General features: G+C 57.4%; 121 protein-coding genes, 1 tRNA gene and 1 other RNA gene (1 of these 123 running past the window's edge). 51 read left to right on the top strand and 72 right to left on the bottom strand.

Going from position 1 to position 113060, the window contains the following annotated elements; all coding sequences use genetic code 11:
* On the top strand, positions 1-435 hold the 3' end of the coding sequence (locus WNY39_RS16015) for a cytochrome P450 (protein WP_342847120.1). Its footprint begins 918 nt before the window's first position; the window shows 435 of its 1353 coding nt (coding positions 919-1353); the start codon falls outside the window, past its left edge; the stop codon is at positions 433-435.
* Here WNY39_RS16015 and WNY39_RS16010 read toward each other — a convergent pair.
* From WNY39_RS16010 to parC, 3 genes are read right to left on the bottom strand one after another with little or no spacing between them, the layout of a single operon-like run.
* Positions 432-1526: a M48 family metallopeptidase gene (locus WNY39_RS16010; RefSeq protein WP_342847118.1), complete on the bottom strand. Its 1095-nt coding sequence runs from the start codon at positions 1524-1526 to the stop codon at positions 432-434. The two genes, WNY39_RS16015 and WNY39_RS16010, sit on opposite strands and share 4 nt — an antisense overlap.
* A complete protein-coding gene (locus WNY39_RS16005; protein WP_342847116.1) occupies positions 1523-2833 on the bottom strand; it encodes a DUF898 family protein in 1311 nt (436 codons plus the stop codon). Before WNY39_RS16005 ends, WNY39_RS16010 begins: the two co-directional genes overlap by 4 nt.
* A gap of 12 nt (positions 2834-2845) precedes the next feature.
* Complete coding sequence (parC, locus tag WNY39_RS16000) at positions 2846-5167, bottom strand: DNA topoisomerase IV subunit A (protein ID WP_342847114.1); 2322 nt, start codon at positions 5165-5167, stop codon at positions 2846-2848.
* A gap of 206 nt (positions 5168-5373) precedes the next feature.
* Here parC and WNY39_RS15995 point away from each other — a divergent pair, with 206 nt between their 5' ends.
* From WNY39_RS15995 to WNY39_RS15970, 6 genes are all read left to right on the top strand, one after another.
* Positions 5374-6042, top strand: coding sequence for an SH3 domain-containing protein (locus tag WNY39_RS15995; protein ID WP_342847113.1), 669 nt, complete (start codon positions 5374-5376; stop codon positions 6040-6042).
* A gap of 59 nt (positions 6043-6101) precedes the next feature.
* Positions 6102-6929, top strand: coding sequence for an SDR family oxidoreductase (locus tag WNY39_RS15990; RefSeq protein ID WP_342847111.1), 828 nt, complete (start codon positions 6102-6104; stop codon positions 6927-6929).
* Between the two features lie 59 nt (positions 6930-6988).
* Complete coding sequence (locus WNY39_RS15985; RefSeq protein ID WP_341233806.1) at positions 6989-7195, top strand: twin transmembrane helix small protein; 207 nt, start codon at positions 6989-6991, stop codon at positions 7193-7195.
* Positions 7195-7767 carry a cob(I)yrinic acid a,c-diamide adenosyltransferase gene (locus tag WNY39_RS15980; RefSeq protein WP_342847109.1) on the top strand — a complete coding sequence of 191 codons (573 nt, stop codon included), beginning with the start codon at positions 7195-7197 and terminating at the stop codon, positions 7765-7767. The genes WNY39_RS15985 and WNY39_RS15980 overlap by 1 nt, the downstream gene beginning before the upstream one ends.
* Positions 7768-7912: 145 nt before the next feature.
* Positions 7913-8671 (top strand): electron transfer flavoprotein subunit beta/FixA family protein, encoded by a 759-nt coding sequence (locus tag WNY39_RS15975; protein ID WP_341233804.1) that lies wholly within the window; start codon positions 7913-7915, stop codon positions 8669-8671.
* Positions 8671-9597: an FAD-binding protein gene (locus tag WNY39_RS15970; RefSeq protein ID WP_342847106.1), complete on the top strand. Its 927-nt coding sequence runs from the start codon at positions 8671-8673 to the stop codon at positions 9595-9597. The genes WNY39_RS15975 and WNY39_RS15970 overlap by 1 nt, the downstream gene beginning before the upstream one ends.
* A 69-nt stretch (positions 9598-9666) precedes the next feature.
* Here the strand turns inward: WNY39_RS15970 and WNY39_RS15965 are convergent, their stop codons facing one another.
* Complete coding sequence (locus tag WNY39_RS15965; protein ID WP_342847104.1) at positions 9667-10497, bottom strand: DUF6473 family protein; 831 nt, start codon at positions 10495-10497, stop codon at positions 9667-9669.
* 158 nt (positions 10498-10655) lie between these two features.
* On the opposite strand from WNY39_RS15965, the gene WNY39_RS15960 reads away from it, so the two are divergent.
* Entirely contained in the window at positions 10656-11531 is an 876-nt protein-coding gene (locus tag WNY39_RS15960) for a 3-hydroxybutyryl-CoA dehydrogenase (protein ID WP_341233801.1), read from the top strand.
* 66 nt (positions 11532-11597) lie between these two features.
* On the opposite strand, the gene WNY39_RS15955 is transcribed toward WNY39_RS15960, so the two are convergent.
* From WNY39_RS15955 to WNY39_RS15925, 7 genes are read right to left on the bottom strand one after another with little or no spacing between them, the layout of a single operon-like run.
* Complete coding sequence (locus tag WNY39_RS15955; RefSeq protein ID WP_342847102.1) at positions 11598-12488, bottom strand: lysophospholipid acyltransferase family protein; 891 nt, start codon at positions 12486-12488, stop codon at positions 11598-11600.
* Between the two features lie 48 nt (positions 12489-12536).
* Positions 12537-12806, bottom strand: coding sequence for an HPr family phosphocarrier protein (locus WNY39_RS15950; protein ID WP_342847100.1), 270 nt, complete (start codon positions 12804-12806; stop codon positions 12537-12539).
* A 12-nt stretch (positions 12807-12818) separates the two neighbouring features.
* Positions 12819-13211 carry a PTS fructose transporter subunit IIA gene (locus tag WNY39_RS15945; protein WP_341233799.1) on the bottom strand — a complete coding sequence of 131 codons (393 nt, stop codon included), beginning with the start codon at positions 13209-13211 and terminating at the stop codon, positions 12819-12821.
* On the bottom strand, positions 13208-14101 hold the full coding sequence (rapZ, locus tag WNY39_RS15940) for an RNase adapter RapZ (RefSeq protein WP_342847098.1): 894 nt from the start codon (positions 14099-14101) through the stop codon (positions 13208-13210). Before rapZ ends, WNY39_RS15945 begins: the two co-directional genes overlap by 4 nt.
* Positions 14094-14537, bottom strand: a complete 444-nt coding sequence (locus WNY39_RS15935; protein WP_342847096.1) for a serine kinase — start codon at positions 14535-14537, stop codon at positions 14094-14096. Before WNY39_RS15935 ends, rapZ begins: the two co-directional genes overlap by 8 nt.
* A gap of 3 nt (positions 14538-14540) precedes the next feature.
* The gene (locus WNY39_RS15930) at positions 14541-16253 is read right to left on the bottom strand and encodes a sensor histidine kinase (protein ID WP_342847094.1); all 1713 of its coding nucleotides are present in this window, start codon (positions 16251-16253) and stop codon (positions 14541-14543) included.
* 8 nt (positions 16254-16261) lie between these two features.
* Positions 16262-16963, bottom strand: coding sequence for a response regulator transcription factor (locus WNY39_RS15925; RefSeq protein WP_341233795.1), 702 nt, complete (start codon positions 16961-16963; stop codon positions 16262-16264).
* 357 nt (positions 16964-17320) lie between these two features.
* On the opposite strand from WNY39_RS15925, the gene WNY39_RS15920 reads away from it, so the two are divergent.
* A complete protein-coding gene (locus WNY39_RS15920) occupies positions 17321-18919 on the top strand; it encodes a phosphoenolpyruvate carboxykinase (protein WP_342847092.1) in 1599 nt (532 codons plus the stop codon).
* Between the two features lie 52 nt (positions 18920-18971).
* Here the strand turns inward: WNY39_RS15920 and WNY39_RS15915 are convergent, their stop codons facing one another.
* A complete protein-coding gene (locus WNY39_RS15915) occupies positions 18972-19688 on the bottom strand; it encodes a hypothetical protein (protein ID WP_342847090.1) in 717 nt (238 codons plus the stop codon).
* An 87-nt stretch (positions 19689-19775) separates the two neighbouring features.
* Positions 19776-20666: a LysR family transcriptional regulator gene (locus WNY39_RS15910; protein ID WP_342847089.1), complete on the bottom strand. Its 891-nt coding sequence runs from the start codon at positions 20664-20666 to the stop codon at positions 19776-19778.
* 153 nt (positions 20667-20819) lie between these two features.
* Between WNY39_RS15910 and WNY39_RS15905 the strand changes: the two genes are divergently transcribed.
* On the top strand, positions 20820-21179 hold the full coding sequence (locus WNY39_RS15905; RefSeq protein ID WP_093917597.1) for a helix-turn-helix transcriptional regulator: 360 nt from the start codon (positions 20820-20822) through the stop codon (positions 21177-21179).
* A 4-nt stretch (positions 21180-21183) separates the two neighbouring features.
* Here the strand turns inward: WNY39_RS15905 and WNY39_RS15900 are convergent, their stop codons facing one another.
* The gene (locus WNY39_RS15900; RefSeq protein ID WP_342847086.1) at positions 21184-21951 is read right to left on the bottom strand and encodes a sulfite exporter TauE/SafE family protein; all 768 of its coding nucleotides are present in this window, start codon (positions 21949-21951) and stop codon (positions 21184-21186) included.
* Between the two features lie 146 nt (positions 21952-22097).
* On the opposite strand from WNY39_RS15900, the gene WNY39_RS15895 reads away from it, so the two are divergent.
* Positions 22098-23783, top strand: a complete 1686-nt coding sequence (locus WNY39_RS15895; RefSeq protein ID WP_342847084.1) for an acyl-CoA dehydrogenase family protein — start codon at positions 22098-22100, stop codon at positions 23781-23783.
* 64 nt (positions 23784-23847) lie between these two features.
* Entirely contained in the window at positions 23848-24243 is a 396-nt protein-coding gene (locus tag WNY39_RS15890) for an META domain-containing protein (protein WP_342847082.1), read from the top strand.
* Here WNY39_RS15890 and recO read toward each other — a convergent pair.
* The 11 genes from recO to folK form a co-directional block, all read right to left on the bottom strand.
* Positions 24227-24952, bottom strand: a complete 726-nt coding sequence (gene recO, locus WNY39_RS15885; RefSeq protein ID WP_342847080.1) for a DNA repair protein RecO — start codon at positions 24950-24952, stop codon at positions 24227-24229. The two genes, WNY39_RS15890 and recO, sit on opposite strands and share 17 nt — an antisense overlap.
* Positions 24952-25281 carry a DUF1491 family protein gene (locus tag WNY39_RS15880; protein WP_342847078.1) on the bottom strand — a complete coding sequence of 110 codons (330 nt, stop codon included), beginning with the start codon at positions 25279-25281 and terminating at the stop codon, positions 24952-24954. The genes recO and WNY39_RS15880 overlap by 1 nt, the downstream gene beginning before the upstream one ends.
* 60 nt (positions 25282-25341) lie before the next feature.
* Positions 25342-26250 carry a GTPase Era gene (gene era / locus WNY39_RS15875; protein WP_341233786.1) on the bottom strand — a complete coding sequence of 303 codons (909 nt, stop codon included), beginning with the start codon at positions 26248-26250 and terminating at the stop codon, positions 25342-25344.
* The gene (gene rnc, locus WNY39_RS15870; protein ID WP_342847074.1) at positions 26247-26933 is read right to left on the bottom strand and encodes a ribonuclease III; all 687 of its coding nucleotides are present in this window, start codon (positions 26931-26933) and stop codon (positions 26247-26249) included. The genes era and rnc overlap by 4 nt, the downstream gene beginning before the upstream one ends.
* Positions 26930-27766, bottom strand: a complete 837-nt coding sequence (gene lepB, locus WNY39_RS15865; protein WP_342847072.1) for a signal peptidase I — start codon at positions 27764-27766, stop codon at positions 26930-26932. The genes rnc and lepB overlap by 4 nt, the downstream gene beginning before the upstream one ends.
* 115 nt (positions 27767-27881) lie before the next feature.
* A complete protein-coding gene (gene acpS / locus WNY39_RS15860; RefSeq protein WP_342847070.1) occupies positions 27882-28283 on the bottom strand; it encodes a holo-ACP synthase in 402 nt (133 codons plus the stop codon).
* Positions 28284-28292: 9 nt separating this feature from the next.
* Complete coding sequence (locus WNY39_RS15855; protein ID WP_342847068.1) at positions 28293-29045, bottom strand: pyridoxine 5'-phosphate synthase; 753 nt, start codon at positions 29043-29045, stop codon at positions 28293-28295.
* On the bottom strand, positions 29029-29724 hold the full coding sequence (locus tag WNY39_RS15850) for a DUF2062 domain-containing protein (protein WP_341233781.1): 696 nt from the start codon (positions 29722-29724) through the stop codon (positions 29029-29031). The genes WNY39_RS15855 and WNY39_RS15850 overlap by 17 nt, the downstream gene beginning before the upstream one ends.
* A gap of 34 nt (positions 29725-29758) precedes the next feature.
* The gene (locus tag WNY39_RS15845) at positions 29759-31909 is read right to left on the bottom strand and encodes a bifunctional (p)ppGpp synthetase/guanosine-3',5'-bis(diphosphate) 3'-pyrophosphohydrolase (RefSeq protein ID WP_341233780.1); all 2151 of its coding nucleotides are present in this window, start codon (positions 31907-31909) and stop codon (positions 29759-29761) included.
* Between the two features lie 36 nt (positions 31910-31945).
* Positions 31946-32299 (bottom strand): DNA-directed RNA polymerase subunit omega, encoded by a 354-nt coding sequence (rpoZ, locus tag WNY39_RS15840; protein WP_093731733.1) that lies wholly within the window; start codon positions 32297-32299, stop codon positions 31946-31948.
* A 69-nt stretch (positions 32300-32368) separates the two neighbouring features.
* A complete protein-coding gene (folK, locus tag WNY39_RS15835) occupies positions 32369-32971 on the bottom strand; it encodes a 2-amino-4-hydroxy-6-hydroxymethyldihydropteridine diphosphokinase (protein WP_342847065.1) in 603 nt (200 codons plus the stop codon).
* A 129-nt stretch (positions 32972-33100) separates the two neighbouring features.
* Here folK and WNY39_RS15830 point away from each other — a divergent pair, with 129 nt between their 5' ends.
* From WNY39_RS15830 to WNY39_RS15805, 6 genes are all read left to right on the top strand, one after another.
* Entirely contained in the window at positions 33101-33646 is a 546-nt protein-coding gene (locus tag WNY39_RS15830) for an NYN domain-containing protein (RefSeq protein ID WP_342847064.1), read from the top strand.
* Positions 33647-33932: 286 nt separating this feature from the next.
* The gene (ispH, locus tag WNY39_RS15825; RefSeq protein ID WP_342847062.1) at positions 33933-34883 is read left to right on the top strand and encodes a 4-hydroxy-3-methylbut-2-enyl diphosphate reductase; all 951 of its coding nucleotides are present in this window, start codon (positions 33933-33935) and stop codon (positions 34881-34883) included.
* On the top strand, positions 34880-35332 hold the full coding sequence (locus WNY39_RS15820) for a DUF3429 domain-containing protein (protein WP_342847060.1): 453 nt from the start codon (positions 34880-34882) through the stop codon (positions 35330-35332). Before ispH ends, WNY39_RS15820 begins: the two co-directional genes overlap by 4 nt.
* Complete coding sequence (locus tag WNY39_RS15815) at positions 35329-35922, top strand: class I SAM-dependent methyltransferase (RefSeq protein WP_342847059.1); 594 nt, start codon at positions 35329-35331, stop codon at positions 35920-35922. Before WNY39_RS15820 ends, WNY39_RS15815 begins: the two co-directional genes overlap by 4 nt.
* Positions 35910-36365 (top strand): ribonuclease HI, encoded by a 456-nt coding sequence (rnhA, locus tag WNY39_RS15810; protein ID WP_342847058.1) that lies wholly within the window; start codon positions 35910-35912, stop codon positions 36363-36365. The genes WNY39_RS15815 and rnhA overlap by 13 nt, the downstream gene beginning before the upstream one ends.
* Complete coding sequence (locus WNY39_RS15805; protein WP_342847057.1) at positions 36362-36985, top strand: trimeric intracellular cation channel family protein; 624 nt, start codon at positions 36362-36364, stop codon at positions 36983-36985. The genes rnhA and WNY39_RS15805 overlap by 4 nt, the downstream gene beginning before the upstream one ends.
* Before the next feature lie 2 nt (positions 36986-36987).
* Here WNY39_RS15805 and WNY39_RS15800 read toward each other — a convergent pair whose 3' ends face one another.
* Genes WNY39_RS15800 through def (WNY39_RS15780) form a run of 5 tightly spaced genes read right to left on the bottom strand, consistent with a single transcriptional unit; the run spans position 36988 to position 39627 of the window.
* Entirely contained in the window at positions 36988-37227 is a 240-nt protein-coding gene (locus WNY39_RS15800; protein ID WP_093917577.1) for a hypothetical protein, read from the bottom strand.
* Between the two features lie 4 nt (positions 37228-37231).
* Positions 37232-38146, bottom strand: a complete 915-nt coding sequence (gene fmt, locus WNY39_RS15795; protein ID WP_342847055.1) for a methionyl-tRNA formyltransferase — start codon at positions 38144-38146, stop codon at positions 37232-37234.
* 4 nt (positions 38147-38150) lie between these two features.
* Positions 38151-38648: a peptide deformylase gene (def, locus tag WNY39_RS15790; RefSeq protein WP_342847054.1), complete on the bottom strand. Its 498-nt coding sequence runs from the start codon at positions 38646-38648 to the stop codon at positions 38151-38153.
* On the bottom strand, positions 38645-39112 hold the full coding sequence (gene def, locus WNY39_RS15785; protein ID WP_342847052.1) for a peptide deformylase: 468 nt from the start codon (positions 39110-39112) through the stop codon (positions 38645-38647). Before def (WNY39_RS15785) ends, def (WNY39_RS15790) begins: the two co-directional genes overlap by 4 nt.
* Entirely contained in the window at positions 39109-39627 is a 519-nt protein-coding gene (gene def / locus WNY39_RS15780; RefSeq protein ID WP_342847049.1) for a peptide deformylase, read from the bottom strand. Before def (WNY39_RS15780) ends, def (WNY39_RS15785) begins: the two co-directional genes overlap by 4 nt.
* A 99-nt stretch (positions 39628-39726) precedes the next feature.
* Here def (WNY39_RS15780) and WNY39_RS15775 point away from each other — a divergent pair, with 99 nt between their 5' ends.
* On the top strand, positions 39727-40896 hold the full coding sequence (locus WNY39_RS15775; protein WP_342847047.1) for a MalY/PatB family protein: 1170 nt from the start codon (positions 39727-39729) through the stop codon (positions 40894-40896).
* Positions 40897-40899: 3 nt separating this feature from the next.
* Here the strand turns inward: WNY39_RS15775 and WNY39_RS15770 are convergent, their stop codons facing one another.
* Entirely contained in the window at positions 40900-41259 is a 360-nt protein-coding gene (locus tag WNY39_RS15770; RefSeq protein ID WP_342847045.1) for a hypothetical protein, read from the bottom strand.
* Positions 41260-41425: 166 nt separating this feature from the next.
* Between WNY39_RS15770 and WNY39_RS15765 the strand changes: the two genes are divergently transcribed.
* Positions 41426-42400: a glutathione S-transferase family protein gene (locus WNY39_RS15765; protein WP_342847043.1), complete on the top strand. Its 975-nt coding sequence runs from the start codon at positions 41426-41428 to the stop codon at positions 42398-42400.
* A gap of 21 nt (positions 42401-42421) precedes the next feature.
* Here the strand turns inward: WNY39_RS15765 and smc are convergent, their stop codons facing one another.
* Entirely contained in the window at positions 42422-45877 is a 3456-nt protein-coding gene (gene smc / locus WNY39_RS15760) for a chromosome segregation protein SMC (protein ID WP_342847040.1), read from the bottom strand.
* Positions 45878-45994: 117 nt separating this feature from the next.
* Positions 45995-46402 (bottom strand): hypothetical protein, encoded by a 408-nt coding sequence (locus WNY39_RS15755; protein ID WP_342847038.1) that lies wholly within the window; start codon positions 46400-46402, stop codon positions 45995-45997.
* Positions 46403-46508: 106 nt separating this feature from the next.
* On the opposite strand from WNY39_RS15755, the gene WNY39_RS15750 reads away from it, so the two are divergent.
* Positions 46509-47279 carry an FCD domain-containing protein gene (locus tag WNY39_RS15750; RefSeq protein WP_342847036.1) on the top strand — a complete coding sequence of 257 codons (771 nt, stop codon included), beginning with the start codon at positions 46509-46511 and terminating at the stop codon, positions 47277-47279.
* 72 nt (positions 47280-47351) lie between these two features.
* Here the strand turns inward: WNY39_RS15750 and WNY39_RS15745 are convergent, their stop codons facing one another.
* From WNY39_RS15745 to WNY39_RS15725, 5 genes are all read right to left on the bottom strand, one after another.
* On the bottom strand, positions 47352-47912 hold the full coding sequence (locus WNY39_RS15745) for a F0F1 ATP synthase subunit B (protein ID WP_341233762.1): 561 nt from the start codon (positions 47910-47912) through the stop codon (positions 47352-47354).
* Positions 47913-47915: 3 nt separating this feature from the next.
* Positions 47916-48467, bottom strand: a complete 552-nt coding sequence (locus WNY39_RS15740) for a F0F1 ATP synthase subunit B' (protein ID WP_341233761.1) — start codon at positions 48465-48467, stop codon at positions 47916-47918.
* A gap of 86 nt (positions 48468-48553) precedes the next feature.
* On the bottom strand, positions 48554-48790 hold the full coding sequence (locus WNY39_RS15735; RefSeq protein ID WP_008227326.1) for a F0F1 ATP synthase subunit C: 237 nt from the start codon (positions 48788-48790) through the stop codon (positions 48554-48556).
* Positions 48791-48857: 67 nt separating this feature from the next.
* Positions 48858-49616 (bottom strand): F0F1 ATP synthase subunit A, encoded by a 759-nt coding sequence (locus WNY39_RS15730; RefSeq protein ID WP_342847033.1) that lies wholly within the window; start codon positions 49614-49616, stop codon positions 48858-48860.
* Between the two features lies 1 nt (position 49617).
* A complete protein-coding gene (locus WNY39_RS15725; protein WP_342847031.1) occupies positions 49618-49947 on the bottom strand; it encodes an AtpZ/AtpI family protein in 330 nt (109 codons plus the stop codon).
* Between the two features lie 254 nt (positions 49948-50201).
* Here WNY39_RS15725 and WNY39_RS15720 point away from each other — a divergent pair, with 254 nt between their 5' ends.
* Positions 50202-50558 (top strand): metalloregulator ArsR/SmtB family transcription factor, encoded by a 357-nt coding sequence (locus WNY39_RS15720; protein WP_342847029.1) that lies wholly within the window; start codon positions 50202-50204, stop codon positions 50556-50558.
* Between the two features lie 214 nt (positions 50559-50772).
* Here the strand turns inward: WNY39_RS15720 and WNY39_RS15715 are convergent, their stop codons facing one another.
* Together WNY39_RS15715 and WNY39_RS15710 are read right to left on the bottom strand one after the other, a co-directional pair.
* The gene (locus tag WNY39_RS15715; RefSeq protein WP_342847027.1) at positions 50773-51666 is read right to left on the bottom strand and encodes a DMT family transporter; all 894 of its coding nucleotides are present in this window, start codon (positions 51664-51666) and stop codon (positions 50773-50775) included.
* Positions 51656-52540, bottom strand: a complete 885-nt coding sequence (locus tag WNY39_RS15710; protein WP_342847025.1) for a LysR family transcriptional regulator — start codon at positions 52538-52540, stop codon at positions 51656-51658. Before WNY39_RS15710 ends, WNY39_RS15715 begins: the two co-directional genes overlap by 11 nt.
* Positions 52541-52669: 129 nt before the next feature.
* Here WNY39_RS15710 and WNY39_RS15705 point away from each other — a divergent pair, with 129 nt between their 5' ends.
* The 10 genes from WNY39_RS15705 (at position 52670) to rpmE (ending at position 59584) form a co-directional block, all read left to right on the top strand.
* Positions 52670-53248 carry an NAD(P)H-dependent oxidoreductase gene (locus WNY39_RS15705; protein ID WP_341233756.1) on the top strand — a complete coding sequence of 193 codons (579 nt, stop codon included), beginning with the start codon at positions 52670-52672 and terminating at the stop codon, positions 53246-53248.
* A gap of 204 nt (positions 53249-53452) precedes the next feature.
* Complete coding sequence (ffh, locus tag WNY39_RS15700; RefSeq protein WP_342847022.1) at positions 53453-54964, top strand: signal recognition particle protein; 1512 nt, start codon at positions 53453-53455, stop codon at positions 54962-54964.
* The gene (locus WNY39_RS15695) at positions 54961-55293 is read left to right on the top strand and encodes an NIPSNAP family protein (protein WP_342847020.1); all 333 of its coding nucleotides are present in this window, start codon (positions 54961-54963) and stop codon (positions 55291-55293) included. Before ffh ends, WNY39_RS15695 begins: the two co-directional genes overlap by 4 nt.
* Positions 55293-55589, top strand: coding sequence for a chorismate mutase (locus tag WNY39_RS15690; protein WP_341233753.1), 297 nt, complete (start codon positions 55293-55295; stop codon positions 55587-55589). The genes WNY39_RS15695 and WNY39_RS15690 overlap by 1 nt, the downstream gene beginning before the upstream one ends.
* A gap of 43 nt (positions 55590-55632) precedes the next feature.
* Complete coding sequence (gene rpsP / locus WNY39_RS15685; RefSeq protein ID WP_341233752.1) at positions 55633-56034, top strand: 30S ribosomal protein S16; 402 nt, start codon at positions 55633-55635, stop codon at positions 56032-56034.
* Between the two features lie 301 nt (positions 56035-56335).
* Positions 56336-56857 (top strand): ribosome maturation factor RimM, encoded by a 522-nt coding sequence (gene rimM / locus WNY39_RS15680; RefSeq protein WP_342847017.1) that lies wholly within the window; start codon positions 56336-56338, stop codon positions 56855-56857.
* 78 nt (positions 56858-56935) lie between these two features.
* Positions 56936-57775 (top strand): tRNA (guanosine(37)-N1)-methyltransferase TrmD, encoded by an 840-nt coding sequence (gene trmD, locus WNY39_RS15675; protein WP_342847015.1) that lies wholly within the window; start codon positions 56936-56938, stop codon positions 57773-57775.
* Complete coding sequence (locus tag WNY39_RS15670) at positions 57772-58731, top strand: phosphoribosylaminoimidazolesuccinocarboxamide synthase (RefSeq protein ID WP_342847013.1); 960 nt, start codon at positions 57772-57774, stop codon at positions 58729-58731. The genes trmD and WNY39_RS15670 overlap by 4 nt, the downstream gene beginning before the upstream one ends.
* Before the next feature lie 236 nt (positions 58732-58967).
* Complete coding sequence (rplS, locus tag WNY39_RS15665) at positions 58968-59351, top strand: 50S ribosomal protein L19 (protein WP_093917553.1); 384 nt, start codon at positions 58968-58970, stop codon at positions 59349-59351.
* Between the two features lie 11 nt (positions 59352-59362).
* Complete coding sequence (gene rpmE / locus WNY39_RS15660; RefSeq protein WP_219579389.1) at positions 59363-59584, top strand: 50S ribosomal protein L31; 222 nt, start codon at positions 59363-59365, stop codon at positions 59582-59584.
* 99 nt (positions 59585-59683) lie between these two features.
* Here the strand turns inward: rpmE and WNY39_RS15655 are convergent, their stop codons facing one another.
* Positions 59684-60100 (bottom strand): VOC family protein, encoded by a 417-nt coding sequence (locus WNY39_RS15655; protein ID WP_342847010.1) that lies wholly within the window; start codon positions 60098-60100, stop codon positions 59684-59686.
* 215 nt (positions 60101-60315) lie between these two features.
* On the opposite strand from WNY39_RS15655, the gene WNY39_RS15650 reads away from it, so the two are divergent.
* Positions 60316-60567 (top strand): hypothetical protein, encoded by a 252-nt coding sequence (locus WNY39_RS15650; RefSeq protein ID WP_342847008.1) that lies wholly within the window; start codon positions 60316-60318, stop codon positions 60565-60567.
* A 193-nt stretch (positions 60568-60760) separates the two neighbouring features.
* Positions 60761-61570 carry a division plane positioning ATPase MipZ gene (locus WNY39_RS15645; protein ID WP_342847006.1) on the top strand — a complete coding sequence of 270 codons (810 nt, stop codon included), beginning with the start codon at positions 60761-60763 and terminating at the stop codon, positions 61568-61570.
* Here the strand turns inward: WNY39_RS15645 and WNY39_RS15640 are convergent.
* A complete protein-coding gene (locus WNY39_RS15640) occupies positions 61560-62429 on the bottom strand; it encodes a DMT family transporter (protein WP_342847004.1) in 870 nt (289 codons plus the stop codon). The genes WNY39_RS15645 and WNY39_RS15640 overlap by 11 nt on opposite strands.
* A 26-nt stretch (positions 62430-62455) precedes the next feature.
* Complete coding sequence (locus WNY39_RS15635) at positions 62456-62905, bottom strand: MarR family winged helix-turn-helix transcriptional regulator (protein ID WP_342847003.1); 450 nt, start codon at positions 62903-62905, stop codon at positions 62456-62458.
* Between the two features lie 117 nt (positions 62906-63022).
* On the opposite strand from WNY39_RS15635, the gene hmgA reads away from it, so the two are divergent.
* The 6 genes from hmgA (at position 63023) to WNY39_RS15605 (ending at position 70429) form a co-directional block, all read left to right on the top strand.
* Entirely contained in the window at positions 63023-64336 is a 1314-nt protein-coding gene (hmgA, locus tag WNY39_RS15630) for a homogentisate 1,2-dioxygenase (protein WP_342847127.1), read from the top strand.
* Positions 64337-64382: 46 nt separating this feature from the next.
* Positions 64383-65636, top strand: coding sequence for a fumarylacetoacetase (gene fahA / locus WNY39_RS15625; RefSeq protein WP_342847001.1), 1254 nt, complete (start codon positions 64383-64385; stop codon positions 65634-65636).
* A gap of 81 nt (positions 65637-65717) precedes the next feature.
* Positions 65718-66668 carry an MBL fold metallo-hydrolase gene (locus tag WNY39_RS15620; RefSeq protein ID WP_342846999.1) on the top strand — a complete coding sequence of 317 codons (951 nt, stop codon included), beginning with the start codon at positions 65718-65720 and terminating at the stop codon, positions 66666-66668.
* Between the two features lie 7 nt (positions 66669-66675).
* Positions 66676-68280, top strand: coding sequence for an FAD-dependent oxidoreductase (locus WNY39_RS15615; protein ID WP_342846997.1), 1605 nt, complete (start codon positions 66676-66678; stop codon positions 68278-68280).
* Positions 68277-68471 (top strand): DUF2783 domain-containing protein, encoded by a 195-nt coding sequence (locus WNY39_RS15610; RefSeq protein ID WP_342846995.1) that lies wholly within the window; start codon positions 68277-68279, stop codon positions 68469-68471. The genes WNY39_RS15615 and WNY39_RS15610 overlap by 4 nt, the downstream gene beginning before the upstream one ends.
* A 290-nt stretch (positions 68472-68761) precedes the next feature.
* A complete protein-coding gene (locus tag WNY39_RS15605) occupies positions 68762-70429 on the top strand; it encodes an ABC transporter substrate-binding protein (RefSeq protein ID WP_342846994.1) in 1668 nt (555 codons plus the stop codon).
* Between the two features lie 60 nt (positions 70430-70489).
* On the opposite strand, the gene WNY39_RS15600 is transcribed toward WNY39_RS15605, so the two are convergent.
* The 15 genes from WNY39_RS15600 to hemE form a co-directional block, all read right to left on the bottom strand.
* Positions 70490-71527 carry a 3-hydroxyacyl-CoA dehydrogenase family protein gene (locus tag WNY39_RS15600; protein ID WP_342846992.1) on the bottom strand — a complete coding sequence of 346 codons (1038 nt, stop codon included), beginning with the start codon at positions 71525-71527 and terminating at the stop codon, positions 70490-70492.
* A complete protein-coding gene (locus tag WNY39_RS15595) occupies positions 71524-72414 on the bottom strand; it encodes a helix-turn-helix transcriptional regulator (protein ID WP_342846990.1) in 891 nt (296 codons plus the stop codon). Before WNY39_RS15595 ends, WNY39_RS15600 begins: the two co-directional genes overlap by 4 nt.
* Before the next feature lie 77 nt (positions 72415-72491).
* A complete protein-coding gene (locus WNY39_RS15590) occupies positions 72492-72917 on the bottom strand; it encodes a thioesterase family protein (protein ID WP_341233736.1) in 426 nt (141 codons plus the stop codon).
* Positions 72918-74096 (bottom strand): benzoyl-CoA 2,3-epoxidase subunit BoxA, encoded by a 1179-nt coding sequence (gene boxA, locus WNY39_RS15585; RefSeq protein WP_342846989.1) that lies wholly within the window; start codon positions 74094-74096, stop codon positions 72918-72920.
* A 94-nt stretch (positions 74097-74190) separates the two neighbouring features.
* A complete protein-coding gene (gene boxB, locus WNY39_RS15580; protein ID WP_342846987.1) occupies positions 74191-75642 on the bottom strand; it encodes a benzoyl-CoA 2,3-epoxidase subunit BoxB in 1452 nt (483 codons plus the stop codon).
* A 71-nt stretch (positions 75643-75713) separates the two neighbouring features.
* Positions 75714-77372, bottom strand: coding sequence for a 2,3-epoxybenzoyl-CoA dihydrolase (gene boxC / locus WNY39_RS15575; protein ID WP_342846986.1), 1659 nt, complete (start codon positions 77370-77372; stop codon positions 75714-75716).
* A gap of 124 nt (positions 77373-77496) precedes the next feature.
* Positions 77497-77910: a DUF309 domain-containing protein gene (locus tag WNY39_RS15570; protein WP_342846984.1), complete on the bottom strand. Its 414-nt coding sequence runs from the start codon at positions 77908-77910 to the stop codon at positions 77497-77499.
* 33 nt (positions 77911-77943) lie between these two features.
* Positions 77944-78771, bottom strand: coding sequence for an alpha/beta hydrolase (locus WNY39_RS15565; RefSeq protein ID WP_342846982.1), 828 nt, complete (start codon positions 78769-78771; stop codon positions 77944-77946).
* Entirely contained in the window at positions 78768-80312 is a 1545-nt protein-coding gene (locus tag WNY39_RS15560) for a benzoate-CoA ligase family protein (RefSeq protein WP_342846980.1), read from the bottom strand. Before WNY39_RS15560 ends, WNY39_RS15565 begins: the two co-directional genes overlap by 4 nt.
* An 86-nt stretch (positions 80313-80398) precedes the next feature.
* A complete protein-coding gene (locus tag WNY39_RS15555) occupies positions 80399-82213 on the bottom strand; it encodes a feruloyl-CoA synthase (protein ID WP_342846978.1) in 1815 nt (604 codons plus the stop codon).
* A 78-nt stretch (positions 82214-82291) separates the two neighbouring features.
* Complete coding sequence (locus WNY39_RS15550; protein WP_342846976.1) at positions 82292-83611, bottom strand: TRAP transporter large permease; 1320 nt, start codon at positions 83609-83611, stop codon at positions 82292-82294.
* A 1-nt stretch (position 83612) separates the two neighbouring features.
* The gene (locus WNY39_RS15545) at positions 83613-84194 is read right to left on the bottom strand and encodes a TRAP transporter small permease (protein ID WP_342846974.1); all 582 of its coding nucleotides are present in this window, start codon (positions 84192-84194) and stop codon (positions 83613-83615) included.
* A gap of 84 nt (positions 84195-84278) precedes the next feature.
* Entirely contained in the window at positions 84279-85313 is a 1035-nt protein-coding gene (locus tag WNY39_RS15540) for a TRAP transporter substrate-binding protein (protein WP_341233726.1), read from the bottom strand.
* Between the two features lie 406 nt (positions 85314-85719).
* A tRNA-Met gene (locus WNY39_RS15535) sits at positions 85720-85796 on the bottom strand.
* A gap of 62 nt (positions 85797-85858) precedes the next feature.
* Positions 85859-86908 (bottom strand): uroporphyrinogen decarboxylase, encoded by a 1050-nt coding sequence (hemE, locus tag WNY39_RS15530; protein ID WP_342846972.1) that lies wholly within the window; start codon positions 86906-86908, stop codon positions 85859-85861.
* 109 nt (positions 86909-87017) lie between these two features.
* On the opposite strand from hemE, the gene hemC reads away from it, so the two are divergent.
* Complete coding sequence (gene hemC / locus WNY39_RS15525) at positions 87018-87971, top strand: hydroxymethylbilane synthase (RefSeq protein WP_342846970.1); 954 nt, start codon at positions 87018-87020, stop codon at positions 87969-87971.
* Positions 87972-88058: 87 nt separating this feature from the next.
* Here hemC and hemF read toward each other — a convergent pair whose 3' ends face one another.
* The 4 genes from hemF to clpS are packed head-to-tail and all read right to left on the bottom strand — an operon-like array spanning position 88059 to position 91146.
* Positions 88059-88952: an oxygen-dependent coproporphyrinogen oxidase gene (gene hemF / locus WNY39_RS15520; RefSeq protein WP_342846968.1), complete on the bottom strand. Its 894-nt coding sequence runs from the start codon at positions 88950-88952 to the stop codon at positions 88059-88061.
* A 24-nt stretch (positions 88953-88976) separates the two neighbouring features.
* Entirely contained in the window at positions 88977-89777 is an 801-nt protein-coding gene (locus WNY39_RS15515) for an SDR family oxidoreductase (protein WP_341233722.1), read from the bottom strand.
* Between the two features lie 31 nt (positions 89778-89808).
* Positions 89809-90801, bottom strand: a complete 993-nt coding sequence (locus WNY39_RS15510) for a class I SAM-dependent methyltransferase (protein WP_342846966.1) — start codon at positions 90799-90801, stop codon at positions 89809-89811.
* Between the two features lie 3 nt (positions 90802-90804).
* A complete protein-coding gene (gene clpS, locus WNY39_RS15505; protein ID WP_342846965.1) occupies positions 90805-91146 on the bottom strand; it encodes an ATP-dependent Clp protease adapter ClpS in 342 nt (113 codons plus the stop codon).
* A gap of 92 nt (positions 91147-91238) precedes the next feature.
* Between clpS and WNY39_RS15500 the strand changes: the two genes are divergently transcribed.
* Both WNY39_RS15500 and WNY39_RS15495 read left to right on the top strand, forming a co-directional pair.
* Entirely contained in the window at positions 91239-91931 is a 693-nt protein-coding gene (locus WNY39_RS15500; RefSeq protein ID WP_342846963.1) for an HAD family hydrolase, read from the top strand.
* 250 nt (positions 91932-92181) lie between these two features.
* Complete coding sequence (locus WNY39_RS15495) at positions 92182-93645, top strand: serine hydrolase (RefSeq protein WP_341233718.1); 1464 nt, start codon at positions 92182-92184, stop codon at positions 93643-93645.
* A gap of 22 nt (positions 93646-93667) precedes the next feature.
* Here the strand turns inward: WNY39_RS15495 and WNY39_RS15490 are convergent, their stop codons facing one another.
* The 5 genes from WNY39_RS15490 to WNY39_RS15470 form a co-directional block, all read right to left on the bottom strand.
* On the bottom strand, positions 93668-95278 hold the full coding sequence (locus WNY39_RS15490; protein ID WP_342846960.1) for an ABC transporter ATP-binding protein: 1611 nt from the start codon (positions 95276-95278) through the stop codon (positions 93668-93670).
* Entirely contained in the window at positions 95275-96381 is a 1107-nt protein-coding gene (locus tag WNY39_RS15485; protein WP_342846958.1) for an ABC transporter permease, read from the bottom strand. The genes WNY39_RS15490 and WNY39_RS15485 overlap by 4 nt, the downstream gene beginning before the upstream one ends.
* 4 nt (positions 96382-96385) lie before the next feature.
* Positions 96386-97474: a microcin C ABC transporter permease YejB gene (locus tag WNY39_RS15480; protein WP_342846957.1), complete on the bottom strand. Its 1089-nt coding sequence runs from the start codon at positions 97472-97474 to the stop codon at positions 96386-96388.
* Between the two features lie 9 nt (positions 97475-97483).
* The gene (locus WNY39_RS15475) at positions 97484-99415 is read right to left on the bottom strand and encodes an extracellular solute-binding protein (protein ID WP_342846955.1); all 1932 of its coding nucleotides are present in this window, start codon (positions 99413-99415) and stop codon (positions 97484-97486) included.
* 172 nt (positions 99416-99587) lie between these two features.
* Positions 99588-100094: a cytochrome c family protein gene (locus tag WNY39_RS15470; RefSeq protein ID WP_342846953.1), complete on the bottom strand. Its 507-nt coding sequence runs from the start codon at positions 100092-100094 to the stop codon at positions 99588-99590.
* Between the two features lie 132 nt (positions 100095-100226).
* Between WNY39_RS15470 and WNY39_RS15465 the strand changes: the two genes are divergently transcribed.
* Positions 100227-101072, top strand: coding sequence for a prephenate dehydratase (locus WNY39_RS15465; protein WP_342846951.1), 846 nt, complete (start codon positions 100227-100229; stop codon positions 101070-101072).
* Between the two features lie 34 nt (positions 101073-101106).
* Here the strand turns inward: WNY39_RS15465 and WNY39_RS15460 are convergent, their stop codons facing one another.
* Together WNY39_RS15460 and nudC are read right to left on the bottom strand one after the other, a co-directional pair.
* Complete coding sequence (locus tag WNY39_RS15460) at positions 101107-101574, bottom strand: SRPBCC family protein (protein WP_342846949.1); 468 nt, start codon at positions 101572-101574, stop codon at positions 101107-101109.
* A 46-nt stretch (positions 101575-101620) separates the two neighbouring features.
* Positions 101621-102589, bottom strand: coding sequence for an NAD(+) diphosphatase (gene nudC / locus WNY39_RS15455; RefSeq protein WP_342846947.1), 969 nt, complete (start codon positions 102587-102589; stop codon positions 101621-101623).
* A 221-nt stretch (positions 102590-102810) separates the two neighbouring features.
* On the opposite strand from nudC, the gene WNY39_RS15450 reads away from it, so the two are divergent.
* Both WNY39_RS15450 and ffs read left to right on the top strand, forming a co-directional pair.
* Positions 102811-104589: a 5'-nucleotidase C-terminal domain-containing protein gene (locus WNY39_RS15450; protein ID WP_342846945.1), complete on the top strand. Its 1779-nt coding sequence runs from the start codon at positions 102811-102813 to the stop codon at positions 104587-104589.
* Positions 104590-104626: 37 nt separating this feature from the next.
* Positions 104627-104724, top strand: an RNA gene (gene ffs, locus WNY39_RS15445) — signal recognition particle sRNA small type.
* A 230-nt stretch (positions 104725-104954) separates the two neighbouring features.
* Here ffs and WNY39_RS15440 read toward each other — a convergent pair.
* The gene (locus WNY39_RS15440; RefSeq protein ID WP_342846943.1) at positions 104955-105794 is read right to left on the bottom strand and encodes a neutral zinc metallopeptidase; all 840 of its coding nucleotides are present in this window, start codon (positions 105792-105794) and stop codon (positions 104955-104957) included.
* 182 nt (positions 105795-105976) lie between these two features.
* Between WNY39_RS15440 and WNY39_RS15435 the strand changes: the two genes are divergently transcribed.
* From WNY39_RS15435 to recR, 3 genes are all read left to right on the top strand, one after another.
* Positions 105977-107716 carry a DNA polymerase III subunit gamma/tau gene (locus WNY39_RS15435; protein WP_342846941.1) on the top strand — a complete coding sequence of 580 codons (1740 nt, stop codon included), beginning with the start codon at positions 105977-105979 and terminating at the stop codon, positions 107714-107716.
* A gap of 81 nt (positions 107717-107797) precedes the next feature.
* A complete protein-coding gene (locus tag WNY39_RS15430; protein ID WP_093917510.1) occupies positions 107798-108142 on the top strand; it encodes a YbaB/EbfC family nucleoid-associated protein in 345 nt (114 codons plus the stop codon).
* Positions 108143-108215: 73 nt separating this feature from the next.
* Positions 108216-108809: a recombination mediator RecR gene (gene recR, locus WNY39_RS15425; RefSeq protein ID WP_341233707.1), complete on the top strand. Its 594-nt coding sequence runs from the start codon at positions 108216-108218 to the stop codon at positions 108807-108809.
* Here recR and WNY39_RS15420 read toward each other — a convergent pair.
* Positions 108801-109715, bottom strand: a complete 915-nt coding sequence (locus WNY39_RS15420) for a 3-hydroxyacyl-CoA dehydrogenase NAD-binding domain-containing protein (RefSeq protein ID WP_342846939.1) — start codon at positions 109713-109715, stop codon at positions 108801-108803. The genes recR and WNY39_RS15420 overlap by 9 nt on opposite strands.
* A 39-nt stretch (positions 109716-109754) precedes the next feature.
* Positions 109755-110342 carry a histidine phosphatase family protein gene (locus WNY39_RS15415; RefSeq protein ID WP_342846937.1) on the bottom strand — a complete coding sequence of 196 codons (588 nt, stop codon included), beginning with the start codon at positions 110340-110342 and terminating at the stop codon, positions 109755-109757.
* A 234-nt stretch (positions 110343-110576) separates the two neighbouring features.
* On the opposite strand from WNY39_RS15415, the gene WNY39_RS15410 reads away from it, so the two are divergent.
* The gene (locus WNY39_RS15410; RefSeq protein ID WP_342846935.1) at positions 110577-112790 is read left to right on the top strand and encodes an NADP-dependent isocitrate dehydrogenase; all 2214 of its coding nucleotides are present in this window, start codon (positions 110577-110579) and stop codon (positions 112788-112790) included.
* Positions 112791-112987: 197 nt separating this feature from the next.
* Positions 112988-113060 (top strand): GDP-mannose 4,6-dehydratase (locus WNY39_RS15405; RefSeq protein WP_342847126.1); only part of this gene is annotated, 73 nt, incomplete at its 3' end.

The following is a 113060-nucleotide window of genomic DNA, read 5'->3' as shown; positions in this document are numbered from 1 at the left end:
GATGTCGAACACCTGCCCTATATTCGCCAGATTATCGACGAGGCGCTGCGCCTTTATCCCCCGGCGGGCATGCTGTCACGAACTGCACAAAAACATGACACGCTGGGCGGGCGCGAGGTCAGACCGGGCGATACCGTGATGATCCCGATCTATGCTTTGGGGCGTCATGAACAGCTGTGGGATGATCCGGATGCATTCAAACCCGAACGGTTCGCGGACCGCAAATCGATTGACCGCTACGCCTATCTGCCCTTTGGCGATGGCCCACGCATTTGCATCGGTGCCAGCTTTGCGCTGCAAGAGGCGGTGATCATCCTTGCCACCTTACTCTCGCGGTTCAAATTCACCGCCGTCGCAGGCAAGGATCCTGAACCGGTGATGATCCTCACGCTCCGCCCCGAGGGTGGTGTTTGGTTAACGGCAGAGCCCGCTTAATCGCAGATCGATTGCAGGTCTGCCCAGCCAGAATCGTCCAGTATAGGTGAATAATCACGGGTTTCGTCAGCAGCGCTGCGGGCGTTCTCAATGCGGTCCGAAAGACTGGGATGGCTTAGAAAATGGCCCAACAATTCGTTGCCTTCACCATGTTCGTCACGCAGCCGTTCAAACATCGTGCCAAGCGCGGCTGGCGATACATTTGCAGCCTCAAGTCGCGTATAGCCGAACGCATCTGCATCCGTTTCAGCCTGCTGGCTGTAGGTCGCGCTGATCAGGCGTTCGGTCAAGAACAAGACAGCAGCACCTCCGGCAAAATCGCCAAACAGCAGGCCCAGAATACCAATGGAGCCCGCCGACCGCAGCGCATGCCGTGTCGGGTCGCGACTGACCACATGGCCGATCTCGTGCGCAAGCACAGCGACGACTTCGTCAGGCGTTTCCGCATGATCGATCAACCCTTTGAAGATCACGACGAACCCGCCTGGCAAGGCAAAGGCGTTAATCATCTCGTGATCCAGTACCGTAACGCTTAAACCCTCTGGCGCGCCCTCACCCGCCATCAGCGCAGCGGTCATTTGGCCAAGCGCCGCGACGCCAGCCGGGTTTTCGCACATCGCCAAAGGCGCAAGCGCAGTGTCCCCTAACGCGTCGCGTATCTGTTCAAACGTCGCCTCGCCCAACGCTCGTTCACCGGCAGGTGGGATGAAAACGGCAAGGCGGTCCGCCAGCAAGGGTACCAAAACCGTGACTTGGAGCGCGACAGCCGCAACCGCTCCGGCCGCCCAAAGCGCCAGTTTCCCGCGCCCTTTTGGCGGGCTGCGGCGCGTAGCATTTGGCAAATACCCCAGCAGCATTTGATCTGTAACCAACAGCCGCGCCAAGGGGTCCGTGATCAGCTGCAAGGCAAAGCTGTGCTTGTTGGCGTTATCCTCAAGAACGCGAATATCTTTGACAGGCCAAAAAAGCGTCGTGCCATTATCAAGCCCGATCTGAAGATTGTGATTGGCGATGTGCAGGCTGACCTCTTTGCCAATCGGACGGTCACCGTCGAAATAGGCAGAGCCAAAACCATTGAACCCCATGCTCATATCGCGGCCCCCAGATCCAATGCCTCGGCGAACCCTTCGGCCTCGGCGAATTCGTCGCGATCACGCTGGCTGATGCCCTGCAATCCATGGCGCTGCGGCAGCGACAGCGTTCTGGCCATGTGACGCATCAAAGGAAAGGTGACGAAAGTGCTGTAAAGCACGTTCCACAGCAAAAAGATCGATAGATAGAAGACGGCGATCATGGGGACAGCTATAATTTGGGGAAGGTCCACAGCCGCACCAAAATCACCCACTACGCCCCCCAGCATCGCCGAAGGACCCAGCGTTAGAATTGCGAAAATCACCAGCCCGATGATCCCCAGTAGCAAGGTAAGATAGGCAATAAAGCTGCCCAAGACGTAAATACTGACCACCCGCGGCCCGCTCAGCCGTGAATGCAGCGTGATCCCTTCGGTCGTTTTGTGATTGGCCATCAAACGTTTTGAGACAAAGCGATAGTGAACTGCCCCGTACAGCAACCCGATAATCCCGAGCAAAAATATCCCCAGCCGTTCCACCCCGACGACAGGAAGCACTGCCGCGCCGCCGTCCATCATTTCCTCAATCGAGCGCATGACCCCGTCGGTGGTTATGTCAGCTGACACCACGATCGGGTCCAGCCAGAACACCCAGATCGCTCCTGCTGCTATTATAAAAAGCGATAGCATAAACGGAATCGCAGCACGGTAGAGCATTGTCCAATGCCCGCCCTGATGCAGCCGCGCCGAGCCAAAATAGGTGCGATCCGTCACGTATTTCTCAAGCCAGAACGTCATGCGTGGCCACAACGCTCCCAGCGTCAGCAAGGTCACCGCCCAATGCGCCAACGCCCGCCACGCATAGCCCCAAGCACCCTTCTCAAGACCAAAGCGCACACCGCGCCAGCGGGTTCGAGCAAGGACATAGCGCCGCGCCCGGTACTGGGCATAAAACCACAGCGGTATCACCCCAATGACACTGGCCAGATACCCCACGGACGCGCTCGAAAAGACCGAGAAACTGACGAACATGACCACCAGATTGATGATGCCAATGTAAAACGTCAGGATGACCACCGCGATAAAGAAGCCCAGCAATTTTTCCCACGGGTCACCGACGTACTCCATCGGATGGCCACCGGGCCGGATCGCCGACCAGAACCAGCGTCGCATACGGGTTTTCATCCAAAACCGGTAAAATCCCAGTGTGATAACGGTCAGAAAACCTGTCTTAAGCGCCAGCCAAAATAGCGCACCGCGGGAACCAGTGAAATATACAGGAAGGCCGACAGCATCGGACTTGGGCGATGTCAAAGCGACATCGATCATTCGTTGGGCCGATTAGCCAAAACGATTGTCACGCGGGAAACCACGGGGTGCCATGCGTCCCGAACCGGCGCGTTTGCCTGTCCATTCGGTCAAATCGGATTCGGTGCGGGTGCGCCCAGCCGGATCAAGCCAGCTCAGCCCGTCGGCACGAACAAACGTCGTCGCATCCGACATGCCGCCGTCTTTGTATTTCTGCAAACGCACGCCCTTGCCACGCCCCATTTCGGGCAACTCGTCCAGCCCGAACACCAGCACCTTGCGGTTCTCACCAACCACAGCGACTGAATCGCCCGCGATAGGGGCACAGATCATCGCTTTGCCGTCACCGCGGACGTTCAGAACCTGCTTACCCGTACGGGTCTGGGCCAGAACTTCGTCTTCGGGCACCACAAAACCATCCCCGGCAGAGGACGCGACCAGCAGTTTCCGGCCTGCTTTGTGAATAAAGATATCGATGATTTGCACGTCATTTGGCAGATCAACCATCAAGCGCAATGGCTCGCCCATGCCACGCCCACCGGGCAATGTGGCAGCCGATACCGTGTAGAAACGCCCGTTCGAGCCAAAGACCAGCAAGCGGTCGGTCGTTTCAGCATGGAAGATAAAGCGGGGGCCGTCGCCGTCTTTGAACTTCAGCTCGCGGTTCAGGTCGATATGGCCGGTCATCGCCCGTATCCACCCCATTTCAGAGCAGACAACGGTGATCGGTTCACGGTCAATCATCGCCTCAAGCGGCACGTCCTCGATCTCGCCCGCTTCGGCAAAAGTCGAACGGCGCTTGCCGATATTCTTGCCGTCCAGCGTCCAGTCTTTGCCAAACTGCTTTTTGGTGGCCCGCAACTGATCGATGATGCTGGTCCATTGCAGCTCGTCGTTTTCCAACAGGTCTTCTAGGCCCGCGCGTTCTTCCATCAATGCGGCTTGTTCGCGCAGCAATTCCATCTCTTCGAGACGGCGCAGCGACCGCAGGCGCATGTTCAAAATCGCGTCGGCCTGAACTTCGCTTAGCGAATTTTCAGTTGTCGGTGCCGGTGGCACATAATCAGCCTCGTTCGTCGCGCGAACGTGGTCTTTCCCCCAATCCTCGGCCATCAACGCGGCTTTGGGGTCGTCGTCATAACGGATAATATCGATCACACGGTCCAGATTCAGGAAGGCAACGATAAAGCCTTCCAACACCTCAAGACGGTGATCGATCTTTTCCATCCGGTGGGCCGAACGGCGCTGCAAAACTTCGCGGCGGTGATCCAAGAATGCCCGCAGCACTTCTTTCATCGAGCAAACCTTGGGCGTCAGCCCGTCGATCAACACGTTCATGTTCAGCGAAAACCGCACCTCAAGGTCAGAGCTGCGGTACAGCATGCCCATCAGGACCTCGGGGTCGACGTTTTTCGAGCGTGGTTCAAGGATCAGACGGATGTCATCGGCGGATTCGTCGCGCACATCGGCCAAAATCGGTATCTTCTTAAGCTGGATCAGCTCGGCGATTTTCTCGATTAGCTTGGATTTCTGAACTTGATAGGGGATTTCGGTGACAACGATCTGCCACGCTCCACGCCCTAGATCCTCGACCTCATAGCGGCACCGCAGGCGGAAACCGCCCTTGCCGGTGCGATAGGCGTTGGCGATATTTTCTGCCGGCTCAACGATAATCCCGCCCGTGGGGAAATCGGGGCCGGGCACGAAATCAAGCAACTTATCATCGCCCGCGTTCGGGAATTTGATCAGGTGAATACAGGCATCCACCAGCTCTGAAATGTTATGCGGCGGAATGTTCGTCGCCATACCAACCGCAATGCCTGACGACCCATTAGCCAGCAGGTTCGGGAACTGCGCAGGCAAGACCACAGGTTCGGTCAGCGTGCCGTCATAGTTTTCGCGAAAATCAACGGCGTTTTCGTTCAACCCTTCCAGCATCGCCTCGGCGACGGCGGTCATGCGCGCTTCGGTATAGCGGCTTGCGGCGGGGTTATCGCCGTCGATGTTGCCAAAGTTGCCCTGACCATCAACCAGCGGATAGCGCACGTTGAAATCTTGGGCCAAGCGCGCCATCGCATCATAGATCGCGGCATCACCATGCGGGTGATAGTTCCCCATCACGTCGCCGGAAATCTTGGCCGATTTGCGGAAACCGCCGGTCGAGCTGAGCCGCAGTTCGCGCATGGCATATAGAATACGGCGGTGCACAGGTTTTAACCCGTCACGGGCATCCGGCAGCGCGCGATGCATAATTGTCGACAATGCATAGGTCAGATAGCGGTCGCCCAACGCGATACGCAGCGGTTCGGACACGTTCCGAGGATCGAATTCTGGGGGGGCGGTAACATCTGACATGGAAGGTGTTTATCCAAGCAGGCGTGAAGCGGCAAGCGGCTGTTTGGCTAAAATGACGCCAGGCAACACCAGACTGTTACCGCCCTGCAACGCTCAAAAGATTCTCGCGCCGTCAACGGGCAATTTGTGGTAATAAGGCTAAGTGCGTGTCTTGGGGATGCCAACTGCTTGGCTCGTGACCCCATGCTGCAATGAGGACGTACAAAATGAAACGGTTTATCCTACTGACCTTTGGGTTTTTGGGCCTGGCTTTCTACGAACTAAGCGGTGGCGCTGATTTTGAGCCCCCGCGCCCGCCCGTCGTCGAACCATCCCTGACCGAAGCGACGGTTGCCGACGATGAACCACAGATCGAAGTGGCACGCGCCAAGCCACAGATCGCACCCCATACCCCGCAAGGGTTGGCAAATATTCGGCCGATTGACACCACACCACCCGGATTTGGCGATACGCCCGACACTGACACGGCGCAAACCAACGACACCGCCCAGATCGATGATCTGGTTGCGGCGGTCAATGCTGCCGTAAAAGCCGCCGAGGCCCCCTTGGCAAACGAAGTGACTTTGGTCCCTGTTAATCTGAGCAGCACCACATCTGGCCAAGACACACCGGCAATCATTCCTAGCCTGATTACACCCGATGACACGGGCGCGGTTACCATCGACGCCAGCGGATCTGGCGATATCCGGACAGTGTCAGGCAACAGCGTAAACGTACGCGGCGGCCCCGGCACGGAATATGATGTCGTCACCCAACTGACCCGCGGCGATAGTGTTGAGATCATCAACGACACCGGCGATGGCTGGGTGCAACTGCGCCCGCTGAATGGCGGCCCTGTGGGCTGGATGGCCGATTATCTGCTCTCGGGCGTTTAAGCCGCGTTGCCATCACGGCACGAACACGCGATGAAAGGCCTTGGATAAAGGGGCCTTTCGTGACCGACAAAAGCATTTTGATAACCGGCTGTTCCTCTGGCATCGGATATGCCGCCGCGCATGGACTGCGCGCACGGGGCTGGCGTGTTTTCGCATCCTGCCGCCAACAAGCAGATTGTGACCGGCTGACCGCCGAAGGGTTCGACAGCCCGTTGCTCGACTATACGGATACCGCCAGCATTCATGCCGCACTCGAACATGTGCTGGGTGCCACAGGTGGAACGCTGGATGCGCTTTATAACAACGGTGCCCATGCGACGCCCGGGGCCGTCGAAGACCTGCCCACGGATGCGCTGCGCGACATCTTTGAAAGCAACTTTTTCGGATGGCATGAGCTGACCCGCGCCGTTTTGCCGATCATGCGCACCCAAGGGCACGGGCGGATTGTGCAATGCTCATCTGTTTTAGGCTTGGTGACGATGCCGTGGCGCGGGGCCTACAACGCGACAAAATTCGCGCTTGAGGGGCTGACCGACACCCTAAGGATCGAAATGCGCGACACGCCGATCCACGTCATTCTGATCGAGCCCGGCCCCGTGACCTCAAAAATCCGCGCCAATTCGATCCCGTATTTCGAACGCTGGATCGATTGGGAAGCCTCCCCGCGCCGGGATCAATACGAAAGCAAACTTAGAAAACGGCTCTATGCAAGCAGCGGGCCGGACACATTCGAGCTGCCCCCGGAGGCGGTTGTGAAAAAGCTGGTTCACGCGCTCGAAGCGCCCAAGCCGCGCCCGCGTTATTATGTCACGACCCCCACATATATATCGGGGTTTTTACGGCGGATATTGCCGACACGGGCGCTTGACTGGGTGCTGGCACGGTAAATTACGGTTGCGCAATACGCTTGCCTCGCTACATCTGGGCTTAGCACAAAGGAAAACCTATGTTCTCAGATCCTCTCTTTATACTGGTCTGCATTGCGGTGCTGGCTGTGATCATCATTCTGATTATGGGATTGGGCGGTTTTGCCAGCGGTGGCGAATTTAACAAGCGCAACTCAAACAAACTGATGCGGCTGCGGCTTATTTCGCAGTTTATCGCCGTGGTTTTGATCGTGTTATATGTCTATCTCCGCAAGGATGCCGGCTGATGGTGGTCCTGAATAAAATCTATACCCGCACCGGCGACAAAGGCGATACCGCGCTTGGCAATGGGACGCGCGTGCCAAAACACGACCCCCGGGTCGAGGCCTATGGCACCTCAGACGAACTGAACTGTTTTGTCGGCGTGGCCCGTTTGGTGGCCACGGGTGAAACCGATCTGGCCTTGTCCCGGATTCAGAATGATCTGTTCGATGTCGGTGCCGATCTGTGCCGCCCGGACATGAGCGCCGACGCGACGGCAGAATACCCGCCCCTGCGCATCGCCCCCGAACAAGTTGACCGGCTAGAGCGCGAAATCGACGTGATGAACAAAGACCTTGCCCCGCTGCGCAGTTTCATCCTGCCCGGCGGCAGCGAACTGGCTGCACATCTGCATGTCTGCCGCACGGTTGCCCGGCGCGCTGAACGCCTGACTGTCCTTTTGGCACAGCAAGAAGACGTGAACGAAGCCACCGTCCGCTATCTCAACCGTCTCAGCGACTGGTTCTTTGTAGCGGCCCGGATGGCCAACAACAGCGGCGAAAATGATGTTTTGTGGGTGCCGGGGGCAAACAGATAACAAAAAATAATTGAAAACGCCGCGTCCAAACAACGCAAAACGCCGTTTTTGATCTGTTTTGATACGAGATGCTTCGTTACACCGACGAAGAGTTCAAATGACTTGGCCAAATATCCGAGTCGTAAACTGAGGAGAGATAACGCCCATGAAGGTATTGGTACCTGTAAAGCGCGTGATCGACTATAACGTGAAAGTACGCGTCAAAGCGGACGGCACGGGTGTTGATCTTGCTAATGTAAAAATGTCCATGAACCCGTTCGACGAGATTTCTGTCGAACAGGCGATCCGTCTGAAAGAAGCCGGTCAGGTCGATGAAGTCGTGGTTGTTTCCATCGGCGTAAAGCAATCGCAAGAAACCTTGCGCACAGCTTTGGCCATGGGCGCTGACCGGGCCATTTTGGTTGTCGCAGCTGACGATGTTCACAACGACATCGAACCGCTGGCCGTTGCCAAAATCCTGAAAGCTATTGTTGACGAAGAACAGCCCGGGCTGGTTCTTTGTGGCAAGCAAGCGATCGACAACGACATGAACGCGACAGGCCAAATGCTTTCTGCGCTTTTGGGTTGGTCACAGGCAACATTTGCTTCCAAGGTCGAAATCGATGGCGATAGCGCCGTTGTGACCCGCGAAGTTGACGGTGGTTTGCAAACCATCAAGGTTTCAATGCCAACAGTCGTCACCGTTGACCTGCGCCTGAACGAACCACGCTATGCGTCGCTGCCAAACATCATGAAGGCCAAGAAAAAGCCGATGGATGAAAAGACCCCTGCCGATTACGGCGTCGAGGTCGGCAACCGTCTGGAAATCGTGAAAACGGTTGAACCAGCGGAACGCGCAGCAGGTATCAAAGTTGATAGCGTTGACGCACTTGTGGCGAAACTTAAAGAAGCGGGGGCTGTGTAATGGCTGTTCTACTCCTTGCAGAAGTAACCGATGGCGAATTGGCAATGGACGCGACCGCAAAAGCGGTCACTGCGGCCAAGCAAATCGGTGACGTAACCGTATTGTGCGCAGGCAGCTCTGCTGCAGCGGCAGGCGAAGCGGCGTCCAAAATCGATGGCGTGTCCAAAGTGATCGTCGCCGAAGACGCATCTTTGGGTCACCGTCTGGCCGAATCGACAGCGGCGTTGATCGTGTCGATGGCTGGCGACTATGACCACATCGTTGCACCGGCCACGACTGACGCGAAAAACGTAATGCCCCGCGTTGCGGCATTGCTGGACGTCATGATCATCTCTGACGCCTCCGGTGTTGTTGATGCAGACACGTTCGAGCGTCCAATCTATGCAGGTAACGCTGTTCAGACAGTCAAATCCACCGATGCAAAGAAAGTTATCACTTTCCGCACATCGACATTTGACGCAGCTGGCACCGGTGGTTCCGCATCTGTTGAGACAGTTTCGGCTGCTGCCGATCCTGGCCTTTCGTCCTGGGTAGAAGATCACGTCGCAGCCAGCGACCGTCCAGAACTGACATCCGCTGGTGTGGTTGTCTCCGGCGGCCGCGGTGTCGGCTCCGAAGAAGACTTTGCCCTGATCGAAAAGCTGGCCGACAAACTGGGTGCCGCCGTTGGCGCGTCCCGCGCTGCGGTCGATTCAGGCTATGCCCCGAACGATTGGCAAGTTGGCCAAACCGGCAAGGTCGTCGCACCCGAGCTGTATGTTGCTGTCGGTATTTCCGGCGCGATCCAGCACTTGGCGGGTATGAAAGACAGCAAAATCATCGTCGCAATCAACAAAGACGAAGAGGCACCAATCTTTCAGGTTGCCGATTACGGACTGGTTGCCGATCTGTTTGAAGCAGTGCCAGAGCTGATCGAAAAGCTGTAAGCCTAAGCTAAGAATTCAATACTGAAAGGCCCGTCAGAAATGGCGGGCCTTTTTCGTTCAAACGCCCCGTCAGGTCATTTTCGAAATGGCCTGAATAACAGCCGCCGCCGCTTCTTGGTGGGCACGCGGCCCAGGATATTCCTGCGCGATTAACGCTTCCAATGGGGCGAACACCATCCCCTCAGTACCGTCACCTCTGGCTGCGGCCGATGGCACGACCTCCACCACCTGAGAGACATAGGGCGCGACCTGCGCAATCATACTGCGCGTGACAAACAGCGGATCATCGCCAAGCCCGTTTAACGGCAGGATGTCCTCTGCCGGGTGATGATCGGCAAACCATAATAGAATAACCTTGCCGTTCATCTGCTCGGCCAGCAGTCTCATCCGTGTGACCCAAGCCGATTGAAGTTCATTATAGATCGCATCGAAACGGTCTGGCGACGCCTTCCTAAGCGTCGTCAACAAGTGCTTGTTGAAATGGAATTCCGAAAAATCGATTTCGCGGAAAATCGTCTTGAGCAGATCAGACGGAGCCAAAAACCGATCGTTACGCCGTGGATGGACCGAATAGAAGCGATTGCTCATGTTCTGGGCACCCATCACCTGAATAACGGTCATCACAGCCTCTGCCGCGGCTACAGGGACATAAGGATCGCGGGCGAACACATCTATCCCCGCATTTAGACAGCCGAAATTAACGCAGCGCTGACCGGTTTCTTCTTCGACCAGCGTGGCAAATGGTTTCGCAATAAAACGCCCATAGGTTTCTGTCCCGCCTATAAACGCAATATAAGGTTCATCCAGTGCGCGCTTTGGCCCCCTGAAAAGTAATTTTGACGTACCATATCGGCACGGCTGATAGTCCAGAGCCCCCGGCCCCATCGCAACATAGGTCATTACACCCACCTTTATTAACTCACCCAAGGCTCAAGATGGCTGCAAAGGTTTTCGAATACCTTAAAGATTGAATTTACGAGAACTTATCATCAAATCCGGCCCTTGCAGCTACTACCCACTGCGCCCTATGCTGCGCGCAAAACAACAAAGGACAGCGCATGGATATCCAGACAATCGGCATCGTTGGCGCAGGCCAGATGGGCAACGGCATCGCCCATGTCATGGCCTTGGCCGGGTATGATGTTCTGTTGACCGACGTCAGCGCCGAGGCCTTGCAAGCCGCAGTGGATACCATCACCGGCAACCTTGATCGTCAGGTCGGGCGCGGCAAAGTCGCCGAAGCGGATCGCGACGCGGCGCTTGCGCGCATTACGACGACGCAGACCCTTAGCGATCTTGGTCAAAGCGATCTGGTCATCGAGGCCGCAACAGAGCGTGAAACCGTCAAACAGGCGATTTTCGAGGATCTGATCCCGCATCTCAAGCCCACCACGATCCTGACGTCGAACACGTCTTCGATCTCGATCACGCGGCTTGCAAGCAGAACCGACCGGCCGGAAAAATTCATGGGTTTCCATTTCATGAACCCCGTGCCCGTCATGCAATTGGTTGAACTGATCCGCGGCATTGCCACGGACAAGGAAACATTCGCAGCCTGCCAGGCCGTGGTCGCAAAACTGGGTAAAACCGCAGCCTCCGCCGAAGATTTCCCCGCATTCATCGTGAACCGGATTTTGATGCCGATGATCAACGAGGCTGTCTATACGCTTTATGAAGGTGTGGGGTCCGTCGAATCCATTGATAGTTCGCTGAAGCTGGGGGCCAATCACCCGATGGGGCCGCTCGAACTGGCCGACTTTATTGGCTTGGATACGTGCCTTGCCATTATGAACGTGCTGCATGACGGGTTGGCAGATACCAAGTACCGTCCCTGCCCCTTGCTGACCAAATACGTGGAGGCCGGATGGCTTGGCCGTAAAACGCAGCGCGGTTTTTATGACTACCGTGGGGACGTGCCCGTACCGACCCGCTGAATTTTTAATGAACCATCTGGGGGCCAGCCCCCAGACCCCCGGGATTTTTGTCCATTTGGAATTAGGTTAATCTGTGAGATTAAGCGTGTGGTTCCGTAGCCAAGCCATGAACCCACGCGGGTCATCCTTAAACTCTGTCAATTGTGCGTCTGTCAGTGGGTACCCCACAATCGGGCCCTGAGGTTTGTTGCAGGCATGCACGATCTCGTGCAGCAACAGGCCCTGACGCAGCATTGGCGAAATTTTGTTGGCGATTTGATACGCGCGACTATTGGAGCCCGGAAACTTCATCGGCACCACTTGGGCACCAGATCTGCGGATCATTTTCGCAGTGAAGACATTCCATTCAGCCTCGACCGCCGGTCCGAAATATGTGTCGGACGACGCGACCACGCCAGAGGGGAATAACGCGACAACACCGCCATCTTTCAGGAACGACATCGCTTTGGCCCGCATTTCGACGCCCTTGCGCTGCGCGTCAGGATCGTGCGGAAATGGCACGGGGATCATGTAACTGCCGGCCACCTCGTCGATCGAGGTTAGCAAAGAGCGGGTCAAAATCCGGTAGTCTGGACGCACACGGCCAATCAGATCGGCAAAGATCATACCGTCCACCATACCGTGAGGGTGGTTGGCAACGATGACAACGGGGCCGGACTTGGGAATGCGGTCAAGTTGATGTTGGGGTGTTGTTAGTTCAATACCCATCGTATCCAGAGCGGCGCGCCAGAACCCCTGCCCCTTCGGCGCACCGTTTGCTTCCAACTTGCGGATCATTCTGAGAATCGAAATCTTGCCTGTAAAAAGCTCGATCAAGCTGATCACGCGCGACTTGATCGGATGATCAAAAGTAGACGCATATGACAGGCTTCGGCGGTCGTATTTAGTGAAGAAAACGGTGTCTCCGTTTTCTTCCGACTTTAGCGGGGCTTGAATGGACTGGCTATCATTTATCAAAACGAGAGGTCCCTAACACGGAGGCAGATCATGCGCATGTCGACAGACCTAATGACCTTCGCCAAATTTGTCGGCCACAAGCGCTGTTAAGGCTTCTGCCAGCGCATCCTGATCAGGGCCGGAGGTCTGAACGTCGATGGTCGCCCCCTTAGACGCCGCCAGCATCAACAGCCCCATGATACTGTCACCCGAGGCCGACATACCATCTTTGCTCACTTCGGCGCGCGCATCAAATGCTTCGACGACCTCGACCAGTTTGGCAGATGCACGGGCATGAAGCCCCTTTTCGTTGACAATCTTCAGTGAAACCTGGGTCATCTTGGGGCCTTATTATCCTGCACTGACATTTTGGCTATCAATATACTTTCGACCAGCGGCTAGCGCGGCGCGCACGGCTTCGGGAACGTCTAGATCGCGGGACTTGGCCAGTTTGATAAGCATGGGCAAGTTGGCACCATAAATAATGCGCCGATTTTCTGGGCGGCACGCCATGAGGCTCAGGTTCGACGGCGACCCGCCGAACAGGTCCGTCACGACAACAACGCCACCGCCGGTATCAACCGCGTTGGCGGCTTCGCAGATTTCTTGTTCTTTGGCTGCGCGGTCATGATCGGCATCAATCGAAATCGCGCGGACACCATTTTGGGACCCGACAACATGTTCGATTGCAGCCAAATATTCTTTGGCCAGACCCCCATGTGCTACGATAACAATGCCTATCAACGCGCCGTCTCTTCCCGCTTTTTTTGGTCCAGTTCGCGGTGCCTAATTGACACCTGCCAGCCCGCTTCTGCAAGGCTGAAAGCATGGGCTTGCGCCAAAGTAACGGAACGATGTTGACCGCCCGTACACCCAAACGCGATTGAAATGTGTGATTTCCCTTCTGACTGGCAGGCTGGCAAAATCAACAAGCTGAGATCAAGAACCTGTTTTGCGAAGGCGTCATAAAGCGGGTCCTGTTTGACGTAATCTTGGACGGCTTTATCCGTCCCGTTCAGCGATCTTAGCGCAGGTTCCCAAAACGGGTTTCGCAGGAAACGGCAGTCAAAGACCATGTCTACGCTACGTGGCAATCCGCGTTTGTAGGAAAAGGACTGGACCGAAATACTAAGGTGATGCGTGCCGCCAACGGCGAACCAATGCTCAATCTCTTCGCGCAGTTGGTGGATGTTCAACTCGGTCGTGTCGATCAAGGTATCCGCCTGCGCGCGCACGGGGGCCAGCAGCTCTTTCTCTAGTCTGATCCCTTCGGAGGGCGCATCGGAAAGCGCCAAGGGATGACGCCGGCGGGTTTCGGAAAAACGCCGCAGCAAGACATCAGTCGCGCAATCGAGATATAAAAGTTCAGCCTGAACGTCAGGCCGCGCCCGCATCTGGGCAAACACCTCGGTCACCCGGTCGGTCGAGAAATCGCGGTTCCTTTGGTCAATACCCAAGGCCATCGGCCGGATCTGACCGGGGGCATCCAGCAGCGCCACTAGCATCCGCAGGGGGATATTATCGATCACTTCAAAGCCTGCATCCTCAAGCACGTTAAGCGCAGAGGATCGGCCAGCACCGGCGGGACCGGTCACCAAGACAACACGTCGGGTCTTTTTCAGGGCGTCATTCATGTCGCTTTGGTTGCACATTCTTGAGGGTAAGGAAAAGAGCCGCAGCAAAATGCGGCCCTTCACTTTTGTGTAAACATGGCACGGATTGCCCCAACAGCTGTACCTCATGCGGCAACGGAAGTCTCTCGACTTCGTCTTGCCCCAGATCGATTGCAAGACAAACCGGGACATTCTGTTCATGCGGTACGTGCAGAATACCAACACCGCGCGCCTCGATCATGCCGCAGATCGCGGTGGGGCACTGCGCGACAAGACCCGAAGCAGCACGCGAGATATGGGTTCGGTCGTCAGCAACAAGCACAGCGCCAAGCGCTAAAAGTTGCAAGGCCAAGGTTGATTTACCCGACCCCGAAGGACCCAAAATAATCAGCCCGCGTCTATCAAGGCAAACGGTGGTTGCGTGGATTACCTGCTCGGACGGTGGGGTGTCTTCCACGTCCTAAATGGGCAGACCGACGACAAAGCGCGCGCCAAGCGGCTCGGACGTGATGTCAGCCTCTGTCGGGCGAATGTTCTCGGCCCAGATAACGCCGCCATGTGCCTCGACGATTTGTTTCGAGATCGCCAATCCAAGGCCGGAGTTATTGCCGAAATGTTCCTCGGGGCGTTGCGAATAGAACCGTTTGAATATCTTAGACAGCGCCTGATCGGGGATGCCGGGGCCGGTGTCTTCTACAACGACCAAAACGCGGTTCTCGCGTTTGCGGGCCCAGACACGGATCGCGTCGCCATCCTCGCAAAAGGACGCGGCGTTGGTGATGAGGTTTACAAAAACCTGGGCAAGCCGTGCTTCAAGGCCATGAACGATAATCGGCTCGTTCGGGAGGTCCGTGATGAAATCGATGCCCTTTTTGCGGGCGTCTTCACCGAGGTATTGCGACAGATTGCCGATCATGGCGAGCAGATCGAACGGTTCTTCTTCTTCCTTGACCAGTTCGCTGTCCAAGCGTGACGCGTTGGAAATATCGCTGACCAAGCGGTCAAGACGCCGCACATCGTGGTCGATCACATCCAGCAGCTTTTCGCGCTGGTCCTCGCGTTTGATCAACCGCAACGTCCCCACGGCAGAGCGTAGCGACGCCAGCGGGTTCTTGATCTCATGGGCGACGTCCGCCGCAAACTGTTCGTTTCCGTCAATGCGATTATACAATGCCGACACCATACCGCGTAGCGCACCGGACAGCCTGCCAATCTCGTCGGGGCGGGCGGTCAGGTCGGGAATTCGAATGCGGCCCGGGTTCATCTTGCGCGCATCCTTGTCGCGCCCCAGTTCAGCCGCCGCGGCCAAATCAGCCAAAGGGTTGGCAATCGTTGAGGCCAAAACAAGGCTAAGCCCGATGGATACAAGCGTCGCGATCACGAACATCTGCAAGACGCGTTCACGCTCGCCGCGCACAAGTTCATCAATCTCTCCGGCTGCGGATGTCACGGCAACCACGCCGATTGGCACACCGTTCTGCGCGATTGGTGTGGATACCGTAAATAAGGTACCACCATCCGCATCAAGGTTATTCTGGATTTGCGTCCCACCCGAAAGCGTGTTCGAGATCATCGTCTTGAGCTGGTCTTGGATAGGCAGCACGTCCGCTGGCGGGACCCGCCCAAATGGGTTCGAAAGCGTGTACCACAACCAGTTCAGGCCATCGGTCAGAAAGGTTTTTCTGGGCTGGCGGGTACCCTCTGTCGGGGTCCGGCCCTCTGATCTTGTCAAAAGGGTCTGATCGGGTGCGAAAACGAAAACCTCGATCCCGCTGCGCAGGTCCAACCGGCCCAGGCTTGCGGCCACATCAATCGGTTCATTCGCCGCCAGATCGACCGTCGCACCTGCGGGCAACTGCGCCTCGAAAATATCGGCGATCAGTTCAGCTTCTGAAACCAACGATGCGCCGCGTTGCACGGCCAGACTATCGCGCGAGGAATTGAGGTATAAAATACCAGCGACCAACACATTCAACGCAATCAGATTGAATGTGATAATTTTGCGCGTCAGCGGCGAGGTCCGCAAGGAAAAGAGACCACGGCGTGCACGGCTGCCACGTAATTCATCAGTCGCGTCCGTGTCTGGTGCAACCCAATCGTCGCCCAGCACGACATCGCCATCCTGAATATTGGTGGCTGTGTCTCGCACAAAATCCCTTTCGGCAATCGCCATCCTTCAGATCAATCCTCGTTATATCTGTAGCCAATACCGTAAAGCGTCTCGATCGCCGAGAATGTGTCATCCGCCGTACGCATCTTTTTGCGAAGACGCTTGATGTGGCTGTCGATTGTCCGATCGTCCACATACACTTGATCATCATAGGCCACGTCCATCAACTGGTCGCGTGATTTCACAAAGCCGGGGCGCTGCGCCAAGGCCTGCAAAAGCAGGAATTCGGTGACGGTCAATGAAACGTCATTGCCCTTCCAGCTGACCGCATGACGCAAGGGATCCATGCGCAGGTCGCCGCGATCGATAACCTTGGTTTCTTCGGTATCGCCGACTTCGTTTGTTTCGACGGCTTCCTGACGGCGCAACAGCGCGCGGATGCGTTCAACCAAAAGCCGCTGGCTAAAGGGCTTTTTGACATAATCATCGGCCCCCATGCGCAGGCCGAGCACTTCGTCGATTTCATCATCCTTGGAGGTCAGGAAAATCACCGGCATCGCGGTTTTCTGACGCAGACGCTGCAGCAGATCCATCCCATCCATGCGGGGCATCTTGATGTCCAGCACAGCCATATCAGGCAGTTTTTTATTGAAAGCGTCTAACGCCGCCTGCCCGTCGTTATACGTTTCAACCTCAAAACCTTCTGCTTCGAGAGTCATCGAAACCGACGTCAGGATATTCCTGTCGTCATCTACCAATGCAATTTTCGACATCGCCCGTTTCCTTATACTGCTCAACTATCACTTTTTTCTTTAACTGATCGTCAATTTGCGGTGGCGAATCAATGCTAAAGTGCGAATCACTCGCGCATATGGCCTTATTTCCCCCACAATTTGGTTAGGAATGACTAAATTGCCGCACTTACTGTGTCATAATTGCAAAACCATCCGTTGTTGAAAACCGCTCCTTTGGGGGCTGGCCAACAAAGAACAAGATGATGGCGCTAACTGTGTCAAAGCTGCCTGTTCATCCGATAAAACGCCGTGCTAAGACGCCCACATGGTCAAGCAGACCAAGCATTTTATGCACTAACTGGCGTCACTCATCGGCGCACCTACAGGAGACATCACATGACATTAGGCCGCGTAAATCCGCAATTCCGCCTCGAAGACCAAGGCATGAGCGGGCTAGGTAATGTCTATTACAACATGATCGAACCTGCGTTGGTGGAAGCCGCGCTGAAGCGTGATGAAGGCACTTTGGGCAAAGGCGGTGCCTTTCTCGTCACAACCGGGAAGTTCACAGGCCGGTCCCCCAAAGACAAACATGTCGTAAAAACGGATAGTGTTGCCGATACGATCTGGTGGGAAAACAATGCCGAAATGTCGCCCGAAGGGTTCGACGCATTGTACCAGGACATGCTGGCGCACATGCAGGGCCGCGACTATTTCGTACAAGACCTTGTTGGTGGGGCCGACCCGAAACATGCCATCAATGTGCGCATGGTAACGGAGCTTGCCTGGCACGGCTTGTTCATCCGTCACATGCTGCGCCGTCCCGAACGTGACGCGCTGGACGATTTCATCGCAGACTTCACGGTGATCAACTGCCCCAGCTTTTCAGCCGACCCTGCAAAACACGATTGCCGTTCCGAAACAGTGATCGCGATGAACTTTGATAAAAAGATCATCCTGATTGGCGGCACTGAATACGCAGGCGAGAACAAAAAATCTGTCTTTACCCTGCTGAACTACTTGCTGCCCGAAAAAGGCATCATGCCGATGCACTGCTCAGCCAACCACGCCACCGGCAACCCTGTCGATACGGCAGTGTTCTTTGGTTTGTCCGGCACGGGTAAAACCACGCTGTCGGCGGATCCGGGCCGCACCTTGATCGGTGATGATGAACACGGCTGGTCTGACAACGGCACCTTCAACTTTGAAGGGGGCTGCTATGCCAAGACCATCAACCTGAGCCGCGAAGCAGAGCCAGAGATTTACGCGACAACCGAGAAATTCGGTACTGTCATCGAGAACATGGTCTTTGACGAAGAAACCAAAGAGCTCGACTTTGATGACGACTCCCTGACCGCGAACATGCGCTGCGCCTATCCGCTGCACTATATCTCTAATGCATCGGCCAAGGCGACGGGCGGTCATCCCAAGAACATCATCATGCTGACCTGTGATGCATTCGGTGTGTTGCCCCCCATCGCCCGCCTGACACCGGCACAAGCAATGTACCACTTCCTGTCCGGCTTCACCTCAAAGGTTGCTGGCACCGAGCGCGGCGTGACCGAGCCGGAGCCTACGTTTTCGACCTGCTTTGGCGCGCCCTTCATGCCCCGCCGCCCCGAGGTATACGGCAACCTGCTGCGCGAAAAGATCGCCACCCACGGCGCGACCTGCTGGTTGGTGAACACAGGCTGGACCGGCGGCGCTTACGGCACCGGCAGCCGCATGCCGATCAAGGCGACACGCGCTCTTTTGACAGCGGCCCTCGACGGGTCGATGGCAGAGGTCGAATACCGCAAAGACGCCAACTTTGGCTTTCAGGTTCCTGTATCCGTCAATGGGGTTGCGGACATTCTGCTGGATCCGCGCCGCACATGGGACAACCCGGAATCCTATGACCGCCAAGCGGCAAAACTGGTCAACATGTTCTCGGAGAACTTTGAGCAATACATGCCCTATATCGACGAAGACGTTAAAGCCGCCGCAATCGGCTAAGTCCCAGATCGAAGCTTGGAAAAGAGCCGCGGCAATCCGCGGCTCTTTTTGTTTAGGCGGCCAAAGCCTCGATTTCGCTTGTAGGAAGATCCAACAAAAAGCGGATATCGTCGTCACTCATGTAAACCATGACCCCTTCCAACGCCTCATGTTGGTGCTTGATATACCAACGCAAGGCCATCGGCTCCGCATGCATAAAGCCCATCCGTAAACAAAAACCCTTATATGCGACTGGCCGGGCCATGAAGCCCACCACGTAATCGGCATCAAACTCATTGAGGGCCGTCAGCAGTGCAAAGCGCCCCAAAACACTTGATATCCCAGTGCCGCGGAACTGGCCGGGGGTGCCACCTATCCAAGTTTCCCCTGAATAAACCACCCGTCCATTGATTCTTTTGGCACCCGGCCCCGGTCGATAACGCGACCGGGCAAAGTCGATATCTAGTTCAGATGGAGAAAATTCGTGAAAGCTTTGTCTAAAATACTCAGAAAGCGGCCGTCCTTCCGTTGGCAAAAGACGAAGCGCCTGAAGGTGAATGATTTTTCCGCATTCATCTCGGCCAACGATCCAAGATGCCTTACCCTTAGCCATATCGTGGACTCTATGATCAAACGGCTCGCCAACACGATGCTCTGGGCGTGCGTCAGCTACATATTCAGCGTATTCGTCGAAATCAGTCCCAACACTTAGCCGAATTCCATACCGGTCTAAAATTTCGGCACCTGCGGCCTTAAATTTATCTTCCGGGTTCAGTCCAATAATCGCCATAAGGCCCACCTAAAATACAGTTTGGCCTATAGTGTAGCGCGAAATTGCACCTACGTCATTTTTTGGTTAATTCTTTGTGGGTTTTCGTTACATAAGGTAACTTTCCGGCATGTTTCTGATCATCTCAGGCTCTACCCCCTTGATTTCAATATCATACGTTCTTCGAACGACTGATATAATTGCAGGGCTTTGATCAGGAAAACGGGCACCCAACATCAGCCGCTCATAACTAATTGGAATGGGAACGTCCGAATTTGGATTCGGCATCGCGGTATGGATATGGTCCAAACGAATCGCCTGACTTCTTTCGATTTCGACGTATGCGATGTCGACCAATCGGGCAAAATCCTCACCGCCAGGCATTTGTCCCAAGGCGCGCCCGATGGTTGATTGTGCCACATCTGCGCCAAACCAAGACATGAATGAGCTATCTTCACCGACCTCCGCGAAAACAAGATCACCGCTAATCCGCCTAAAAATATTGCAGTAGCAACGAACTTCTCTCAATGCATCGTGCTGCAATTGCCCCCCACCACTGGCCCAACCTTCCAAGACTGCTTTCAGCATTTTTCCCGATGATGAAAACACACGATCAATTTGATGTTGCTGCAAATAGAACATGTGGCCGTCAAGCGAACTGTGTGACAAGTGTTGAAGGCCATCCACCTGCCCCGCATTTCCGTGGAGCCATGCTGTTGCGTTGGCCATCAAGTCCTTGGCTTCAGGCAATAAAAGATGGCCCAGGGGGCTTAAGGAATATCGGCGGTCTTTGACCTGAAATAGCTCCCCGCCTTTAATTCTCTCTAAGTTGGCAATGTGCCGCCTCACCGTTTGACGCGTACTATCCAGCTTTATAACGGCGTGGCTAAGGTTCAACGTGTCAGCAAGAACCACGAAAGAACGTATCATTTCATACAGCAAGGCCGGCGCTTTCTCGCGCACTTTTTCCATAGCTTCAATTTTCATTTCTTTGGTCATAATGATCCGATGGTAAATTTATAATACCTTAATACTACATTTGTAACACGTCTAGGGTGCATTGATAACCACAAATTGAAAATAACTACCCAATTGATCGGAAAACGAGTTCTGGCGATGACTATGGGACAACAACCAGAGGTATTAGTGATTATGTCCCATCCCGTAGATGTTCATGTAGGTAAAAAGTTGAAGCAAATTCGCACCCTACGCCGTCTCTCTCAAACCGATGTTGCCAAGCAACTCAATCTGTCCTTCCAGCAAATTCAGAAATACGAAATTGGATCAAACCGCGTCGCTGCCAGCCGCCTGTTTGAACTGTCTCAGATACTGAACGTCGCGCCGTCGTATTTTTTCGAAGGTCTGCACGACAACACCAATGATGCGCCCAAAAGCGACCCGAGTGTTGAAATCGTCAGCGCCTTGGCATCAATCCGGGACGACGGGGTCAAGTCGCGCATTGTGACATTCATCGAAGATGTGTCCGGCGTCACCGTCGCGCGCCAGGGCTGAGGCGTCAGCCCATCAGCCCGCGGCGCACGAGATTAGCGCCTGCGATCAAAAGAATGACAAGCGTCGCTTTCCGAAACGACGCCTGATCAATTCGATCCATGATCTGGCTGCCCAACCACATACCGATAAGGGCAGGCACGATCATGGCGATCGAAAACGGGACCGTCTCGGCCCTTAGCACCCCAGACCCGAAATGCGCAAAAAGCAGCGCGACCGCGCCAAGGCCGTAAATCACGCCCTGAACGCGCATCTGATCCTGCTTGGGCGTGCCAAGCGCCGTGAGATACGCAACCGTTGGCGGGCCCCACACACCTGAAACGCCACCCACAGCACCAGCAAAACCACCTACCAATACTTCAATCTTGGTGGATCGCTGGGCAAGGCTAAAACTGCGCCCGACAAGCTGCCACAGCGCGAACAACGTGATGGGTACGCCGATGACCAAGGCCATCGTCTGCGGGGATAAGAATCGTACCATCTGGGCGGATAGCACCAGCGTGATACCCCCAGATATCAGAAACACCTTAAACATCCGCGTTGACGCCCACGCCGCGTGCAATCCCTGACGCAACGCCTGAAACAGGTTCGTCGCCACCGTCGGGAATATCAGCCCCGCCAATGCAAGCTCGGGCGGTAGGAAGAAGGTCAGCCCGGAAATCAACACCAATGGCATCGCGAATCCCACGACCCCTTTGATGAACCCGGCCACCAGCGCGATTCCAAAGGCAAAGACCAGTTGCTGCGGCGACAGAAATGCAAAAAATATATCCATAACGCCGTCATATCAGCTGGATTAATGAGTGCACGGAAATTCCGCCGCGTAATTTTCATCCAAATTGACGCATGAAAACGTATCTTTATTGTGCTGCACCTGCGAAAGGAGTATCCCCCTCGCAAGCTAGAAAAGGACTGTACGAAATGGCACATGATGGACACGGCTTGACCAGCGGCGCGCAAGTCATACTCAATGATCTTCTTGAATTGACCGGGCAGGCATTGGCCCCCGTCGACGAGATTTTGGAAAAAGCCAAAGCATCCGTGCGCGACATGGTGTCGGTTGATGGGCGCGTTTCAAACGGCTTGGTCGAGGCAAACCAAACTGCCGCGCATGGCTTGGCGTGGCTGGCAACATACGCGCAGTCCTTGAACCAGATGCAGCTTTGGGCAAAAAAGCTTAGCGCTGACGGCCAGTTCGGTGAGACAGAGCAGTTGATCCACCAAATCGCATTCGGCGAATACCTGTGGCAGATCTACGGTGGCATCCAAATGAACCAAGGCGAAATCCTTCGCCTGCAGGATATGGGTTTGGGGCAAGCTGATCAACGCGGCCTCATGAACCCTGCGATCCAAGCGCTTACCCAGCACGGCAACACCCAAGCCGCCCGCACCCGCTTGGTCGAGCTGATGCAGGAACAGTCCGCTAATGTCATGTTTGGCCGGTCCGGCCTCGATGAAGAGCTTGAGATGATTCGCGAGCAGTTCCGCCGCTATGCCGTGGAAAAGGTCGAACCCTTTGCCCATGAATGGCACCTCAAGGATGAACTGATCCCGATCGAAGTCATTAATGAACTGGCTGAAATGGGCGTCTTTGGCTTGACGATACCAGAAGAATTCGGCGGCTTCGGCCTGTCCAAGGCGTCGATGTGTGTCGTGTCCGAAGAACTTTCCCGCGGCTACATCGGTGTCGGCTCCCTCGCTACCCGTTCGGAGATCGCAGCTGAATTGATCCTCGCAGGTGGGACTGACGAACAAAAAGCCAAATGGCTGCCGCGCATCTCAAGCGCTGAAACCCTGCCAACTGCGGTGTTCACCGAACCAAATACCGGGTCTGATCTTGGGTCTCTGCGGACCCGTGCCGTGAAGGATGGCGAAAATTACAGCGTCACCGGCAACAAGACATGGATCACCCATGCCGCGCGGACCCATGTGATGACATTGCTGGCCCGCACCGACCCGAACACGACAGACTACAAAGGCCTGTCGATGTTCTTGGCTGAAAAGACACCCGGCGACGATGCCAACCCCTTCCCGACCGATGGCATGACGGGTGGCGAGATCGAAGTGCTCGGTTATCGCGGCATGAAGGAATACGAATTGGCATTCGACGGCTTCCAAGTCAAAGGTGAAAACCTGTTGGGCGGCGAAGAAGGCAAAGGCTTTAAACAGCTGATGGAAACCTTCGAATCTGCACGCATCCAGACGGCCGCACGTGCAATCGGCGTTGCGCAATCGGCGCTGGATATCGCCATGCAATATGCGATCGACCGCAAGCAGTTCGGCAAATCGCTGATCAACTTCCCCCGCGTTTCGTCAAAACTGGCGATGATGGCCGTGGAAATCATGATTGCCCGCCAGCTGACCTATTTCTCAGCCTTTGAGAAAGACGAAGGCCGCCGTTGCGATGTCGAGGCTGGCATGGCGAAACTGTTGGGTGCCCGTGTTGCATGGGCAGCTGCTGACAATGGCCTGCAAATTCATGGCGGCAACGGCTTTGCCCTGGAATACAAGATCAGCCGCGTGTTGTGCGACGCGCGCATCCTGAACATTTTTGAAGGTGCGGCAGAAATTCAGGCTCAGGTGATCGCACGTCGCTTGCTTGGCTAATCCAAATGACTATCATCTGTCCGGCACAAACCATGTCGGGCAGATGCTCAAACGAGGGCTACGCATGTTTCACCCCGCCACGCTCGCGCTGCCCCTCGCCCTTCTTGCGGGGTGCGATGCCGACGAAACCCTGCGCAGCTATGGCGGGGCCGACAAGACATGGCAGTTGGTCGAATTGAACGGCGCGGCATTTGCAAACACGGCGACCCTCACATTTCCCAAAAAACACAAAATCGCAGGTAACGGCCCCTGCAACAGCTTCTCAGCTACGCTGGATGTCCCCTATCCCTGGTTCAACGTGACGCAGGTCGTTTCAACCAAAATGGCTTGCCCGGCCTTGGCCCAAGAGACGGCGTTCTTTGATGCACTGTCTGCCGCGTCGATATCCGAAGTCCTTGGCGACATGATGATCCTGTCCAATCCCGACGGGCTAATGATGGTCTTCAACGCTGTCGACTGAATGCGTCGATAAAACGTGCGCGTGCCTCTGGAAGCGGCTTCCCTCCCAGATCGCGGGCCAGACGATGCTCCAGAAAATAGCCCGTCGTTTTGAGGCCTGCAGCGATCTCGTCATTCGCCGCATCACCTTCCCCCCGTAAAACGGGCGGCAAAGGCAACATTTTATCCGCCCATTCACCAGCGCCCTCACGGGTCACGGCCCGGCCAGATTTTGGTGACACGAAAACCAGCCCCTCCTGCGCGCCCGTCACGGCACAGGCGCTTAAATCCAACCCATAGCCAAGCTCTTCCAGCAGGCTTAGTTCCCATTGCAGATACGCGAGCGGCCACAGATCACCCTGATCCAGCAAATCCAACAATGATTGTGTGCGGTGATACAACGGGGCATGTGGCTCGCGCTCCGGCAGCGAGAAGGACAACAAAGCAGTGACCGTATTCAGACCCGCAAGGCTCAGACGGTCTTGCATCGCTGTCACCGCCCGGCTGCGCACGGGTTCCACATTAAACGCACCGATATGATCCTCAAGCCGTGCGCGCCATGCCACATCAAGCTGCGCACCGGGCTGCAGGATCGGCGCAATCCTACGACTGGTCCCGCCTCGAACAATGCCCGCATGCCGCCCTTGCGAGGGGGTAAACACCTCAATAATGGCCGAGGTTTCCCCATGTCGCCGCGCGCTCAGCAATATGCCCTGATCGCGCCACTCCATCAGCTCAGCCCCTCATCAAACAGCAAATGCCGGCCTTGCCGGTCCTCGACTTCAATCACCCAAAGATCGGGATCAAAACCGCGTTGCTTTGCAATAGAAGCATCCACATCGGCCTCCGCCCCGCTGGTCATCTCTACCCACGCACGTTCGCCGCTCATCAGATCAAAGCTTTTGTGAAAAAGTGCCGCTTTGCCATCAAGGGTCGCAAGCTTAACCAGAACAATCCCGCCCGTGTCATCGCCATGTGCGACCACAAACGCAGGAATATCATAGACACGAAGCCGCGCCAAATAAGCGTCGACCCAGAAACGCGCCGTCAGCCGCGCCATGCGCCAACCCCATTTCCAAATGGAAAAAAATCCGCCCCGCAGGGTCGGTTAATCCAGCAATCAGACATTGCCGTCCTTAAACTCCAGCCCCATTTCGGTATAGCGCTCTGCGTCATCCAGCCAATTCGGCCGCACCTTAACCTGCAAAAACAGATGCACCTTGCGACCAAGGAATTCTTCGAGCTCTTCACGGGCCGCTTTGCTGACGGATTTAATCGTCTCGCCTTTGGCACCCAAAACGATGCCCTTATGACCATCGCGCACGACATAGATCAACTGGTCGATCCGGGCGCTGCCGTCTTTGCGTTCTTCCCAATTCTCGGTCTCGACCGTCATCTGATAGGGCAGTTCCTGATGCAGGCGTAGCGTCAGCTTTTCACGGGTCATTTCAGCCGCGATCATGCGCATCGGCAGATCGGCGATCTGGTCTTCGGGATACAGCCATGGGCCCTCGGGCAGCTCACCCGCCAGCCATTGGCGCAGCGTATCAATACCATGCCCACGTTCGGCCGAGATCATGAAAGTTTCCACAAAAGGAAAGCGCTCGTTCATCTCTTTGCTCAGCCCCAGCAGAACGGGCGCATCGACGCGGTCGATTTTATTGATCGCCAAGGCCACTTTACGGCCCTCGCCAATACCTTCTAGCCCTTCCAAAATCCGCTCGACACCTTCGGTCAGACCACGGTTCGCCTCGATCAACAGGACAACGATATCGGCATCCGCAGCGCCACCCCAAGCGGCGGCAACCATGGCGCGGTCCAAACGGCGGCGGGGTTGGAACAGGCCGGGCGTGTCAACGAACACCAACTGGCTGTCCCCTTCCATCGCAACGCCGCGAATACGTGCGCGGGTAGTCTGTACCTTGTGGGTTACAATCGACACTTTCGCGCCGACCATCCGGTTCAATAGCGTGGATTTGCCCGCATTGGGCTCACCGATCAGGGCGATAAAGCCAGCACGCGTGGTCATGAGTTTTTCTCCAACTGGGCCAAAAGCGTTTTGGCGGCGGCCTGTTCGGCCTGACGTTTCGAGGGTGCTGTCGCGACAGCCTTTGCCCCATTTTCAACCTGTGCAGATATTGTAAACACCGGTGCGTGGTCCGGCCCCTGCCGGTCGGTCTGTATATAAGATGGCGGCGGATACCCACGGGCCTGCGCCCATTCCTGCAACGCTGTTTTGGCGTCGCGGGCATCTTGTTTGACCGTGTTCACACGGTCACCCCAATGCCGCAGGATAAAGTCTTTTGCCGGCTCCAGCCCACCATCCAAGTAGATTGCAGCGATTATTGCCTCGATTGCGTCGCCCAGCAAGGCTTGCTTGCGGCGACCGCCAGACAGCATTTCGGACCGCCCCAGCTTGAGGACCGCGCCCATATCGATTTCACGCGCGACATCGGCACAGGTTTCTTTGCGCACCAACGCATTGAACCGAGGGGCCAGTTGCCCTTCGGTGGCACCGGGGTCCAGCGCCAGCAGCGCTTCGGCCATGACCAGCCCCAACACTCGGTCGCCCAGAAATTCCAGCCGTTGGTTGTCATCCCGGTTGGCAGAGGACATCGACGCATGGGTAACCGCGCGATTTAGCAGTTCGGGTTTGGTAAACTTATACCCGATACGGCCCTCAAAGGCTTTTAGATCCGCGCTTAACTTCACTTGATCGCTTTGAAAAAACGGTCGCTGCGCCAGGTCCAGAAGAACAACATGGACCGCCCGCCCGAGCTGAACATGATCCGGTCCGCACGGCCAATCAGGTTTTCAAACGGAACAAAACCAACGCCGCCAGCCTGCTGCGCCAAACGGCTGTCCGCCGAATTGTCGCGGTTGTCACCCATAAAGAAATAGTGCCCTTCGGGGACGGTATAAATGCCGGTGTTGTCAGATGCCTGATCGCCAATGTTCAAAATCGGGTGCTCGACACCATTTGGCAGCGTCTCGATCTGGCGGGATTTTTTGCAAACGCCGCCTTGGCCAATGGCCCCGTTTTCGCAACGCGGCCGCATACCTTGCGGGCCTTGACGCTCCATCGTTTCTTCAAAAACGCCATCGTCGCGCAGTTTCACTGCGGTCCCGTTGATGCTGACCACGCCGCGCGTAATTTGAACCTTGTCACCCGGCAAACCAATCAAACGCTTGATATAGTCGCGCCCAGACACAGGGTGGCGAAATACCACAACGTCGCCACGCTCGGGTTCCGATGGGAACAAACGAGAGTTGTCGCCGTCAAACACACCGCAGATGTCTTTTGCATCGACTTCGATCCCAAAACGCGGGGCGATAATGCTGGGGCAGGACGCATAGGAATAGCCATATGCCATCTTGTTCACGAACAAGAAATCACCGATCAACAACGTCTCTTTCATCGACCCGGACGGAATCCAGAAGGGTTGGAAAAACAGCGTGCGAAACACCCCTGCAATCAACAACGCATAGACGATTGTTTTGATGGTTTCGACAAACGCGTTGCCTGTTTTTTCCTTCGCGGCCATGCTGGCGCTCCTGATGATCCGTTTGTGGTTACATGCGGGCAGGAATGCCCCAAGTCAAGCGATGCACGGCGCGCCGGCACATCCATAGCGAGAGATATCAAAGTAATGGCGGCAATTACGTGATTGGGCGCGCCTCAATCACCACGAAAGCCTGTGCCCAAGGGTGATCGTCGGTCAATGTGACGTGGATAATGGTCTCGTGACCTGCTGGCGTCATTTGCACCAAACGCTCTGCCGCCCAGCCCGTGACATGCATCACCGGCTGACCGCTGCGCAGGTTGGTGACCGCCATGTCTTTCCACGCAATCCCCATCCGCAGGCCCGTCCCAAGCGCCTTTGAGCACGCTTCCTTGGCCGCCCAGCGTTTTGCATAGGTGCCTGCAACGTCGCGGCGACGCTCGGCCTTTTGTTGTTCGATGTCCGTGAACACACGATTGCGGAACCGGTCGCCAAAACGGTCAAGCGTCCCTTGGATACGCTCGATATTTGCAAGATCAGTTCCGATACCAAGGATCATAGCGCCGCCTTACTCTTCCCGTGCATCGTCCATCAAGCGGCGCATCTCTGCGATCGCTGGACCCAGCCCAAGAAAGATCGCCTCCCCAATCAGGAAGTGGCCGATGTTCAGCTCTTGCACCTCGGGGAACGCGGCCACGGGGGATACGGTGTCATAGGTCAGACCGTGACCGGCGTGGATTTCCAGCCCCAGATCATGCCCGAACTTGGCCATCTCTTCGAGCTTTTGCAGTTCCTTTTGCGCCACGTCCCAATGCCCTTCGGCAAAGGCGTCGCAATAGGCACCGGTGTGCAATTCTATCACCTCGGCACCGATGCGGTTGGCCGCTTCGATCTGGCGCTTGTCGGCCGCGATGAAAATACTCACGCGGCAGCCGGCCTCGCGCAGGGGGGCGATAAAATGAGCCAGCTTGTTCTCTTCGCGCGCAACCTCAAGGCCGCCCTCGGTTGTGCGTTCCTCGCGTTTTTCGGGCACGATGCACACCGCATGCGGTTTATGGCGCAATGCAATCGCCTGCATTTCATCCGTCGCTGCCATTTCAAAGTTCAGCGGCACGGTCAGCACCTCTTGCAACCCTTCGATGTCGGCATCGGTGATGTGGCGGCGGTCTTCGCGCAGATGCGCGGTAATGCCGTCTGCACCTGCGTCCTGTGCGGCACGCGCGGCGCGCAATGGGTCAGGATACGCACCGCCCCGCGCATTTCTTACCGTGGCAACATGGTCGATATTGACCCCAAGTCTCAGCTTACCCTGCACTGCCATGATCACTCCCCTTCTGAGCCGTCTGCTCTATAATGCGTTTCGCTTCAGCTTTGGCCGCAGCCTTTTTCTTGAGCGCCTCGAACTTCGCTTTGATCACACCTTTTCGGCGTTTCTGATAGGCCCGCAACAGCGGCACTGACAAATAGTACGCGATGGTCGCGCAGATGATACCGGGCAAAATGCCCCCGATCAGATAGGGGTAAAACACCTGATGCCAAAATACAGTCAGCCCAGACCAATCCGCGGTGCGGTCCGTAAAGATTGCAATGAAATTGGCAAACAGGTCATAGCCCGCGTCGACAAATTTGCCGCCGAATGACCGGTGTTCACCGCGCCCCATCGGAGAGCCAAGTATCCAGTGCCCCATCGATAGGGATGACAGGCCAATCGGCACATAGGTCAGCGGGTTTCCAAAAAACGTGCCCATCAAGGCGGCCAACATATTGCCCCGCATCAGCCGCGAGACCAACGCAGCCACGATAAAATGCATCCCGTAGAACGGCGTAAACGTCGTGAATACACCCGCCCAAATGCCCCGCGCGATACGTTCGGGCGTGTCTGGCAGGCGGCGCATCCGGTGTTTGACGTAATGAAACGCACGAGTCCAACCACCACGCGGCCACATGAACTCGGCCATGGCGCGCAATGCAGGTTTCGGGTCGCGACGTTTAAAAATCAACTCTTCGTCCTTGGATTTGGCAAACTTCGCGTGCTCAGGCTTCTTTGTCGTTCGCTTTCAAAGCCTTCATGTTTCTATGTCGGCTGATCTCAGCCACTTCGCTTTCTGCCTCTAGGGTCGGCATCAAAGAATGCAGATGCGCTATGTCTCGCAGCTCTACGTAGATCAGCAACCGGTAAAAGTCAGGTTTGCGGTCCAAAAATTCAAGATTTGAAATATTGGCACCCGATTGACCAATCAACGTGCAAATCCGCCCCAAGACACCGGCACCGTTGCCAATCGTCAGATCCAGCGTCGCGCCATAGGCCGCAGGGTGCGGGCCGTCATGCCATCGCAAATCCAGCCAGCGTTCCGGCTGATCCTCGTAGGCCGACAGCCGTTCGCAATCAATCGAGTGGATCGTGACACCCTTGCCACGATAGGTGATGCCAACAATGCGTTCACCCGGCAGCGGCTGACAACACGGGGCACGGTCATAGGACTGCCCTGGCTGCAAACCGACAACGGCGCGTTTTTGGTCCACCTGTTCACCCGGTTTTGGCTGCAGATGCGGATAGACGGATTGTACGATTTCGCCGCCCGTCAGATCGGCAGAGCCTAGCCGCGCAAGCAAATCTTCTGGGCTATCCAACCTTAGGTTTCTTGCAGCCGTGCGCAGCACCTTTTCAGTTGCGCGTTTGCCAATCTGCTCAAAAGCAGAACGCGCCAATTCGCGCCCAAGGCTGACAAACCGCGCACGATCCACCTCGCGCAGGGACCGGCGGATCGCGGTCTTGGCCTTGCCGGTGGTCGCAATATCCAACCACGTGACCTGCGGCGTTTGGCCTTGTGCGGTAATAATCTCGATCGACTGACCGTTTTTGACGCGGGTCCACAGCGGCACCCGCATCCCGTCGATCTTGGCCCCCACGCAGGCAGACCCGATCCGCGTATGGATCGCATAGGCAAAATCAATCGGCGTCGCACCACGGGGCAGCTTGACCACTTCGCCCTTGGGCGTAAAGCAGAACACCTGATCTGCATACATCTCAAGCTTGACCGCTTCGAGGAAATCTTCGTGATCTTCTTCGGAATCGAGCTGTTCAGTCAGTTGCGCGACCCATTTCACCGGATCAACGGCAAAGGGGTTCCGCGACCGGACACCGTCGCGATACGACCAATGCGCGGCCACACCCGTTTCGGCGACGTCATGCATCTGTCGTGTTCTGATCTGAACCTCGACCCGTTTACCATCACGGCCCGAAACGGTGGTGTGGATCGACCGATAGCCGTTGGTTTTAGGCTGGCTGATATAATCCTTGAACCGGCCCGGCACCGCCCGCCAGCGCCGGTGAATAACCCCAAGCGCGCGATAGCAGGCGTCGTCAGTGGTGGTGATCACCCTGAAACCATAGATGTCGGACAGCCGCGAAAACGACTGATCCTTTTCCTGCATCTTGCGCCAGATCGAATAGGGCTTTTTCGCACGGCCAAAGACCTCGGCCTCGATCCCGGCTTTTTCAAGCTCTTGACGCATATCGCCGGTAATCCGCTGGATCACATCGCCGGTTTCGCGCTGCAAGGTGATAAAGCGCCGGATAATCGATTGCCGCCCCTCGGGGTTCAGCACGCGAAAAGCCAGATCCTCCAGCTCTTCGCGCATCCACTGCATCCCCATGCGCCCGGCAAGTGGCGCATAAATATCCATGGTTTCGCGGGCCTTTTGAACCTGCTTGTCGGGGCGCATCGATTTTATCGTGCGCATATTATGCAAGCGGTCCGCGAGCTTGACCAAGATCACCCGAAGGTCCTTGGACATCGCCATAAACAGTTTGCGGAAATTCTCGGCTTGTTTGGTTTCGGTCGAATTCAGCTGAAGATTGGTCAGCTTTGTAACGCCATCAACCAACTCGGCCACATCCTGACCAAATCGCTTCTCGACCTCGGCGTACGACGCCTTGGTGTCTTCAATCGTGTCGTGCAGCAGCGCGGTGATGATCGTGGCATCGTCTAGCTGCTGCTCGGTCAGAATAGCGGCGACAGAAACCGGATGCGTGAAATAGGGCTCGCCTGAATGGCGAAACTGCCCCTCGTGCATCTTCTCGCCGTAGTCATAGGCGAGGCGGATGTGGTCTTCGTTGGACTTAGGGTTATAGGCGCGAACAAGCGCGACAAGATCGTCAGCCGTAATTTCGGCGGTGTTCATGCCTGTACTGCCTCATAGCCCCGAAGGGCGCGGGTCTTAGCCCTGCCCTTGCGCTGCCATCAATTGCCGCAGCAACATTTCTTCGGACATGCTGTCTTCTTCCGGCTTGTCCTGTTCAGCCCCCATAAGCAACGCCATTGCGTCCTCTTCTGGTTCGTCAACTTCGATCTGGTTCTGATTGCTTTCGATCAGGCGCTCGCGCAGATCGTCAGCAGACTGCGTTTCGTCAGCGATTTCGCGCAGGGAAACGACAGGGTTTTTATCATTGTCACGATCAACTGTAACAGGGGAACCTGCTGCAATTTCACGGGCACGGTGCGCGGCAAGCATAACAAGCTCGAACCGGTTTGGAACTTTGTCCACACAATCTTCAACGGTGACGCGGGCCATAGGATGCTCCAATCATGAATGCTGCAAGAAGCCGACTATTTAGAAGCCCTTTGCGAGATTTACAAGGGCTTATTGAATCGGTCTGACTTCGTCCTTATCCTGTTGTCGCAGGTCATTCAACATCTGCAAAACTGTCTTGCCCAGCGTCGGATGAAGCCAGTCCGGCGCGATTTCGGCCATCGGTATCAATACAAAGGCCCGATCTTGAATTCGCGGGTGCGGCAGGATCAAATCATCCGGCGTTTCGGTCATCTGATTGCTAAGCGGCAACATGCGCCAGTGATTCTGTGTCTGCGCATCGGGGCAAACCGCCTCCCCAACCGCGATCAGGTCCAGATCAACAGATCGTGACCCCCAGCGGATATGCCGCTCCCGGCCCAGCGTTTCTTCGATGTCGTGCAACACCTCAAGAATGGCCGAGGGTGTCCAATCTGTCTGGAACCCGACCACGGCATTCACGTAATCAGGGCCCGACCCACGCGGGAACGCAGGGTTGCCGAAAAGCTGGCTCTTCGCTTGGATTTCGCATCCCTTTTGCGTCATCAACGCGATCGCACGGGCCACAGTTTCAGCCGGTCCACCCGCCTCCGATGACTGATTGCTTCCCAATGCTACCCAAGCATGTTTTTGGCGGTTAGGTTCGCGACTTACGGATTTACAGTTGTTTATCACTTGCCGCCTCGTCACAAATAGCTATGGGTGCGCAAAGGGGATGATTGATTTCACGCAAAAAAACCGTAGGCTGAAGTATCATTCGTTAATGCCCCATACTTAAGAAGTCTATTTCGACAAGGACATCATATGTTTTATAAAGACGAACGTTTAGCACTATTCATAGATGGTTCGAATCTTTACGCCGCTGCCAAAAGCCTTGGCTTCGATATAGACTACAAGCTGCTTCGCACTGAGTTCATGAGACGCGGCAAGCTTTTGCGCGCATTCTATTATACTGCATTGCTTGAAAACGAAGAGTATTCCCCGATCCGCCCCTTGGTCGATTGGCTGAACTATAACGGCTTCACGATGGTGACCAAGCCCGCCAAAGAATACACCGACAGCATGGGCCGCCGCAAAGTCAAAGGTAACATGGACATCGAGCTGGCCGTCGACGCGATGGAACTGGCACCGCATCTTGACCACATCGTTATCTTCTCGGGCGATGGTGATTTCCGGCCCCTGGTCGAAAGTCTACAGCGCCAAGGCGTGCGCGTGTCCGTTGTCAGCACCATTCGCAGCCAACCCCCGATGATCTCGGACGAGCTGCGCCGCCAAGTGGACAACTTTATCGAGCTCGAAGACCTGCGCGATGTCATCGGTCGCCCCCCGCGCGAAACCAACGACGCCTGATCAGGAACAAAATAGCCCGCAGCAATTGTGGTTTAACCACTGCGGGCACGCGTTCTAAAATGGTTTTTTGCGCAGTCTAAAATCAACACTGCATCAGATTTATAGCATATCTTCTGATTCGTTCGACCCCCTTGTGGTGCGTGGCCCATCGAAGACAGCGCCGCGCGCCGTTGAAAGGCTGCGCAAAACAGTCTTCCGCACCGGATCGGATAGCTCGGCCACCCCTCCCCGTCTGGACGATTGTGCCCGCAACACTTATCTAAGCACCAAGCCCAAGGAGCCGGACATGTCAAAATCACCCCTGACCCTTTATCTTGCGGCCCCGCGCGGGTTTTGTGCAGGGGTCGACCGCGCCATCAAGATCGTTGAAATGGCGATCGAAAAATGGGGCGCGCCTGTCTATGTGCGCCACGAGATCGTGCATAATAAATTTGTCGTCGACGGGCTGCGCGAAAAGGGTGCCGTTTTTGTCGAAGAACTTTCGGAATGTCCCGACGACCGCCCGGTGATCTTTTCCGCCCATGGTGTCCCGAAATCAGTCCCCAACGCCGCGCAGGCCCGCAATATGGTCTATGTCGATGCCACCTGCCCGTTGGTCAGCAAGGTCCATATCGAAGCACAGCGCCATGCGGATGCGGGCCTTCAGATGATTATGATCGGCCACGAAGGGCACCCAGAGACCGTAGGCACCATGGGGCAGCTGCCCGACGGCGAAGTGCTGCTGGTCGAAACCCCGCAAGATGTGGCAACCGTGACCGTGCGGGACCCGCAAAAGCTGGCCTATGTCACGCAAACGACCCTGAGCATTGATGACACCGCAGACATCGTTGCGGCCCTGAACGCGCGGTTTCCCGCCATCGTCGGCCCGCACAAGGAAGACATCTGCTATGCCACGACCAACCGCCAAGAAGCGGTCAAGGCCATGGCCCCCAAATGCGATGCCATGCTGGTGGTCGGTGCCCCGAACTCCAGCAACTCCAAACGGCTGGTCGAGGTCGGATCCCGCGCGGGCTGTTCTTATGCCCAGCTTGTTCAACGAGCGGACGACATCGATTGGCGTGCGCTAGACGGGATCAAAAGCATCGGGATCACGGCAGGCGCATCCGCCCCCGAAGTGTTGATCAACGAAGTCATCGACGCCTTTAAATCCCGCTATGACGTCACCGAAGAACTGGTTGAGACCGCCGTTGAGAACGTCGAATTCAAGGTGCCTCGCGTCTTGCGGGTGCCCGCATGACGACCATCCCCCGCGCCCCGCTTATTCTTGGCTTAGCTGGTCTGATCCCCTTCATCTGGGGCGCATTGACCGTGGTGAATGAACCCTTGGCGACTTGGGCTGCCACCAATCTGGGGGGCCGTTTTGTTGGCCCCTATATCCAGCTGTTCTATGGCGCGGTGATTTTGTCATTCATGTCCGGCGTCTTGTGGGGCTTTGCCACCAAGGCCAACGGCGCACAAGCGGCGACGGGGTACACCCTTGCAGTCATTCCAGCCCTTTGGGCGTTTTTCATGACGGGCGGCGGCCCTGTCGGGGCAGGCATGAACCTAATGTTCGGCTTTGCCGGATTGCTGGCGCTAGATTTCGCGTTTTGGCGGTGGGGACTGGCCCCTGAATGGTGGATGAAACTACGGGTCTTGCTCACCGCGATCGTCTTGATCTGCCTCGCGACAGGCGTGTTTTTATGAGCGATCCAGAAACGCTAGGCGTCTACGCAGCAAAAGCGCAGGAATATGCGGACGTCACCGAAAACCTTCCCAGTGATCCACAGCTCAAAGCATTCATTGAGGCCATAAAACCGGGCGGCACCGTTCTGGATCTGGGCTGCGGACCGGGCATCGCAGCCGAGCATATGGCCCGCGCGGGCCTTGTCGTTACCGCAATAGACCCTGTGCCAGAGATGGTCGCCCTCGCCGCGCAAAAACATGGGGTCACGGCCAAACAAGCCAGCTTTGATGACCTGACCGGTGCCAACCTTTATGATGGGGTTTGGGCCAACTTTAGCCTGTTGCACGCGCCACGCCGCGACATGCCACGCCACCTCAAAAACATCGCCACCGCCCTGCGCCCGAAAGGGGTATTTCACATCGGGGTAAAGACCGGCACAGGCGAGCATCGCGACACGCTGGGCCGGCTTTATACCTATTTCACCCAAGACGAATTGACCGGTCTTTTGGCCGATGCGGGCCTGACCGTCAAAGAGCATGCTACAGGACGCGATAAGGGGCTGGACGGCACCCTCGCAGACTGGGTATGCCTGCGCGCATGGCGAAACTGACTGCATATACCGATGGGGCCTGTTCAGGTAATCCCGGCCCCGGCGGCTGGGGCGTTTTGATGCGCGCAACCAACAACGGCAAGATTATCAAAGAACGCGAGTTGAAGGGCGGCGAAGCAGCCACCACCAACAACCGTATGGAATTGATGGCCGCGATCAGCGCGCTTGAGGCACTGGCCCGCGCGACCGAAATCACCATCGTGACCGACAGCAACTATGTCAAAAATGGCATCACCGGATGGATCCACGGCTGGAAGAAAAACGGCTGGAAGAACGCCGCGAAAAAGCCCGTGAAAAACGCCGAGCTATGGCAGCGTTTGGATGCAGCCAACGCAAGCCATCAAGTCACGTGGGAATGGGTCAAGGGCCACGCGGGCCATCCCGAAAATGAACGCGCGGATGAATTGGCAAGGGCGGGCATGGCCCCGTTCAAAGGCAAATGATCTTGACCGACCTTCTTGATTACGCGTCCGTCTTGGTCTTTGCGATCACAGGTGCCTTGGTAGCCAGCCGGGCCCAGCTTGATCTTGTGGGCTTTGGCTTTATCGCATGCCTGACGGCCTTGGGAGGCGGCACGGTGCGCGACCTGCTATTGGACCGTAACCCGATTTTCTGGATCGCGAACCCTGCCTATCTGGGCGTCGCCGCTGCAGCGGCCTTTGTGGTTTTCTTTACCGCGCATCGGCTTGAAAGCCGTTACCGCACATTGATTTGGCTGGATAGTTTTGCACTGTCCGTGGCTGTCGCCGCTGGTGTCGGTGTCGCGTTTTCCCTGGATCAGTCGCCGGTCATCGTGGTCCTGATGGGTATGATCACCGGCTGCATGGGCGGCTTGATGCGCGACGTGGTGGTGGACGAGGTGCCGCTGGTTCTCAAGCAAGGCGAGCTATACGTCACAGCCGCATTTGCAGGGGCGGCAACGGCCGTCGTCCTGCGCATTTTTCTAAATGACGATGCCATCGCCCTGTTTGCAGGGGCCTGCGTGACATGGGTTTTGCGTGCTGGATCGCTCTATTTGGGGTGGAACCTGCCCGTCTACAAAGGCCGCCCGCCGCGCGTCTAAGGTTATTTGCGACGCCAGTGAAACGGGACAATAATCAGCGCGCCGATGGATGAAACAATCGCGTTCAGCCCCGGCGAGTTGAACCCGAACCCGAACATCAAGCGCACAAAGTAAAACAGAAACGCGCCGCCCACACAGATGATGATCGACGCCAATATCCCGTTGCGGGTAAAACCCGACTTTTCCGCCAGGTAACCAACAATCCCTGCGATCACGACGGTGCCGATTATCGATGGAAACATAGCGTTATCCTTTGCCCAAAATTGTGCCCGGCACGATTTGCGCGCCTTGCTGAAACACATCGATATCTTGTGCCGCTTTACCCGCACGTTGCAAGCGTGTCAGTTGTACGGCCCCCGTTCCGCAGGCGACCCGTAGCTTTGCGTCCAGCACCTCGCCCGCCGTACCGTTCCCATCTGCGAGGGACGACCCCAATACCTTGATCCGCGTGCCGCCCAGATCGAACCACGCACCCGGAAAAGGCGACAGCCCACGGATCAGACGGTCGACCTCGACCGCTGGCTTGGTCCAGTCAATCAGCGCCTCGGATTTATCGATCTTGGCGGCATAGGTCACGCCATCCTCGGGCTGCGGTTCAGCCACCAGATCGGGCAGTTTTGCCAAGGCATCCACGACTAGCCGTGCGCCGATTTCACTTAAGCGGTCGTGCAGCTGAATTGTGGTTTCTGTCGCCCGGATCGGTGTCGCCTCGCGCAAAAGCACGGGGCCGGTGTCCAAGCCAGCCTCCATCTGCATGATGCAAACGCCGGTTTCCGCATCACCGGCCATGATAGCGCGGTGAATGGGCGCAGCGCCCCGCCAGCGTGGCAGCAGACTGGCGTGAATATTCACACATCCCTGCGCTGGCGCATCAAGGATCGCTTGCGGCAGGATCAAACCATAGGCAACCACAACCGCAATATCTGCATTGAGTGCTGCAAATTCCGCCTGCGCCTCGGGCGTTTTAAGCGATACAGGATGCCGGACAGGCAAGCCCAAAGCCTCGGCCCGTGCTTGAACAGGGCTGGCGCGATCCTTCTTGCCCCGGCCTGCGGGGCGCGGCGGCTGGCAATAGACGCAAACGACGTCATGCCCCGCCAATACCAGCGCATCCAGCACCGGCACTGAAAATTCGGGCGTCCCCATAAAGATCACGCGCATGTGGCTATCCTTTGAATTTCCGCGCCTTGCGCAGCAGCATATCCCGGCGGGTTTTGCTCAGATTATCGAAATACATCTTGCCCGCCAAATGGTCGATCTGGTGCTGCACGCTTGTGGCCTCAAGCCCGACAAAATCGCGGCGCGTGATAACGCCGTTTTCATCCAGATAGCGCACCGTGACGCCGCGCGGGCGTTTAACCTTGGCGGAGACACCCGGTAGATTCGGGCTTGCCTCCTCATGTTCGTTCATAATTGCGGAGGCGTCCAAAATCTCGGGGTTGGCCAGCCTGATCCGCTTGTCCCGCCCTTGCGATGCATCGACCACCGCAACCCGCAGCATCACCCCGATCTGCGGCGCGGCAAGGCCAACACCGGGCATGGCATCCATCGTGTCGATCATATCATCCCACAGACCGCGAATTTCATCCGTAATCTCGGGCACATCCGCCGCGGCTGTACGCAAACAAACATTGGGCCATGGCACAATTTTCCGAACCGTCATTGGGCAGTATCCTTTTCCACACGGTCATAGATCACGATGCCGTCCAGATGGTCGTATTCATGCTGAACGATCACCGCCTCTGCCCCGGTAAAGCTGCGTTCGTGGCTGCCCTCAAGGTCGGTCCAGCGCAAGGTCACTTGGGCCGCGCGCGCGATATCCATGGGGACATCAGGGATCGACAGACACCCTTCCTCTCCCGTCAGGCGTTCCTCGGACAGGGCCACAATCTCGGGGTTCACGCAGGCGATAGGGGTCGGCGTGCCCTCTTTCCAGCCCGCGTCAAAGACAAAAATCCGCTCGCTCCGCCCTACTTGAGGGGCCGCCAAGCCGCGCCCGGGGGCGTCATACATCGTGTCGAACATATCGGCCATCAACTGCACAATCTCGGGCGTGATGATGTCGACCGGCTTGCACACCTGCGTCAACCGGGTGTCTGGCCAGATCACGATGTCCAGCATGCTCATCCGCGGGCCAGTTCGCGTTTTAGCTTGGTCATTTTGCGGGTGATTATCTGGCGCTTTAGCGGTTTGAGGTAATCGATGAACAGCTTACCATCGAGATGGTCAATCTCGTGCTGCACGCAGGTGGCCCACAGCTTGCTGAATGTCTCGGTCTGTTCATTACCGTCCCGGTCGATCCAGCGCACGTCGACCTCGGCTGGACGGGTCACATCGGCATATTGATCAGGGATCGACAAACACCCTTCTTCGTAGGTGTTCAAATCATCCGACCCAGAGATGATTTCAGGGTTGAACATGATCAAAGGACGCGGCGCTTCGCCTTCTTCCTTGACGCAATCCATGACGATCAACCGATCCAGAACGCCCACCTGCGGCGCGGCAAGGCCAATGCCCGGTGCGTCATACATCGTGGCCAGCATATCATCTGCCAAAGCGCGCAATTCATCTGTCATACTCGTGACAGGGGCGCAGACCTTTTTCAGGCGTGGGTCGGGGTGAAGAAGAATGTTACGTTTCATGCATGTGATTTAGGCCAACCGGTGCCACATCGCAACCTCAGGGCTTGCGGTCAGGCAGATTAGGTTTAGCTTGCAGGCGAAATATTTCAGGAGCGACCTATGAGTTTTGACGAGATCATCGACCGCCGCGGCACCCATTGCGCAAAATGGGACAAGATGGAGCCGATTTACGGTGTGCCAGCGGACACTGGCATTGCCATGTGGGTCGCTGATATGGACTTCCGCCCGCCAGCTGTTGTGCAAAACGCGCTCCAAGGCATGTTGGACCATGGCGTGTACGGCTACTTTGGCGATGACAGCCAATATCTGTCCGCGATCCAATGGTGGATGGAGAACCGTCACGGTTGGAAAATCGAACAAGACTGGATCTTTACGACACATGGGTTGGTGAACGGCACCTCGATGTGCATCGACGCCTTTACCAAACCCGGCGATGGTGTGGTGCTGTTCACCCCCGTTTATCACGCTTTTGCGCGGGTGATCGCCGCTGCCGACCGCAAGGTTGTTGAATGTGCGATGGCGAACAATGATGGCCGGTACGAGCTGGATTTTGAGGCGTATGACGCCCAGATGACAGGCGATGAGACCATGCTGGTGTTCTGTTCGCCGCATAACCCGGGTGGCCGCGTCTGGACCAAAGACGAACTGGCGCAGGTTGCTGCCTTTGCCAAACGTCACGATCTGGTTTTGGTGTCTGATGAAATTCACCACGATCTGGTCATGCCCGGCATTACCCATACACCGATGGCATTGATCGACGATGTACAGGATCGTCTGGTGATGATGACCGCCACGACCAAGACCTTTAACATCGCGGGCGGTCATTGCGGCAATGTCATTATCCAAGACCCCAAACTGCGCGCAGCGTTTGCCAAGCGGATGAACGCAATGGGCATATCGCCGAATTCATTCGGTTTGGTCATGGCCACCGCAGCCTATTCGCCCGAAGGGGCCGCGTGGGTTGATGATCTGGTTGCCTATCTGAACGACAACCGCCGGATTTTCGACGCCACGATCAATGCCATCCCTGGGCTAAAGTCGATGCCGCTGGAATCAACCTATCTGGCATGGGTCGATTTTAACGGGACAGGCATGGACCGGTCAGAATTCACCAAACGGGTCGAGGAAACTGCCGCCATTGCGGCGAACCACGGCCCGACCTTTGGCAAGGGCGGCGAGAACTTCATGCGTTTTAACCTCGCCACACCGCGCGCCCGCATCGAGGAAGCCTGCAGCCGGCTTCGTGACGCGTTCAGCGACCTTCAGTAAAGGCTAGGTTGGTGTGTCCATGGCGATCAACGCCACGGGCGCATCAACTGCCCGCACAAAATCAAGCGCCGGTTTTTGAGCCACTTTGGTTGCGCGTTTGAATTCAAACTGCATCTCGCCGCCTTCTTCCTCGGCGGCGACGATGAGGCACTGAAATAGATGGATTGATCCGTCATACATGTCGACAAGGCCACGCAGCTTTGGCGCGATTTCAATGTCCATTGCAAAACCGGTCTTCCAAAAGCGCAGCACCGGGTACTGCGTTCCATTCACGTCAATCCGCAGCTTGGACGCTTTGCGCAAACTTTCAACGCGCGCCGCATCCAATCCCGCTTGGATATCCTTTGGCAGAGAAATTTCCATGTCACACCCCCATTATTAACCAAGATGACGTGAAGCTGCGCGAAATCAACCGGTGCTTTGAAAAAGTTCACACTGGTGCATCTTTGCAGATGCCGATGTGCGCGCATACCTGTGGCCATACTCCTACAAAACGCTAGCTTAGTTCGATTAGGTAAAGGAGTGATCAATGGGTCTTTTGGTGGATGGCGTCTGGAAAGACCAATGGTACGACACGAAATCCTCCGGCGGGAAATTCGAACGCTCTGCTGCGAAATTTCGCAATTGGGTGACGGCTGATGGCAGCGCCGGACCCAGCGGCGATGGCGGGTTCAAGGCCGAAAGCGGTCGCTATCATTTATACGTCAGCTACGCCTGCCCATGGGCCCATCGTGCATTGATATTCCGGACCCTCAAAGGTCTCGAAGATCACATATCGCTCTCGGCCGTTCACCCCGACATGCTGGGCGACGGTTGGACATTCGCAACAGATTTCCCCGGTGCCACGGGCGATACGCTGTTTGACTACCCATATGCCCGCGACATCTATACCCGCGCAGATCCTAAATTCAGCGGCCGCGTGACCGTGCCGATCTTATGGGACAAAGTGAACGAAACGATCGTTTCGAACGAATCCTCCGAAATCATCCGGATGTTCAACAGCGCGTTCAACGAGATCACCGGCAACACCGCCGATTACTGGCCCGAACACCTGCGCGACAACATCGAAACCATCAACAGCCGCGTCTATGACACCGTCAATAATGGCGTCTATAGATGCGGGTTCGCCACGACCCAAACCGCCTACGATGATGCGGTGCGCCCCCTCTTTGACAGCCTCGACTGGATAGAGGGGATTTTGGCCAACAATAGATACCTTGTGGGCGACACCCTGACGGAAGCTGACTGGCGTCTGTTCACAACATTGGTCCGCTTCGACAATGTTTATCACCTACATTTCAAGTGCAATCGCAGACGTATCATCGATTACCCGAACCTCTGGGCCTATACGCGCGAGCTGTATCAGATGCAGGGTGTGGCCGAGACGGTGAAAATGGATCATATCGTGCGCCATTATCACTATAGTCACGAGACGATAAACCCGACCCGGATCATTCCGATTAACCCGAATATTGATTTCAACGAGCCGCACGGGCGGGGTTAACGCAGAGCTGCATGTGGTTCGTTAGGCGACGAGCGTTTCAGCTTTTTTCAGATCAACCGACACCAGTTGGCTGACACCCTGTTCGGCCATGGTGACGCCAAACAGACGGTCCATCCGCGCCATGGTGACGGCGTGGTGCGTAATGATCAAAAACCGCGTATTCGTCTGGCGGCACATTTCGTCCAACAGATCGCAGAACCGCGTCACGTTAGCGTCGTCCAACGGCGCGTCGACCTCGTCCAGCACGCAGATCGGTGCCGGGTTGGCCAAGAATACAGCAAAGATCAACGCCATCGCGGTCAGGGTTTGCTCGCCCCCGGATAGCAGGCTCAGCGTGCTCAGCTTTTTGCCCGGCGGCTGGCACATAATCTCTAGCCCGGCTTCCAGCGGGTCGTCGGATTCAACCATGACCAAATTCGCCTCACCACCATTGAACAGGTGCCTAAACAGCATCGTAAAGTTGCTATTTACCTGCTCGAACGCCGTCAAAAGCCGTTCGCGCCCCTCGCGGTTCAGGCTGGATATACCGCTGCGCAGGGTCTTAATCGCCTCGGTCAGGTCTTCTTTCTCCGTGGCCAGATTGTCGTGCTCTTCCTGAACCTCTCGGGCGTCCTCTTCGGCACGCAGGTTCACCGCGCCCAACGCTTCCCGTTGGCGTTTCAGGCGGTTCACATCAGCCTCTAGCACCTCAGAGGTTGGCATTTTGTCAGGGTCCACATCCAGCGATGCCAGCAACTGGTTTGGCGTCACCTGCTGATCTTCGGCGATGCGCTCTGCGGCATAGGCAACCGTCTCTTTCGCCGCATCCGCGCGCGCCTCAGACCGGGCACGTGCTTCGCGCGCCTCCGATGCCAGCCGTTCTGCATCCCGCTCGGCCACGGTCGCCTCGCGCAATGCGCCCTCGGCCACCGACAAACGATCCGCCGCCTCTGCCTTGCGGGCATCTGCAGTGGTGATCGCTTGGGTTAGCTCATCCCGCTTGGCAGCGATCTCGGCCGGTGCGGCGCTCGCGTCCTTCAGTTCCGCCTCGGATGCGATTTTCCGATCCACCAACTCGGCACTGCGTTTTTCAGCCGTGTCCAAACGGTGACGCCAGCCGCTTAATTCCTTGGTCACTTCTTGCGCACGCTTTAGCCGGGCATCGCCCTCGCGGCGCAGCTCGTCATGGGCAGACCGGCGCGACATCATCGCAATACGTGCGCCTTCCACCGTCATGCGCAAGGTTTCAACCCCTTCGCGGGCCTCAGCCACATCATCAAGCTCGGCCAGGGCGCGCTCGGCCTCGGTCACGGATTGACGCGCCGCCATGGCTTCTTCCTCGTGGCGCGACACCGCTAGCCCAAGGCTCTCCAACCGCCCTTCCGCAAGGTTGCGATCCGCCTCGGCCCGGCTTAGCGCGCGGCCTGCATCCGCAACTGCTCGGTCTGCATCGCGGCGGGCATCGCGCGCCAGTTTGTCCGCTTGGGTCTGCGCGATCAACGTTTGTTGCAGCGCTTCATGCGCATCGCGGGCACCATCTGCTCGTTGGCTGGCCTGCTCCAGCGACTGCTTCAACACTTCCAACCGGTTAATCTGCTGCAATCGAAGCGCGGCCGCCGATGGTGCATCCTCAGCCCAGGCCCGAAAACCGTCCCACCGCCACAGATCCCCCTCGGGCGACACCAACCGCTGCCCGGGCCGCAACGCCGCCTGAAGCCGTGGCCCCTCATCCGCCTCGACAAGGCCGATCTGGCTCATCCTGCGGGCCAGAACATCGGGCAAGGACACATGCGCCGTCAGCGCGGTTACCCCGTCGGGCAAAGGCTGCACCACCTCATAGGCGGGCAATACAGCCCAGCCCGACGGGCCGTCTTCGTCGACCTGAGGCGCACGCAGATCGTCCGCCAATGCAGCACCAAGCGCTTTTTCAAAGCCGTGCTCGACCTGCAAGCGGTCCAGAATTTGGCCGCCTTCAGCAGTATCGCGTTCCACCAGCTTGGCCAGCGCACCGGCTTCGGCGCGCAGGGCGTTCATCTCGCCTTCCGCTTCCGACCGCTCCGCGCGTGCTTCGGCCTCGCGGCTTTGGGTCAGCGCACGGACCTCTTCCGCCTCATTGAGTGCCGTTTCAGCATCCACCGCCTGCTGCGCGGCGGCGGCCTCGGCTGTGGTGGCTGCATCGAAATCAGCCGCAGCTTTCACCAAGGCAGCCTTACTTTGCGCCACTGCGTCACGTGCCTTTTCGGCCTCGCTCTCTGACTTGGCCAGTGTTTTGCGGCTGTCGCCCAGCAGACGTTCCGCCGATCCGTGCCGTGCGGCAAGGCGGGCAACATCCTCGGTCATTTGCGATAGCGATGCTTCATGGGTCTGCAAAACCGATGCGGCCTCGCGGGCAGTTTCAGCGGCGGCTTCCAAGGCGGCACCGTGACCTGTTCCGGCTTTCTCAAGCTCTTTCGCTTCCCACTCAAGCCGTTCGATTGTCTCACCCGCGTCGCGATTCAGCCCTGCTTCGCGTTCGATATCGCGGGTTAGTTGCGCGATCCGGTTGGTCAATGCGTCGATGGTCTCCTGCGCGCGGGCCTCTTGATCGGCAAGCGTATCGCGCTGCACCCCAAGCCGCTGAACGACGGCTGCGGCAATCGCATCCTCTTCGCGCAACGGCGGAAGCGCGTCTTCAGCGATCTGGCGCGCTTTGGCAGCTTGACGCACCGCGCCTTCGGCTTGCGCCGCCTCGGTCACGCGGGTGCGCAGTTCATCCGCAGCTGCCGCACGCGCATCATCTGCTTCGCGCCAGCGCCGATACAAAAGCATCCCTTCGGATTTGCGCAGATCATTACCAATCTCGCGGTAACGTGCGGCCTGTCGGGCTTGCCGTGCAAGCTGCGCCAATTGCGCCGCAAGCTGCTCAATCACATCATCAACACGGCCAAGGTTCGCCTCGGCAGCATTCAGTTTTAGCTCGGCCTCGTGACGTCGCGCATATAGCCCCGATATACCCGCCGCCTCTTCCAAGATACGGCGACGGTTCTTTGGCTTGGCGTTGATCAGTTCGGAAATCTGCCCTTGCCGGACCAACGCAGGCGAATGCGCACCCGTCGAGGCATCGGCAAACAGCATTTGAACATCGCGAGCGCGCACGTCCTTGCCTGCCGCCTTGTAGGCGCTGCCGACGTCACGCGTGATGCGGCGGATAATTTCGATCTGATCCGCATCATTGAACCCAGCCGGTGCCAACCGTTCAGTGTTATCGATATGCAGGGCGACTTCGGCAAAATTACGCGCCGGGCGGGTCGAAGCACCGGCGAAAATGACATCTTCCATACCGCCGCCGCGCATGGCGGTGGGGCGGTTTTCCCCCATCACCCAACGCAACGCCTCGAGCAGGTTGGATTTCCCACAGCCATTGGGGCCGACCACACCTGTCAGACCATCCGCGATGATCAGGTCAGTTGGATCAACAAAGCTTTTGAACCCCGTAAGTCTGAGTTTGGAAAACCGCAATTGCCCTCACTGGTCTGATTCCCAAGATGCATACAACTAGGCGTGATGCATCGCGTCCTGTCAATCGAAAGACGCTAGGGAAAGAGGCGAGGTGCCGCTTATCCACAAGATATTGAGCTATGCCCCTGTTTTGCACAAAAGGCTGCGATGCGGCGGATCGTGCATTTTTGCCGATTTACGTGCTGTCAAACGGCACTTGATTGGCGGCCGTACCGTGCGGGGCGTTGCTGATACGCCGCAGACCAGAACACCCGTCGCCAACGCCTGATCGCCCAAGACATCCGTCACGTCGCAGCCGCTGACCGCAGACATCGCAAAAGCCGCACGGTCCCTGATCGGGCCAAAACGGGGCGCATATTCAGGGTTGATACGCATCGCTTCGGCCAGATCACCGCGCACCCGCACATCAAATGTGGATCCATCAACTTCGACCCTGGTCGCTGGCAGCCCCCTGAAATGCGGCCCAGCCGAGTTACAGGCGGATAAGCTGAGAAGGGTGAAAACAAGTAAGCATAGATTTTTCATGCCCAATCGTTAGGACACCGTGATTAACAGCCGATGAAACCCAGACAAAGATATTGTCGGCACGCCGCGTTGGTCATATAATTTGACCAATTCAAGGGGTCTTTTCATGCCATTCCAACCTGTATCGTCCGAAAAGCTATCGCAAGCGGTCGTTCGGCAGGTCGAACAACTGATCCTGCGCGGCATCCTTCGCCCCGGCGAACGCCTGCCGGCCGAGCGCGAATTGGCCAAGCGGCTTGACGTCTCGCGCCCATCCTTGCGCGACGCGATTGCACGGCTTGAAAAATCGGGGCTGCTGACGGCCAAACCGGGTGCCGGCGTCTATGTTGCCGACGTGCTTGGGGGTGCCTTTTCCCCGCCGCTGATCGAACTTTTTGCCCGCCACGACGAGGCGGTGTTCGACTATCTGTCTTTCCGCCGCGATATGGAGGGGCTTGCCGCAGAGCGCGCAGCACGTTTGGCGTCAGAAACGGACCTCAAGGTTGTCGACGCTACATTCCGCAAGATGGAAGCAGCACAAAACACCCGCGCGCCAGAGGACGAAGCACAGCTTGATGCGCAGTTCCACATGGCCATTATCGAGGCAAGCCATAACGTGGTGATGCTTCATATGATGCGGTCGATGTATGATCTGCTGCAAGGCGGCGTGTTCTATAACCGCCAAGTGATGTTCAAACAACGGACCACCCGATCTGCCCTGCTGGATCAGCACCGCGCCATCAACGACGCCCTACAGTGCCGCGATCCAGATGCTGCGCGCGCGGCGGTTGAGGCACATCTGAACTATGTCGAAAACGCACTGCGCGATCAGCAACGGGCAGAGCGTAACGAAATTGTTGCGCATCAACGATTGCAGCATGAGACGCAGCAAGACTGACCTTTAGAAGACAACCCAAAAACGCAAAAGGCCCCGGAGAATATCCGAGGCCTTTCGTTAAGATTGGTAAGCTTAGTGCAGCTTGGAATCTACATCCGCGATTGCGCTTGCGATCAGGGCATTGCCTTCTGCGGCAGTCATCTTCTTGGCGATAACGTCCTTTGCAGCGGCAACAGCGATCACAATCGCTTGGTCGCGTACTTCTTTAACAGCAGCGGCCTGCGCCGAACCGATTTGTTCTTCGGCGGCGGCCAAACGACGTTCGATGGATTTCTCCAGATCGGCACGGGCTTGATCCGCAGCTTCGGTTGCTTCGGCTTTTGCAGCTGTCACAATCCGGTCGGCTTGATCTTTGACTTCTTGCTGCTTGCGCTCGTAACTGGCCAACAGTGTCTGCGCTTCTTCACGCAGGGCACGGGCTTCGTCCAGTTCCGATTTGATCCCGTCCGCGCGCTTGTCGAGCATGCCCGACAACAGCGAAGGTACTTTGAAATAGAACAAAACACCGATGAACAAGATGAACGCGAGCAACACGATGAAATCTGTGTTTTTCAGCGAAAAGAAAACGTCGCCCGCTGCAAAGGCTGGTGATGCCACCAAGCCTGCAATCAAAGCTGAGAAAGTCAAACGCATGGCTTATCCTTTCATCCGGGCTTCGACAGCCGCGGTAACAGTTTTCGCATCAGCGGAACCACCCAAAGCAGCCACAATCGCCTGAGCGGTGTCTTTCGCCACCTCTTCGACATTTTGCAGCGCGGTTGCGCGAATTTCAGTGATGGCTTTTTCGGATTCTGCAGCTTTCTCGGCGATCTCGGCGTCTGCTTGCGCAATGGCCTTGTTCAGATCGGCTTGAATATCTGCTTTTGCAGCTGCAACGATGCGGTGGGCCTCGGCGCGGGCATCGATCAGTGCTTTGTCATATGCGGCTTCTGCCTCTGTTGCTTTGACCTTCAGGTCTTCGGCAGCAGCGATGTCATTGGTGATTGTGCCTTGGCGTTCAGCCAAAACCGATCCAATGCGCGGCAAAGCGATGCGGGACAGAATGAAGTAAATCGCAACCAGCGCCACGACCAGCCAGAAGATCTGGTTGCCGAACCATTCGCCGCAAAGTTGGGGCATGCCAATGGCACCGCCGAATTCGTTGACACACATGCCAGCGACTTCCATATCAATTGGTTCAGTTGCCATTGTGGCCTCCTGTCAAAACGTTCAAATCCCTTGGGCAGCGCGCCGTAACGCGCTGCCCGAAGCGTAAGGAAGTGTCAGTCTGACGCTTAAACGGCGAACATCAACAGCAGAGCAACGAGGAACGAGAAGATCCCCAGGGCTTCTGCAAACGCGATGCCGATGAACAGTGTTGCAGTCTGACCAGCAGCTGCCGAAGGGTTGCGCAGTGCGCCGGCAAGGTAGTTGCCTGCAACGTTGCCCACACCGACTGCCGCGCCGCCCATGCCCATGCATGCTAGACCCGCGCCAATGTATGCGCCCATTTGTACGATATCGCCTTCCATGAGAATTCTCCTTACGATGGAATTGAGGTGATGAAGTGGGGCAGGTCAGAATGACCCACGCCCGTTGTTAGTGATGCGGATGAAGCGCGTCTTTCAGATAGACACACGTCAGAATGGTGAACACGTAGGCCTGGATAAAGGACACCAGGATTTCGAGGCCGTACATCGCGGTGATCGCGACGATGGACAAAGGCGCGATGGCTGCAATCGCGGCGAAGCCTGCGAAAACCTTAATCACGGCGTGACCGGCCATCATGTTACCCGCCAAACGAATGGAGTGACTGACGGGGCGCACGAAATACGAGATGACTTCAATCAGTGCCAGAATGGGACGCAGCGCAAGTGGCGCGCTGGACACCCAGAAAAGGCCCAAGAAAGAAGCGCCGTTTTTGACGAAACCCAAAATGGTAACGGCAAAGAATACTGCAAACGCCATGATCGCGGTGACAGCGATGTGCGACGTTGGCGTGAACGCCATTGGCAGCAGGCCAAGGAAGTTCGAAAAGACGATGAACATGAACAATGTCATGATGTAGGGGAAATACTTGACCCCGTCTTTGCCGCAGATGTCTTCGACCATCTTGTAAATAAAGCCATAAGCAAGCTCGCCCACCGACTGCATCCGCGTTGGGATAACCGACCGCTTGGACGTGCCCAGAACCAGCAAGGTAAACACTGCAAGAACGGCCAGTGCCATCCAGACAGTTGCATTGGTGATCGTGTACCAAGAAACAGCGCCATCGCCAAAGAACGGCTTAACGATGAACTGATCCATCGGGTGGAAAACCAAGCCGCCCGCTTCTTCGCCGTGTGCTTCTGCCGCCATGTCAGGGCCCTTTATCTTCTTCGACCGTTTCGGCCATCTTCTTTTCCTGGATTTCTTGCGCAGAGCGGAGCATCGTCTTCACCCCAGCCGCAAGGCCCAGCATTACAAACAGCACCATGAATATCGGGAGTGTTCCAAAGAACCAGTCCAACGCATATCCGATGCCAAAACCGATCCCAAGACCGGCGCAAAGTTCAATCACCATCCGCCAGGCAAGCGATGCCTGAGAATAATGCTCATCCACGCGGGGCTTTGGTGTTTGCGCTTTTTTAGCCGCTGCAATCTTGGCCTCAAGCTGCTTTAGTCGCTGCTGTTGGTCCGGATCGGTCACGCCAAAAATCCCCGTGGATGTGTTGGTGCTTAGCTACTTTTACTGCCCAGCCGAGTCAACAGGATTGAATATTCGGATATCCGATTGATTTTGCTACATTTTGTGAATTCAAAACCAACCGAAAAGCCCCGTCACGGGGGCAATGCCGCCCGAAATTGCGCCCGATTGTTATTCAACCTTTTGGTTGAGGGTCCGATCCGCTATGGATATCTGAAATCTGATCCACGCCCAATAACCGACCATAAAGTAGCACCATGTCCGCCCAGTTAGACGCCATATTTGCAGCCCTTGCTGACCCGACCCGTCGGGCCATTCTGGCGATGTTGCTAGAGGATGACATGGCCGTCACGGACGTTGCAGAGCCGTTCGATATGTCCCTTGCCGCGATTTCAAAGCATCTGGGCGTGTTGGAACGGGCCGGCCTGATCGCGCAAGAAAAGCGCGGGCGACTTAAGTGGTGCAAACTTGAACCCTCTGCCTTGCAGTCGCCATCGGTGTGGATGCAAGGGTTTGGTCAGTTTGACCCTGTAAATTTGGATGATTTTGAGAAGTTTCTGGCAGCGGAGATTAAAGCGGAATCGTCAAACGCTGAAGCTATCGAGTCGGAGTAGGTTTTGCTGGCTCTTCCATGACGAGGTAATAACACGAAAGAGCCATGCTTGATGTAGTTAGATAATGCCGAACGCAAAGCGCAAGATGGCAAGAACAACTACGACCAGACCGATAAGATAAATAATGCTACGCATGTAACGATTCCTTTATGAACTTTCCGTGATCAAAACGCGGTACCGCGACGGTTGGTTCCAAAATTAATTAATTATTTATCTAGGTTACCGGGGCCTGATCATTTCTTAGCAGCAGATACAGCGCCAGAATGGTCAGTGAAACGCCGCCCAGCACCAGCGGTGACGGGGCACCATTGCCCAATGCGATCTCCCACAAGATCACCCAGCTTGGCGTCAGATAGGTATAGGCCATCACCTTGGCCGAGGGCAGCCGCAGCGACGCAAATTGCAGCAAAACAAAAGTGGCAGAGGATGCCGCCACCGAGACATAAAGGATGGTGATCCAGACGATAGGCGGCAGCGCCAACCAGTCCGTGCCCAACACATCGCGCCACCCATAGATAAAGATCAGCACGCCCCCGCCAATAAGCGTGCCCAGCGTGAACACTACCGCAGGCTCGCCCCTGTTCAGCTTGCGCACCATCGGCGTATAAAGCGCGTGGCTGACACAGCCGATAAAATACACCGCTTCACCGCGCCCGACCTCAAACCGTTGCAGGGCGGCAAAGTCAGCCCGGAAAATCACCCACAGCGCCCCAACCGCACCAATCGCCAGCGCCAAGGCCATTCGCAGCGTTGTTATCTGCCGCAGCAACAGCCAGCCAAAACCCGCAGCGATAACAGGTGTCAGCGTGAAAACCGCCGCAGCACCAACGGGCTGCGCAGTTTTCAACCCCTCGAACATCAGCACAAAATAGACGGCGAAAAGCCCGCCCAATATCACGTAGCGCCACGGCGCGCGGGCAGCTTCACGGGTGATCCCCGTTGTTGCGGCAACCGCAACTGCAATCACAGCCCCCGCAATAACGAACCTCGCCGCATTCAACGCCGCAGGCGATATCATGTTCGCCGACATCGACCCCAACGAAAATGACCCCGCCACCAAAGCCGAGAACGTGAGCATTGCCAGATGCCCCTGAATATCAGGCCGCACCAGATTGTCCCTTCGCGCTGTCTTTCAGAAATTTCAGCAGCGCCTGAACCTTCGGCGTTCGGTGCAGATCGACATGGGTAACAAGCCAAAGCGCTGAATCCCATTCAGGCAACTGCGGATGAACCTCGATCAGATCGGGATCATCCAAACCTTCCTCGTATCCGACAAACCCGATACCAGCACCGCTGCGAATGGCCGTTGTCAGCGCATTTGAATCCAGACAGCGAAAGGCCATCGCGCTTTTCGGCACCACGGATTGCATCCACTTAAAGAACGGCGCGCGGATTTCCATATCGTCGTGAACGACAAAACGGTGGTTCGCGTAATCCTCGACACCCGACGGCATCCCAAACGCCTCGATATAACTGCGATGTGCAAACAGCCCGACCCTAAGCGGTTTAAAGGGTTGCACGACATTGTCCGGCTGCTCTGGCACTTTACCGGCGCGGATCGCCACATGCGCCTCGCCGTATTCGAGCCGGAACAAGCGTTCGCCGGTCAGGAAACGGATGGAAATTTCCGGGTTCTGCTTTTGGAATTCGACCAGCAATGGGGTGACCCAATCGGCAATGCCTAACAAAGACGTCACAACCAACTCGCCTGATACGCTCTCTCCGCGCCCCTTAATGCGGTTGGCCAACTGGCTGAACTGATCGTTCGTCGCCTGCGCCACGCGCAACAGGTCCTCCCCCGCCTCGGTCGCCTTGTAGCCACGGGCATGACGCTGGAACAGCTTGACGGACAGGCGCGCCTCTAACGCATCAATATGGCGGATTACGGTGGCATGATGCACGCCCAAAACTTCGGCAGCGCCGCTCACAGTGCCCATGCGCGCGACTTGATAAGCTGTCTTTATCTCATCCCAATTATCCACTGCGGCACCCTTTCAAACGGAGATATGTGCAAAATCGAACAGATCCTACGCGGTTTTCGCAAGTTGCGTCCGCCCGTGCAAGGCGCATCTAGATCAGGGAACAGAAACTCAAAATAAGGGACATCTCCCATGTCTATTCTACGCGTTGACTCCTCTGCCAACACCACCGATTCCGTAACCCGCGCCATGACCGACCGCATCATCGCCACGCTGGGCGATACAGATGTAACCGTGCGCGACCTTGCACTGGAACCGCTGCCGCAAATCACCGGAACATGGGCCGTCGCCCGCGCCACCCCGGCCGAGACCCGCTCCCCCGAGCAAGCCGAGGCCTTGATCGAATCCGATAAACTGGTGGCCGAACTGATGGCCGCAGATACCATCGTCATCGGCGCGCCGCTCTATAACTTTAGCGTGCCTGCATCCCTCAAGGCTTGGATCGATCTGATCGCCCGCACCGGCGTGACTTTCCGCTATACCGAAACCGGCCCCGAAGGTCTGGTCAAAGGCAAACGCGTGATCATCGCCATGGCATCGGGCGGCGTTCCAGCTGGATCCCCCGCGGATTTCAATACCAGCTACCTGAAAACCGTTCTTGGCTTTATGGGCATGACAGACGTCACCATCGTTTCGGCAGATGCGCTGGCCAAAGACCCCGAAGGCACGATGGCGCGCGCCAACGACGCTATTGACGCATTGGCCGCCTGATCACCGGGCACGACGGGCGGGTTGACTCAAACCCGCCCCTCACTTAAACGATCCACAAATCCCGGAAGCACTATGCCTTCCGGTCTTTGGCGCGGCCAGAGATCGCCCCCCACCAGCGTGTTACGCCCGTGGGGGCATTTGTGTATTTAACGCGGCGTTCCTAAATTGGGATCATCCGCAACCGACCGAAGGGGGCCATGGCCCATGTTTGAGAATCTATCCGAACGCCTTTCCGGCGTCTTTGACCGCCTCACCAAACAAGGTGCGCTGTCCGAAGAAGACGTCAAAACCGCCCTACGCGAAGTCCGCGTCGCCCTGCTTGAGGCTGACGTATCCCTGCCCGTTGCCCGTGATTTCGTAAAAGCCGTCCAAGACAAAGCCACCGGCCAAGCGGTCACCAAATCGATCACCCCGGGTCAACAGGTCGTCAAGATCGTCCACGACACCCTGATTGATGTACTGCGCGGCGAAGGCGAGCCCGGCTCCCTGAAAATCGACAACGCCCCTGCCCCGATCCTGATGGTCGGCCTGCAAGGCTCCGGTAAAACCACAACCACCGCAAAGCTGGCCAAACGTCTGAAAGACCGCGACGGCAAACGCGTGCTGATGGCATCGCTTGACGTTAACCGCCCTGCGGCGATGGAACAGCTGGCGATCCTCGGCGTGCAAATCGGCGTTGATACCCTGCCTATCGTCAAAGGCGAAAACCCCGTCCAGATCGCCAAACGCGCCAAGACCCAAGCAGCCATGGGCGGCTATGACGTCTATATGCTCGACACTGCGGGTCGCCTGTCCATCGACGAAGAGTTGATGCAACAGGTCGAAGCCGTTCGTGACGTGTCCAATCCGCGCGAGACCCTGCTGGTAGTCGATGGCCTAACAGGCCAAGACGCCGTGCAAACGGCTGAAAACTTTAACGACCGCATCGGTATTTCCGGCGTGGTCCTGACCCGCATGGACGGCGACGGTCGCGGCGGTGCGGCCCTGTCCATGCGCGCCGTCACCGGCAAGCCGATCAAATTCGTCGGCCTTGGCGAAAAGATGGACGCGCTCGAGACGTTTGAACCAGAACGCATCGCGGGCCGTATCCTTGGCATGGGTGACATCGTCGCCCTTGTTGAAAAAGCCCAAGAAACCATCGAGGCCGAACAAGCCGAAAAGATGATGCGCCGCATGGCCAAGGGTCAGTTCAATATGAACGACCTGAAAATGCAGCTTGAACAGATGCTCAAGATGGGCGGCATGCAAGGCATGATGGGTATGATGCCCGGCATGGGTAAAATGGCCAAACAGGTCGAAGAAGCGGGCTTTGACGACAAAGTGCTCAAACGCCAGATCGCCTTGATCCAATCCATGACCAAGAAAGAGCGCGCAAACCCCGCGCTGCTGCAAGCCAGCCGCAAAAAACGTATCGCCAAAGGTGCCGGCCTCGAAGTGTCCGAGCTGAACAAGCTGATGAAGATGCAGCGCCAGATGAGCGATATGATGAAAAAGATGGGCAAAATGGGCAAAGGCGGCATGCTCAAACAAGCCATGAAGGGCATGATGGGCGGCGGCAAAGGCGGCATGGACCCAGCCGCGATGGCCCAAGGCATGGACCCCAAAGCGCTTGAAGCGGCGGCCAAACAAATGGGCGGCAAACTGCCCGGCATGGGTGGTATGGGCGGCGGCATGGGCCTGCCCGGCGGCCTGTCAGGCTTTGGGAAGAAAAAATGATCAGTTGCACCGTCAGATATGAAATCGATCCCGACAAATTGCCGGAATTCGAAATCTATGCAAAAGCGTGGCTGCACCTTGTGGTGAAGCTGGGTGGCATCCATCACGGCTATCACATGCCGCATGAGGGGCCCAACGACATCGCCTATTGCCACTTTTCCTTTCCATCGCTCGCCGATTACGAGGCGTATCGCGACAAGATGTGGGCCGACCATGAATGCCTGCGCGCCTATGAACACGCCAAACGCACCAAATGCATCCGTCGCTATGACCGTTCGTTCACCAAGCCGATGTTCGACGGCGCGACCGTAGATGAATTGGGGCTATAATGACCAATAGTGTTAAATTGGCCGCCGAGGTTCTTAAAGAACACCGCGCGAGCATCGACCGCCTCGACGCCATCCTTGTCTACACGCTGGGCGAGCGGTTCAAACACACTCAAGCTGTGGGGAAACTCAAAGCTGAACACGACCTTCCCCCGTCCGATCCCAACCGCGAAGCCGGTCAGATCGCACGTCTCGAAGATTTGGCGAAAGAGGCTGACCTCGATCCCGAATTCGCCAAGAAGTTTCTGAACTTCATCATCGCTGAAGTCATTCAGCACCACAAACAACACCAGTCGTAGGGTGGGTGAAACCCACCACACCTAAACCTAAAGGAAATACATCATGTCCATGAAAATTCGTCTCGCCCGTGGCGGTTCCAAAAAGCGCCCGTTCTACCGTATCGTTGCTGCAGACAGCCGCATGCCACGCGATGGCCGCTTTATTGAAAAGCTGGGCACATATAATCCTCTGCTGGCAAAAGACAGCGAAGAGCGCGTGAAAATGGACGTCGAGCGCGTTCAATACTGGATGAGCAAAGGCGCACAGCCAACAGACCGTGTTGCACGTATGCTCGAAGCCGCTGGCGTGACCCCAAAGACAGAGCGCAGCAATCCCAAGAAGGGTACACCGGGCAAGAAAGCCCAAGAGCGCGTTGAAGAAAAAGCCGCCAAGGCCGCCGCAGCAGCAGAAGCCGCAGCAGCACCAGCGGAAGAGCCTGCAGCAGAAGAAGCCGCAGCAGAATAATCAAACGGTTCCCCGGCGCGGTCTTTGCTGCGCCGGGAAGCTTTAGGTATATTCGACAGCCGGCCTCGCTTTGCCAATGCAGGCTGTCCGATGTACTTTCTCATCACTCTGACACCGACCGCGCCCTGACGTCGTCCCCGACCCGAAAGCCGATCATGTTCCGATTGCTGCGTCTCATCGTTATTCTTGGTTTAGGTATTGCCATTGGCATCTGGTTTGAACGTACGTTGATGAAAAGCGAATGTAAGGCTGGTGAAGGTCAGTGGACCGGCACAATCTGTGTGAATTCGGAGTTATTGCAATGAACGACAAAGTATCCGTAGGCGCGATTGCGGGATCATATGGCGTGCGCGGCGAATTGCGCATCAAAAGCTATTGCGCGGTTCCCGAAGACATCGAAAACTATAGCCCGCTGACGTCGGAAGACGGCAAGCGCAGCTTTGCAATCGCACTGGTCCGCCCGATCAAGAACGGCTTTGTCGCCCGCATCACTGATGTGACCTCGAAAGAGGAAGCGGACGCCCTGCGCGGCACGGTGCTTTTTGCCCGGCGGGATCAGCTGCCCTCTCTGCCCGATGATGAGTTCTATCACGCAGATCTGATCGGGTTGCAGGTGTTTGATACCGGCGGCACATTGATCGGCAAGGTCAAGACCGTTCAAAACCACGGCGCGGATGATCTGCTGGAAACGCAGCTTGCTGGCACCTCGGCCACCGTGTTCCTGCCGTTTACCAAAGCGGCGGTCCCCACGGTTGATATGGCCACGGGCCGGATCATTGCCGATCCCCCCGACGGGATACTGCCCGATGCCAAGGCTGATTAAGCCCCGCCTGCAAAATGGGACGGTGTTCCGGACCCCGCGCGGCCCTGCAAAAGCCGTGCTGGAAAAGGCCAATGTGACATGACAACACCGCCAACCAAGACAAATGCCCCTGACGGGCCCGCAAAGCCCCGTTCGCATGGTCGCCAATCGGTACGTCCGACGCTGAAGCCACGTGAATTGATGCAAGACACCCCCGACTACGCAGGCGTTTGGCGGGCCGAGATTGTGACGCTTTTCCCCGAACTTTTCCCCGGCGTGCTGGGGGCCAGCCTGACAGGCCGCGCCCTGCAAGAGGGCAAGTGGCAACTGCGCACCCACGATCTACGCGACTATGGCATTGGCAAACACCGCAATGTCGACGACACCCCCGCAGGCGGTGGTGCGGGTATGGTCATGCGCGCCGACGTGGTTGGCCCCGCCATCGAAAAGGCCATGTCGGGTGCTGCCGGACGTTGGCCGATCCTGTACATGTCGCCGCGCGGACGCCGCTTTGATCAGGCGATGGCCGCCGATCTGGCCAAATGTTCGGGCGTCACCATGCTGTGTGGCCGGTTTGAGGGCGTCGATGAGCGCGTGATCGAACACTACGGCATTACCGAAGTCTCCTTGGGTGATTTTGTCATGACCGGCGGCGAACTTGCCGCGCAGGCGATGATTGACGCCACCGTGCGCCTGCTGCCCGGTGTGCTGGGCAACGCCGAAAGCACGGTCGAGGAAAGCCATTCCTCCGGCCTGCTCGAACATCCGCAATACACCCGCCCCGCCGAATGGATGGGCCGCGAAATTCCATCTGTTCTGATGTCGGGCAACCACGGCGAAATCGCGAAATGGCGGTTGGCCCAAGGCGAACGGCTGACAGAACAGCGCCGCCCTGATATGTGGGCAAAATATTCCCCAAAACCAAAGGGCAAATCATGACCGACCTCAGCCGCACCCTTGACCATGCCCGCATTGACGAACTGCCAAACCCGTATTTCGGCAAAGTGCGTGATTGCTATGACCTGCCCGATGACCGCCGCATCTTGATCTCATCCGACCGGATCTCCGCCTTTGACCGTATTTTGACGGCGATTCCGTTCAAGGGTCAGGTGCTGACCCAAACGGCGCGGTTCTGGTTTGACCACACCAACGATATCTGCCCCAACCACGTGCTGGAATACCCCGACCCCAATGTGGTGATCGGCAAACGACTGACCATCCTGCCCGTAGAGATTGTTGTTCGCGGGTATCTGGCAGGCTCCACCGGTACATCCGTTCTGACGCTGTACAAAAAGGGCGCGCGGCAGATGTACGGCCATACCTTCCCCGACGGGCTGCGCGATAACGAGGCGCTGCCTCACGCGATCATCACGCCCACGTCCAAAGAATTCGATGGTGGTCATGACGCGCCGCTGACTGAGGCCGAAATCGTAGAACAGGGCCTGCTCACCCAAGCACAATGGGACCAGATCAGTGACATCGCCCTGCGGCTGTTCGCCCGTGGTCAGGAAATGGCGGCCAAGAACGGGCTGATCTTGGTCGATACCAAGTATGAATTCGGCACCGATGCAGATGGAAATATCCTGCTGGCCGATGAAATCCACACGCCTGACAGCTCACGCTTTTGGCTCGCCGATGGCTATCAGGCGGCTCTGGAAAACGGCACCCGCCCCCCGTCCTTTGACAAGGATGTGATCCGATCTTGGGTCGATGCGCGCTGCGATCCTTACAAGGATGATATCCCCGAAATCCCCGCCGACCTGATTGCCGCGACCTCGCAGGTCTATATCGACGCCTACGAGGCCATCACCGGCCAGACGTTCGTGCCCAACATGGATGGCGACACCGTGCTGGACCGCGTGCGCAGCAATTTGGCCCCCTATTTCACCACCTAAAGGCCGACGCATTTAGGCGGTGATACCCTCTTGATCCAAGGGGCTATCCGACCTATACGACGCCTACGTCTGGAATCGCTTTTGCGGCTCCAGCCTTTTCTGCATCCGCAGAAATCCAAAGCAAAGATGATGCTACCTTCGATGGGGTGCTACGGCAGGCCCGCCAGACAGACCGAAGCTATGGGATCGCGCAAAACTTCGTGGACTAACCGCGAGCATTCATAGGAGACGATCAGATGAACCTGATTGCACAGATCGAGGCGGAACAAATCGCCGAACTGGGTAAAGAAATCCCAGATTTCCGCGCCGGAGACACCATCCGCGTGGGCTTTAAAGTGACCGAAGGTACACGTACCCGCGTTCAAAACTACGAAGGCGTCTGCATTGCACGCAACAACGGCCACGGCATTGCCGGTTCGTTCACCGTGCGCAAGATTTCCTTTGGTGAAGGCGTAGAGCGCGTATTCCCGCTGCACTCGACCAACATCGAAAGCATCACGGTTGTCCGTCGTGGCCGCGTTCGTCGCGCCAAGCTGTATTACCTGCGCAGCCGTCGCGGCAAATCGGCACGGATTGTCGAGAACGCCCATTACAAGCCAAAATCTGGCGCGAACGCGTAAGGAGAGCTGTCATGAAAGCCGATACACACCCCGAATACCACACGATCAACGTCAAAATGACAGACGGCACGATCTTGGAAATGAAATCGACATACGGCAAAGAAGGCGACCAGCTGGCGTTGGATATTGACCCCTCCGTGCACCCTGCATGGAACGGCGGCACATCCCGCTTGATGGATACCGGCGGCCGCGTGTCCAAGTTCAAAAACAAATACGCAGGTCTGGGCTTCTAAACCCTTCTGCCTATTACGAACGAAAAATGGCGTGCCTCACCGAGGCGCGCCATTTTTTATTGGTGCGGCGCTATGCGGGCACCCACTGCGCGAACTGTGTTATCCGTCCCGGCCCGGCTCGTTCGGATCGCTAGAGAACAGGGCGATCTTGTTGCCTTGAGGGTCGCGAAGATAGCTTACATAAAAATGCGGACCATATGACGGGCGAAAACCCGGCTGGCCTTCATCCGAACCGCCAGCGGCAAGGGCGGCGGCGTGAAGGTTGCGAACTTGGGCTTGGCTACGTGCCTCAAACGCGATCATGCTACCGTTTCCAGCGGTCGCCGGGGCCCCGTCAAAGGTTGGCTTAACATAGAAATCCGGCAGAGCCGGCGACTGTCCCGGCTCAACAGGCAGCGCATAGCTTAGCCCTTCAGGGCCTTCCTTTAGCCCGTAACCAAGTGCTGGCAGAAGCGCCGAATAAAACCGCTTTGCGCGCGCGATATCATCAGCCCCAACGGTGACATAGGCAATCATACTGCGCGTTCCTTTTTGGTAAGTTTGCGTATTGCACCGCGTTTACGGCCCTATGCTAAACCGACATCCTCGTTGGCTCAACACGCACGGCCCGGCAAGCCACCGAAAACCCACCCGCGTTTCGCATAAATTTACGCGTCCTAACCCACCCGCGTTTAGGTTTTGAAAAGGATTTCAAGGCAACGTCGCCTCAGCCCTCCTAGAAAGGTTCGCTGATGACCACGTCTTGCCTGATCCGCCGTCCTGCCCAAAAACCTCGCAAACAGCCCCCTGCCCCCAAACACGTACCGCCAACCCAGCCAGAACTGTGGACGCAAGACCTGTCCGCAGCCCAGAACCTGATGCATAGCAGGCAATATAGACAAGCATTGGTGTTGGCCGCTGCGCTAAAGCGGCTTTATGGCGACCGGCGTGAACTGACGCAGATGATCACGACCTGCCGCAGCCATCTGGGCGCGTCCGCGTAAATCAATCCAACCTCATCACATGGCCCGCGTCGCCATGATGCCCACCAATCCATCACAAGATGGAACGCGGCAAGGTCCTGATACATTAACCACAATCTAGGCGCGCTAGTGCTTCCAAAAGCACCATATCTGCCATATGGTTCGCCCTAATGTGGCCCCGGCAAAAGCGGGGGAGTAGAAGGGACAGCTAGAAATGGCGCATATTATCGTCGTCGGAAATGAAAAAGGCGGAGCGGGCAAATCAACCGTTTCAATGCACGTGGCGACTGCGCTCGCGCGGATGGGTCACCGGATCAGTGTCTTGGACCTTGACCTGCGCCAGCGCACCTTTGGCCGGTACATCGACAATCGTAAATCATTTCTTGCGTCAGCCGAACTTGATCTGCCATCCCCCACGATGCACGAACTACCCGAGGTCGAGGCCGATGCCCTCAAGCCCGGCGAAAACATATATGATCACCGTCTCAGCGCTGCCATTGCCGAACTGGAACCAGTGAGCGACTTTATCCTGATCGACTGCCCCGGATCGCACACTCGGCTTAGCCAAGTCGCGCATTCGCTGGCCGACACGCTGATCACCCCGCTGAATGATAGCTTTATCGATTTTGATCTGCTGGCCCACACCGATGCCACCGGCGACAAGATCACCGGCCCATCGGTGTATTCCGAAATGGTCTGGAATGCGCGGCAACTACGCGCTCAGGCCGGGCTTGCCCCGATTGACTGGATCGTTGTGCGCAACCGCATGGGGGCGCAGCGCATGGTCAACAAAGACAAGATGGAGCGCGCGATTGCCAACCTGAGCAAGCGCATCGGCTTTCGGATTGCGCCCGGCTTTAACGAGCGGGTTATTTTCCGCGAGCTGTTCCCGCGCGGACTGACCCTGCTGGATCTCAAAGATATTGGCGTCAAACAGCTTAACATCTCGAACGTGGCGGCCCGTCAAGAACTGCGCGACCTGATGAAGGCGCTCAACCTGCCGGGCGTTGAAATCAATTTCTGATCCGTTTTCGGCAGGACAGGGCCACCATGTTTGACGCAAATAGCGCCAAAATCACCAGCCCCCCGCCGATCAACGCATAGCCGCCCGGGTCTTCGCCCACGACGGCCCAAACCAATAGCGGTGCCAGCACCGATTCCAAAAGCACCAACAGACCGACCTCAGCCGAGGTGATGTAGCGCGGACCAAGCGCCAACAACACCGAACTGACCATGATGAAAACGCCGTGGCCTAGCACCAAGGGCGCTTGGTCAGCGGGCATGGCAAACGGTGCCGCGAACGGGGCGATCAGCAACGCCGCGATCAAATAGGATAGGCCCGCCCCCGGCACCATGGACACGGCCTTGGCATGGCGCGCCGCCGTCAACCCGGCTGCAAACAAAGCGGACACGGCCAAAGCAAGCAGATCCCCCGCCAGACTGGCATGCCCCGTGTGACCCGACCCATAGGCGATAAACGCCATGCCAACCATGACAGCAGCAATCGTGATCAACATCCTGCGGTTTATCGGCTCTGCCAGAAAAATACGGCTATAGATCGCGGCGAAAACCGGCAGCGATGCGATGATGAATACCACATTGGCGACCGAGGTCAGGCTGACCGCCAACACAAACAAAACGCCGCTCGCCCCTGTGCCGATCATATAGATTGCACCGTAGCGCCCCGTTCTCAGCACCGCTTGAAACGGCCCTATGCCCTTGGCCCAAAATACCCATCCGCCGATAAGTCCGCCAGCCACTACCAACCGCCAAAAGGCGATCGTCAACGCGGGCGCATCAATCAACCGCACAAACAGGGAATCCGGCACCACACAAAGGACGCCGATCAAGGTAATCAAAAATCCGCGGGCTTGATCATTCATATGCTATCGGTGACGCCGAACCGCGCTCAAGTAAAGCCCGCTGGAAATTTGGCCGACAGCGCCACCAGCATCTTTTTCAGCGCAACACGGTCGTCCGGGCCAAGGCCTGCCGTCAGGTCGCCATCATAGCGCTGCGCCACCTGATGCAGGTCCGCATAGGCAGCCTGCCCCTGCGCCGTCAGGGACAGGTGTTCAACCCTGCGGTCAGCATCGTCGCGTGTCCGCGTCACAAAGCGGCGCTCGGCCAGTCTTTGTACCGCGCGGCTGATCTTGGTCTTGTGCATATTGGCGCGCGCGCCGATCTCGCTTGCCGTCATGCGCCCGTATAGCCCCAGATGAAACAGGACCCGCCATTCAGTTCGCAGCATACCATAGCGGTCTTTATAGATTTTCTGAAACTCCAGACTGCTGGCCTCGGCTGCTTGGTTCAGCAGATAGGGCAGGAACTGGGTAAGGTCGAAATCGGCGTCTGACATGAAAGGGACCGCTTGTTAGTTACAAAAACAACTATTACAAACGCAACAGATTTTGCAAGGGAGGCTTTTGTGAACCGCCAAGTAACCCCATCCGACCTGACAACCGCCACCAGCCCGATGGGAACCACCGCAGGCTATATGCCCGGCTTCGGCAATGACTTTGAAACCGAAGCGTTACCCGGCGCCCTGCCCCAAGGCATGAACAGCCCCCAAAAATGCAATTATGGTCTTTATGGTGAACAGCTGTCGGGCACGGCCTTTACCGCGCCCAGCCACCAGAACGAACGCACATGGTGCTACCGCATCCGCCCGTCGGTAAAGCATTCACACCGTTACGAAAAAATCGACCTACCCTATTGGAAATCCGCACCGCATATACCGCAGGACGTGACCAGCCTTGGCCAATACCGCTGGGATCCGGTGCCGCATTCGACCGACACACTCACGTGGCTTACCGGTATGCGCACCATGACAACCGCCGGTGATGTGAACACCCAAGTCGGCATGGCCAGCCACATCTATCTGGTCACTGACAGCATGGTTGATGCGTATTTCTACTCTGCCGATAGCGAAATGCTAATCGTCCCGCAAGAGGGCCGGTTGCGTTTTTGCACCGAACTGGGCGTCATCGACCTTGAACCCAAGGAAATCGCGATCATCCCGCGCGGTCTGGTCTACCGCGTCGAAGTCATCGACGGCCCAGCGCGCGGTTTTGTCTGCGAAAATTACGGCCAGAAATTCGAACTCCCCGGTCGTGGCCCCATCGGCGCGAACTGCATGGCCAACCGTCGCGATTTCAAAACACCGGTCGCCGCGTTCGAAGACCGCGATGCGCCCTCAACCGTGACGATCAAATGGTGCGGGCAATTTCACGAGACGCAGATCGGCCATTCCCCCTTGGACGTGGTTGCGTGGCACGGCAATTACGCACCCGTTAAATACGACCTGCGCACCTATTGCCCCGTGGGCGCTGTCCTGTTCGACCATCCAGATCCGTCAATCTTTACCGTGCTAACCGCCCCCTCGGGCGTCGAAGGCACGGCAAATATCGATTTTGTGCTGTTCCGCGAACGCTGGATGGTCGCCGAAGATACCTTTCGCCCCCCATGGTACCATAAAAACGTCATGTCCGAACTGATGGGCAATATCTATGGTCAGTACGATGCCAAACCCAAAGGGTTCATCCCCGGTGGCATGTCCCTGCACAACATGATGCTGCCCCACGGTCCCGACAAAAATGCGTTCGAAGGCGCGTCGAATGCCGAGCTCAAGGCGGAAAAACTCGACAACACCATGTCGTTCATGTTCGAAACCCGTTTCCCCCAGCACCTCACCGAATTCGCCGCGAAAGAGGCCCCCTTGCAGGATGATTACATCGATTGCTGGGACAGCCTCGAGAAAAAGTTCGACGGCACACCGGGCAAGAAATAGACTTTGGCCCAAGGGTCGCGCAGACATATTAATTCAAGGACAGATTATGACATTGCTCACTTCATGGGTGGAAAGCGCCAACAGCGCCGATACTGATTTTCCGCTCAACAACCTGCCCTACGGCGTATTCTCGACCGACAGCCTTGAACCGCGCTGTGGTGTCGCCATCGGCGATATGGTGCTGGATATGGCCGCGGTCGAGGCCGAAGACCTGATCCTGCTGCATTTTGATCCCGTGTTTGATGTACCCTATTGGAACGACGTGATGGATCTGGGGCCCGAAGCATGGGCCAAGCTGCGGTCACAACTGACTGAACTTCTCGCCACTGGCAGCCCCGATCAAGCCAAAGTCGCGCCGCATCTTGTGCCCATGTCGGACATCCGCTTGCACATGCCCATCGTCGTGTCTGAATACACCGATTTCTACGCAGGCCGTCACCACGCCACCAATGTCGGCACCATGTTTCGCGGTGCCGAAAACGCGCTGCCGCCGAACTGGCTGCACATCCCTATCGGCTATAACGGCCGCGCCTCGACAGTGGTTGTCTCTGGCACCGACATCCATCGGCCAAACGGCCAGTTAAAAGCGCCTGATGCGGATATGCCAACCTTTGGCCCCTGCAAGCGCCTAGATATCGAACTTGAGATGGGTGCCATCGTCGGGACATCGACCGACATGGGCGACACTATCAGCGTGGCTGAAGCCGATGAAATGATCTTTGGCTACGTGCTGCTCAACGATTGGTCCGCACGCGACATCCAAGCGTGGGAATACCAGCCGCTCGGCCCGTTTCAGGCCAAAGCCTTTGCCACATCAATCTCCCCCTGGATCGTAACAACCGCCGCACTTGAACCGTTCCGCACCTCTACGCCGGAACGGGAAAAGGAACTCCTGCCCTACCTGCAAGAACCCAAGCCGATGCTCTATGACATCCACCTAAGCGTGTTGATCCAACCCAAGGGCGGCAGCCAAGAAGTCCTCGCACGCACCAACTACAACACAATGTACTATTCAGCCCCTCAACAACTGGCGCATCACTCCTCCTCCGGCTGCTCCATGAATGCTGGCGATTTGCTTGGGTCCGGCACGATCTCCGGCCCCGAAAAACACGAACGCGGCAGCTTGCTGGAACTTAGCTGGGGCGGCAAGGAACCGATCACCCTGTCCGACGGCACCACCCGCAGCTTTGTCGAGGACGGCGATACCATGATCCTGACCGGCCACGCCCAAGGTGACGGTTACCGGATCGGGTTCGGTGCCTGCGCTGGCACCATCCTCCCTGCCCAACCGCAGCGCTAACCTGCTTCATTTTGCCCAATAAACTCCCGCCGGAGGCTCCAACAATCGCCCCGCGCGCAGACACCCGATAAAGGAATACAAATGTCCAAGAAATTCGCCTCCCAAGGGGACATGACCGAAAAGAAAATCTCCTTTACCGAAGTGGGCAAAGACCTCTGGGCCTTCACCGCCGAGGGTGACCCGAACTCCGGCGTGATTATCGGCGATGACAGCGTCATGATCATCGAGGCGCAGGCGACACCCCGCCTTGCTAATAAAGTCATCGAGAAAGTCCGCGAGGTCACCGACAAGCCCATCAGCCATGTCGTGCTGACCCACTACCACGCCGTGCGCGTCCTCGGCGCCTCCGCTTTCAACGCCAACCAGATCATCATGTCCGAAATGGCGCGTGGCATGGTCAACGAACGCGGGCAAGAGGATTGGGACAGCGAATTCCAACGCTTCCCCCGCCTGTTCGAGGGCCACGAATCCATCCCCGGCCTGACCTATCCCACAACCACCTTTAACGACCGCATGACCGTCTACCTCGGTAACCGCCGCGTCGATCTGATGCATCTGGGCCGCGCCCACACCGCTGGCGATATCGTCGTCCATGTCCCCGATGAAAACGTCATGTTCACCGGCGACATCGTTGAATACCATTCCGCCTGCTACTGTGGCGACGGATACTTTGCCGATTGGGGTAACACACTGGACGCGATCAAAGCCTATGATGTCGATGCCATCGCCCCCGGTCGTGGGGACGCGTTGGTTGGCCGTGACATGGTAAACGCCGCCATTGAGAATACCCGCGATTTCGTCGAAAGCACCTATCGTCCCGCCGCTCGCGTGGCCGCTCGCAATGGCACACTCAAAGACGCATGGGATGCCGTCCGGGCCGAATGTGATCCGAAATTTGCCGACTACGCAATCTACGAGCATTGCCTGCCCTTCAACGTCGCCCGCGCCTATGACGAGGCCCGCGGGATCAGCCACCCCCGCATCTGGACCGACAAGCGCGACATCGAGATGTGGGAGGAATTGCAAAGCTAAGCCCGCCATGGCCTATGATTACGCCCCCTTCCCCTACACGCCCCCGCCGGGCCTGACGCGCCCCGAACCCCGCCATCCTTTGGTGATCGTCGGCGCGGGCCCCATCGGGCTGGCGATGGCTATTGATCTGGCCCAACGCGGCACGGCTTCGGTGGTGCTGGATGACAACAACGTGGTATCCATCGGCTCGCGTGCGATCTGCTGGGCCAAACGGAGCCTTGAGATATTTGACCGTCTTGGCATCGGCGAACGGATGCTGGCCAAGGGGGTCACTTGGAAGGTCGGGCGTAATTTCCACGGCGCAAATCAGGTCTACGCCTTCGATCTGCTGCCCGAACCCGGTCACAAATACCCCGCCTTTATCAACTTGCAGCAATATTACGTCGAACAGTACCTTGCCGAGCGCGCTCAAGATTTCCCCGACCTGATTGACCTGCGCTTCCTCAACAAGGTCACAAATCACATCGATCACGGCGATCATGTCACCCTCGACATCACCACCCCCGACGGCGACTACACACTCCAAACAGACTACTACCTCGCCTGCGACGGCGCAGGATCGGCGACACGTACCCGCATGAATCTCCCCTTCAACGGCCAAACGTTCGAGGAACACTTCCTAATCGTTGACGTCGAAATGGAAACCTCCCCCTTTGGCAGCGACGACACGCCAGAACGCTGGTTCTGGTTCAACCCGCCGTTTCACAACGGCCAATCCGCCTTGCTGCACAAACAGCCCGACAACATCTACCGCATCGACCTGCAACTCGGCCCCGACACCGACCCCAAGGAAGAAGCGACCGAAGCCAAAGTCATCCCGCGCATCAAGGCTATCGTCGGCGACACGCCTTTTCGCCTTGATTGGATGAGCGTCTATAAATTCCGCTGTGCCAAGCTGGACCGCTTTGTGCATAACCGCGTAATTTATGTCGGGGACAGCGCTCATGTGGTCAGTCCTTTTGGCGCGCGCGGCGGCAATGGCGGCATTCAAGACGTGGATAATCTTGGCTGGAAACTCGCCGCAGTCTTGCAGGGCAAAGCCCGCCAACCACTTATCGAAAGCTACAACATTGAACGGGTCCACGGTTCCGCAGAAAACATCCTCAACTCGTCGCGGGCCACCAATTTCATGACCCCCAAATCCCCCATCGAAGCACTATTTCGCGATCAGGTCCTCCAGCTTGCCGCCGAACACCCCTTTGCCCGTAAACTGATCAACTCGGGCCGGCTCTCGCAGCCCTGCAACCTCTCCGCATCCCCGCTGCAAACCCCGGCGGCCGCGCCCGTAACACCGGGCACCGCGCTGATCGACGCCCCCCTTCATGACGGGCAGAATCAAACCTGGTTACTCACCGCAACCCACGGCGATTTTACCCTACTCACTGCCAGCCCGATGCCGCTGCCCGATATCGCGGGCATCGCGCGCATTGGCATCAATCAATTTGCAGATTACCCCTGCTACCGCGCCACGGATGGCCACGCCGAAACCCGCTACGGTACAGATAAAGTCTATCTTCTGCGCCCCGACGGTCATGTCTGCGCCGTCTTCGATACACCCGACCCCGCCGCAATCATCGCAGCCCGCGACCGCGCCCTCGGAGCAATGATATGATCCTCGACGACAACCTCGGCCCCGATGCAGACAGTTTTTATAACGCGCTGATGGATGCACACGCCAGTTTGACCGACGCGCAAAGCCATGCCCTTAACGCACGGCTCGTGCTGATCTTCGCCAACGAAATCGGTGATCTGGACCGGCTCGAAAAACTGCTCGCCGCGGCACGGCAAACCACCCCATCCTGACTTCTCTGGCTCATAAATATCCCCGCCGGAGGCACGCATCTGCCCTTGGCAGATGCAAAAAATCATATGGCGCAGCGCGCCGCATTTCCCTCATTTCCGAGGCTTTAGCGGCTAATCTCCGGCTACAGCCTTGACGCATGGCAACGCAAAGTTGACACTCAACCGACCAAACCTAGGTTCAACTAGGTGACAAGCGCAGATCAACTGCATCACCAACCCTGCGGCCACAGCCAAGGGGGCGAACGTGGAAAGCGGCAAAAGCCGTAGCCACAGCAACAGAGAGGAAGATCATGAGTTTTTTGACCCGTACCGGTAAGCCCCTGCCAGAGGCCATTCTAAAATCAGCCGAGGCCGCCAAGGCAGATCCGGTAAACAGACGCGAATTTCTGGCACTGGCCAGCGCATTTGGCGCAACCACTGCCACCGCATATGCAATGATTGGTCTGCCCACCCCTGCCAGCGCCGCCGCCCACAAAGAAGGCGGCACAGTACGCATGCAGATGGAAGTGCGCGCCCTCAAAGATCCGCGCACCTATGACTGGTCGCAAATCGCAAACTTCTCGCGCGGGTGGCTCGAATATCTGGCGATCTGGGAAAATGACGGCACGTTTACCCCCGCCTTGCTGGAAAGCTGGGAAATTAACGACGACGCCACCGAATATACTCTGAACGTTCGCAAGGGCGTCACCTGGAACAATGGCAACGCCTTTACCGCCGCCGACGTGGTGCGCAACATCGAAGGTTGGTGTGACAAATCCGTCGAAGGCAACTCAATGGCTGGCCGTTTCGCGACCCTGATCGACGAGGGCACAGGCAAAGCAATCGAAGGGTCCATTGTTGCGGTCGATGATCACACGGTAAAACTGATGCTGCCACGTCCGGACATCACCTTGATTCCCGGCATGGCCGATTACCCTGCCGCAATCGTTCCCGAAGGGTTCGACGCCGAAACCATGCTGGACAATCCCGTTGGCACAGGTGCCTACCTACCTGAATCGCTCGAAGTGGGTGTGAAAAGTGTGTTGGTCAAGAACCCCGATCACACATGGTGGGGCACCGAAGTGTATGGCGGCCCCTACATCGACCGGCTTGAATACATTGATTACGGCACAGACCCGTCCGCCTTTGTTGCGGCAGCCGAGGCTGACGAAATCGACGCGACCTATTCCATTGAGGGTGAATTCATCGACGTGTTCGGCACGCTTGATGGCTGGAACGAAAACGAAATCGCCACTGCGGCAACCATCGTGATCCGTCCCAACCAGCTTGCCGAAGTGGACGGCATGAAGCCATACGCCGATGCGCGGGTCCGTCAGGCGATTATGATGGCCGTTGATAACACCGTCCTGCTTGAACTGGGCTATGCGGGGCGCGGTCTGGTCGCCGAAAACCATCACGTCGGCCCGATGCACCCTGAATACGCGGAACTGCCCCCACGCAAGGTCGATCCTGCCGCCGCCAAGGCGCTGATGGACGAAGCTGGCATGGCCGATTTCGAACACGAGCTGTTCTCGATCGACGATGCTTGGCGCAAAGACACCACCGACGCGGTTGCCGCGCAATTGCGGGATGCGGGCATCAAGGTAAAGCGGACAATCCTGCCCGGGTCGACCTTCTGGAACGACTGGACGAAATACCCGTTCTCCTCGACCAACTGGAACGCGCGGCCTTTGGGCGTGCAAATCTGGGCACTGGCCTATCGTTCGGGCGAAGCATGGAATGAATTCGGCTGGTCCAACCCCGAATTCGACGCCCTGCTGACCAAAGCACTGTCCGTGGCCGACGTTGAAAAACGCCGTGCGATCATGGCCGAAGGTGAGGCGTTGATCCAAAGCGAAGGCGTGACAATCCAGCCCTACTGGCGGTCGCTGTACAATCACACCAAAGAAGGTCTGGTTGGCGCGAACCACCACATCGGGTTCGAATACCACCCGGCACGTATGGCGTGGACCATGTAGTCGCAACGATAACATCTTGGGAAAGGGGCCGCGTTTTCGTGGCCCCTTTTTCGTTGCGCGTTAGAAAAGCAGGGACAAGGCTGGCGATGGTGCCCAAAGCGTGGGGTGGACCGCCTGCAAGTCTCGCAAACGCTGTTCAACCGCCGCCTGCCCCATTGATCGCGCGCGCGCGATGATGTCCGGCAGCCCCAATTTGTAAAACGCCAGTTGATCCAGTTCTTGCGGCGTCACGCCACTTTGCAACATGCCACTGGCCGCATTCATCACCCCGACAATCAAAGCGTCTGCTGCCCGGGCCGCCGAAATCGGCATCTGATCAATACGGGCAAAGCGGGCTTCCTCGACGATCATATCCTCCATCAGCGGGTCAATCACTGCGCCGCCCCCACCGGGATACCGATACCACCCGACCCCAATAGACCGGCCCAATCGCCCCTCGCGCACCATGCGATCTGCCACCAAAAGATCGGTGCCAGCCGCCCTGCGCCGCGCGAACGCAAGCTCCAAACCGATATGGTCCTGCGCTTTCAAAAGCCCTTGCGCAAACCCCGCATCTTCCAGCGCTTCATCCAGCTCCCACGGGGTCACGCCCACAAGCAAAAGCCGGTCTACCAACGCGAGGGCCGCATCTTGCAAGACAGTGCCCGCGAACGCATCCCCTTTGCTTTGCATGAACGGTACATTCAGGGATTTTACAAACTCCACCGCCATCCGGCGGGCGTCGGCGCAAGCGCTGCCAAAACTGACCTCTAGCAGTCGCGGGGCCAGTAAATCCATCGACACCGCGCGCGCAGCACCGGCAAGCCCTGCAAGCGCCTGCGGCCCATCCAGAACCACCACCAATGCGCCCTGCGGCGCTTGGCCAGCGTCCACAGCACGGCTAACAAACACGTCGCAATGCATCGGCACGGCGCTGTCCACGCGCAGCTCCAAATCAGGCAAGCGCCGCCCAAGAACCGCGCCCACACGGGCCGCGTCATTTGGGTCAGGCTCTATCACGCTGACGGTGAAACCGGCCTTGGACAAGACGTGGATTAAATCCGCACTGGCCGTGCCCAGATCGTATAGAACCACATGCCTTTGCGCTGGCGCTGTCACCCGTCTAGCACATCCAGAAAATGGCGCTTTTCGATGATGCGCAGCAGGTCCTTAAGCGATGCCTTTACCGGGCGGTTTGACGTGTTGATCTGCGCATCCGCACGCTCGTACAGCGGGGTGCGGGTATCCAGCAGGTTCTTGAGCTGCGTCATCGCGGCGGGGTTGCCTTCCATCGGGCGCACATCACCTTGGGCGCGCACCCGCTGCATATATTCCGCAGGGCTGGTGTGGACCCAGATCGTATGAAACCGCTGCAATAGCCGGGTATAGGTCGTTTTCTCGGCGACGATGCCACCCGCGACGGCAAGGATCATTTTGTCATGCTTGGCACCGACCCGCTCTAACGCTTCGGCTTCAAGCTCGCGGTATCCCTCTTGCCCGTACAGCGCCATCACCTCGGCAATTGGCATGTCGGATGCGGCCTCGATCTCTTTGTTCAACTCAACAAAAGGCAGACCCAGCGCATCGCCCGCCAACTTGCCCAATGTCGATTTTCCGGCCCCGCGCAAACCGATCAGACAGATACGACCCGCCCGCAGTTCGGTCTTGCTTTGCGCGAACAGCAACGCACGCACCTGTTGCTGCACATCGGGGTTGGCCTTGCTGAACACCTGCGCAATCCGCTCTGCATCCCGATCAAGTGGTATGGTCTCTGCCAACAACGCCTCGATCTTCAGGTCAAGCGCACCGGCTACCCGCTGCAACAATATGACCGATATATTGCCTTCCCCTGCCTCAAGCTGGGCTAGATAGCGCGGTGACACGCCTGACATCTCGGATAAAACGCGGCGCGGCAAACCCCGAGATTTTCGCGCCTCTCGCACCCGAACGGCGATCCGCTTGATCAGCTCTTCGCCGGGGGTGGATGGGGGGTGAATATCGGGCATAAGCATCCATTAATGAACAATAATGCAAGATTAACCCCCATCCCTGTGGTATCAACACAAATCTGCAAAAAAGTGCATTAAGCGTCGCGGATCAACGGCTCCACCACTTTGCGAATACGATCAGGCGCGGGCATGCTTTTGAAAACATCTGCTTGGGTGAATACGCAGGTAAAGCTACCGGTGAAACACAGCACATTATTCTGATATGCTTTCATCCCGAAGGTGATCGATTTCTCGCCCAGCCGCGTCGGATAAGTTTCGCACATCAGACGATGGCGCGGGGTGACGGGGCTGCTGAAATCCATCGACAGGTTCACGAAAGGCGTGCCCATATTGCGGTCAATTTCCATCTGGAACCAACCTTCGCCGTCGAAATGCTCTTCCCACCACGCATTGATCGCATCCAGCGCGAACCAGGGCAAACGGGCGGTATATGCAATCTGCGCCGGGTCACAGTCGCCCCAAGTTACGCGAATTTCATGAACAAAAGGCGTGTCGGTCATTCAGTAGGTTTCCACATGGTAGCGGCCGTCTTCACGCATGGTGTCGCGCAACGCTTCCCATTGCTGCCCCATGCTTTCGGCGATTGAAGTCATCGCCCTTTCAACACCTTCCTCCATGCCCCGCAACCCGCAGATATAAATATAGGTGTGATCATCGGCCAACAATTCCGCCACAGATTCCTGCTCGGCAATAATCCGGTCCTGCACATATTCCTTATCCGTGCCCGCCTCGCGACTGAACACCAGATGCTGTTTCATCAGGCTTTCCGGTATCTTCTTGAGCGGGCCGAAGTACGGCAGGCTTTGCGGCGTGCGCGCACCAAAGAACATGGTCATCCCACCTGTCGCACCGCTGCGCTGGCGCTGCATGGTAAAGGCGCGCATGGGTGCGGAACCGGTCCCTGTACAGATCAACAGTAAATGCGCCTGCGGATCGCTTGGCATCAGGAATGTCGCGCCAAAGGGGCCTGTTACCTCGACCTCGGCCCCGGTTTCAAGGTCACATAGGAAGTTTGACGCCAGCCCCTTATCCTCGCGTTTCACCGTAAGCGAGATATTGTGATAGCCGGGGCGTTCACCGTCCCGCGGGCTCGAGATCGAATAAAGCCGCGGCAGATGCGCGTTGCCTTCGGCATCGGTGCCGGGGGGGATGATGCCAACAGATTGCCCTTCGAGCACCGGAAACGGCAGCGCGCCGGGGTCAAGGATGATGTGGCGCACGTCATGGTCCGGGTCATCGGTCAGACGGTAATTGCCCTGCACCTTCATCTTGGCAGGCTTGCCAAGGTTGTACATATTAACCGCTGGCTTGCTGGCCGTCAGGGGGGCTTTGGCCTTACCGCCCGCCCCTTTATGCGCTTCGGCCAACAATGCCGCGATTGGGTCCACGACCCCCTCGTCCGACGATGGGGCGGGTGCGGGGATGTCTTCCTGATCGGGCAGTTCGTCCATCTCGAACTGCTGTTCCAGCGTATAGGGCGTATCGACGACGCGCCATTCGTCAATCGAACCCGTGGGGCAGACGGGAATGCAATCCATGCAGAAATTGCAGGCGTCGAAATTCACCACGACATTGTTGTCGTCATGCTCAATCGCGCCCACCGGACAGGTCATTTCGCAGGTATAGCACCGGATACAGATCTCGGGGTCGATGAGGTGCTGTTTAACGGGCTGGTTCATGGCGAATGCTCCTGCGGCTTTATGTGCGGATGGGCGGACCAAAGCCCACCCACCGTTGTTATCTGCGTAGGGTGGGTACAACCCACCGCGCGCTTTAGGCCATGTGCAACTTTACATATTCAAAGTCGCCCGGCTTGTTATCGATGCCAACTTTGGGTGCGGCGATCCAGCTGGCGTATTTGCCCGGCTCATAGCACGGTACCATCAACGACTGGATATAATCACCATCCGCCTTGGTCGGCAGCCATTCGTCTTTGCGTTTGTGCCATTCATCCGACGACATGATGTTGCCATCGGGGTCAACAGCCACGGCGCTGAACACGCCGATCTGACGGTGGAAACCTTCGTGCGGCATCTTGAATGCATAGTCGACACCCGCTTTGGCAATCTGCTTGTTCCAGCGCCCGACACCGCCTGCGGCATCGCGCACGTAATCATCGCGCAGACGCATGTTAATCGCGGTCAAGGCGGGCACGTCTTCGGTGACGATCTTGCCATCCTTCACTGACGTGACCGCATAGGTGTCGTTCTGCAGCTTGTGATCGTCGTCGATCCGCTGCTCCATATACCGGCCTTTGATGCCGTAGTTGAACGCGTTGGCGGCGTTGGTCGACACCTCTTGACCGAACAGGTCCAGCGACAAGGTATAGTGCAGGTTCAGCTTTTTCTGGATCGTGGGCAGGTCGATCACGCCCAACTCGCGGATTTTATTGATATCGTAAGGGTCGGTGATGCCCGCCTTGTTCATCGCCTCAAGCGTCGCCTGAATGGTGCGGCCCACGCCGGTTTCGCCGACAAACATATGGTGCGCTTCCTCGGTCAGCATAAAGCGGCAGGTGCGCGACAGCGGGTCAAAGCCCGACTGCGCAAGGCTTTCCAACTGCATCTTGCCGTCGCGGTCCGTGAAATAGGTGAACATGAAAAACGACAGCCAATCCGGCGTTTCCTCGTTAAACGCGCCCAGCATACGCGGGCTGTCATCCGAGCCCGAGGACCGCACCAGCAAGTCATCCGCTTCTTCGCGGCCATCACGGCCGAAATACTTTTGCAGCAGATAGACCATCGCCCAAAGGTGGCGGCCTTCCTCCACGTTGACTTGAAACAGGTTGCGCATGTCGTAAAGCGATGGCGCGGTCAGCCCAAGGAAGCGTTGCTGCTCGACCGACCCCGGCTCTGTATCGCCCTGGATCACGATCAGACGTTTCAGCATGTTGCGGTATTCGCCGGGTACTTCTTGCCACGCGGGTTCGCCGTAATGTTCACCCATCGGAATTTTGCGATCTTCAACGGCGGGGGCCAGCAAAACACCCCAACGGTATTCCGGCATCTTTACATAATCGAACTTTGCCCAACCTTTTGGATCAACCGACACGGCCGTGCGCAAATACACCATCGATTCCTGAAAGTTCTGCGGGATCAAGTCATTCCACCAGTTGATGTACCCCGGGTGCCATTTCTCCAGCGCTTTTAGCACCTTCTTATCCTGGCTCAGATTCACGTTATTCGGGATCTGGGTGTCGTAGCTTACGTTGATTAGGTCGATCATTGATTTCCTCCTCGTGGGGTCAAAATCTTTCAAAGATTTTGGGTCGGATTTTTTGAAAAAATCCGCGCCCGTTACACACGTTCCATATTGTATTCACCGCGCACGCCTGTGCCGTAGCGTTGCAGCGCGCCATCCGGGCCAACGGCGTTGGGGCGTTGGAATATCCAGTTTTGCCATGCGGTGAGGCGACCAAATATGCGGGTCTCCATGGTTTCGGGTCCAGCAAAGCGCAGGTTCGCCTCCATCCCCGTCATGGCATCTGGGCTAAAGCTGGCGCGCTCCTCCATGAACAGGCGCACCTCATCCTCCCAATCGATGTCGTCATAGACGTAGGTGACCAATCCAGCCTCGTCGGCGGCATCAGCCTCAAGCGGCTGCCCCTTTAGGCCCTCAAGCGTCGCGATATCCTCGGGCGTGCCCAGGAACCGCGTTTCAAGCCGGGTCAGGTCGTTGCCCATTTTATAGGTGCCGAAATTGCCATCGGTCAGGGTCACCGTCGCAAGGGGCCGGTTATCGCCGTCAAATTCCTCAAGCATCATATAGCTGCGATCCACTGCCCACAGCAGTTCGGCCAAGGGGCCAGCAAAGCACGATCCATGTTCGACAATCGCGACCAAACTGCGCGAGGTCATATCGACCCGCTTCAACACGCGCTTCCAATATTGCAGGATTTCATTGGCCAGCCAGTGGTCCTTGTTGGCCAGCAACAGCGCTTCGTGGGCGACGACAAGCTCCGGGTCGCCTTGGGTCTGGAACTCAATCAAGCCCAATTCCTTTTCATTGTTGCGCAGGTGCAGGATCGCGTCGTCCAATTCACGTGCACAGCGCAAAATCCACGCGTCTGCACCTTGGGCCGTCAGCGCATCCATATCGGCAGGGGCAGCCACATCCGGCCCCTTTATTGTCACCGTCGCGCGTTTTGCACCGCGGTTCAGCAGCACTTCGACGGTGGAATAGGTGATGCCATCTGCCGTGAAACTCCGTTCTAGGGGTGTCAGCTCGATACCCTGCGCCACGTCTACCTTGGTTGAACTGGCGGCCATTTCGCGGGCGCGCTCAACCACCGCTTCATCGAATTTCGAGTTGGGGATCACCTCGTCGACCAAACGCCATTCCTTGGCGCGCTTGCCTTTCACTCCTTCCTCGATCGAGCAGAACACATCGGCGCGGTCGCGGCGGACCATGCGCTTGTCGGTGACGCGGGTCAGGCCGCCTGTGCCAGGCAAAACCGCCAGCAGAGGAACTTCTGGCAAAGCAACCGAGGACGTGCTGTCGTCTGTGAGCATGATGTGATTACACGCCAACGCCAACTCATACCCGCCACCCGCGCAGGCCCCTTTGACTGCGCAGATATAGTTCTGACCACTGTCGGCCAGCGCTGCCTCGTAGGTATTACGTGTCTCGTTGGTGAACTTACAAAAGTTGACCTTGTGGCTATGCGCAGCGCCGCCCAGCATCCGGATGTTTGCACCAGCGCAAAACACCTTGTCCTTGGCCGACTTCATCACCACGACTTTGACCTCCGGATGCTCAAACCGCATCCGCTGCACGACGTCTGCCAGTTCAATATCTACGCCCAGATCATAGGAATTCAGCTTCAGCTCATAGCCTTCAAACAGCCCGCCCTTTTCATCGACGTCCATATAAAGGTTCGCGACGGGACCATCATATTCGATCTTCCAATGACGGTATTTTGACGGATCAGTTTGGAAATCGATAATCTTGGTCACAGGCAGTCCCCCCTCGTGGTCCGGTGATATGCTGCATCACAGTACCGGCTGTTTGTTAGATAGATGCGCAATATGGCAGGATACTGCCATATATTTCTGGATTCATTCTAAATATATGCCATATTTATGCATCATATCGCACTTCAATCTGATCTCGGGTCTCATGAACCCAAGCCTCAATATCGCTCAGCCTAAGGCCCAGAATCGTTTCAGCCGCCCCGCACTGCTGCAAAAGATCATCCACCATGGCGCATAGCCTGCGGGCCGCGTTCGGTTTTCCCATCCGGATTTTCAACCGCGCATTGGCCAGTTGGATCATCGCTTGGATCAAGGCCCGTTCCGGCGACGGATCGGGCGCACGCATCCAAACCGCCTCAAGAACCTCGTGGCATTCCCAGAAATACCCGTCATGGAAATAGGACAGCCCAACCTGCCATGCCTCGGTCTGGCCCAGCAGCTCAATCGGCGTCTCCTCGGTCACACTTGCCTTGATGTGATCGAACCAATCCTCGGGATGGCGCGCGTTCAGGCCCGGCACATGTGCATGCGGAGGGACCGAAACGCCCACCCCTTAAGCGACCTGAACGATTTCACGCTCGATCCGGTCCAGCCGGGCGCAAAATTCGCGGATCGCATCCAAGGTGGCATGGGGTTGGTCCATGTGCGGGGCATGGCCACAATTGTCCAAAATAGCCGTTTCAACGGGGGAATATATCCGCGTCTCGATCTCTTCGATCTGCGCCAACGTGCCATAAGGGTCATCACGCCCCTGAATGGCCAGAACCGGAATGCGCAGATGGTCGATGCTGTCGCCGACATTCCATGCCTCGAACTTCGGATCGGTCCAGGCGTCGTGCCAGCCCCGAAACGCGACATCGACGTTGCTGTGATACTTGGCCAGCTTCTCCTTAAGGTCGCCATTGTTATAGGCGTCGCCAGCCGATCTGATCGCCCCCAACCCGCCCGGTTCGGTAAAGAAATGCGGGGCCATCAGGATCAGCGACCGGATGCGCATGTCTGACACCGACCCGGCATAGATCGTGGCAATCGTCGCACCATCGGAATGGCCCAGCAAAATCGCGTGCTCGACGCCGGCCGCGTCCAGCACATCGCCAAGGGATTGTTCGGCCTCGCGGGTCATGTAATCCAGCGGGCGCGGCAGATCGACCGGATCAGACGCCCCATAGCCCGCCCGTGAATAGGCCAGCACACCAAAGCCAGTGGCATCGACCAACGCCTGCGGAAAATCGCGCCAAAGCGCGACACTGCCCAACCCTTCATGCAGCAGCACAAGCGTTGGCGCATCCGCAGGCTTGGGCCCCCATGCGGCGTATTCCAGAGATTTACCGCCCGCCGTCAGCCGCTGCCCAGCCTCGTTTGCCCATGTCACACCCATCATGCTTCCTCTCGTAATTTGAAACGTTGTATTTTGCCCGTCGACGTTTTGGGCAGGTCGTTGACCACCTCGATCCAGCGGGGATATTTCCATTTGCCGATCTTTTCTTTGACGTGGCTTTTCAGCTCGGCCAGCAGAGCGTCATCGGCGCTGCCCTCTTTCAGCACGACAAAGGCTTTGGGTTTCTCAAGCCCGTCCGCGTCTTCGGCGGCAACGACAGCGGCCTCTAACACGCGCGGATGGCTGACCAGCGCGCCTTCAACCTCGAACGGCGACAGCCAGATGCCCGAGACTTTGAACATGTCATCCGTACGTCCGCAGTAGGTCAGCCGGCCATCTTCCCCCAGCTCGTATTTGTCGCCCGTGCGGGTCCAGACCCCTTCAAACGTGCTGCGGGATTTGTCGCGCTGGTTCCAATATGAATTCGCGGCCGAGGCCCCGTTCACCAACAACTCCCCCACGCCGCCGGGCAGCACGTCTTCGCCCGTCTCGTCCACCAGACGCAGCGTGTAGCCGGGCACCGCAACACCCGACGTGCCATAAACCAGATCATCCTTGCGATTGCTTAGAAAAATATGGAGCATTTCAGTCGACCCGACCCCGTCAAGGATGCAGGTGCCAACATGTTTCTCCCATCTCAGCCCCACTTCTTCTGGCAACGCTTCACCCGCCGAAATGCAGCTGCGCAGCGGGGCTGTCAGACCGCCCGCACCGTCCATATGCGCGACCATCGCGGCATACAGCGTCGGCACACCGCAAAACACTGTTGGCTTTTCCGTGTTCAGAATATCCACCACACCATCAGGCGTCGGGCGCCCTGCAAGCAGCAAGGTGGTTGCCCCGACAGACAGCGGAAACGACATGGCATTGCCCAGCCCATAGGCGAAAAAGAACTTGGCCGCCGAAAACACAACATCATCCTCGGCGATCTCAAGCACCTGTTTGCCATAAGTGTCAGATGTCGCCCGCAAGGATGAATGCACATGTGCCACGCCTTTCGGCTGGCCAGTCGATCCCGAAGAATACAGCCAGAACGCAACCTCGTCCGGACTGACCGGCAAGGTCTCGCGCGGCTCTGCGCCCGATAAAAAATCGTCAAAACTGGTGGTCCCGTCGACCGGATCACCGATCACAACCACATGCCGCAAATAGGGATTGCCCGCGACCGCCTGTTTGGCGACGTCCCACAGCTCAGCCGACACGAAAAGGATCGCAGCCCGCGCATCCCGCAGGATCGCGTCATAGACGGCCGCCGACAAAAGCGTGTTAATCGGCACCGGAATGACACCGCATTTGATGGCACCCCAGAAAATCTGCGGAAATTCGATCTGGTCCAGCACCAGTACCGCGGCGCGTTCTTCGGGGCGGATGTCGGCACGCGCCAAGGCCCCCGCCACTTGTGCCGCGCCCGCGGCCATGTCCCCGTAGGTTAATGTCCGGCCACGGCCAATTTCCCGATATGCGACCTTGTCCTCACGTCCTTCTTCTGTGTGACGGTCGACGAAATATGTGACTGCATTAGCTATTGTGTTGGCAGCGGTCATCTCGGTCCTCCCAAACGTCGATGCTTTATTGTGCATTTACAAAATGCCGCCGCAAGATAACTCGCTTATATGGGCAATTTATTGCATTAATCCGCCGATATGCGGGCCCCGTCCGCAGTGTCATAAATCCGGGCGACCAAATCGGCACGACGCATCAGCATCTTGGGAAAGTTCAGATTGCCCTTGGCGGTGACCTCTCCGTCGCCCATAGACGGCAGATCGGTCAGGATAACAGCACCGGTCACACGCGACGCGCTGCCAGTCGTTTTGGCGGCCAGCTCTTTCATAACTCCGCCGATTTTCTCCATCAGCGGCGGGCAAATCATTGCGCCGGCATCATCCGACACCTGCCACCCCTCTGCCTTGATCGTGGCGTGGTTTGGCACCAGCAACATACCCACTTCCTCGCGGCCCTGACCGGTCAGCACCAGATCCGACACATAGGGCGCTAGCGCGGCGAGCAGGTCCAACCGCAACTGCGCCGCGCGCACCCAAGTGCCGGTCATCAGCTTGAAATCTTCGGACATGCGCCCGTCAAACATCAGCCCGCGCGCAGGGTCATTCGGGTCGACCAACCGCATCGCGTCACCAGTGACAAAGAACCCTTCTTCGTCAAAAGCCTCGGCAGATTTTTCGGGGTTGTCGTGATAGCCCTTGGTGATCGTCGGCCCGGCCACGCGCACATCGCAGCGCCCGTCGGCGTCCGGGATCAGTTTCACCGTCACACCGGGCAGCGGCACGCCCACGATACCCGCACCCTTTGCCGGTTCATGCTGCAACAACGCGGCTGGCGCGGTTTCTGTCAGCCCCCAAGATGAATTAATCAACGGCAGCTTGCCACGCGTCTCCATGGCAAGGCGTTCCAGTTCAGCCCATGTCGCCTGCGGCAGCGACGCCCCCGCGTAAAAGATCATATCCAGCTGCGCAAAATAGCGTTCGCGCAGTTGCTTATCGGCCTTCAGCGCTGTGACCAATTGGGCGAACCCGACCGGCACGTTAAAACTGATCGTGCCTGAAATCTCGCGCAGGTTGGCAAGGGTTTTGTCGAACATCCCAGCGGCGGGTTTGCCTTCGTCGATGTACAGACTGCCGCCGTTTGCCAGCATCAGGTTAAAGTTATGCGACCCGCCAAAAACGTGGTTCCACGGCAGCCAATCCACCAGTTGCGGGGGGCGGGCCGCCACGAAGGGCAAGGCTTGGGCCAATTGCGCTTGGTTCGTGGTCATCATCTTTTGCGTGGTCAACACCCCCTTGGGATCAGAGGTCGACCCCGAGGTCATCAGAATTTTCGCCAATGTATCCGGTGTGATCTTGGCGAATGCCGCATCCACATCTGCCCCGCTTGGCGTCAGGAAACTGTTGAAATCCGTGGCCCCTGTGTCACCGGGGGCCGAGGATAGTTTTTCCACGCCCGCAAGGCTGTCCAACCCGAAAGCGCAGGAATAGGTGCCGCCGTCCGACGCATAGACCATGCCGGGCTTCACCAGTTTGGCCACGTAATCCAGCCGTGGCAGGGCGGCAGGGATCAGGGAATACTGCTCGGCCACAGGCACCGTCGGCACACCCACATATTGCGCCGCAAGCGACAGTAACCCGTGATCGACGCTATTGCCCGAAATAATCAAAATGGGTTTTTCCGGCCCCAGATCACGCGACAAAAGATGCCCCGCAATGGCCCGCACCATTTCCAACGCTTGTGAATAGGTGACCGTGCGCCAGCCAGCGCCCGACCGCTCTGCCAGAAACACCCGGTCCGGTTCCGCCGCTGCCCATGTATGCAACCAATCACCCGTACAGCGGGCCACGGGCCCCAGATCATAGCCGGATTCCAGTATGATCGTCCCATCAGGGCGGTCCGTTCTGGTCACCTTATGCGGCAGCAGATTGGCGCTATTCGTCATGATTTCTCCTTGTCCGCCGCACGTCGGGCAGAGCCATTTACTATTTTCGACTGCCGGAGTGAGGGGCCAAAGGCCCGGCTAGCCCGGCAATAGGAACAATGTGATCGCGGGGAACATCACCAGAATAATCACGCGGACGATGTCGGACCCCACGAAATACATCACAGCCTTATAGGTTTCGGTCATGGGCGTTTCGCGGTCCATCGAGTTGATGATGAACAGGTTCATCCCCACGGGCGGCGTAATCAGCCCGACCTCGACAACAATCAGCACCAAGATACCAAACCAGATCGCCAGGTGTTCCGTGCTCATCCCGAAATCCATCGCCGAAATCACCGGAAAGAAAATCGGCACGGTCAGCAGGATCATCGACAGGCTGTCCATCAGGCACCCAAAGATCAGGTAGAATACCAAGATGATCGTCAACACGAACCACGGGCTGTATCCTTGGCCCACGACCCAATCGGCCATGAACTGCGGCACGCCCGACAGCGCCAGAAAGCCGTTGTAGAACCCGGCCCCCAACACGATAAAGAAGATCATGCCGGTGGTTTTCGCAGTGCCCAGCAGGCTTTCGCGCAGCAAGGACCAGTTCAAGCTTCCCGACAGCAACGCCGCCAGCCCCGTGCCCGCTGCACCGATGGCGGATCCTTCGGTCGGGGTGAACCAGCCCAGATAGATACCGCCCACAACGATGAAAAAGATCACCAGAACCGGCCATGTGTTTGCCAAGGCCTTGAACCGCTCTGCCATAGGCACCGCAGGGCGCGTGCCCGCTGAATTCGGGTTCAGGCGCACATAAATGGAAATCGTGATGATATAGCCAAGGGCCGCCAGAATGCCGGGAATGAATGCAGCAAGGAAAAGCTTGGCGATATTCTGTTCCGTCAAAATCGCATAGATCACCAAGATGACCGAGGGCGGGATCAGGATGCCCAAGGTGCCGCCCGCCGCCAGCGTCGCGGTAGAAAAGCCCCCCGAATAGCCATAGCGGCGCAATTCAGGCAGGGCGACCTTGGACATGGTTGCCGCCGTTGCCAGCGAACTCCCACAGATCGCGCCGAACCCGGCGCAAGCCCCGACAGCCGCCATGGCAACGCCGCCCCTGCGATGCCCCAGAAAGCTTTCGGCGGCCTTGAACAGTGCCGTGGACATGCCCGACAGGGTCGCAAATTGCCCCATCAGCAAAAACATCGGAATGATCGACAACGAATAGCTTGAGAACGTCGTGTAGGTCTCGGATTTCAGCTTGGCCAGCAGCGGGGTCGGGTTACCGCCCATCGCGAAATACCAGCCACCAAATCCGCACAGCAGCATCGCCAGCCCGATCGGCGCGCGCAAAAAGATCATCAACAAAAGCACAGGGAAGGACCAAAAGCCCAGTTCTAGATTGGTCACGTCAATGCGCCCCTTGTTCGCTGGGTAGGATATTTTCGCCAGTCGCTGCTTCGATCACGCGCACACCGGCGCAATATGCCGCCACGATGCACGATACCGTGCCTGCCGCAAAGCTGGCGGCATAGGCCCACCAGACCGGGAATTGTAAAAACAACGTCGTCTCGCCATTGCCGATATACCGCTGCATCCCCTCGAACAGCCGCCAGACGATCAAGATAATTACTGCTGTCAGGACCAGCTCCCAAAAGGCCGCGATCCAGCGGTTGGCGCGCCGCGACAGAACCGAGGTAAAGATATCAACGCTCGCGTGGGCCCCGTAAAACTGGCAAATCGGCAGAAACGAGAAGATCGCGAAAGCAATACCCGCCTCAAGCAGTTCGTAATTGCCGTTGATCTCTCCGACGCCTAGATCAAGCAGGGCTTGTGACAGACCGTTTAGCTGGGTTTGGAAAAACTCGTTATGAAGCACCTTGTTCGCGGTGCGCCCGATGATCGAAAGCGTCGTCATCAGGATCAGCACGACCAAGACGAGCCCCCCGATAACTGCGGTAAACCGGGCAAGAAATTGTATCAGCCGATGCATGTGACATCTCTTAAGTTGGGTAATCTGTATGGCGAAAGGCCTGCGGCGTTTGATACGCCGCAGGCCATGGCTATGGTCGTCAGCTTACTTGCCGTAGGCGTCCATCAGGCTGCGGGCTTCGTCGATCAGCGCCTGACCGTCGATGCCTTTGCTGTCCATATCTGCGATCCAGCTGGCATAGATCGGCTGCGCCGCGTCCCGCCAAACCTGCGTTTCCGCGTCGGACAGGGTGACGATGTTGTTGTTCAGACCCACCGCGATTTCGCGCGCGGGGCCGTCGGCATCCGCTTGCGTCCCCCCTGCAAAAACCGAGAATTCGTGGCCGGAATTGTCGTCGATAACCTTTTTCAGGTCGTCAGGCAGGCTTTCGTACTTGTCTTTGTTCATCGCCAGAACAAAAGTCAGCGTATACAGCGCAGAGCCCGCGAACTCGGTGTGGTTCTTGACCAGTTCTGACACTTTCAGCGCAGGCGTAACCTCCCACGGGATGGTTGTGCCATCGATAACTCCTTTGGACAGGCCTTCGGGAATTGCGGGCACTGGCATACCAACCGGCGTCGCGCCAGTCGTTTCCAACAGCTGGTTCACCAGACGTGATCCGCCGCGGATTTTCAAACCTTGCATATCGGCAGGCGTGCGCACCTCTTTATTGGTGTGCAGCAGACCGGGACCATGCACCCATGTGCCCAAGATGTGCACATCTTTGAATTCGCCATCTTTCATGTGCTTTTCAAACATCTGCCAATAGGCAGAGCTGGCCGCGCGTGCGTCGTTCACCATGAACGGCAGCTCAAACACCTCGGTCGATGGATAACGACCCGGCGTATAGCCGACCACGGTCCAGACGATGTCGGCCACGCCGTCAATCGCTTGGTCCATCAGCTCTGGTGGTTTACCGCCAAGCTGCATGGACGGATAACGTTCAACCTTGATCCGGTCGCCGCTGTCTGCCTGAACCTTATCGGCCCAAACGTCCAACACCTGCATTGGCACGTTGGCCTGTGGTGGCAGGAACTGGTGCATCCGCAGCGTGACGTCTTGCGCCAAGGCACCTGTCGCACTCATCCCAACGGCAAGTGCGGCCGCAGCGGCACCCAGTATGGTTCTTCTCATCATCATGTTTTCTCTCCCTATTCGTTGGTCGTAACGGTGCCCACTTTAATGCGGGCTTTCCGTGGGGTCGCTCAATACGGGGGACAAACAACAGATGCACGGCAATCACAGATGTGATGCTCTCCTCCATGCATCCGTTTCCCTCCCCTGAATCGCATGTTCCCAGCTTGATCAGGGAACGCAGCGTTTCCTAACGAATATTGTTAGGCCATCTAACAATATTTGTCATTATCTTTTCGATACTCTTTTGGACGATCTCGCATTGGTCTCTGCGCACCGGCAAATTCGCACTTTCGTGCAACTTAGCGCGCCTGACTTTGTAACCGTCAAACGAAATGCCCCGCTAATGCAAAATAATTCACACAACTGGCGAATTCTTGGGCCACATAGCGGGGTTATATAGGTGGGGGGATGGTGGCGTTACCTGGATTTGAACCAGGGACCTAACGATTATGAGTCGTTCGCTCTAACCAACTGAGCTATAACGCCATCGGCGCTTCGAATATGACGGGCCTTGGCCCCCGTCAAGGGCCAAAACCAATCTAATGTCATCAACCTGCGTCGCGAACCGTATCAATCATCAATTGAACGTTGTCAGGATTGGCGTCCGGCGTGATGCCGTGACCCAAATTAAAGATATGCGGCCCCTTGGAAAAGGCCTTTACGATGGTGCGGGTTTCATCGATCAAATCCTGCCCGCCGGTGACCATATGACGTGACGCAAGGTTGCCCTGAATGCAGCCATCCACCTGAACATTGGCCGCAGCCCATTCAGCAGACACCGAATTATCCAGCGCAACGCAATCCACACCGGTGGCCTTGTGGAAGCCGATATATTGATCACCCGCCTCGCGCGGGAAGCCGATGATCGGAATGCCCGGATGGCGTTTCTTCAATTCTTGGGTGATCTCGCGCGCAGGCTCCAACGCGTATTTCTGGAATGCCTCGCCCGACAGCGATCCCGCCCAGCTGTCAAAAATCTTCATGACCTCGGCACCCGCCTCGATCTGCGCCGACATATATTCAATCGTCGCCTTGGTGATCAGGTTCAGCAGCGATTCGAACAACGGGTTGTCATTGATCCGCAACTGATGCGCGGGCCCCTGATCCTTGGTCCCCTGCCCCGCAATCATATAGGTCGCCACAGTCCATGGCGCGCCCGCAAAACCGATCAACGTGGTTTCAGGCGGCAAAGCCCCCGCAAGGTTGCGCACGGTCTGATAGATGGGGTTCAGCGTCTCGTGAATAACATCAACGGGTTTCAGCTTGTCAAAATCCGCCTGCGTGGTGACCGTGGACAAGCGCGGCCCTTCGCCGGTGACAAACCACAGATCGGCCCCCAGCGCCTGTGGCACCAGCAAAATATCCGCAAACAAGATCGCCGCATCAAATCCATAGCGCCGGATCGGCTGCAAAGTCACCTCGGTCGCCAGATCAGGATTATAGCATAACGACAGGAAATCCCCCGCCTCGGCGCGGGTGGCCTTATACTCGGGCAGATAGCGCCCCGCCTGACGCATCATCCAGATCGGCGGTGTCGCCAGCGTTTCACCCGCCAAAGCGCGCAAAATGGTTTTGGTTGGGGCTGTTGTCTGCGCCATGTGTCGGCTCCTCAGGTAATCTTTTGCCTTGGTCAAGATGTGAGGGCTGGAAGTCAAGGCGCGGGTGCCGCATTGTCGCACAAAATTGACTTGGCCCAAAGAGAACTTCATGACCCTGACCCTGCCTACCCCTCAGAACCCTTTGCGCATCGGCACCCGTGGCTCGCCCCTCGCCATGGCCCAAGCCCATGAAACCCGTGCGCGGCTGTCCTCGGTGTTTAACCTGCCCCTGACCGCGTTCGAGGTGGTGGTGATCAAGGTCACCGGCGATATGATCCAGGATCGCCCCCTCAAGGAAATCGGCGGCAAGGGCCTGTTCACCCGCGAAATCGAAGAAGACCTGCTGGCGGGCAAGATCGACATCGCGGTGCATTCGATGAAAGACATGCCGACCATCCAACCCGGCGGCCTGTTGCTGGATACGTTCCTGCCCCGCGAAGACCCCCGCGACGCCTTTGTCGCCCCCCAGATGTCCGCGCTGGATCAACTGACCCAAGGCGCGGTCGTCGGCACCTCCAGCCTGCGCCGCCGGGCGCAATTGCTGCACAAGCGCCCCGATCTGCAGGTCGTCGAATTCCGCGGCAACGTACAAACCCGCCTGCGCAAGCTGGCCGATGGCGTGGCTGAATGTACCTTCCTCGCCATGGCAGGGCTGAACCGTCTAGATATGGCAAACGTCCCCGCCACCCCGATCAACGACACCGACATGCTGCCCGCAGTCGCCCAAGGCGCGATTGGCATCGAACGTCGCGCTGGCGACGCCGAGACCGAGGCGCTGCTCTCCGCCATACACGACACCCCCACAGGCCAACGCCTGACCGCAGAACGCGCTTTCCTACTCACACTGGACGGCTCTTGCGAAACCCCTATCGCAGGGCTTGCCACACTGGACGGTGACACCCTGCACCTGCGCGGCGAAGTCTTGCGCCCCGACGGTTCAGAAGTCATCAAAGGCACCCGCAGCGGCCCGATCTCGGATGGCGGTCAAATGGGCGTCGACCTCGCCCAGGAACTGCTCGCCCAAGCCGGCCCGCATTTCTTTGATTGGCACGGGGGCACATAACCCCCCGCCGCATCCCATTTCCAAATGGTCCAAAATCCCGGGGGAGTCCGCAGGACGGGGGCTGGCCCCCTGCCCGCTGTCAGAGCATCACACCCATTTGGCGAGGGGCGGCAGGCTCATCAATACGGCATTGGCATCATGCCCGGTCTCAAGCCCGAATTTGGTCCCGCGATCATAGACAAGATTATACTCGGCATAGAGCCCGCGATGCACCAACTGGGCATCCTTATCCGCATCATCCCAGCTTTGCGCTTTGCGCTTTTCGACCAAGGGAACATAGGCAGGCAGAAACGCACGACCGATGTCTTGGGTCAGCTTGAAATCCGCTTCCCAATCGCCGGTGCAATGATCATCCATGAAAATACCGCCCACACCGCGCGCGCGCTTACGGTGCGGGATATAAAAATATTCGTCGGCCCATTCCTTTAGCTTGGGGTACAATCCCAAACCATGCGGATCCAAATGCGCTTTTTGCTGGTCGTGAAAATGCGCAGTATCCTCAGCATACTCGATACAAGGGTTCAGGTCCGATCCGCCACCAAACCACCACGCATGCGGTGTCCAGAACATGCGGGTGTTCATATGAACCGCCGGAGCATGAGGGTTTTGCATATGCGCCACTAAACTGATGCCAGAGGCCCAAAATCGCGGGTCGTCTTTCATGCCGGGAATGCCCTTGCGCGCGGCCATCGCGACCTGCGCCCGCTCGCCCAGCGTGCCATAAACGGTCGAGATATTGACGCCGACCTTTTCAAACACACGACCGCCGCGCATGACGCTCATCAATCCGCCCCCGGCATCAGATCCGTCGTCGCTGCTGCGGGTTGTTTTTGCGACCTCGAACCGGCCAGCAGGCGCATCCGCCAATGGCCCGGTATCATGGCCAGCTTCCAACTCTTCGAACGCGTCGACAATCTGGTCGCGTAGTTCGTGAAACCACGCGGCCGCGCGCGCTTTTTCAGCCTCGAAATTATCTGTCATATTCTATTACCTCGTTCGCGCAGATCAGTGCGCAGGTGCATCCACCGCGTCCAGCAGCGAACGCCCACCGTCCACCACGATCACTTCGCCCGTCATAAAGCTGGAACTGTCCGTCGCGAGAAACTGAATGGTGTCGGTCAATTCGGATGGCGATGCGATCCGACCCAACGGCGTGTGGCTGCGAATATCATCACGCCATTCGCGGTTATCCGCGACCGACGCTTTCAACGATCCGCTCATCACCGACCCGAACGCAACGGCATTCACCCTGATCCGGTGCGGGGCCAGCGTCAGCGCCATCGACCGTGTCATCTGCTCCAGCGCGGCGGCGGCCATCGAATAGGCCATCAGCTCGGGCCGCGTGTGCCGCGATGCGATCGAGCTGAGGTTGATAATGCTCCCCACCACCCCCTCGGGGCGGTCCTCGGCCTGCTTGATCATCCGTTTCGATACTTGCTGCGTCAGTTGCAACGCGGTCATCACGTTTTCCTGCCACAGGGTTTCAACGCTGGTGTCTTCGTTATTCAATGCATCCGTCGGCAAAAACTGCCGCGAGGCATTCACCAGCACATCAACCTCGTCAAAGGCATCAATGGTTGCGGACACAAGATTGGCAATCGTCAAACGCTGGCGCAAATCCCCCGCAAAAAAGCGGATATTGCCCTCGTCTTTGGTATTGCCGAACTCTTCGGTCAGGGCCTTTTCATCCATATCGGCGCACATGACATTGGCACCTTTGTCAGCAAACTGCCGCGCAATCGCAAGGCCGATCCCGTTTGCAGCACCTGTCACGATGACGTTTTTGCCTTTGATCGAAAATGACATAAAACTGGTTCCTTATACCGCCAACGGGCGCTTAGCGACGTTTTCGCAGGGGCCGGGCTGCGTGAAACAGCTTGAACCGCGCATCCCCGCCAATCTCTTCTACATGGGCAAAGCGCGTTTTCAGCTCGGCCTCATAAGGAAGATGACGGTTCGCGACCATCCACAGCTTGCCTTGCGGCGACAACATGCGCGCAGCTGCCGCGACAAAGGCCTGACCGATTTGCGGCTCGGCGGCGCGGCCGGTGTGAAATGGCGGGTTCATCACAACCGCGTCCAAACGGTGCGGTGGCTCCCACGTCGTGGCGTCTTCCCACAGGAATTCGGCGCGGTCGTCACCGACATTCCGGCGGGCACATTCCAACGCCATATGCCCTGCTTCGACAACATAAAGCTTTTGAACGCTTTCCCGGGTCAGAATATGCGCGGATAGAAAACCCCAACCCGCGCCCAGATCAGCAACCTCGGCACCCAGCTTTTCTGGCAATGCGTCCACCAAAAGCGCCGATGCCAAATCGACCCCATCAGCCGAAAACACGCCCGGCGCGGTCCAGAAACCGCCATCGGTTTGCTCAGGTCCCTGCTTCCAATCCACAAAAAACTCTGCGGCGGGTTCGGCGATCCAGAACAGTTTGCCATGCGCCTTGGAAATTGGTCCGTGAATGGTCACGCGGCTGCGCATCTCGCGCAGGATACTGTCAGCGCCGTCGGTCTTTTGGCCGTCGATCACCACGATGCCATCGCAGGCCTCGCAAGCGTCGGCGATCATCGCGCGGGCTTCGGCCTTGGCGCGGGGCAGACAAACGATGCAGGCGGCATAGCTGCCCTCAAAGCTGCGCACCACGTTATAGCCGCGGGCCGCCCAAACGTCATAATCCGGTTTGAAATCCTGAATGATCTGAACGCGGTCCTTATCAAGGCCGGGCAAATCACTGTCACGGGGCGGCTGGAAGACGGCAATCGTCCCCTCATCCGGTAATTCAAGGCCACCGCCGTCAAGCGCCAGCTGCAAACGTGCATCAATCAAGTGTTATTCTTCTTTTTCCATGGTGCATTGCAGCGGGTGCTGATGTCTGCGGGCGAAGTCCATGACCTGCGCCACTTTGGTTTCAGCAATTTCGTGGCTGAACACACCCACAACCGCCAGACCCTTTTTGTGAACCGTCAGCATGATCTCGAACGCTTGCGCATGGTTCAGACCAAAGAAACGCTCAAGCACGTGGACGACAAATTCCATCGGTGTGAAATCATCGTTCAGCAGCATCACCTTATACATCGGCGGCCGCTTGGTCTTGGGTTTGACTTTGGTCAGCAGATCGACATCTTCGTCGTCGCGACCCTTGCCGGCCATCATAATATCATCAAGGCGCATTGCTGCTCCTGCTGCGAGAGAAGTGGTTCAAGTGAGTCGTGTAAGCGTCTATATAGCCTGAAACAGACATTATAAAAGAGGATCTTGGAAAGATGGCCAAGCCGCTCACCCTGATCGGGTTTGATGCCGATGACACGCTTTGGCACAACGAACATTATTTCGTCCTGACCCAAGACCACTTTGCCGACCTGCTGCGCGATCATACCGCGCCCGATACGTTGATGGATCGCCTGCTTGTCGCGGAACGGCGCAACATTCCGCATTATGGTTTTGGGATCAAAGGGTTCACCCTTTCCATGATCGAAACCGCGATCGAGGTCACGGATGGCAAAGTCCCCTCATCCGTCATCGCCGAAATTCTGGATGCGGGCCGCGAAATGCTGTCTCATCCGGTCGATCTACTGCCCCACGCCCAAGAAACCCTCGAGGCGCTGCAAGGGCGCTACAAACTGGTATTGATCACCAAGGGCGATCTTTTGGATCAGGAACGCAAACTCGCGCTTTCGGGGTTGCGCGATATGTTCGACGGGATCGAGATCGTGTCGGACAAGACCCCGGCGACCTATACGCGCATTTTCAACCAGTTTGGCGATGGCACCGAACGGGGCATGATGGTCGGCAATTCGATGAAATCCGACGTGGTCCCGATGGTCGATGCGGGCGGCTGGGGCATCCATGTGCCGCACGGGCAAACCTGGGCGCTTGAACATGCGGAAGCCCCCGATCATGCGCAACGGTTCCGCCAAATCGCCGATCTCTCAGAATTGGAACAAATTCTAACCTGATTTTTGCGCCCACAGACCGCCGCAAGATTCGCATCATTTCCGGCCGATCAACGCCACATTGCCGTCACAATGGCATCTTTAGTGGTTGCCCGAATCGCTTCCGCTAGATGTGGCTCACAGAATATTCACCTTTTCATGTAATCCTTGATTTCAAAGGGTTTATCGAAAATGCGACCTGTGGTACGTTAAGCTTAATAATTAGTGGCCAGTCGAAAAATCGGCGGTCCGAGGCAGAGCAAAGGCAGTTATCATGAGAGCGCGGCGCGTGCAGCCGGCCCGTTATGGGCTATTCATTCTTGCGGCTATCTGGATTTTGGTGGTGCTACCCCTTAGCGCCATGGCAGCCCCCTACGCCGCTTACGTTATTGATGCCAGAACCAACGAGGTTCTTCATTCCCGAAATGCCGACACGCGATTGCATCCGGCCTCCCTCACAAAAATGATGACACTTTACATCGCATTTGACGCGATCAAGCGCGGTGAGATTTCGCTCGATACCAAGGTTAAGATCAGCAAACACGCAGCCTCCGAACCGCCCAGCAAACTGGGTATGCGGCCGGGCCAGACCATTGCATTACGCTATCTGATCCGCGGCGCTGCGGTGAAATCGGCCAACGATGCCGCCACCGCCATCGGCGAAGCGATCTCCGGCTCCGAAGCCAAATTTGCCCGCCGCATGAACCGCACGGCCAAGGCGCTTGGCATGACCAACACCACCTTTAAAAACGCCCACGGCCTGACGGAATCCGGTCACATGTCCACCGCGCGTGACATGACCACGATGGGCCGCCACCTGCTGTATGATTTCCCTGAATATTATAACCTGTTTTCCCGCATCACCGCCGATGCCGGCGTGCGCAAGGTCAGCCACACCAACCGCCGCTTTCTGGCGTCCTACAAAGGTGCCGACGGGATCAAAACCGGTTACACACGCGCAGCGGGCTTTAACCTGACCGCCTCGGCAGAGCGCGGCAATGAACGCATCATCGTGACCGTCTTTGGCGGCACCTCGACCACCGCACGCAACGCAAAAGTTGCGGAACTGATGGATCTTGGCTTCCGCCGCGCCCCGTCCAAAGCGCCGCTTATCAAACCCGCCAAGCCGCTTTACGCCGACATCGAAGACACGCCAGTCGCCAACAATTCCGGCGGCGCGGGCAAGACCATTCGCCTGGTTGGCGCAGTCACCACGTCCAAGCGCCCGCACCTGCGCCCCACCACCAACGACGCCGTGGTCATCGCCACGGCAGAGGCACCGGTCGCCACCTCGCCCCTATTGGCGCAGGACATCAATGCCGCGATCAAACAAGCCGTGGCAGCGGCCCCGGCCAAGGATGTACAATCCGCCAGCCTTGCCGCCGTGTCCCCCCGCCCCACCGCGCGGCCAACGGGGCTCATCGCATCCATTGCACCGACACAGGTCCAAAAGGCACCACCGCAACAGCAAGAGGTGGTTACACGCGTTTCGACATCCGGCGGGCGTCACTGGGGCGTCAATGTGGGTCGTTTCCCCAGCCGCTATGCCGCCGAAACCGTTCTGGTCAAAACCGCCCTGTCCGAGATTTCGACGCTCGACGGCACATTGCGCAAAGTGGTCCAACGCCCCCAAGGCTATGACGCGAATTTTCTGGGTATGACCCGCGAAACCGCCGATCTGGCCTGCCGTCGCTTGGCCGCCCGCAACGTCAGCTGTTTCATGATCGGCCCCGGCTAAACGGGCACCGACCGTCTATTTCTTAGGTGGTCGCCTGCAACAAGCTGCGCGTGTAATCCGATTTCGGATTGTCATACAGCGTATCGGCATCGCCATATTCAACGACATCCCCGCGCTTCATCACGATCACCTTATGCGACATCGCACGCACGACTTTCAGGTCGTGGCTGATGAACAGATAGGCCAGCCCATATTTGCGCTGAAGATTGCGCAGCAGATCAACGATCTGCACCTGCACAGTCATGTCCAGCGCCGAGGTCGGTTCGTCCAACACCAGCAAACGCGGGCGCAAAACCATCGCACGTGCAATCGCTATGCGTTGACGCTGACCGCCTGAAAACTCGTGCGGATAGCGGTCCATCGTGGCGGGATCCAACCCCACTTCGACCATCACATCGCGCACCAGCTCCCGTTGGTTTCTGTCGGGATCGACGTTGTGAATGGTCAACCCTTCGGCGATGATCTGCATGCAGGTCATCCGCGGCGACAGGCTGCCAAACGGGTCCTGAAACACAATTTGCATGTCTTTGCGCAGGCGTCGCAATTCGCGCGTCGACCATTTGCGCACGTCTTGCCCGGCAAAGTTTATGCCACCCTCGGACGCAATCAGACGCATGATCGCCAGCGCCATCGTGGTCTTGCCTGACCCGGATTCGCCCACAATTCCAACGGTTTCACCTGCACGCACCGTCAGGCTGGCGTCATTCACCGCCTTCACGTGATCCACGGTCTTGCGCAGGAAACCCTGCTGGATGGGAAACCACACCTTCAGATGATCCGTGCTTGCGATCACCTCGGCACCCTCTGGCACGGGGTCAGGACGGCCCGATGGCTCCGCCCCCAGCAGCTTTTGCGTATAGGGATGTTGCGGGTTGTCGAAAATCTCGGCCGTGGGGCCTTGCTCGACAATCTCGCCATGTTGCATGACGCAAACGCGGTCGGCGATGCGGCGCACAATCCCAAGGTCATGGGTGATGAACAGCAGGCCCATGCCTTCGCTGTCTTTCAGCTCTTTCAGCAGGTCCAAAATCTGCGCCTGAATGGTCACATCCAGCGCCGTCGTCGGTTCATCCGCGATCAGCACATCGGGCTTGTTGGCCAGCGCCATGGCGATCATCACGCGCTGCCGCTGCCCGCCTGACAATTGATGCGGATAGGCCCCCAAACGGCTTTCCGCGTCGTTGATCCCGACCTTGTTCAACAGCTCGATAATACGTTGCCGCGCGGCGGTGCCGACCACACCTTGATGCAGGGCCAGCGATTCCCCTAATTGCTTTTCAATCGTGTGCAGCGGGTTCAACGATGTCATAGGCTCTTGAAAGATAAAGCTGATATCGTTGCCACGCACTTTGCGCAGCAAGGCATCGCTCGCCCCGATCATCTGCTGCCCGTCATAGAGGACTGACCCCGACACCTCGGCGCTGTCACCCAGCAGCGACACCGTGCTTAGCGCCGACACGGATTTACCCGAACCGGATTCACCGACCAAGGCAACAGTCTCGCCCCGTTCAACGGTAAAGCTGACACCTTTAACAGCCTGCGTTAACGCCCCTTCTTGGCGAAAGGACACACGCAGGTCTTTGACCTCTAACAGGGCTGATTTAGTCTCGGTCATGGTTGGCGCACCAGTCATGAGAATGTCTTTCTTGGGTCGAATGCATCACGGATGCCTTCAAAGATAAAAATCAGCAAAGACAGCATGATGGCAAAGGTAAAGAACGCCGTAAACGCCAGCCACGGCGCTTGCAGATTCTGTTTTGCCTGCAATGTCAGCTCGCCCAGTGACGGGGCCGAGGACGGCAAACCAAAGCCCAGAAAATCAAGGATCGCCAGCGTGCTGATGGTGCCGGTGATGATAAATGGCAGCATCGTCAACAGCGCCACCATCGCGTTGGGCAGCATGTGGCGGAACATGATCGTCACATTCCCCACCCCAAGCGCCCGCGCCGCGCGCACATATTCAAGGTTCCGCGCGCGCAGGAATTCGGCCCGCACGACCCCGACCAATGACGTCCAACTGAACAGCACCAGCAAAAACACCAGCAGCCAGAAACTGCGCCCCAAAATGGCGAACATAATGATGATCACATATAGTGACGGGGTAGATGACCATATCTCGATCACCCGTTGAAAGATCAGGTCGGTCCAGCCGCCAAAGAAGCCCTGAACAGCACCCGCGATAATACCGATCAGCGATGCCGCCCCCGTCACGATCAAGGTAAACAGGATCGACAGCCGGAACCCGTGAATGACCCGCGCCAACACATCGCGTTTGGTGCCATCGGTGCCCAGCAGGTTCTGACGATTGGGCGGCAAGGGGGCCGCACCGGGCCGGTCCACGGCGGTGTTGAACGAATAGGGGATCGGCGGCCAGATCGCCCAGCCTTTGTCGATCGCGTGGCCGTCAATCTCACCGTCTTGGGCGTCCTCGATCAACTGATCGGGATCGTCAAAACAATCGACCAGCCCGCCAGTTGCGATCAGGCATTTCACCTCGGGGTCGCGATACACGGCCTCTGTCTGGAAATCCCCGCCAAATGCCGTTTCGGGATAAAACTGAAAGATCGGCATGAAATAATCGCCGCGATAATTCACCAAGATCGGCTTGTCGTTCGCCACGAACTCGGCAAACAGCGAAATCCCGAACAGAATCGCGAAAATCCAAAGGCTCCAATAGGCGCGGCGGTTGCGGGTGAAATTATGCCAGCGGCGCTGGTTCAGGGGGGATAATGCCATCAGATCACCCCTCGCGCCGTTCAAAGTCGATCCGCGGATCGACGAACACATACATCAGGTCAGACAGAATACCGACGACCAGCCCGATCAGACCAAAGATAAACAAGGTGCCAAACACGATGGGATAATCGCGCGCGACTGCCGCCTCGAACCCCAAACGGCCCAGCCCATCAAGGCTGAATATCGTCTCGATAATCAGCGACCCGCCAAAGAACACACCGATAAACACCGCCGGAAAACCCGCGATCACAATCAACATCGCGTTGCGGAAAACATGGCCGTACAGCACCTTGCGTTCCGACAACCCCTTGGCCCGCGCCGTCATCACATATTGCTTTTTGATCTCGTCCAGAAAGCTGTTTTTCGTCAGCAAGGTCAGCGTCGCAAAGGCAGAAATCGTCGATGCCAACACTGGCAAGGTGATGTGCCAGAAATAATCGCCGACCTTGGCCAGCGGGCTAAGCTGGTCGAAATTGTCCGATGTCAGCCCCCGCAGCGGGAATATCTGCCAGTATGACCCGCCCGCAAACAGCACCAGCAGCAAAATCGCGAACAAAAACCCAGGGATCGCATAGGCCGCAATGATCGCGCCGGATGTCCACGTGTCAAAGGCCGTGCCGTCCTTGACCGCCTTGCGAATACCCAGCGGGATCGACACCAGATAGGCGATCACCGTCGACCACAGCCCCAGCGTAATCGACACCGGCAGCTTTTCCTTGATCAGATCAATCACACTGATCGACCTGAAATAGCTCTCTCCGAAATCAAAGCGCATATAGTTCCACATCATGCTCAGGAACCGCTCGACCGGGGGCTTGTCAAAGCCGAACTCTTTCTCAAGCTCGGCGATGAATTCAGGGGGCAAACCGCGCGCACCAACATAGTTTTCTGTGCTGCCTGCAATATCCGCATTGCCCGCGTCATTCCCACCGCCCGAGAACCCTTCGAACACGTCACCGCCGCCTTGGATACGGGCGATTGCCTGCTCAACCGGGCCGCCGGGCACGAACTGCACCAGCGCAAAGTTGATCAGCATAATCCCAATCAAAGTGGGAATAATCAGCAATAGCCGTCGAAGAATATAAGCGCCCATATGCGGCGTTTACCTCAGCGCACCAGCGGCGCGCAAGGCCGCTGCTTTGTCAGCATTGTACCACCAGAAATCGAGATAGCCCAAGGCATAGGCAGGCTGGTTTTCGGGGTGTTCATACTGGTCATAATACGCCGTCCAAAAGCTGTCATTGTACCATGTCGGGATCATGAAGAACTCATAGCGCAAGGCACGGTCCAGCGCGATCAGGCTGGCGTCTTCCTCTTCCTTAGTTTGCGCCGCCAGGGACACCTCGATAATCGCGTCGATCATCGGGCTGGCCACACCTGCGGGGTTAAACACCGAATAGCTGGACGCCTCTGATCCGAAAAACTGGGCCAAGCCTGTGCCGGTGCCCAAAAACGTCGGATATTGATCGTAAATCAGATCGTAATCGCGATCCCGTTGGCGAGCCGTAAATTGCGAACTGTCGACTCTCTCAAGCACCGCATCGATGCCCATGTTCTGCAAATTCGACATAAAGTTTTCGACAATCGCCGACAGCGTGGGCGACCCGGCAGAATCCATCAAAAAGTTCAGGCGCAGCGGTTGCCCGCTTGCGTCATAGCGTTTGCCGTCTGTCCCCACGGCCCATCCGGCATCATCCAGCAGCTTCATCGCGCGGCGCAGATTGCGGCGATCCAGCAGGCGGGACCCGTCCGAGCTATGCGGCATAACCGCATCTTCGGTCAGCATCTCAGGGGGCACCACATCGCCAAGCTGTTCAAGCAAGGCAAGCTCCATGCCCTGCGGCTTGCCGGTGGCCATCAAAGGCGTGTCTTGGATGAAAGACGCGCGTGGTTTGAACAGCCCAAATTGCAGCGATTCATTTGTCCATTCAAAGTTATAGCCCAAGGCAATCGCCTGACGGACGCGTTTGTCCTTCAGCACATCGCGGCCAAGGTTGAAAACAATCCCCGCGGGTGTGGGCGGGGCACCATCGGGGATTTCCTCTTTGACCACCTGACCGGCGGCAACTTTTGGGAAATCATAGGCCGACGCCCATTTCTTTGAACTGCCCTCGGCGCGGAAGGTGTATTCGCCTGCTTTAAACGCCTCGAACGCGGAATTTTCATCACCGAAATATTCGACACGAATCGTATCAAAGTTATTGCGGCCCACGTTGAACGGCAGGTCAGCGCCCCAGTAATCGGGGTTGCGTTTATAGACGATGCGACGGTTCACATCGACCGTTTCGACCGTATAGGGGCCAGACCCCGGCGACGTCATCAGCCGGGATTCGTCCAGCCGCGCGCCGGTTTCATCAAACCACTTCTTGGACCACGCGGGCACACCGCCCACTTGGCTGATCAGGCTGCGGCGCGAAATACCGGGGGTAAAGTGAAATTTAACCGTGTAATCGTCCAGCGCTTCGACCTTGGGGATACGTTTGCGCACCGCATCCCCATAGGATTTCAGGCCTTGATCCAACAGCAGGTTATGGCTGAACACGATGTCATGCGCGGTGACCGGATCGCCCGTCGAAAACCTGGCATCCTTGCGCATGTGAAAGATCACCCAGTCTTTGGTTTCGGGGTACTCAAGGCTCTCGCACAGCAGGCAATAGCTTTCGCCGTAAACATCCGCCGGGGCTTGCTCCCCGCCCGTCCCTTCGCCCAGCAGGCTTTCGTACATAATGCTGCTTAACGCGCCCCCGCGACCTTTGCGCGAATAGGGGTTCATCGAATCGAACGTCCCAAGGGTCGAGATCGCAATCTCGCCGCCCTTGGGGGCATCGGGGTTCACATAGTCGAAATGCGGGTAATCGGCGGGATATTTCAGATCACCGTAAAATGAATACCCGTGGCTGCGGATAATCTTGCCCTCTTGGGCATAGGCCGCGACGCCCACCAACATAATCCCCAACGCCAGCAACATCATCCAAACCGGCTGAGATGTCATAGTGCGTGCGCGTATTGCAGCGCGGGCATGGGTGCGGGGCATCAAGATGTTCCTTTGCAAAATGTCGTATCGGCAGGGCCGTCCTAGCGCTTAAGCTAACGGCCCAAAGCGCCCGAATACAAGTTGCGAATATGTTATCTCACTGAAATGCGACCGCAAAACGCAAAAGGCCGCCCACGGGTGGGGCGGCCCTTCGTAAAATCAGATCGACAGATCAGTCGTCGAGGCTGTCGAGATACGCGATGACGTTCGCACGATCTTCGATTTTGCCAAGACCCGCGAAACCCATGGTGGTGCCGGGCGCGAATGCGGATGGCTTGGTCAGGAATGCGTTCAGGTTTTCCGGTGTCCAAACATCAGCTGCTTGTTCAAGGTTGCCGGAATATGCGGTAAAGCCATCGGCGCTGTCCACGGGGCGGCCAACGACGCCGTACAGATACGGGCCAACTGCGTTTTCGCCTTTTTCAACTTTGTGACAAGCACCGCATTTGCGGAAAACTTTGGCACCGGCGCTGGCATCGGCAGACGCCAACACAGCCGAGAAATCAACTTCTTCAGCGGGTTCATCGCCACCAGCCGACGCGACTTCGACAACATATCCCGCGTCACCGTGCACTTCGTTGTGGTAAACTACTTCGCTGGCGAACTTGCCAAGCAAAAGAACAAGCCAAGCCCCAAACAAGCCGGCAGCTACTTTAGTGATCGTCATTGTATCGAACATGCGTGAAGGTCCATCGTTGGTATTCGGGCATAGGGTTGTCCGCGTATCTATTGCTTTCCCTTCGTCGGGGCAAGGTGTAGTTACCCCTACGAAGCGCTGACAATAGTAAAGGTCTGATAAAGGATGCCCGAAATGAGCCAAAAAAACTCTCCTCGCATCGCTTTTCAGGGTGCATTGGGCGCTTACAGCCACGAGGCATGCCTCCAAGCACGCCCCGATATGATTCCCGTCCCCTGCCTGACATTCGAGGATGTGTTCCTTGCCGTCAGCGAAGGCCGCGCCGATCTTGCCATGCTTCCGGTTGAGAATACGACCTATGGCCGCGTCGCCGATATCCATCGTTTACTGCCCAAAAGCGGCCTGCACATCATCGCCGAGGCCTTTGTCCGGGTGCGTATCTGCCTGATGGCCAAACCCGGCGTGCCACTAGAAGATATCAAACTTGCCCGCGCCCATATGGTGCTGATCCCGCAGGCACGCAGCTGGCTTGATGCCCATGAGATCGCGTCTGAGGCGGCAAAAGACAGCGCCGGTGCCGCAGAAGAGCTGGCCGCGTCAAATGACCGCAACACCGGCGTGCTGGCCAGCGAAGTTGCCGCCGATATTCACGGGCTAAATGTGCTGGCGCGCGACATCGAAGACCTTGATCACAACACCACGCGGTTCTTGTTGATGGCCCCCGATATCGACATGACCCGCCGCGCAGAAAAAATGCTGACAACTTTCGTGTTTGAAGTCCGCAACATCCCCGCAGCCCTGTACAAGGCGATGGGTGGTTTCGCGACAAACGGCATCAACATGACCAAGCTGGAAAGCTATATGGTCGGCGGTTCGTTCACCGCGACCCAGTTCTATTCCGATATCGAAGGGCACCCCGACGATCCCGCCGTGCAACGCGCGCTCGAGGAATTAGGCTATTTCACCAATATGCTGGAAATTCTGGGCGTCTATCCGGCCGACCCTGACCGGCAAAGCTGATCTTGGCGCAGCGATAAATGCAGTTCAGCAGACCTTACTTGGCCTGCTGATACCGCTCTTCCATGTCTTTGGCATATTCGGCAACGCGCCGTTTGAATTTCTTGGTCAACGATGTTTTGGCCAGCTTCAAAGACTGCACCAACAAACGCGCCGATAGGGTTTTCGGTTTGATCTCAAGGCTGGCCGCGACCCGCGTGCGGCTGCGTGACAAGGCCAGCAATTCAAAGGACACGGTGCCAAGCAACCCCGGCGACATCGATTCAAGGCAAATCTCGGTCGGCTGATCAAAGGTCACCATTTCAACCTCGATCTCGCGGCGCTTGCCCCGCATGTCAAAGGCCGCTTCCCATTTCATGCCGGTGCCCGGCTCGGTCTTTGTATCGACCCGCCGCACCTCTGCCCCGCGCCGCATGGCCGCGCGTTCAAAGTTGTCGAACTCGCACAGCATCTCGAACACCGCATCAATAGGTGCGTCGATATCCTCTTTCGTCGAAAATTTCATAATACCGTCCAATTAACCTAAAGAAATGCCATCTCAATCAATCATATCAATCCAGTGTATCCGCAAGCCAGTTTTCCAGCAAGAAATGCGCAATCGCGCCTTTGCGTGCGGGTAGGATGGTGGTGTGCTGGCCCGCAAACACGTCCAGCATTTCCTCGCGCGTGACCCAAACCGCGTCTTCGATTTCTTTGGGATCAATGGTGATTTCGCTGCTGGTTGCAACGCCTGCGCAGCCAAACATCAGTGACGCTGGAAACGGCCACGGTTGGCTCGCCAGATAGCTGACCTCGCCCACGCGCACGCCTGATTCCTCGAACACTTCGCGGCGCACCGCGGCCTCAAGCGTTTCGCCCGGTTCAACAAATCCCGCCAACAGCGAATACATCCCCGCAGGCCACCCCGGTGACCGCCCCATAAGAACCGAATTCCCATGGGTAATCAGCATAATAACCACCGGATCAGTGCGCGGAAAATGCGACGCGCGACAGGCCGGACAATTGCGCTGCCAGCCTGCGTCATTGATCACGGTTTCAAAGCCGCAGCGGGCGCAAAACCCGTGGATGTCATGCCAGGCCAAAATCGCTTTGCCGGTCGCGGCCAGTTCGGCATCGCGCGGGTCCAGCCATGTCATCACACGGCGCAATTCGACAAAGACATAGTCCTGCGGCAACATCGGGTGGCGCTGTTCGCTGGGGTCCAGAAACTGCCCCAACTGACGCGGGTCAACGTCGTCGGGCATCCACTGCGGCAGGTCATAGGCAAACCGTGCTGCACCATCTTCTCGGCCCAGCAGAATTGGTGTACCACTGGCATCGTCAAGCGCCGGATGATCAAGCGGCAAACGCACAAGGGACGCAGGACGTGTGGGATCGATCAGAACCTTACCCCGCCAAAACAATATCGCACGGGCGGCATCATCGGCCTTTGCCGCCGCAACGGCCTCTTTATCGCCGCGCAGTTCCCCTGCACGGTCAAGCGACGATCCCCCGAATGTTACTGTTTCAGCGTGCTTCATATCGTCCCTCAAATCTGGTTTGCCCACTTGGTAGCCAGCATAAGACCCAAAGCCAAGCCCGCCGAGATTTCCCGCACGAGGCGCTTTCAATCGATACGAGAGTGAAATACAATACATCCACCTTAGCGAGAATACAGAAGTCCGGAGCCAGGCCTTTGACCATCGACACCGCCCGACAGCACAGGCCACCTTATGCCATCAACCGCTAGGGTCGTCCCCTCATGACGCGCATCACCGCAAAGCTGCGGATACTTGCAACGACCGATTTACACATGAACCTCACGGGGTTCGACTATGCGTTCGACGCGCCAAGCAGCACCGCCGGTCTGGCCGGACTGGCCACCATGGTCGCCGCCGCCCGCGACGAAGCCCGATCACAAGGGCGGGCGACGGTCTTGCTGGACAATGGTGATTTCTTGCAAGGCACCGCTTTGGCCGATTGGCAAAGCACCTCTGGCACCGCGTCCACGCACCCCATCATCCGCGCCTTTAACACGATGGGATATGACGCCATCGGGCTGGGCAATCACGATCTGGACTATGGTGCCCGCTACCTGGCCGATGTGATTGGTCAGCTGGATGCGCCGGTGATTTCGACCAATCTTTCCGGCGGTGCCATTGCGGGCGTGCGCCCTCATGCCGTGCTGAAAACCGGCACCGATACATCGCAAGGGGCTGCGCCGCTGACCCTCGGCATTCTGTCGGCCCTGCCCCAAGAAACCGCCATTTGGAACGCATCGCAACTGCCAACCGGTGCGCGTATCCAAGACCCGCTTGTGTCACTGGCCACCGCCGCCAAGAAGCTGCGAAAGGACGGCGCCGGGCTGGTCATCGCCCTTGCCCATATGGGCATTAGCCCGTCCGATGGGCAAAAAATCACCGGCAATTCAGGGGCCGCCGCATTGGCGCAAGTACCCGATATTGATGTGGTCATCGCGGGGCACACGCATCAGCGATACCCTTTGGCCCCCGTCACCTGTACCGGCCCCGTCACCGCATCGCCCATCGTGATGCCGGGCAACGGGGCGTCTGATCTGGGGGTGATCGACCTTGATCTGGTGCAAACATCCGGCGGCTGGCATATCGAAAAATACACCAGCAGGCTGTGGCCCAACGCGGGTACGCTGAAACCCGACCCCGCAATCATCGACCGAACCATCCCGGCCCATCAGGCCACACGCGCCTATCTTGCCGAACCGGTCGCCGAGATCGGCTGTGATCTGCACAGCTATTTCGGGATGGTGCGCCCCACCGATACGCTGGCCCTCGCAGCACGGTCCAAGGCGATCGAGGTCAAGCAAGGATTGGCCGGCAGCGGCTATGATCACCTGCCCATATTGGCAACCGCCACCACCCGCACTGTGGGCGAGAAAAGCGGCCCGACGAACTATATCCACATACCGCAAGGGCCGGTTCTACGGCGGCATCTGGCGAATTTTGCCCCTGCCACCAACCGGATTTGCGCGCTACGGATAACCGGCGCGATGCTGCGCGACTGGCTGGAACATTCGGCACGGGTGTACAACCAGCTCAGCCCCGACACGCCCGACCAGCAGCTGCGGGACGAACGCAACCCCAGTTTTATCTTTGATACGATTTACGGGCTGGATTATATCATTGATCCATCGCGCCCCGTTGGCGAACGGATCACATCACTGATGCACGCGGGCGCGGCGGTCACAGCCGACCAACAGTTCATCATCGCGACAAACCATTTCCGCGCGGCGGGCGGTGGCGGATATACCGACCTGAACCTGCCCGCCCCCCTGTTCCAAAGCGATCTGACACCGGTACAAGCGATTGTGCAGGCCCTGCAAAGTGACGGTTTCACCGACTGGATGCATATCACCCCATGGCAGTTGAACTGTGGCGGAACGTTCAAGGCCGTGTTCGAATCCAGCCCCAATGCCGCGCGATGTTTTTCGCAGATCGGCGCGCTGTGCCCCGAAATACTGGGCCACACGGAAACCGGATTTGACCGCATCCAGATCACCTTGTGAACCTTGCACTTTGAAAAACGCTATACTATATGACCCTTGAGAGGTTGGTGCGGGCAGGTGCCTCGCCAACCCGGTCAGATCCGGAAGGAAGCAGCCGTAACGAGCCCCACTTGGGTCGTTATCAGCCTCTCACCTAAGCGTATTTTGCAAAGCAAAATGCGCGTCACCCCGGCAGGGTCATCCAAAGGATGGCACGAGAGGGGTAGCCCAAATCCCCAAAAACACCCGCCGCTAAAATGCTTCTGCCCTTTGAAACATCGGCATTCCAGCACGCCTGCATGCAGCAGCCAAGTTACCCATGGGTAACTTAACCACCTGTTTATAAACGTAAATTTTACCTTACACGACCGAACGCAGCGCGTGCCTTACAGCCGTTCGGCCGCAAAGGTATCACATTGGCCAACCTGACCGCTGTCATAGCCGCGCTGGAACCAGCCTGCCCTTTGTGCGGATGTACCGTGGGTAAAGGTATGCGGCTGGGGTGCGCGACCGGCCTGTTTTTGCAGGTAGTCATCGCCGATTTTACGCGCCGCATTCAACGCCTCGTCCAGATCGCCACGCTCCATCAGCCCTTTGACGTTTTGCGCCCAAATGCCGGACAGACAATCGGCCATCAGCTCCAACCGGACGGTTAATGCGTTCGCCTCTGCCTTGGAGGATTGCCGGCGCAAAGCATCTACCTTGGGCAAGATACCCAGCTGGTTTTGCACGTGATGGGCAACCTCGTGGGCAATCACATAGGCCGCGGCGAAATCACCGCCCGCGCCCATGCGCTGCGAGAGCATGTTGAAAAAATCCGTATCCAGATAGGCCTTTTGATCGGCGGGGCAGTAAAATGGCCCCGACGCGCCCGATGCACCGCCGCAAGCGCTTTGCGTTACGCTTGAGAACACCACCAGCTTTGGCGGCACATAGTCACGGCCCAATTGTTCGGGGAATATCTTGCCCCAGACATCTTCGGTTGTGGCCAGAACCTGCGCCGAAAACTGCGTGGCTTGGGCATCTGCCTGACTGACAGGCGCGCTTTGCTGGGGTTGGCTGCCGCCAGCACCGATCAAGGGTGACACATCAATGCCGGTGAAATAGCCGATGGCCAGAACGGCCAACACGCCGACCAGCCCCAGACCCCCCGCGCGCCCGCCACTGCCACGGCGGCCGCCGCGTACTTCAACATTCTTGCTTCGCCGTATCCCTCGCAGCCGCATCGCGTGCCCCCAGTTGTAAGATTTGATGTGTTTTATCGGTGTGGTTCGGATATGTTTACACTCTAGGCGGTATCGCATTCAACGCTTAACGCGGGGCCGCGCATTCCCCGGCCCAACAACGGTGGACGCTGCCCCGCCCCCGCCCTATCTTATGGTGCAACCCGAATCCCCGAAGGACCGTCATGTCAGACACCACCGCCTACCGCGTTCTTGCCCGCAAATACCGGCCCGAGACCTTTACCGATCTGGTCGGCCAAGACGCCATGGTACGGACCCTGAAAAATGCGTTCGAGGCCGACCGCATTGCGCAGGCGTTTATCATGACCGGGATCAGGGGCACCGGCAAAACCACCACCGCACGGATCATCGCCAAGGGGATGAACTGCATCGGGCCGGATGGGAATGGTGGCCCCACGACCGAACCTTGTGGCGAATGCGAACATTGCGTGGCCATCATGGAAGGCCGCCATGTCGATGTGATGGAAATGGATGCGGCATCCAACACCGGTGTCGGCAACATCCGCGAGATTATTGATTCTGTGCATTACCGCGCGGCCTCGGCCCGGTACAAAGTGTACATCATCGATGAGGTGCACATGCTGTCGACAGGCGCGTTCAACGCCCTGCTGAAAACGCTTGAGGAACCGCCCGAACACGTCAAATTTATCTTTGCGACCACGGAAATCCGCAAGGTGCCGGTCACGGTGCTGTCGCGCTGTCAGCGGTTTGATTTGCGCCGGATCGAACCCGAGGTGATGATCGCGTTGATGCGCAAAATCGCGGCGGCCGAAGGGGCCGGGATTGCCGATGATGCGCTGGCGCTGATCACCCGTGCCGCCGAAGGGTCGGCGCGCGATGCAACATCCCTGCTGGATCAGGCGATCAGCCATGGCGCGGGCGAAACCACCGCCGTGCAAGTGCGCGCGATGCTGGGCTTGGCCGACCGTGGCAGGGTGCTTGATCTGTTCGACATGATCCTGCGCGGCGATGCGGCGGGTGCGCTCAATGAACTCAGCAGTCAGTATTCAGACGGGGCCGACCCGATGGCCGTGCTGCGCGATCTGGCCGAGATTACCCATTGGGTGTCAGTCGTAAAAATCACGCCTGATGCTGCCGAAGATCCGACCGTATCACCCGAAGAACGCAGCCGCGGCCTGACCATGGCCGAAACCCTGCCGATGCGGGTGTTGACGCGGTTGTGGCAAATGCTGCTCAAGGCGCTGGACGAGGTTGCAAGCGCGCCCAACGCGATGATGGCCGCCGAAATGGCGATCATCCGCTTGACCCATGTGGCCGACCTGCCCAGCCCCGAGGAACTGGTGCGCAAGCTTGGCAATGCCACGCCGCCCCCTGCGGCCCCGACCCCCGCGCCAAACGGTGGCGGTGGTGGCGGCACGACGTCGGCGATGGGTGGGCAGCACGTTCAATCAGGCGGTGCCTCCGGTGTTACCATGACGGCGACCGCCCCTGCGATTGACCAAGCGCTCGCGCGGTTTCCCAGCTTTGAACATGTGGTCGAACTGATCCGCACCAACCGCGACGTCAAGCTGCTGGTCGAGGTGGAAAACACCCTGCGGCTGGCCGCCTATCAACCCGGGCGCATCGAATTCACCCCCACCGATGACGCGCCGCGCGATCTGGCGCAACGGCTTGGCACGCGGCTGCAACAATGGACGGGCAACCGCTGGGCGGTGATCATCGTTGGCGGCAGTGACGCAGAAACCATCGCCGAAATTCGCGATGCCAAGGAAAATGCCCTGAAATCCCAGGCCGAAAACCACCCGTTGATGCAGGCCGTGATGGCAACCTTTCCGGGGGCTAAAATCCTGTCGATCCGCACCCCAGAAGACATCGCCGCCGCCGCCGTGTCCGAGGCCCTGCCAGAGGTCGAAGACGAATGGGACCCGTTCGAGGACGACTAGCGCGCTGGGGGGGGTGCCCCCTTGTCCGGCAGCATCACAATCCGCATATAGATCAAGACACGAAATTCAGGAGACAACACAATGTTAAAAGGTTTGGGTGCCATGGGTGACATGGCCAAAATGATGAAAGCCGCGCAGGAAATGCAGGGCAAGATGGCGCAGATGCAAGAAGACATGCACAGCATCATCGTCGAAGGTGAATCCGGTGCCGGCCTTGTCAAAGCGACCTGCACCGCCAAGGGCGAGCTGAAATCGCTTGATATTGATCCGTCGATTTTCAATGGCGACGAAAAAGAAGTCGTCGAAGACCTGATCCTTGCCGCGATCAAAGACGCGCAATCCAAAGCCACCGATCGCGCCCAGTCCGAGATGAGCAAGCTGACCGAAGGCATGGGCCTGCCCGCCGACATGAAACTGCCCTTTTGATCTTTCCAAATGGATCTAAATCCTCGCCGAAGGCATAAAATCTCTTTTTAACCCCGCAGCGAGGTCCGCACCCTTGAGCAGCACACGCGATATCGACGCCCTGATTGATCTGATGTCGAGGCTTCCAGGCCTTGGCCCCAGATCGGCGCGGCGTGCGGTGCTGCATCTGATCCGCAAACGCGCGCTGCTGCTCACGCCATTGGCCGATATGATGCAGACGGTGGCGGCCACGGCGCGGGAATGCCTGAACTGCGGCAATGTCGGCACCAGCGATGTCTGCGACATCTGCACATCGGAAAAACGCGCCAATGGCGAGATTTGCGTTGTCGAAGACGTGGCGGACCTGTGGGCGATGGAACGGTCTGGCGTTTTCAAAGGGCGCTATCACGTCTTGGGCGGCACGCTGTCCGCGTTGGACGCCATCGGCCCGCAGGAATTGCGCATTCCGCGTCTGATTGATCGGGTCGCAAGCGAAAACATCAGCGAAGTCATTCTGGCGCTGAACGCCACAATCGACGGGCAAACCACCGCGCATTATATCGCCGATCAGTTGGACGGTCAGGTGCGTTTGACGTCACTGGCGCAAGGTGTGCCGATTGGTGGTGAGCTGGATTATCTCGACGATGGTACGATCACTGCGGCGATGCGGGCGCGCAAATCAATCTGATTTCCGACGCAGCTTGGCCAAGGCGATCAGCGCGGCGTCACGCTCTGCTTCCAATTTGGCAATGCTGCGGCCTGCCGCCTCTGCCGTAACGCCCGCCACCAGTTTTTCGCGCACGTCCGGGGTCAGGCTGGGATTGCCCAAACTCGCCCAACGTTTTTCCTGACTGGCCCCAAGGTGGTCCAGATATCCGGCCATGCCGCCCGCGCCGCCGCCCAGATGATAGGCCATATGCGCGCCCAGCACGGACCAGCGCAGGCCGGGGCCGTTCACCAAGGCTTTGTCCACTGCTTCGACATCAGCAATCCCTTCGGCAACGATATGCACGGCCTCGCGCCACAGGGCGGATGCAAGCCGGTTGGCGATGTGACCCACGGCCTCTTTCTTGAGCCTGACAGGGGCGGAGCCGATGCCGCTGTAAAATGCCTCGGCCCATGTGACGACAGCATCATCGGTGCCAAAGATTTCGACCAAGGGCACCAGATGCGGCGGGTTGAACGGGTGCGCGGTGATCAGGCGGTTTGGGTGCTTCATGCCAACGGATAGATGCGACCACGGATGCGCGGAGGTGCTGGAGGCGATGATAACGCCGTCTGCAACAAGTGCTTCGATCTGCGCATAAAGGTCTTGTTTCAGTGGTACGTTTTCCGGGGCGTTTTCCTGCACCAAGCGCACATCTTTGAGCGCATCGCCCAAATCAGCACCCAGATGCAGCTCCCCTAGGGTGGTCGGCCCGCCGATCTCTTCCAGCTGTGCCAGTGGACCTGCCACCCGATCCTGAAATCCGCCCAACGTCTGCGGATCAGGATCCCATGCGCGCACATCATGGCCCGCGCGCAGGAACAACGCCGCCCAGCTGGCCCCGATCAGACCGCAGCCCACCACCGCGACAGAGATTTTATCGGCCATCAAAGCGTTCCTTTGTCCAAGCGGCGGCGGGCCACAGGGTTAAACGGTTTCGTCCAGTTCCAGCACCGTCTCGACCCCGTTTTCGAGGACGTAGACACAGCCCTGACGGTTTGTCAGTTGCCCCAATTCGGCCCGGTTCAGCCCGCATAATTCGCCGCGCAGCAATTGACCACTAAGACCATGAGCCACAATCACCGTTGGCCGGGTCAGAGACGCCACAAAATCCCGCACGCGGGCTTGGAATGTGTCAAAGCCCTCGCCGCCCGGGGCGGCTGAATAAAACTCCATATGGGGGCTATCGGGCGTGATACCGTCGGGCAGGTTTTTGTAGATATCGGCGCGCAAATGGCCTTCCCACTCGCCGGCGAACACCTCTTTCAGGCGATCATCGGTTTCATAGCTGCGCCCGCCCAATGCGATGTCGGCTGTCTGGCGCGTGCGTTTCAGGGGCGAAACAAAGCACGGCAAATCAGCCTTAAGAATGGGGGCCATCAACCGCGCCTGTTGTTCGGCATGACGCAGGCCGCGCGGGGACAGGACGGATTCGGTTTGGCCCTGCACGCGCCCTTCGGCGTTCCATTCGGTTTCGCCGTGCCGCATGAACCAAACTTTGGGATAGGATTTCATCGCTTCGAGCCTTTTTGAAACTGCTGTTTGCGCGCACCTTGGCCGATGGCAGGACAAAGGCCAACCCTATGATTTCGCCGCAAGATGCGTTCTGGCGGCGTGATGCGGGCTGGCACGGGCGATGCGAAACCCGCTGTCGTTCTTGCAAAATGACGATATATCTTGCGCAGATGAGGTGGATATTTCTGCTTTAGTGTACTATCGCATACCAAACTTCCTGAAAGGCTTGAAACCATGGCTGATACGAACACACCTGACATCATTTACACCAAGGTAGACGAGGCACCAGAACTGGCGTCTTATTCCCTGCTGCCGATCATTCGCAGCTTTGCCGATGCGGCAGGCGTGTCTGTTGGCACCCGCGACATTTCGCTGGCCGGTCGTATTCTGGCGGCCTTTCCTGACGCGCTGACCGCCGATCAAAAGCAATCGGATGATCTGGCCGCGATGGGTGATCTGGTGAAAACGCCTGATGCCAATGTGATCAAGCTGCCCAACATTTCCGCGTCGGTCCCGCAACTGGTTGCGGCCGTTAAGGAACTGCAATCCCAAGGGTACGCCCTGCCCGATTACCCCGAGGCCCCCAGCACCGACGCCGAGAAAAAAGCCCGCGCCGCCTATGACGCGATCAAAGGCTCGGCTGTGAACCCGGTTCTGCGCGAAGGCAACTCTGACCGTCGTGCGGCGATTGCAGTCAAGAAATACGCGATGGCCAACCCGCATTCGATGGGGACATGGTCCAAGGACAGCAAGACCAAGGTTTCCGCGATGTCGGGCGGTGATTTCTTCTCGAACGAGAAATCCCTGACGTTGAGCGACGCCCAAGCCGGTGCAGCTAGAATCGTGCATGTGGCGGCTGACGGGTCCGAGACCGTTTTGAAAGACGGCGTGACATTCCCTGCGGGCACGGTTGTGGACACAACATTCATGTCTGCCAAGGCGCTGGACAAGTTCCTGGCCGAGCAGATCGAAGAGACCAAGAAAGACGGCACGCTGTTTTCGTTGCACATGAAAGCGACGATGATGAAGGTGTCGGACCCGATCATTTTCGGCCACGCGGTGCGCGCCTATCTGCAGCCGGTGTTCGATAAATATGATGCAGAGCTGAAAGCCGCGGGCGTGAACCCGAACGCAGGTATCGGTGACATGATGGCCCGTATCGAGGGCAACGCCGAGATTGTTGCCGCGGTTGAGGCTGCCATGGCGGAACGTCCGCCGATGTATATGGTTAACTCGGACAAGGGCATCACCAACCTGCATGTCCCGTCCGACGTGATCATCGATGCGTCCATGCCCGCGCTGATCCGCGCTGGGGGCAAGGGCTGGGGCCCGGACAACAAGGAACACGACACCAACTGTGTGATTCCTGACAATTCCTATGCCCCCGTCTATGACGAAAGCATCAAGTATTTCAAAGAAACCGGCGCGCTGGATCCGACGACCTCGGGCACCGTGCAGAACATCGGTTTAATGGCCCAAAAGGCCGAGGAATACGGCTCGCACCCCACCACGTTTGAAATTCCTGCCAATGGCACCGTGAAAATGATCGCGGCGAATGGCGATGTGATTTCCGAACATAGCGTTGAGGCGAATGACATCTGGCGCGCCGCATCGGCCCGCAAGGCCCCCATCGAAGACTGGGTGCAACTGGCCATCGACCGTCAAAAAGCCGAAGGTTGCGAGGCGATTTTCTGGCTCGACGAAAACCGCGCCCATGACGCCGAACTGATCGCTTACGTAAAGCCGATCCTTGAGGCGAAAGGCGTGGCTGACAAGTTCCAGATCATGTCCCCTGCCAAGGCCACGCGCCAAACGCTTGAGACGATCCGCACTGGCGCGAACTCCATCGCGATCACCGGCAACGTGCTACGCGACTATCTGACCGACCTGTTCCCAATTTTGGAACTGGGCACCTCGGCCAAGATGCTGTCGATTGTGAAGCTGATGCAGGGCGGCGGGTTGTTTGAAACCGGTGCTGGCGGGTCCGCCCCCAAGCACGTTCAACAGCTGGTCGAAGAAAACCACCTGCGCTGGGATTCACTGGGTGAATTCTGCGCCTTGGGTGAAAGCCTCAAGTTCCTCGCCGATCAAAAGAACAACGAAAAGGCGCGGATTTTGGGCAAGGCGGTTGATGATGCCACGCAAGGTATCCTCGACAACAACAAATCGCCATCGCGCAAAGTGGGCCAGCCCGACAACCGCGCGAGCCACTATTATTTCGCGATGTATTGGGCACAGGCCTTGGCCGCACAGACCGGTGACGCCGATCTGGCTGCGCATTTTGCCCCCATCGCGGAAAAGCTGGCCGCGAACGAGGACAAGATCATGGCCGAACTGGCCGAGGTCCAAGGCAAAGCAGTTGATCTGGGTGGGTACTTCCACTCTGACCCGGCCAAGACCGAAGCGGTCATGCGCCCCTCGGCCACGCTGAACGCCATTATCGGCTAAACGATCTGAACCCCGTCCCTTATCACAGGGGACGGGGTTTTTCTTTGCCCGCCAAGGGCAATATTGCGCCCAAACGCATGATCTGCACCCACGACGTGCCGCATGGGTTTGCCAGTGCCCCCGTATCCTGATTAAACAACAATTAGCCCTGCACGGACGGGGACGCTATAATGTTGACGGCAGAAACGGGGCTATCCATGACGAAACGCGCGCTAATCACCGGGATTACAGGCCAGGACGGGTCTTACCTTGCGGAATTCCTGCTGGAAA

Source organism: Sulfitobacter sp. AS59 (assembly GCF_038899995.1).
In the GTDB taxonomy this organism is placed as follows: domain Bacteria; phylum Pseudomonadota; class Alphaproteobacteria; order Rhodobacterales; family Rhodobacteraceae; genus Sulfitobacter.
Note: the sequence above shows the minus strand (reverse complement) of the source record. Positions and strands in the feature narration are given on the sequence as shown.

What these genes read in the sequence shown, in the direction of transcription:
- WNY39_RS15540 (WP_341233726.1), bottom strand. Translation starts at nt 85,313, where the DNA reads ATGATGATGAGAAGAACCATACTGGGTGCCGCTGCGGCCGCACTTGCC.
- rimM (WP_342847017.1), top strand. Translation starts at nt 56,336, where the DNA reads ATGAACGACAAAGTATCCGTAGGCGCGATTGCGGGATCATATGGCGTG.
- WNY39_RS15690 (WP_341233753.1), top strand. Translation starts at nt 55,293, where the DNA reads ATGACCAATAGTGTTAAATTGGCCGCCGAGGTTCTTAAAGAACACCGC.
- WNY39_RS15770 (WP_342847045.1), bottom strand. Translation starts at nt 41,259, where the DNA reads ATGGAAATTTCTCTGCCAAAGGATATCCAAGCGGGATTGGATGCGGCG.
- WNY39_RS15915 (WP_342847090.1), bottom strand. Translation starts at nt 19,688, where the DNA reads ATGGCGATTATTGGACTGAACCCGGAAGATAAATTTAAGGCCGCAGGT.
- WNY39_RS15475 (WP_342846955.1), bottom strand. Translation starts at nt 99,415, where the DNA reads ATGCCCCGCACCCATGCCCGCGCTGCAATACGCGCACGCACTATGACA.
- WNY39_RS15645 (WP_342847006.1), top strand. Translation starts at nt 60,761, where the DNA reads ATGGCGCATATTATCGTCGTCGGAAATGAAAAAGGCGGAGCGGGCAAA.
- WNY39_RS15555 (WP_342846978.1), bottom strand. Translation starts at nt 82,213, where the DNA reads ATGACGAATAGCGCCAATCTGCTGCCGCATAAGGTGACCAGAACGGAC.
- WNY39_RS15495 (WP_341233718.1), top strand. Translation starts at nt 92,182, where the DNA reads ATGAGAGCGCGGCGCGTGCAGCCGGCCCGTTATGGGCTATTCATTCTT.
- hmgA (WP_342847127.1), top strand. Translation starts at nt 63,023, where the DNA reads ATGGGAACCACCGCAGGCTATATGCCCGGCTTCGGCAATGACTTTGAA.
- WNY39_RS15490 (WP_342846960.1), bottom strand. Translation starts at nt 95,278, where the DNA reads ATGACTGGTGCGCCAACCATGACCGAGACTAAATCAGCCCTGTTAGAG.
- WNY39_RS15515 (WP_341233722.1), bottom strand. Translation starts at nt 89,777, where the DNA reads ATGTCATTTTCGATCAAAGGCAAAAACGTCATCGTGACAGGTGCTGCA.
- ffh (WP_342847022.1), top strand. Translation starts at nt 53,453, where the DNA reads ATGTTTGAGAATCTATCCGAACGCCTTTCCGGCGTCTTTGACCGCCTC.
- def (WP_342847049.1), bottom strand. Translation starts at nt 39,627, where the DNA reads ATGAAACGTAACATTCTTCTTCACCCCGACCCACGCCTGAAAAAGGTC.
- WNY39_RS15985 (WP_341233806.1), top strand. Translation starts at nt 6,989, where the DNA reads ATGTTCTCAGATCCTCTCTTTATACTGGTCTGCATTGCGGTGCTGGCT.
- WNY39_RS15480 (WP_342846957.1), bottom strand. Translation starts at nt 97,474, where the DNA reads ATGGGCGCTTATATTCTTCGACGGCTATTGCTGATTATTCCCACTTTG.
- parC (WP_342847114.1), bottom strand. Translation starts at nt 5,167, where the DNA reads ATGTCAGATGTTACCGCCCCCCCAGAATTCGATCCTCGGAACGTGTCC.
- fmt (WP_342847055.1), bottom strand. Translation starts at nt 38,146, where the DNA reads ATGCGCGTGATCTTTATGGGGACGCCCGAATTTTCAGTGCCGGTGCTG.
- rpmE (WP_219579389.1), top strand. Translation starts at nt 59,363, where the DNA reads ATGAAAGCCGATACACACCCCGAATACCACACGATCAACGTCAAAATG.
- WNY39_RS15610 (WP_342846995.1), top strand. Translation starts at nt 68,277, where the DNA reads ATGATCCTCGACGACAACCTCGGCCCCGATGCAGACAGTTTTTATAAC.
- WNY39_RS15560 (WP_342846980.1), bottom strand. Translation starts at nt 80,312, where the DNA reads ATGACCGCTGCCAACACAATAGCTAATGCAGTCACATATTTCGTCGAC.
- hemF (WP_342846968.1), bottom strand. Translation starts at nt 88,952, where the DNA reads ATGACAGATAATTTCGAGGCTGAAAAAGCGCGCGCGGCCGCGTGGTTT.
- WNY39_RS15590 (WP_341233736.1), bottom strand. Translation starts at nt 72,917, where the DNA reads ATGACCGACACGCCTTTTGTTCATGAAATTCGCGTAACTTGGGGCGAC.
- WNY39_RS15970 (WP_342847106.1), top strand. Translation starts at nt 8,671, where the DNA reads ATGGCTGTTCTACTCCTTGCAGAAGTAACCGATGGCGAATTGGCAATG.
- recO (WP_342847080.1), bottom strand. Translation starts at nt 24,952, where the DNA reads ATGGAGTGGCGCGATCAGGGCATATTGCTGAGCGCGCGGCGACATGGG.
- fahA (WP_342847001.1), top strand. Translation starts at nt 64,383, where the DNA reads ATGACATTGCTCACTTCATGGGTGGAAAGCGCCAACAGCGCCGATACT.
- WNY39_RS15595 (WP_342846990.1), bottom strand. Translation starts at nt 72,414, where the DNA reads ATGCCCGATATTCACCCCCCATCCACCCCCGGCGAAGAGCTGATCAAG.
- acpS (WP_342847070.1), bottom strand. Translation starts at nt 28,283, where the DNA reads ATGATCCTTGGTATCGGAACTGATCTTGCAAATATCGAGCGTATCCAA.
- WNY39_RS15895 (WP_342847084.1), top strand. Translation starts at nt 22,098, where the DNA reads ATGGCACATGATGGACACGGCTTGACCAGCGGCGCGCAAGTCATACTC.
- WNY39_RS15545 (WP_342846974.1), bottom strand. Translation starts at nt 84,194, where the DNA reads ATGCATCGGCTGATACAATTTCTTGCCCGGTTTACCGCAGTTATCGGG.
- WNY39_RS15500 (WP_342846963.1), top strand. Translation starts at nt 91,239, where the DNA reads ATGGCCAAGCCGCTCACCCTGATCGGGTTTGATGCCGATGACACGCTT.
- WNY39_RS15855 (WP_342847068.1), bottom strand. Translation starts at nt 29,045, where the DNA reads ATGGCAGTGCAGGGTAAGCTGAGACTTGGGGTCAATATCGACCATGTT.
- rpsP (WP_341233752.1), top strand. Translation starts at nt 55,633, where the DNA reads ATGTCCATGAAAATTCGTCTCGCCCGTGGCGGTTCCAAAAAGCGCCCG.
- WNY39_RS15640 (WP_342847004.1), bottom strand. Translation starts at nt 62,429, where the DNA reads ATGAATGATCAAGCCCGCGGATTTTTGATTACCTTGATCGGCGTCCTT.
- WNY39_RS15470 (WP_342846953.1), bottom strand. Translation starts at nt 100,094, where the DNA reads ATGTTCGATACAATGACGATCACTAAAGTAGCTGCCGGCTTGTTTGGG.
- WNY39_RS15890 (WP_342847082.1), top strand. Translation starts at nt 23,848, where the DNA reads ATGTTTCACCCCGCCACGCTCGCGCTGCCCCTCGCCCTTCTTGCGGGG.
- nudC (WP_342846947.1), bottom strand. Translation starts at nt 102,589, where the DNA reads ATGAAGCACGCTGAAACAGTAACATTCGGGGGATCGTCGCTTGACCGT.
- WNY39_RS15910 (WP_342847089.1), bottom strand. Translation starts at nt 20,666, where the DNA reads ATGACCAAAGAAATGAAAATTGAAGCTATGGAAAAAGTGCGCGAGAAA.
- WNY39_RS15845 (WP_341233780.1), bottom strand. Translation starts at nt 31,909, where the DNA reads ATGAACACCGCCGAAATTACGGCTGACGATCTTGTCGCGCTTGTTCGC.
- rplS (WP_093917553.1), top strand. Translation starts at nt 58,968, where the DNA reads ATGAACCTGATTGCACAGATCGAGGCGGAACAAATCGCCGAACTGGGT.
- WNY39_RS15635 (WP_342847003.1), bottom strand. Translation starts at nt 62,905, where the DNA reads ATGTCAGACGCCGATTTCGACCTTACCCAGTTCCTGCCCTATCTGCTG.
- WNY39_RS15900 (WP_342847086.1), bottom strand. Translation starts at nt 21,951, where the DNA reads ATGGATATATTTTTTGCATTTCTGTCGCCGCAGCAACTGGTCTTTGCC.
- WNY39_RS15720 (WP_342847029.1), top strand. Translation starts at nt 50,202, where the DNA reads ATGTCCGCCCAGTTAGACGCCATATTTGCAGCCCTTGCTGACCCGACC.
- WNY39_RS15415 (WP_342846937.1), bottom strand. Translation starts at nt 110,342, where the DNA reads ATGAAATCCTATCCCAAAGTTTGGTTCATGCGGCACGGCGAAACCGAA.
- WNY39_RS15430 (WP_093917510.1), top strand. Translation starts at nt 107,798, where the DNA reads ATGTTAAAAGGTTTGGGTGCCATGGGTGACATGGCCAAAATGATGAAA.
- WNY39_RS15805 (WP_342847057.1), top strand. Translation starts at nt 36,362, where the DNA reads ATGATCTTGACCGACCTTCTTGATTACGCGTCCGTCTTGGTCTTTGCG.
- WNY39_RS15420 (WP_342846939.1), bottom strand. Translation starts at nt 109,715, where the DNA reads ATGGCCGATAAAATCTCTGTCGCGGTGGTGGGCTGCGGTCTGATCGGG.
- clpS (WP_342846965.1), bottom strand. Translation starts at nt 91,146, where the DNA reads ATGCGCCTTGATGATATTATGATGGCCGGCAAGGGTCGCGACGACGAA.
- def (WP_342847054.1), bottom strand. Translation starts at nt 38,648, where the DNA reads ATGACGGTTCGGAAAATTGTGCCATGGCCCAATGTTTGTTTGCGTACA.
- WNY39_RS15745 (WP_341233762.1), bottom strand. Translation starts at nt 47,912, where the DNA reads ATGCGTTTGACTTTCTCAGCTTTGATTGCAGGCTTGGTGGCATCACCA.
- boxB (WP_342846987.1), bottom strand. Translation starts at nt 75,642, where the DNA reads ATGATCGACCTAATCAACGTAAGCTACGACACCCAGATCCCGAATAAC.
- WNY39_RS15705 (WP_341233756.1), top strand. Translation starts at nt 52,670, where the DNA reads ATGTCTATTCTACGCGTTGACTCCTCTGCCAACACCACCGATTCCGTA.
- boxA (WP_342846989.1), bottom strand. Translation starts at nt 74,096, where the DNA reads ATGAACCAGCCCGTTAAACAGCACCTCATCGACCCCGAGATCTGTATC.
- WNY39_RS15755 (WP_342847038.1), bottom strand. Translation starts at nt 46,402, where the DNA reads ATGAAAAATCTATGCTTACTTGTTTTCACCCTTCTCAGCTTATCCGCC.
- def (WP_342847052.1), bottom strand. Translation starts at nt 39,112, where the DNA reads ATGAGCATGCTGGACATCGTGATCTGGCCAGACACCCGGTTGACGCAG.
- WNY39_RS15880 (WP_342847078.1), bottom strand. Translation starts at nt 25,281, where the DNA reads ATGGCGCGGCTGACGGCGCGTTTCTGGGTCGACGCTTATTTGGCGCGG.
- WNY39_RS15565 (WP_342846982.1), bottom strand. Translation starts at nt 78,771, where the DNA reads ATGATGGGTGTGACATGGGCAAACGAGGCTGGGCAGCGGCTGACGGCG.
- WNY39_RS15815 (WP_342847059.1), top strand. Translation starts at nt 35,329, where the DNA reads ATGAGCGATCCAGAAACGCTAGGCGTCTACGCAGCAAAAGCGCAGGAA.
- WNY39_RS15905 (WP_093917597.1), top strand. Translation starts at nt 20,820, where the DNA reads ATGTCCCATCCCGTAGATGTTCATGTAGGTAAAAAGTTGAAGCAAATT.
- hemE (WP_342846972.1), bottom strand. Translation starts at nt 86,908, where the DNA reads ATGGCGCAGACAACAGCCCCAACCAAAACCATTTTGCGCGCTTTGGCG.
- WNY39_RS15605 (WP_342846994.1), top strand. Translation starts at nt 68,762, where the DNA reads ATGAGTTTTTTGACCCGTACCGGTAAGCCCCTGCCAGAGGCCATTCTA.
- WNY39_RS15650 (WP_342847008.1), top strand. Translation starts at nt 60,316, where the DNA reads ATGACCACGTCTTGCCTGATCCGCCGTCCTGCCCAAAAACCTCGCAAA.
- WNY39_RS15620 (WP_342846999.1), top strand. Translation starts at nt 65,718, where the DNA reads ATGTCCAAGAAATTCGCCTCCCAAGGGGACATGACCGAAAAGAAAATC.
- era (WP_341233786.1), bottom strand. Translation starts at nt 26,250, where the DNA reads ATGACCACGCGTGCTGGCTTTATCGCCCTGATCGGTGAGCCCAATGCG.
- WNY39_RS15440 (WP_342846943.1), bottom strand. Translation starts at nt 105,794, where the DNA reads ATGCGGCTGCGAGGGATACGGCGAAGCAAGAATGTTGAAGTACGCGGC.
- WNY39_RS15800 (WP_093917577.1), bottom strand. Translation starts at nt 37,227, where the DNA reads ATGTTTCCATCGATAATCGGCACCGTCGTGATCGCAGGGATTGTTGGT.
- WNY39_RS15820 (WP_342847060.1), top strand. Translation starts at nt 34,880, where the DNA reads ATGACGACCATCCCCCGCGCCCCGCTTATTCTTGGCTTAGCTGGTCTG.
- ispH (WP_342847062.1), top strand. Translation starts at nt 33,933, where the DNA reads ATGTCAAAATCACCCCTGACCCTTTATCTTGCGGCCCCGCGCGGGTTT.
- WNY39_RS15975 (WP_341233804.1), top strand. Translation starts at nt 7,913, where the DNA reads ATGAAGGTATTGGTACCTGTAAAGCGCGTGATCGACTATAACGTGAAA.
- WNY39_RS16005 (WP_342847116.1), bottom strand. Translation starts at nt 2,833, where the DNA reads ATGATCGATGTCGCTTTGACATCGCCCAAGTCCGATGCTGTCGGCCTT.
- WNY39_RS15460 (WP_342846949.1), bottom strand. Translation starts at nt 101,574, where the DNA reads ATGAAATTTTCGACGAAAGAGGATATCGACGCACCTATTGATGCGGTG.
- WNY39_RS15655 (WP_342847010.1), bottom strand. Translation starts at nt 60,100, where the DNA reads ATGATTGCCTATGTCACCGTTGGGGCTGATGATATCGCGCGCGCAAAG.
- WNY39_RS15730 (WP_342847033.1), bottom strand. Translation starts at nt 49,616, where the DNA reads ATGGCGGCAGAAGCACACGGCGAAGAAGCGGGCGGCTTGGTTTTCCAC.
- WNY39_RS15485 (WP_342846958.1), bottom strand. Translation starts at nt 96,381, where the DNA reads ATGGCATTATCCCCCCTGAACCAGCGCCGCTGGCATAATTTCACCCGC.
- WNY39_RS15775 (WP_342847047.1), top strand. Translation starts at nt 39,727, where the DNA reads ATGAGTTTTGACGAGATCATCGACCGCCGCGGCACCCATTGCGCAAAA.
- WNY39_RS15995 (WP_342847113.1), top strand. Translation starts at nt 5,374, where the DNA reads ATGAAACGGTTTATCCTACTGACCTTTGGGTTTTTGGGCCTGGCTTTC.
- WNY39_RS16010 (WP_342847118.1), bottom strand. Translation starts at nt 1,526, where the DNA reads ATGAGCATGGGGTTCAATGGTTTTGGCTCTGCCTATTTCGACGGTGAC.
- WNY39_RS15920 (WP_342847092.1), top strand. Translation starts at nt 17,321, where the DNA reads ATGACATTAGGCCGCGTAAATCCGCAATTCCGCCTCGAAGACCAAGGC.
- rnhA (WP_342847058.1), top strand. Translation starts at nt 35,910, where the DNA reads ATGGCGAAACTGACTGCATATACCGATGGGGCCTGTTCAGGTAATCCC.
- WNY39_RS15465 (WP_342846951.1), top strand. Translation starts at nt 100,227, where the DNA reads ATGAGCCAAAAAAACTCTCCTCGCATCGCTTTTCAGGGTGCATTGGGC.
- WNY39_RS15930 (WP_342847094.1), bottom strand. Translation starts at nt 16,253, where the DNA reads ATGGCGATTGCCGAAAGGGATTTTGTGCGAGACACAGCCACCAATATT.
- WNY39_RS15765 (WP_342847043.1), top strand. Translation starts at nt 41,426, where the DNA reads ATGGGTCTTTTGGTGGATGGCGTCTGGAAAGACCAATGGTACGACACG.
- WNY39_RS15450 (WP_342846945.1), top strand. Translation starts at nt 102,811, where the DNA reads ATGACGCGCATCACCGCAAAGCTGCGGATACTTGCAACGACCGATTTA.
- WNY39_RS15670 (WP_342847013.1), top strand. Translation starts at nt 57,772, where the DNA reads ATGACCGACCTCAGCCGCACCCTTGACCATGCCCGCATTGACGAACTG.
- WNY39_RS15750 (WP_342847036.1), top strand. Translation starts at nt 46,509, where the DNA reads ATGCCATTCCAACCTGTATCGTCCGAAAAGCTATCGCAAGCGGTCGTT.
- WNY39_RS15960 (WP_341233801.1), top strand. Translation starts at nt 10,656, where the DNA reads ATGGATATCCAGACAATCGGCATCGTTGGCGCAGGCCAGATGGGCAAC.
- WNY39_RS15980 (WP_342847109.1), top strand. Translation starts at nt 7,195, where the DNA reads ATGGTGGTCCTGAATAAAATCTATACCCGCACCGGCGACAAAGGCGAT.
- WNY39_RS15695 (WP_342847020.1), top strand. Translation starts at nt 54,961, where the DNA reads ATGATCAGTTGCACCGTCAGATATGAAATCGATCCCGACAAATTGCCG.
- WNY39_RS15410 (WP_342846935.1), top strand. Translation starts at nt 110,577, where the DNA reads ATGGCTGATACGAACACACCTGACATCATTTACACCAAGGTAGACGAG.
- rapZ (WP_342847098.1), bottom strand. Translation starts at nt 14,101, where the DNA reads ATGAATGACGCCCTGAAAAAGACCCGACGTGTTGTCTTGGTGACCGGT.
- trmD (WP_342847015.1), top strand. Translation starts at nt 56,936, where the DNA reads ATGACAACACCGCCAACCAAGACAAATGCCCCTGACGGGCCCGCAAAG.
- lepB (WP_342847072.1), bottom strand. Translation starts at nt 27,766, where the DNA reads ATGGCCGCGAAGGAAAAAACAGGCAACGCGTTTGTCGAAACCATCAAA.
- hemC (WP_342846970.1), top strand. Translation starts at nt 87,018, where the DNA reads ATGACCCTGACCCTGCCTACCCCTCAGAACCCTTTGCGCATCGGCACC.
- WNY39_RS15435 (WP_342846941.1), top strand. Translation starts at nt 105,977, where the DNA reads ATGTCAGACACCACCGCCTACCGCGTTCTTGCCCGCAAATACCGGCCC.
- rpoZ (WP_093731733.1), bottom strand. Translation starts at nt 32,299, where the DNA reads ATGGCCCGCGTCACCGTTGAAGATTGTGTGGACAAAGTTCCAAACCGG.
- WNY39_RS15830 (WP_342847064.1), top strand. Translation starts at nt 33,101, where the DNA reads ATGTTTTATAAAGACGAACGTTTAGCACTATTCATAGATGGTTCGAAT.
- WNY39_RS15925 (WP_341233795.1), bottom strand. Translation starts at nt 16,963, where the DNA reads ATGTCGAAAATTGCATTGGTAGATGACGACAGGAATATCCTGACGTCG.
- WNY39_RS15965 (WP_342847104.1), bottom strand. Translation starts at nt 10,497, where the DNA reads ATGACCTATGTTGCGATGGGGCCGGGGGCTCTGGACTATCAGCCGTGC.
- WNY39_RS15615 (WP_342846997.1), top strand. Translation starts at nt 66,676, where the DNA reads ATGGCCTATGATTACGCCCCCTTCCCCTACACGCCCCCGCCGGGCCTG.
- WNY39_RS15740 (WP_341233761.1), bottom strand. Translation starts at nt 48,467, where the DNA reads ATGGCAACTGAACCAATTGATATGGAAGTCGCTGGCATGTGTGTCAAC.
- WNY39_RS15735 (WP_008227326.1), bottom strand. Translation starts at nt 48,790, where the DNA reads ATGGAAGGCGATATCGTACAAATGGGCGCATACATTGGCGCGGGTCTA.
- WNY39_RS15950 (WP_342847100.1), bottom strand. Translation starts at nt 12,806, where the DNA reads ATGACCCAGGTTTCACTGAAGATTGTCAACGAAAAGGGGCTTCATGCC.